General features: G+C 53.5%; 108 protein-coding genes (2 of these 108 only partly in view). 65 read left to right on the top strand and 43 right to left on the bottom strand.

The genetic code is table 11. The features are described 5' to 3' along the window. Both ACFOSD_RS02240 and ACFOSD_RS02235 read left to right on the top strand, forming a co-directional pair. Positions 1–636 carry the 3' end of a cation-translocating P-type ATPase gene (locus tag ACFOSD_RS02240; protein ID WP_380694043.1) on the top strand. The gene continues 2,103 nt to the left of window position 1, outside the view, so only the last 636 of its 2,739 coding nucleotides appear in the window; its start codon lies off the left edge, out of view; it ends in the stop codon at positions 634–636. Between the two features lie 17 nt (positions 637–653). Further along, entirely contained in the window at positions 654–1,109 is a 456-nt protein-coding gene (locus tag ACFOSD_RS02235; RefSeq protein WP_380694964.1) for a YaiI/YqxD family protein, read from the top strand. A gap of 17 nt (positions 1,110–1,126) precedes the next feature. On the opposite strand, the gene ACFOSD_RS02230 is transcribed toward ACFOSD_RS02235, so the two are convergent. Then, positions 1,127–1,918, bottom strand: coding sequence for a GIN domain-containing protein (locus tag ACFOSD_RS02230; protein ID WP_380694045.1), 792 nt, complete (start codon positions 1,916–1,918; stop codon positions 1,127–1,129). Between the two features lie 143 nt (positions 1,919–2,061). On the opposite strand from ACFOSD_RS02230, the gene ACFOSD_RS02225 reads away from it, so the two are divergent. The 3 genes from ACFOSD_RS02225 to ACFOSD_RS02215 are packed head-to-tail and all read left to right on the top strand — an operon-like array spanning position 2,062 to position 3,612. Then, entirely contained in the window at positions 2,062–2,712 is a 651-nt protein-coding gene (locus ACFOSD_RS02225) for a DUF6249 domain-containing protein (RefSeq protein ID WP_380694048.1), read from the top strand. Positions 2,713–2,716: 4 nt separating this feature from the next. After that, a complete protein-coding gene (locus tag ACFOSD_RS02220) occupies positions 2,717–3,274 on the top strand; it encodes an RNA polymerase sigma factor (RefSeq protein ID WP_380694050.1) in 558 nt (185 codons plus the stop codon). Continuing rightward, complete coding sequence (locus ACFOSD_RS02215) at positions 3,271–3,612, top strand: hypothetical protein (RefSeq protein WP_380694052.1); 342 nt, start codon at positions 3,271–3,273, stop codon at positions 3,610–3,612. The genes ACFOSD_RS02220 and ACFOSD_RS02215 overlap by 4 nt, the downstream gene beginning before the upstream one ends. A 74-nt stretch (positions 3,613–3,686) precedes the next feature. Here the strand turns inward: ACFOSD_RS02215 and ACFOSD_RS02210 are convergent, their stop codons facing one another. The 3 genes from ACFOSD_RS02210 to ACFOSD_RS02200 all read right to left on the bottom strand — a co-directional run bounded on the left by ACFOSD_RS02210 (position 3,687) and on the right by ACFOSD_RS02200 (position 7,365). Next, positions 3,687–4,466, bottom strand: a complete 780-nt coding sequence (locus ACFOSD_RS02210; RefSeq protein WP_380694054.1) for a substrate-binding periplasmic protein — start codon at positions 4,464–4,466, stop codon at positions 3,687–3,689. A 109-nt stretch (positions 4,467–4,575) separates the two neighbouring features. Further along, the gene (locus ACFOSD_RS02205) at positions 4,576–6,405 is read right to left on the bottom strand and encodes an ABC transporter ATP-binding protein (RefSeq protein ID WP_380694056.1); all 1,830 of its coding nucleotides are present in this window, start codon (positions 6,403–6,405) and stop codon (positions 4,576–4,578) included. 102 nt (positions 6,406–6,507) lie between these two features. Then, the gene (locus tag ACFOSD_RS02200; RefSeq protein ID WP_380694059.1) at positions 6,508–7,365 is read right to left on the bottom strand and encodes an NAD(P)H-hydrate dehydratase; all 858 of its coding nucleotides are present in this window, start codon (positions 7,363–7,365) and stop codon (positions 6,508–6,510) included. A gap of 135 nt (positions 7,366–7,500) precedes the next feature. Between ACFOSD_RS02200 and ACFOSD_RS02195 the strand changes: the two genes are divergently transcribed. After that, the gene (locus ACFOSD_RS02195; protein ID WP_380694061.1) at positions 7,501–8,742 is read left to right on the top strand and encodes an FG-GAP repeat domain-containing protein; all 1,242 of its coding nucleotides are present in this window, start codon (positions 7,501–7,503) and stop codon (positions 8,740–8,742) included. Between the two features lie 104 nt (positions 8,743–8,846). Here ACFOSD_RS02195 and ACFOSD_RS02190 read toward each other — a convergent pair whose 3' ends face one another. Next, positions 8,847–9,683, bottom strand: a complete 837-nt coding sequence (locus ACFOSD_RS02190; RefSeq protein WP_380694063.1) for a PhzF family phenazine biosynthesis protein — start codon at positions 9,681–9,683, stop codon at positions 8,847–8,849. Positions 9,684–9,816: 133 nt separating this feature from the next. On the opposite strand from ACFOSD_RS02190, the gene ACFOSD_RS02185 reads away from it, so the two are divergent. Then, positions 9,817–10,740, top strand: coding sequence for a LysR substrate-binding domain-containing protein (locus ACFOSD_RS02185; RefSeq protein WP_380694066.1), 924 nt, complete (start codon positions 9,817–9,819; stop codon positions 10,738–10,740). A 36-nt stretch (positions 10,741–10,776) separates the two neighbouring features. On the opposite strand, the gene ACFOSD_RS02180 is transcribed toward ACFOSD_RS02185, so the two are convergent. After that, on the bottom strand, positions 10,777–11,877 hold the full coding sequence (locus ACFOSD_RS02180; protein ID WP_380694068.1) for a GGDEF domain-containing protein: 1,101 nt from the start codon (positions 11,875–11,877) through the stop codon (positions 10,777–10,779). A 210-nt stretch (positions 11,878–12,087) separates the two neighbouring features. Between ACFOSD_RS02180 and ACFOSD_RS02175 the strand changes: the two genes are divergently transcribed. From ACFOSD_RS02175 to ACFOSD_RS02165, 3 genes are read left to right on the top strand one after another with little or no spacing between them, the layout of a single operon-like run. Then, positions 12,088–13,311 (top strand): MFS transporter, encoded by a 1,224-nt coding sequence (locus ACFOSD_RS02175; RefSeq protein ID WP_380694070.1) that lies wholly within the window; start codon positions 12,088–12,090, stop codon positions 13,309–13,311. A gap of 38 nt (positions 13,312–13,349) precedes the next feature. Next, positions 13,350–15,278, top strand: a complete 1,929-nt coding sequence (locus ACFOSD_RS02170) for a CASTOR/POLLUX-related putative ion channel (RefSeq protein ID WP_380694072.1) — start codon at positions 13,350–13,352, stop codon at positions 15,276–15,278. A 41-nt stretch (positions 15,279–15,319) separates the two neighbouring features. Next, positions 15,320–16,087 carry a substrate-binding periplasmic protein gene (locus ACFOSD_RS02165; protein WP_380694075.1) on the top strand — a complete coding sequence of 256 codons (768 nt, stop codon included), beginning with the start codon at positions 15,320–15,322 and terminating at the stop codon, positions 16,085–16,087. On the opposite strand, the gene ACFOSD_RS02160 is transcribed toward ACFOSD_RS02165, so the two are convergent. Both ACFOSD_RS02160 and fdhD read right to left on the bottom strand, forming a co-directional pair. Further along, entirely contained in the window at positions 16,084–18,414 is a 2,331-nt protein-coding gene (locus ACFOSD_RS02160; protein WP_380694077.1) for an FdhF/YdeP family oxidoreductase, read from the bottom strand. The two genes, ACFOSD_RS02165 and ACFOSD_RS02160, sit on opposite strands and share 4 nt — an antisense overlap. Further along, positions 18,411–19,235 (bottom strand): formate dehydrogenase accessory sulfurtransferase FdhD, encoded by an 825-nt coding sequence (gene fdhD / locus ACFOSD_RS02155; RefSeq protein WP_380694079.1) that lies wholly within the window; start codon positions 19,233–19,235, stop codon positions 18,411–18,413. The genes ACFOSD_RS02160 and fdhD overlap by 4 nt, the downstream gene beginning before the upstream one ends. Positions 19,236–19,346: 111 nt before the next feature. Between fdhD and nfsA the strand changes: the two genes are divergently transcribed. The 5 genes from nfsA to tpx all read left to right on the top strand — a co-directional run bounded on the left by nfsA (position 19,347) and on the right by tpx (position 22,417). After that, entirely contained in the window at positions 19,347–20,084 is a 738-nt protein-coding gene (gene nfsA / locus ACFOSD_RS02150; RefSeq protein WP_380694081.1) for an oxygen-insensitive NADPH nitroreductase, read from the top strand. 22 nt (positions 20,085–20,106) lie between these two features. Then, positions 20,107–20,493: a MerR family transcriptional regulator gene (locus tag ACFOSD_RS02145; RefSeq protein ID WP_380694083.1), complete on the top strand. Its 387-nt coding sequence runs from the start codon at positions 20,107–20,109 to the stop codon at positions 20,491–20,493. 58 nt (positions 20,494–20,551) lie between these two features. Continuing rightward, positions 20,552–21,151 (top strand): NAD(P)H-dependent oxidoreductase, encoded by a 600-nt coding sequence (locus ACFOSD_RS02140; protein ID WP_380694086.1) that lies wholly within the window; start codon positions 20,552–20,554, stop codon positions 21,149–21,151. A 72-nt stretch (positions 21,152–21,223) separates the two neighbouring features. Continuing rightward, positions 21,224–21,847, top strand: a complete 624-nt coding sequence (locus ACFOSD_RS02135; protein ID WP_380694088.1) for a LysE family translocator — start codon at positions 21,224–21,226, stop codon at positions 21,845–21,847. Between the two features lie 72 nt (positions 21,848–21,919). Further along, complete coding sequence (gene tpx / locus ACFOSD_RS02130; protein ID WP_380694090.1) at positions 21,920–22,417, top strand: thiol peroxidase; 498 nt, start codon at positions 21,920–21,922, stop codon at positions 22,415–22,417. Between the two features lie 28 nt (positions 22,418–22,445). Here tpx and ACFOSD_RS02125 read toward each other — a convergent pair whose 3' ends face one another. From ACFOSD_RS02125 to ACFOSD_RS02115, 3 genes are read right to left on the bottom strand one after another with little or no spacing between them, the layout of a single operon-like run. After that, positions 22,446–22,919, bottom strand: coding sequence for a hypothetical protein (locus ACFOSD_RS02125; protein WP_380694092.1), 474 nt, complete (start codon positions 22,917–22,919; stop codon positions 22,446–22,448). Next, positions 22,916–23,440 (bottom strand): hypothetical protein, encoded by a 525-nt coding sequence (locus tag ACFOSD_RS02120; RefSeq protein ID WP_380694094.1) that lies wholly within the window; start codon positions 23,438–23,440, stop codon positions 22,916–22,918. Before ACFOSD_RS02120 ends, ACFOSD_RS02125 begins: the two co-directional genes overlap by 4 nt. Next, positions 23,440–23,910, bottom strand: a complete 471-nt coding sequence (locus ACFOSD_RS02115) for a hypothetical protein (protein ID WP_380694096.1) — start codon at positions 23,908–23,910, stop codon at positions 23,440–23,442. Before ACFOSD_RS02115 ends, ACFOSD_RS02120 begins: the two co-directional genes overlap by 1 nt. Before the next feature lie 74 nt (positions 23,911–23,984). Between ACFOSD_RS02115 and ACFOSD_RS02110 the strand changes: the two genes are divergently transcribed. After that, positions 23,985–24,743 carry a YbaY family lipoprotein gene (locus ACFOSD_RS02110; RefSeq protein WP_380694099.1) on the top strand — a complete coding sequence of 253 codons (759 nt, stop codon included), beginning with the start codon at positions 23,985–23,987 and terminating at the stop codon, positions 24,741–24,743. Here the strand turns inward: ACFOSD_RS02110 and ACFOSD_RS02105 are convergent. The 3 genes from ACFOSD_RS02105 to ACFOSD_RS02095 all read right to left on the bottom strand — a co-directional run bounded on the left by ACFOSD_RS02105 (position 24,740) and on the right by ACFOSD_RS02095 (position 31,013). Then, on the bottom strand, positions 24,740–27,259 hold the full coding sequence (locus ACFOSD_RS02105) for an EAL domain-containing protein (protein WP_380694102.1): 2,520 nt from the start codon (positions 27,257–27,259) through the stop codon (positions 24,740–24,742). The two genes, ACFOSD_RS02110 and ACFOSD_RS02105, sit on opposite strands and share 4 nt — an antisense overlap. 68 nt (positions 27,260–27,327) lie before the next feature. Continuing rightward, positions 27,328–28,671: a deoxyguanosinetriphosphate triphosphohydrolase gene (locus ACFOSD_RS02100; protein ID WP_380694104.1), complete on the bottom strand. Its 1,344-nt coding sequence runs from the start codon at positions 28,669–28,671 to the stop codon at positions 27,328–27,330. A gap of 14 nt (positions 28,672–28,685) precedes the next feature. Then, positions 28,686–31,013, bottom strand: a complete 2,328-nt coding sequence (locus ACFOSD_RS02095; RefSeq protein ID WP_380694107.1) for a penicillin acylase family protein — start codon at positions 31,011–31,013, stop codon at positions 28,686–28,688. A 166-nt stretch (positions 31,014–31,179) separates the two neighbouring features. Here ACFOSD_RS02095 and parC point away from each other — a divergent pair, with 166 nt between their 5' ends. Both parC and ACFOSD_RS02085 read left to right on the top strand, forming a co-directional pair. Next, the gene (gene parC, locus ACFOSD_RS02090; RefSeq protein ID WP_380694109.1) at positions 31,180–33,426 is read left to right on the top strand and encodes a DNA topoisomerase IV subunit A; all 2,247 of its coding nucleotides are present in this window, start codon (positions 31,180–31,182) and stop codon (positions 33,424–33,426) included. Between the two features lie 261 nt (positions 33,427–33,687). Then, a complete protein-coding gene (locus tag ACFOSD_RS02085) occupies positions 33,688–33,966 on the top strand; it encodes a late competence development ComFB family protein (protein ID WP_380694111.1) in 279 nt (92 codons plus the stop codon). Here ACFOSD_RS02085 and ACFOSD_RS02080 read toward each other — a convergent pair. From ACFOSD_RS02080 to glgB, 3 genes are all read right to left on the bottom strand, one after another. Beyond that, positions 33,927–36,770 carry an EAL domain-containing protein gene (locus ACFOSD_RS02080; RefSeq protein WP_380694114.1) on the bottom strand — a complete coding sequence of 948 codons (2,844 nt, stop codon included), beginning with the start codon at positions 36,768–36,770 and terminating at the stop codon, positions 33,927–33,929. The two genes, ACFOSD_RS02085 and ACFOSD_RS02080, sit on opposite strands and share 40 nt — an antisense overlap. A 61-nt stretch (positions 36,771–36,831) precedes the next feature. Further along, positions 36,832–38,949, bottom strand: coding sequence for a glycogen debranching protein GlgX (gene glgX / locus ACFOSD_RS02075; protein ID WP_380694116.1), 2,118 nt, complete (start codon positions 38,947–38,949; stop codon positions 36,832–36,834). A gap of 6 nt (positions 38,950–38,955) precedes the next feature. Further along, positions 38,956–41,127 (bottom strand): 1,4-alpha-glucan branching protein GlgB, encoded by a 2,172-nt coding sequence (gene glgB / locus ACFOSD_RS02070; protein WP_380694118.1) that lies wholly within the window; start codon positions 41,125–41,127, stop codon positions 38,956–38,958. A gap of 126 nt (positions 41,128–41,253) precedes the next feature. On the opposite strand from glgB, the gene ACFOSD_RS02065 reads away from it, so the two are divergent. From ACFOSD_RS02065 to ACFOSD_RS02045, 5 genes are all read left to right on the top strand, one after another. Further along, on the top strand, positions 41,254–42,909 hold the full coding sequence (locus ACFOSD_RS02065; RefSeq protein ID WP_380694121.1) for a hypothetical protein: 1,656 nt from the start codon (positions 41,254–41,256) through the stop codon (positions 42,907–42,909). 131 nt (positions 42,910–43,040) lie between these two features. After that, positions 43,041–43,457: a c-type cytochrome gene (locus ACFOSD_RS02060; RefSeq protein ID WP_380694123.1), complete on the top strand. Its 417-nt coding sequence runs from the start codon at positions 43,041–43,043 to the stop codon at positions 43,455–43,457. A gap of 67 nt (positions 43,458–43,524) precedes the next feature. Beyond that, on the top strand, positions 43,525–44,988 hold the full coding sequence (gene ubiD / locus ACFOSD_RS02055; RefSeq protein WP_380694125.1) for a 4-hydroxy-3-polyprenylbenzoate decarboxylase: 1,464 nt from the start codon (positions 43,525–43,527) through the stop codon (positions 44,986–44,988). 299 nt (positions 44,989–45,287) lie between these two features. Next, positions 45,288–46,016, top strand: coding sequence for a hypothetical protein (locus ACFOSD_RS02050; RefSeq protein WP_380694127.1), 729 nt, complete (start codon positions 45,288–45,290; stop codon positions 46,014–46,016). Beyond that, entirely contained in the window at positions 46,013–46,753 is a 741-nt protein-coding gene (locus ACFOSD_RS02045; RefSeq protein ID WP_380694129.1) for a TrmB family transcriptional regulator, read from the top strand. Before ACFOSD_RS02050 ends, ACFOSD_RS02045 begins: the two co-directional genes overlap by 4 nt. Here the strand turns inward: ACFOSD_RS02045 and ACFOSD_RS02040 are convergent. The 5 genes from ACFOSD_RS02040 to ACFOSD_RS02020 all read right to left on the bottom strand — a co-directional run bounded on the left by ACFOSD_RS02040 (position 46,750) and on the right by ACFOSD_RS02020 (position 51,066). Then, on the bottom strand, positions 46,750–47,931 hold the full coding sequence (locus ACFOSD_RS02040; RefSeq protein WP_380694132.1) for a heme biosynthesis HemY N-terminal domain-containing protein: 1,182 nt from the start codon (positions 47,929–47,931) through the stop codon (positions 46,750–46,752). The genes ACFOSD_RS02045 and ACFOSD_RS02040 overlap by 4 nt on opposite strands. Then, a complete protein-coding gene (locus tag ACFOSD_RS02035) occupies positions 47,928–49,046 on the bottom strand; it encodes a uroporphyrinogen-III C-methyltransferase (protein ID WP_380694134.1) in 1,119 nt (372 codons plus the stop codon). Before ACFOSD_RS02035 ends, ACFOSD_RS02040 begins: the two co-directional genes overlap by 4 nt. After that, complete coding sequence (locus tag ACFOSD_RS02030; protein WP_380694136.1) at positions 49,043–49,792, bottom strand: uroporphyrinogen-III synthase; 750 nt, start codon at positions 49,790–49,792, stop codon at positions 49,043–49,045. Before ACFOSD_RS02030 ends, ACFOSD_RS02035 begins: the two co-directional genes overlap by 4 nt. 7 nt (positions 49,793–49,799) lie before the next feature. Further along, on the bottom strand, positions 49,800–50,744 hold the full coding sequence (gene hemC / locus ACFOSD_RS02025; RefSeq protein WP_380694139.1) for a hydroxymethylbilane synthase: 945 nt from the start codon (positions 50,742–50,744) through the stop codon (positions 49,800–49,802). Positions 50,745–50,826: 82 nt separating this feature from the next. Next, the gene (locus tag ACFOSD_RS02020) at positions 50,827–51,066 is read right to left on the bottom strand and encodes a TIGR02647 family protein (RefSeq protein ID WP_380694142.1); all 240 of its coding nucleotides are present in this window, start codon (positions 51,064–51,066) and stop codon (positions 50,827–50,829) included. Positions 51,067–51,203: 137 nt separating this feature from the next. Between ACFOSD_RS02020 and ACFOSD_RS02015 the strand changes: the two genes are divergently transcribed. Continuing rightward, the gene (locus ACFOSD_RS02015; RefSeq protein WP_380694144.1) at positions 51,204–51,944 is read left to right on the top strand and encodes an ATP-binding cassette domain-containing protein; all 741 of its coding nucleotides are present in this window, start codon (positions 51,204–51,206) and stop codon (positions 51,942–51,944) included. Beyond that, entirely contained in the window at positions 51,937–52,743 is an 807-nt protein-coding gene (locus ACFOSD_RS02010; protein ID WP_380694146.1) for a metal ABC transporter permease, read from the top strand. Before ACFOSD_RS02015 ends, ACFOSD_RS02010 begins: the two co-directional genes overlap by 8 nt. 202 nt (positions 52,744–52,945) lie before the next feature. On the opposite strand, the gene htpX is transcribed toward ACFOSD_RS02010, so the two are convergent. The 4 genes from htpX to ettA form a co-directional block, all read right to left on the bottom strand. Next, positions 52,946–53,785 (bottom strand): protease HtpX, encoded by an 840-nt coding sequence (htpX, locus tag ACFOSD_RS02005; RefSeq protein ID WP_380694149.1) that lies wholly within the window; start codon positions 53,783–53,785, stop codon positions 52,946–52,948. A 56-nt stretch (positions 53,786–53,841) separates the two neighbouring features. Next, positions 53,842–54,756, bottom strand: a complete 915-nt coding sequence (locus tag ACFOSD_RS02000) for a Ppx/GppA phosphatase family protein (protein WP_380694151.1) — start codon at positions 54,754–54,756, stop codon at positions 53,842–53,844. Between the two features lie 270 nt (positions 54,757–55,026). Beyond that, a complete protein-coding gene (locus ACFOSD_RS01995; protein WP_380694154.1) occupies positions 55,027–56,910 on the bottom strand; it encodes a putative bifunctional diguanylate cyclase/phosphodiesterase in 1,884 nt (627 codons plus the stop codon). Between the two features lie 172 nt (positions 56,911–57,082). After that, entirely contained in the window at positions 57,083–58,738 is a 1,656-nt protein-coding gene (gene ettA, locus ACFOSD_RS01990) for an energy-dependent translational throttle protein EttA (protein WP_380694156.1), read from the bottom strand. Between the two features lie 319 nt (positions 58,739–59,057). Between ettA and glyA the strand changes: the two genes are divergently transcribed. The 3 genes from glyA to ACFOSD_RS01975 all read left to right on the top strand — a co-directional run bounded on the left by glyA (position 59,058) and on the right by ACFOSD_RS01975 (position 62,876). Then, a complete protein-coding gene (gene glyA, locus ACFOSD_RS01985) occupies positions 59,058–60,320 on the top strand; it encodes a serine hydroxymethyltransferase (protein ID WP_380694159.1) in 1,263 nt (420 codons plus the stop codon). A 141-nt stretch (positions 60,321–60,461) separates the two neighbouring features. Further along, positions 60,462–61,862, top strand: coding sequence for an L-serine ammonia-lyase (locus ACFOSD_RS01980; protein WP_380694162.1), 1,401 nt, complete (start codon positions 60,462–60,464; stop codon positions 61,860–61,862). Between the two features lie 570 nt (positions 61,863–62,432). Then, positions 62,433–62,876 carry a GNAT family N-acetyltransferase gene (locus ACFOSD_RS01975; RefSeq protein WP_380694165.1) on the top strand — a complete coding sequence of 148 codons (444 nt, stop codon included), beginning with the start codon at positions 62,433–62,435 and terminating at the stop codon, positions 62,874–62,876. 373 nt (positions 62,877–63,249) lie between these two features. On the opposite strand, the gene ACFOSD_RS01970 is transcribed toward ACFOSD_RS01975, so the two are convergent. Further along, the gene (locus ACFOSD_RS01970) at positions 63,250–63,999 is read right to left on the bottom strand and encodes an NAD(P)H-dependent oxidoreductase (RefSeq protein WP_380694167.1); all 750 of its coding nucleotides are present in this window, start codon (positions 63,997–63,999) and stop codon (positions 63,250–63,252) included. An 86-nt stretch (positions 64,000–64,085) separates the two neighbouring features. Here ACFOSD_RS01970 and ACFOSD_RS01965 point away from each other — a divergent pair, with 86 nt between their 5' ends. After that, positions 64,086–64,970, top strand: coding sequence for a LysR family transcriptional regulator (locus tag ACFOSD_RS01965; RefSeq protein WP_380694169.1), 885 nt, complete (start codon positions 64,086–64,088; stop codon positions 64,968–64,970). A 132-nt stretch (positions 64,971–65,102) separates the two neighbouring features. On the opposite strand, the gene ACFOSD_RS01960 is transcribed toward ACFOSD_RS01965, so the two are convergent. After that, the gene (locus ACFOSD_RS01960) at positions 65,103–66,098 is read right to left on the bottom strand and encodes a LysR family transcriptional regulator (RefSeq protein ID WP_380694171.1); all 996 of its coding nucleotides are present in this window, start codon (positions 66,096–66,098) and stop codon (positions 65,103–65,105) included. Between the two features lie 112 nt (positions 66,099–66,210). Here ACFOSD_RS01960 and ACFOSD_RS01955 point away from each other — a divergent pair, with 112 nt between their 5' ends. From ACFOSD_RS01955 to ACFOSD_RS01945, 3 genes are all read left to right on the top strand, one after another. Next, positions 66,211–66,639 carry a GFA family protein gene (locus ACFOSD_RS01955; RefSeq protein WP_449329085.1) on the top strand — a complete coding sequence of 143 codons (429 nt, stop codon included), beginning with the start codon at positions 66,211–66,213 and terminating at the stop codon, positions 66,637–66,639. Between the two features lie 121 nt (positions 66,640–66,760). Beyond that, entirely contained in the window at positions 66,761–67,237 is a 477-nt protein-coding gene (locus ACFOSD_RS01950; RefSeq protein ID WP_380694173.1) for a nucleotidyltransferase, read from the top strand. 135 nt (positions 67,238–67,372) lie between these two features. Next, the gene (locus ACFOSD_RS01945) at positions 67,373–68,242 is read left to right on the top strand and encodes a DMT family transporter (protein ID WP_380694176.1); all 870 of its coding nucleotides are present in this window, start codon (positions 67,373–67,375) and stop codon (positions 68,240–68,242) included. A 397-nt stretch (positions 68,243–68,639) separates the two neighbouring features. Here ACFOSD_RS01945 and ACFOSD_RS01940 read toward each other — a convergent pair whose 3' ends face one another. Next, positions 68,640–69,647: a medium chain dehydrogenase/reductase family protein gene (locus ACFOSD_RS01940; protein ID WP_380694178.1), complete on the bottom strand. Its 1,008-nt coding sequence runs from the start codon at positions 69,645–69,647 to the stop codon at positions 68,640–68,642. A 141-nt stretch (positions 69,648–69,788) separates the two neighbouring features. On the opposite strand from ACFOSD_RS01940, the gene ACFOSD_RS01935 reads away from it, so the two are divergent. From ACFOSD_RS01935 to ACFOSD_RS01915, 5 genes are all read left to right on the top strand, one after another. Then, positions 69,789–70,670: a LysR family transcriptional regulator gene (locus ACFOSD_RS01935; RefSeq protein ID WP_380694180.1), complete on the top strand. Its 882-nt coding sequence runs from the start codon at positions 69,789–69,791 to the stop codon at positions 70,668–70,670. 369 nt (positions 70,671–71,039) lie between these two features. Beyond that, a complete protein-coding gene (locus ACFOSD_RS01930) occupies positions 71,040–71,720 on the top strand; it encodes a hypothetical protein (protein WP_380694182.1) in 681 nt (226 codons plus the stop codon). Positions 71,721–71,992: 272 nt separating this feature from the next. Further along, positions 71,993–72,376, top strand: a complete 384-nt coding sequence (locus ACFOSD_RS01925; RefSeq protein ID WP_380694184.1) for a VOC family protein — start codon at positions 71,993–71,995, stop codon at positions 72,374–72,376. A gap of 380 nt (positions 72,377–72,756) precedes the next feature. Further along, positions 72,757–72,999 carry a type II toxin-antitoxin system Phd/YefM family antitoxin gene (locus tag ACFOSD_RS01920; RefSeq protein WP_380694186.1) on the top strand — a complete coding sequence of 81 codons (243 nt, stop codon included), beginning with the start codon at positions 72,757–72,759 and terminating at the stop codon, positions 72,997–72,999. Beyond that, positions 72,996–73,259 (top strand): Txe/YoeB family addiction module toxin, encoded by a 264-nt coding sequence (locus tag ACFOSD_RS01915; protein ID WP_380694188.1) that lies wholly within the window; start codon positions 72,996–72,998, stop codon positions 73,257–73,259. Before ACFOSD_RS01920 ends, ACFOSD_RS01915 begins: the two co-directional genes overlap by 4 nt. 127 nt (positions 73,260–73,386) lie before the next feature. Here the strand turns inward: ACFOSD_RS01915 and ACFOSD_RS01910 are convergent, their stop codons facing one another. Both ACFOSD_RS01910 and ACFOSD_RS01905 read right to left on the bottom strand, forming a co-directional pair. After that, positions 73,387–73,797: a type II toxin-antitoxin system VapC family toxin gene (locus ACFOSD_RS01910; protein ID WP_380694190.1), complete on the bottom strand. Its 411-nt coding sequence runs from the start codon at positions 73,795–73,797 to the stop codon at positions 73,387–73,389. Further along, the gene (locus ACFOSD_RS01905; RefSeq protein WP_380694193.1) at positions 73,779–74,009 is read right to left on the bottom strand and encodes a type II toxin-antitoxin system Phd/YefM family antitoxin; all 231 of its coding nucleotides are present in this window, start codon (positions 74,007–74,009) and stop codon (positions 73,779–73,781) included. The genes ACFOSD_RS01910 and ACFOSD_RS01905 overlap by 19 nt, the downstream gene beginning before the upstream one ends. A 216-nt stretch (positions 74,010–74,225) precedes the next feature. On the opposite strand from ACFOSD_RS01905, the gene ACFOSD_RS01900 reads away from it, so the two are divergent. Next, on the top strand, positions 74,226–74,597 hold the full coding sequence (locus ACFOSD_RS01900) for a VOC family protein (protein ID WP_380694195.1): 372 nt from the start codon (positions 74,226–74,228) through the stop codon (positions 74,595–74,597). Positions 74,598–74,677: 80 nt separating this feature from the next. Here ACFOSD_RS01900 and ACFOSD_RS01895 read toward each other — a convergent pair whose 3' ends face one another. Continuing rightward, on the bottom strand, positions 74,678–76,813 hold the full coding sequence (locus ACFOSD_RS01895) for a putative bifunctional diguanylate cyclase/phosphodiesterase (RefSeq protein ID WP_380694197.1): 2,136 nt from the start codon (positions 76,811–76,813) through the stop codon (positions 74,678–74,680). A gap of 264 nt (positions 76,814–77,077) precedes the next feature. Between ACFOSD_RS01895 and ACFOSD_RS01890 the strand changes: the two genes are divergently transcribed. From ACFOSD_RS01890 to ACFOSD_RS01800, 19 genes are all read left to right on the top strand, one after another. Next, on the top strand, positions 77,078–78,739 hold the full coding sequence (locus ACFOSD_RS01890) for an ATP-binding protein (RefSeq protein ID WP_380694199.1): 1,662 nt from the start codon (positions 77,078–77,080) through the stop codon (positions 78,737–78,739). Beyond that, complete coding sequence (locus ACFOSD_RS01885) at positions 78,736–79,425, top strand: response regulator (protein ID WP_380694202.1); 690 nt, start codon at positions 78,736–78,738, stop codon at positions 79,423–79,425. The genes ACFOSD_RS01890 and ACFOSD_RS01885 overlap by 4 nt, the downstream gene beginning before the upstream one ends. A 191-nt stretch (positions 79,426–79,616) precedes the next feature. Continuing rightward, the gene (locus ACFOSD_RS01880) at positions 79,617–80,630 is read left to right on the top strand and encodes a Bug family tripartite tricarboxylate transporter substrate binding protein (RefSeq protein WP_380694205.1); all 1,014 of its coding nucleotides are present in this window, start codon (positions 79,617–79,619) and stop codon (positions 80,628–80,630) included. Between the two features lie 78 nt (positions 80,631–80,708). Further along, positions 80,709–81,191 (top strand): tripartite tricarboxylate transporter TctB family protein, encoded by a 483-nt coding sequence (locus ACFOSD_RS01875; RefSeq protein WP_380694208.1) that lies wholly within the window; start codon positions 80,709–80,711, stop codon positions 81,189–81,191. A 27-nt stretch (positions 81,192–81,218) separates the two neighbouring features. Beyond that, positions 81,219–82,730, top strand: coding sequence for a tripartite tricarboxylate transporter permease (locus ACFOSD_RS01870; RefSeq protein WP_380694211.1), 1,512 nt, complete (start codon positions 81,219–81,221; stop codon positions 82,728–82,730). Positions 82,731–82,852: 122 nt separating this feature from the next. Beyond that, positions 82,853–84,565 carry a hypothetical protein gene (locus ACFOSD_RS01865; RefSeq protein WP_380694213.1) on the top strand — a complete coding sequence of 571 codons (1,713 nt, stop codon included), beginning with the start codon at positions 82,853–82,855 and terminating at the stop codon, positions 84,563–84,565. A gap of 161 nt (positions 84,566–84,726) precedes the next feature. After that, entirely contained in the window at positions 84,727–85,575 is an 849-nt protein-coding gene (locus ACFOSD_RS01860; protein WP_380694215.1) for an ABC transporter ATP-binding protein, read from the top strand. Beyond that, complete coding sequence (locus ACFOSD_RS01855) at positions 85,572–86,606, top strand: FecCD family ABC transporter permease (RefSeq protein WP_380694217.1); 1,035 nt, start codon at positions 85,572–85,574, stop codon at positions 86,604–86,606. Before ACFOSD_RS01860 ends, ACFOSD_RS01855 begins: the two co-directional genes overlap by 4 nt. Then, positions 86,606–87,685 (top strand): FecCD family ABC transporter permease, encoded by a 1,080-nt coding sequence (locus tag ACFOSD_RS01850; protein ID WP_380694220.1) that lies wholly within the window; start codon positions 86,606–86,608, stop codon positions 87,683–87,685. The genes ACFOSD_RS01855 and ACFOSD_RS01850 overlap by 1 nt, the downstream gene beginning before the upstream one ends. Beyond that, positions 87,682–88,527, top strand: coding sequence for a (2Fe-2S)-binding protein (locus ACFOSD_RS01845; RefSeq protein ID WP_380694222.1), 846 nt, complete (start codon positions 87,682–87,684; stop codon positions 88,525–88,527). The genes ACFOSD_RS01850 and ACFOSD_RS01845 overlap by 4 nt, the downstream gene beginning before the upstream one ends. A 52-nt stretch (positions 88,528–88,579) precedes the next feature. Further along, positions 88,580–89,521, top strand: coding sequence for an ABC transporter substrate-binding protein (locus ACFOSD_RS01840; protein WP_380694224.1), 942 nt, complete (start codon positions 88,580–88,582; stop codon positions 89,519–89,521). 21 nt (positions 89,522–89,542) lie between these two features. Continuing rightward, entirely contained in the window at positions 89,543–91,315 is a 1,773-nt protein-coding gene (locus ACFOSD_RS01835; RefSeq protein ID WP_380694226.1) for an ABC transporter ATP-binding protein, read from the top strand. 53 nt (positions 91,316–91,368) lie between these two features. After that, the gene (locus ACFOSD_RS01830) at positions 91,369–92,334 is read left to right on the top strand and encodes an ABC transporter substrate-binding protein (protein ID WP_380694229.1); all 966 of its coding nucleotides are present in this window, start codon (positions 91,369–91,371) and stop codon (positions 92,332–92,334) included. A gap of 12 nt (positions 92,335–92,346) precedes the next feature. Then, entirely contained in the window at positions 92,347–93,312 is a 966-nt protein-coding gene (locus ACFOSD_RS01825; RefSeq protein ID WP_380694231.1) for an ABC transporter substrate-binding protein, read from the top strand. Positions 93,313–93,369: 57 nt separating this feature from the next. Further along, positions 93,370–94,335 (top strand): ABC transporter substrate-binding protein, encoded by a 966-nt coding sequence (locus ACFOSD_RS01820; RefSeq protein WP_380694232.1) that lies wholly within the window; start codon positions 93,370–93,372, stop codon positions 94,333–94,335. A 22-nt stretch (positions 94,336–94,357) separates the two neighbouring features. Continuing rightward, positions 94,358–95,323 (top strand): ABC transporter substrate-binding protein, encoded by a 966-nt coding sequence (locus ACFOSD_RS01815; protein WP_380694233.1) that lies wholly within the window; start codon positions 94,358–94,360, stop codon positions 95,321–95,323. Positions 95,324–96,130: 807 nt separating this feature from the next. Next, positions 96,131–96,976 (top strand): helix-turn-helix domain-containing protein, encoded by an 846-nt coding sequence (locus ACFOSD_RS01810; RefSeq protein WP_380694235.1) that lies wholly within the window; start codon positions 96,131–96,133, stop codon positions 96,974–96,976. A gap of 62 nt (positions 96,977–97,038) precedes the next feature. After that, complete coding sequence (locus tag ACFOSD_RS01805; RefSeq protein WP_380694237.1) at positions 97,039–97,146, top strand: DUF1761 family protein; 108 nt, start codon at positions 97,039–97,041, stop codon at positions 97,144–97,146. Positions 97,147–97,210: 64 nt separating this feature from the next. Then, positions 97,211–97,528, top strand: coding sequence for an antibiotic biosynthesis monooxygenase family protein (locus tag ACFOSD_RS01800; protein ID WP_380694239.1), 318 nt, complete (start codon positions 97,211–97,213; stop codon positions 97,526–97,528). Positions 97,529–97,552: 24 nt separating this feature from the next. Here the strand turns inward: ACFOSD_RS01800 and ACFOSD_RS01795 are convergent, their stop codons facing one another. The 3 genes from ACFOSD_RS01795 to ACFOSD_RS01785 are packed head-to-tail and all read right to left on the bottom strand — an operon-like array spanning position 97,553 to position 98,399. Then, positions 97,553–97,948 carry a hypothetical protein gene (locus tag ACFOSD_RS01795; protein WP_380694242.1) on the bottom strand — a complete coding sequence of 132 codons (396 nt, stop codon included), beginning with the start codon at positions 97,946–97,948 and terminating at the stop codon, positions 97,553–97,555. Between the two features lie 4 nt (positions 97,949–97,952). Then, positions 97,953–98,174 carry a membrane protein insertion efficiency factor YidD gene (yidD, locus tag ACFOSD_RS01790; RefSeq protein ID WP_380694244.1) on the bottom strand — a complete coding sequence of 74 codons (222 nt, stop codon included), beginning with the start codon at positions 98,172–98,174 and terminating at the stop codon, positions 97,953–97,955. A 9-nt stretch (positions 98,175–98,183) separates the two neighbouring features. Continuing rightward, entirely contained in the window at positions 98,184–98,399 is a 216-nt protein-coding gene (locus tag ACFOSD_RS01785) for a DUF4177 domain-containing protein (protein ID WP_380694246.1), read from the bottom strand. Between the two features lie 180 nt (positions 98,400–98,579). Here ACFOSD_RS01785 and ACFOSD_RS01780 point away from each other — a divergent pair, with 180 nt between their 5' ends. Both ACFOSD_RS01780 and ACFOSD_RS01775 read left to right on the top strand, forming a co-directional pair. After that, positions 98,580–99,302, top strand: coding sequence for a helix-turn-helix domain-containing protein (locus ACFOSD_RS01780; RefSeq protein WP_380694248.1), 723 nt, complete (start codon positions 98,580–98,582; stop codon positions 99,300–99,302). 85 nt (positions 99,303–99,387) lie between these two features. Further along, positions 99,388–100,110, top strand: a complete 723-nt coding sequence (locus tag ACFOSD_RS01775) for a transglutaminase-like domain-containing protein (protein ID WP_380694249.1) — start codon at positions 99,388–99,390, stop codon at positions 100,108–100,110. Positions 100,111–100,180: 70 nt separating this feature from the next. Here the strand turns inward: ACFOSD_RS01775 and hisF are convergent, their stop codons facing one another. Genes hisF through hisB form a run of 4 tightly spaced genes read right to left on the bottom strand, consistent with a single transcriptional unit; the run spans position 100,181 to position 102,970 of the window. Further along, positions 100,181–100,942, bottom strand: coding sequence for an imidazole glycerol phosphate synthase subunit HisF (gene hisF / locus ACFOSD_RS01770; protein WP_380694252.1), 762 nt, complete (start codon positions 100,940–100,942; stop codon positions 100,181–100,183). A gap of 3 nt (positions 100,943–100,945) precedes the next feature. Continuing rightward, positions 100,946–101,683, bottom strand: coding sequence for a 1-(5-phosphoribosyl)-5-[(5-phosphoribosylamino)methylideneamino]imidazole-4-carboxamide isomerase (gene hisA, locus ACFOSD_RS01765; RefSeq protein ID WP_380694254.1), 738 nt, complete (start codon positions 101,681–101,683; stop codon positions 100,946–100,948). Between the two features lie 39 nt (positions 101,684–101,722). Continuing rightward, positions 101,723–102,367: an imidazole glycerol phosphate synthase subunit HisH gene (gene hisH / locus ACFOSD_RS01760; protein ID WP_380694256.1), complete on the bottom strand. Its 645-nt coding sequence runs from the start codon at positions 102,365–102,367 to the stop codon at positions 101,723–101,725. A 12-nt stretch (positions 102,368–102,379) separates the two neighbouring features. Continuing rightward, a complete protein-coding gene (gene hisB, locus ACFOSD_RS01755) occupies positions 102,380–102,970 on the bottom strand; it encodes an imidazoleglycerol-phosphate dehydratase HisB (protein WP_380694258.1) in 591 nt (196 codons plus the stop codon). A 157-nt stretch (positions 102,971–103,127) separates the two neighbouring features. Between hisB and ACFOSD_RS01750 the strand changes: the two genes are divergently transcribed. The 4 genes from ACFOSD_RS01750 to ACFOSD_RS01735 all read left to right on the top strand — a co-directional run bounded on the left by ACFOSD_RS01750 (position 103,128) and on the right by ACFOSD_RS01735 (position 106,721). Next, entirely contained in the window at positions 103,128–103,559 is a 432-nt protein-coding gene (locus ACFOSD_RS01750) for an acetyl-CoA sensor PanZ family protein (protein WP_380694260.1), read from the top strand. 195 nt (positions 103,560–103,754) lie between these two features. Further along, complete coding sequence (glnL, locus tag ACFOSD_RS01745; RefSeq protein WP_380694262.1) at positions 103,755–104,852, top strand: nitrogen regulation protein NR(II); 1,098 nt, start codon at positions 103,755–103,757, stop codon at positions 104,850–104,852. 15 nt (positions 104,853–104,867) lie between these two features. Then, entirely contained in the window at positions 104,868–106,298 is a 1,431-nt protein-coding gene (gene ntrC, locus ACFOSD_RS01740; protein WP_380694264.1) for a nitrogen regulation protein NR(I), read from the top strand. 99 nt (positions 106,299–106,397) lie between these two features. Beyond that, entirely contained in the window at positions 106,398–106,721 is a 324-nt protein-coding gene (locus ACFOSD_RS01735) for a hypothetical protein (RefSeq protein ID WP_380694266.1), read from the top strand. A gap of 6 nt (positions 106,722–106,727) precedes the next feature. On the opposite strand, the gene ACFOSD_RS01730 is transcribed toward ACFOSD_RS01735, so the two are convergent. Then, complete coding sequence (locus tag ACFOSD_RS01730; RefSeq protein WP_380694268.1) at positions 106,728–107,561, bottom strand: tetratricopeptide repeat protein; 834 nt, start codon at positions 107,559–107,561, stop codon at positions 106,728–106,730. A gap of 66 nt (positions 107,562–107,627) precedes the next feature. On the opposite strand from ACFOSD_RS01730, the gene trmL reads away from it, so the two are divergent. Beyond that, positions 107,628–108,092 (top strand): tRNA (uridine(34)/cytosine(34)/5-carboxymethylaminomethyluridine(34)-2'-O)-methyltransferase TrmL, encoded by a 465-nt coding sequence (gene trmL, locus ACFOSD_RS01725; RefSeq protein ID WP_380694270.1) that lies wholly within the window; start codon positions 107,628–107,630, stop codon positions 108,090–108,092. Between the two features lie 7 nt (positions 108,093–108,099). Here the strand turns inward: trmL and ACFOSD_RS01720 are convergent, their stop codons facing one another. From ACFOSD_RS01720 to glnA, 3 genes are all read right to left on the bottom strand, one after another. Further along, positions 108,100–109,341: an FAD-dependent monooxygenase gene (locus ACFOSD_RS01720; RefSeq protein ID WP_380694272.1), complete on the bottom strand. Its 1,242-nt coding sequence runs from the start codon at positions 109,339–109,341 to the stop codon at positions 108,100–108,102. Further along, positions 109,338–110,510 carry an FAD-dependent monooxygenase gene (locus ACFOSD_RS01715; protein ID WP_380694274.1) on the bottom strand — a complete coding sequence of 391 codons (1,173 nt, stop codon included), beginning with the start codon at positions 110,508–110,510 and terminating at the stop codon, positions 109,338–109,340. The genes ACFOSD_RS01720 and ACFOSD_RS01715 overlap by 4 nt, the downstream gene beginning before the upstream one ends. A gap of 96 nt (positions 110,511–110,606) precedes the next feature. Beyond that, on the bottom strand, positions 110,607–112,013 hold the full coding sequence (gene glnA / locus ACFOSD_RS01710) for a glutamate--ammonia ligase (RefSeq protein ID WP_380694276.1): 1,407 nt from the start codon (positions 112,011–112,013) through the stop codon (positions 110,607–110,609). A 461-nt stretch (positions 112,014–112,474) separates the two neighbouring features. On the opposite strand from glnA, the gene thiI reads away from it, so the two are divergent. Continuing rightward, positions 112,475–113,693: the 5' portion of a tRNA uracil 4-sulfurtransferase ThiI gene (thiI, locus tag ACFOSD_RS01705; RefSeq protein ID WP_380694278.1), read on the top strand. 260 nt of this gene lie beyond the right edge of the window; the window shows 1,219 of its 1,479 coding nt (coding positions 1–1,219); the start codon lies at positions 112,475–112,477; its stop codon lies off the right edge, out of view.

Below are 113,693 nucleotides of genomic sequence, written 5' to 3'. Positions count from 1 at the left end.
GTTTTTGACAACCTAGTGAAGTTCATCACCTGGGTGTTGCCGACCAACCTGGGGCAGGGTTTTGTCATCATGGTGGCCATTCTGCTCGGCACCGCCCTGCCGGTATTGCCGGTGCAAGCCTTGTGGTTGAACACCACCGCCGCCGTTTTTCTTGGCTTAATGTTAGCCTTTGAACCCAAAGAGACGGGGCTGATGGCCCGCGCGCCTAGATCACCGGACGCACCACTGCTGACGTGGGAAATGATTCTGCGGGTGGTCTCCGTGAGCACCTGGTTGCTGCTGGGTGCGTTTGGGCTCTTTCAATGGGCGTTAGCGCAAGGCGAAACGGAAGCCGTCGCCCGAACCTTAGCCGTTACCCTATTCGTTGTGGTGCAAAGTGTATTTCTGCTGAACTGTCGTTCACTGCGGGGCAGTGTATTTCACCTGCCGTGGTTGTCGAATCCGTGGATTTGGTACGGCATTGCCGCCATGATGTTGGCGCAACTGGCTTTTGTATATACCCCCATCATGAACCTGCTGTTTTACAGCGCACCCATAAGCCTGGCTCACTGGGTCATGATGCTGGTGTACGGGGTGTTGGTACTGCTATTGGTAGAAGCAGAAAAATGGTTGTGGCGGCGGTTTGCACAGTCATGACGAGCAATAAAGCAACCATGAAAATATGGGTCGACGCCGATGCCTGTCCAAGCGTAATCAAGGAAATCTTGTTCCGGGCGGCGGAGCGCGTTGGGGTGCCCATGACGCTGGTGGCAAACCAGCCGATGAAGACGCCACCGTCGCAGTGGATCGATAGCCTGCGAGTGGGGCAAGGTTTTGACGTGGCCGATAATGAAATCGTGCGGCGGTTAAACGCGGGCGATTTGGTGATTACGGCCGACATTCCCTTGGCGGCCGAAGTGATTGAGAAGGGCGGCCATGCCCTAAACCCGCGTGGCGAGCTGTACACCACACAAAACATAAAGGCACGCCTCAACATGCGTGACTTTATGGAGAATCTGCGTGCCAGCGGTGTGCACACGGGTGGCCCGGCGGCTCTCAATCAAAACGACCGAAAGGCCTTTGCCGACAGCTTGGACCGCTTTTTAGCCAAGCATGTGTCGGCAAAATAGCGTTTACCTAGGTGATTTCAGCGTACCGCCCGCACGTTACTCGCGCCTGACGTGCGTTGCTGAATGCGCGGGTTGCCGAGATAGTCCACGCGTGAGGCACCACTGGCTTCGACGTTCAGTTGTTCGAGCGCATGGACCTGTGCCTTTGAGGCACCACTCACGGCGACATTGGCTTCCGTGGTGGGCAGGTTGTGGGCTTCTATTTGGCTGGCCCCGCTGGCCTGAGCGATCAACAAGGCCATCGGCTCACCGTTGGCTAAGGTGATCTGTGAGGCGCCGGATGCGTCGGCATCCAAGCTTTGCGTATGCAGGCGGTCAATGGTCACCTGGCTGGCGCCGGAGGCTTGTACGCGCGCCGTTTCCGCTTGCAACAAGCCGACATTGACTTCACTGGCGCCACTGACTTGTAGGCGAAAGGTGTCGGTATCAATGGCCTCAACCCAGGCTTCTACGGCACCTGATACGTGCAAATGTTCCAGATCACGCACTTCCAAAACGAAGTGTACGCGGTCCGCATTCCGGTTGAACCAAGACCAGAAAAAGCGCTTGCCTGAGCTGACGCCCAGCGTTAACTCATCGCCTCGTTGGGTGACTTCAACGCGGGCGAGTCCGTTTTCCGTGGCTTCAACATACAATGTTTCGCGGTCACCTTGTCGAAGGGTCAGGTGGGCGGCATTGCCGACTGATACGGAACGCACATCGGCAATGGGGTATTCCTGACGCAAGGTATCCGCCAGCGCGGATTGGTAGGCAAATACCAATAAGGTGGACAAAAATAGAACGTGCAGTCGCCAAAGGGGAAAGATCATGGAACTTCCTATAATGTGATTAATGTCCACGTTAAGATGCGATTCAGTCTAGTTTTGGATTCAACAAAAAGAAAAATATTTTTTGAATCTAAACAGGTGTCCGCTGTCGTCAAAGAGAAGACATTAATGATGAGGAATTATTTATGTGGTCGCAGCATGTTTCACCCCCGGTAAGATGGTTTGGTGCAAGGGTGCGCTATGGCTTGACGCTTCTATTTGCCGTAGTCGGTTTAGGTCTACAAAGTGTGCCGGCGGTGGCGGATCAACAGGGTGGTATTTCGGCCACCGACGTTTACCCAACCGGGCAGCCTGTGCGGATCGAACCACTGATCCCGAATGATGGTGCAGCGCAGTCGAGCCAAAACACCGAGCTTTCCGCACCCATTCGAGAGGCCATAGCGCGCAGCTCCAATGATGTGGCCTTTTCTATGTTAATTCCCTTGTTCGGTATTATCTTTCTGTTTGGCGGACCCGTGCTGGTGGTGATTGTGGTGGCCGTTTTGCATTATCGTAGCAAGGCTCGACGTACCGAGTTGCGGGCGCAGATTATATTGAAAGCCTTAGAAGCCGGGCGCGAACTGCCGGATGCCTTACTGCCGGGCGATGAAGTCGTGGCCGAAAATAATAACCTACGCCGTGGTGTGCGTAATATCGGCTTGGGCTTTGCTGTTCTGCTGCCGCTGGGAATGTTGGCGGGATTTGATGTCGGGTCATTGGGGTTTATCCCCATGAGCATTGGGGTGGCTCAGGTATGCCTGTGGCGCTGGGTCGACCGGTCGACGGAGCAAGGATAATCGGATGTCGATAACGGACGCCGCGCTGATCGAGCGCGTGGTCAAACGGCAGGATCGCCATGCCTATTCGCAATTGGTCTTGCGACATCAGTCCACCGTGCGCCAGTGGACGCGCCGCCTGTGCAATGGCGATGAGGCACTGGGCGATGATCTCGCTCAAGAAACCTTCATTAAAGCCTATGCGGCACTGCCCGCATTTCGTGGCGACGGTAAGCTGAGTACATGGTTGTACCGTATAGCCTTCAATCTGGCCGCCAGTCAGTGGCGTCGGCAGCAACCGGAATGGGTGGATTGGGATGTGATGGTGGAAAATGAACAGGAAGGTGATGACAACGCGCTAACGATGGCTGATCAACTGACCCAAACGCGCGACCTCACCCGCGCCATGAAACAGTTGAGTGCGCCGCAACAATGGGCGATCGAATTGTGTTTCGCGGACGGCTTTTCGCACCGCGAGGTGGCCGATATTATGGGTGTACCTGTCGGTACGGTGAAAACCCACATCTTGCGTGGGAAGCAAACATTGAGTCGCCTGTTGGCGACCTGGGGGCACGAGGCATGAACATCGATAAGGCATGGGAGCAACAACTGGCCAAGCAATTAAAGGCCCAGCAAACCTATGTGGAAGACAATGGCTTCACCGCCGGGGTGTTAGCGGCGCTGCCCAGCGAATCGGGCGCATCGTCGTCGGCAGAGTATCGTGGTTTGTTGGCGATTCCACCGCTGTTGGTCAGTGCTGTTGTACTGTTGCAAGGTCAGCCATGGTTGCGCTTGCGTGATGTGTGGGCGTGGCTCTCGGCCGGCGATACGCTCAGCTTACTCACGGTCGGCGCCATGGTGTCGGCCGGTTTGCTGGTCGGTTGCGGGGCTTGGTTGGCGCGTGATATGAAGGTGCTTTGACAAGATGTGCTGGGATGGGAAGTGCTGAGCCAGGAGGTTTAGTTGATGAGAGAAACGTGCCCCTTTCTGTTCGGCTATTCCAAATAGCGCATTTTGATTCGATCGATGGTGCCGTCTGCCTTCATGGCTGCAATGGTTTGACTGTAGTCCACCACCAGTTGTGGCAAGTTAGGGTAGGTGCTGGCTTTGGAAAAAACGTTGTAGTAAGTAGCAGACCGTAACGGCGGATTCACGTAAGTGATTTCATCGCGCCAACCTAATAGGCCGAGCTCATAGCGCGTGGCAATGGTATTCAAGGCTACGGCATCAATGCGGCCGGCACGTAGTTTCGCCAGTTGCAGGTCATTTTGGGTGACCATATCGAGTTCCAATCCCGCGTTCCAAAACGCTTCTGTATAGGCATAGCCTTGGGTGGCGCCAATGCGCAAGCCTTGCAAGTCTTCGAAGCTGTGGAAATAAATTCGCCCGATATTGTCGCGATGAATGAAGAAATTCCAGTCGAGGTCTAAATAGCTTTCTTCCGGGTAGTAGGCTATGGCTTCGCGCTCTGGGCTGTGGGACAACACCAAACCCATATCCGCTTGCCCCTGGCTCAGCATGTGCAACATACGCGTACCGCTCTCCACCAGGATAAACCGGTGATCGACACCCAAGCGTTGAAAGGCTTCGCTCACAATGTCGATATCGATACCGGTAAAACGGTCGGCCTGTTGCATCTTCAGTGGGGGTTCGGCGGTGCCGACAATCGCCAGTTCGTTGGCGTGGCTTATGGCAGTGAGCCCCAGCACGCAGCTCAGAGCACCACACCAACGCCGTAAAAACGCGGGTAAAACATGGAATAGTGAGGACTGCATAACTACGTTCCTGAATGATGAGTAAGCGTAATGTGCACGTTCTGCGCGTGCATCTATACGCTGTTACTATAGTTAACCACGCCGGGTACCGCCACCCTGCACGCCGTACTCAGTCTTCCCCGAGAAACCCACCCGTTTGGTGTGCCCACAGTTGGGCATAAATGCCGCCCTTGGCCACCAATTCGGCATGCGTACCTTCCTCGACAATTTGCCCTTGATCCATCACCAATAGACGGTCCATCGCCATAATGGTGGACAAGCGGTGCGCAATGGCGATCACGGTTTTGCCTTCCATCAATTTGTAGAGACTTTTTTGAATGGCCGCTTCAACTTCCGAGTCCAAGGCGGACGTGGCTTCATCCAGCACCAGAATGGGTGCGTCTTTCAGCAATACGCGCGCAATGGCAATGCGCTGGCGCTGTCCGCCAGATAATTTCACGCCGCGCTCACCCACTTGGGCGTCATAGCCGGTGCGGCCTTGCGGGTCACTGAGTTCTTGAATGAATTCATGCGCTTCGGCTTGCTGTGTCGCAGCGAGGAGTTCAGCTTCGCTGGCGCTGGGTTTGCCGTACAAAATGTTCTCCCGTACCGAACGGTGCAGCAAGGACGTGTCTTGCGTCACCATACCAATATGTGCGCGTAGGCTTTCTTGTTGTACCTCGTGGATGTTTTGCCCATCGATCAAAATGCGCCCGCCTTCGACATCGTGAAAACGCAGCAACAAATTCACCAAGGTCGATTTTCCGGCTCCGGAACGGCCCACCAAACCAACTTTTTCGCCGGGCTTGATGTGAATGGATAGGTCCTCCATCACGCCACTTTCTTTGCCGTAATGAAAGCGCACATGATCGAAGATCACTTCACCGGCGTTTACGACTAAGGGTTTGGCATCGGGTGCATCCACCACATCACGCGGATGCGACAGCGTGGTCATACCATCGGCCACCGCGCCGATGTTTTCAAACAGTCCGCTGACCTCCCACATAATCCACTGCGCCATACCGTTCAAGCGCAGCGACAAGCTAATGGCTATCGCAATCGCGCCAATCGAAATCGCGCTGAGCGACCAGAGCCACAGTGACAACGCTGAAATCACAAAGGCCAATGTGTAATTAATGGTTTGCACGGTAACATTCCACAGGGTAACCAAACGCATTTGCCGGTACACGGTATCCAGAAAGCCATCCATGCTGTCGCGTGCGTAGTCGCCTTCGCTGTCGGTGTGGGCAAAGAGTTTAACGGTTTGAATGTTGGTGTAGCTGTCCACCACGCGTCCGGTCATCATCGAGCGGGCCTCGGCTTGCTCGGTAGATACGCGTTTCAGGCGCGGCACAAAATAGAGTTGCGCCGCGATGTAAGCGGTCAACCAGCCGACCAAAGGCAGGGCCAAGCGGGAGTCGGCCTGCGCGACCAGAATGATCATGGTGGTGAAATAAATCACCACATACACCATTACATCGAGCAGTTTCATTACGGTTTCACGCACGGACAAAGAAGTCTGCATCACCTTGGTGGCAATGCGCCCAGCGAAATCGTTTTGATAAAACGACAAGCTTTGCTTCAGCAGATAGCGGTGCGCCAGCCAACGGATCACCATGGGGAAATTACCCAACAGGGTTTGGTGCACCACCGCACTGTGCAGGAAGATGACCGATGGCAAAATGATCAGTAACGTCAAACCCATCCACGCCAAACGCCGCCCTTCTTCTTGAAAGAAGGTCTCCGGATTTTTGTCCACCAACCAGTCGACCAGTTGGCCGAGAAAGCCAAACAACGAGACTTCGATGATGGCGACCGTCGCGGTCAGTAACGACATAATCAGCAACGGCACTTCCATGCCGCGCATGTAGTGCCGACAAAACGCCACCAAGGTCGCGGGTGGTTGCTCCGGTTCGGCGGGTGGAAAGGGTTTAATAAAACGTTCAAAAAGCGTCAGCATGGAGTTTTCTCAAGGCGGGTCACAGACCAAAATCGGACGCGGAGTATAGCCCAGTTCAGCGCCCGTTGCCGCTGACGAATGTCATGCCCTTAGCGTATCCTGTCACGTCGTCTTGCCATTCACCCAACGGCGAAGCCAAGGCAACAGATCTGTCGCCAGCATACCGCGCTCACCTAGCTCGGCAGCCACCGCATCGGCCGCCCGACCATGGCCGAAGACGCCGCAGCGCGCGGCATCCCATGGTGAGAGCCCCTGTGCCCAGAGTCCACCGATCACGCCGGTAAGCACATCGCCCATACCCGCCGTGGCCATGCCGGGATTGCCCGTTGTGTTCATCAGGTGTTGGCTGCCATCACCAATTAACGTGCGCTCACCTTTCAATACCCAGACGCCACCGAAGGTTTGAATCAATGCGTGTAGGGCGGCGGGGCGATTGTGCTCAATGTCGGCCACTTGGCACGACAATAAGCGTGCCGCTTCACCCGGATGCGGTGTGCCCACAAAGCCCGCGGGTAGGTGTTGCTTCTGGTGGCGCGCTAACCAGTTCAGACCATCGGCGTCTAACACCATGGGTTTGCCGCTGTGCAATGCCTGGCGCCACATCGCTTCCGACCAGTCATCTTGTCCGAGTCCGGGGCCGACCAACAGCAATGACATGGGGTCGAACGCCGCGTCCAATACATCGGGGTGGGCGATGCCGTGCACCATCAACTCCGGGCAACCCGCGCCCGCAAGCAGGCGTGACTCGGGGTGCACTGCCAACGTAACTCGACCTGCTCCAACTCTTAATGCTGCTTCGCCCGCCATACGCGCCGCTCCAGCCATGCCGACGTGACCACCCACGACCATAATGTGCCCAAAGTGCCCCTTATGGGCGGCCCGAGCGCGCGGCTCGGTGAACGGGCAGGCGGCCTCGTTGGCGTGGACATCAAGGGCTATGGATGGATCAATTTTCGACATAGGGCGATGGGTCAACATGGCTAAGAATGTGGCTTGAGTATAGTCATTGTTGCGGTGGTCGGCAGAGTGGGGGCAAATTTGACATTCCTTTTATCTCGGTGTAGTTAAAAAACAAGCAATAGGGGGGGGTAAAGCATGAACCTGCGGGGAGTGGGCTGGCTGATACTGGTATGCGTTGTGCTGATCGGTTGTAATCCTAGCGCAGAGAACGATCAGACGACAAACGATACGACCACTGATGATGACTCATCGAATACGACAAACACGAACAGCAGCGAAGAAAATTCCAGCGTCAGTCCGGAATCTTCATTACCCGTCATCGTGGACCTTGGAACTGCTTTTAAACGTCGAGGCATTGAAGGATCCTCGTATTATCACTCTGAATCGCCATATCGAATAGATTTTGAGAAGCTAGAAGGTGTAAGAGGTACAGGACACATTCGCCATCTGGTCGACTTGAATAATGATGTTGTACCGGAGTTGCTGACCTTGAATGGTGTTGCTGAGTCGGCCGATTCAACCGTGAAAACGGAGGTTTACCGTATCGCTAATGAGACAGCGGAATTGTACAACCCTTGGAATACTTCAGCCCCTGAACTGGTCTGGCCTCGGAAGTCCCTCATTGCTGACTTCGATGGAAATGGCCATTTAGACGCCGTTTTGCTGGGGCATGGCTGGGATAAAGATCCGTTTCCTGGAGAATCTGTCCAATATTTTCTCAATGATGACGGTACCCTGACAACCTACGTGATCAATGGCACGGCAAAGGTGGGGAACATACGCGCTTTCTGGCACGGTGGCAGTGCAGCCGATATCGACGGTGATGGTGATATAGATTTGGTATTGAGTGACGCGGACGCAATCCGGATCTTCGAAAACAGAGGTGATGGAACTTTTGAACCGCCAACTTCCCTTACGGACTCTGCGGGTTTTTACACCCTTGAGTTGGTGGACATTAACGGCGATGGCAATGCAGACATCCTCGGCGGCGGGCATGAATTCGATGGAACTCCTACCGCTTATGCGCTGGGGAACGGGAAGGGGGACTTCCCAGATTCACCGGTCGAATTGCCTGCGATAGCAACTTTTGGGGTGGTCGTCGATGTAGATGTGTTCGATGCGAACGGCGATGATTTTCTGGAAATTCTGGTCACACGCACCGGCGGCACCAGCAGCGCCGCTGATACAAACTTTTATGAGGGATATCATATTCAACTTCTGACGAGCAGTGACGAAGGTTATGTCTCCAGCACGATCGCCGAGAGTACCACGGGCGACTGGGTAGAATGGCTCCATATTCAGGACATCGATGGTGACAGCAAGCTGGAGGCGTATTCCGATTTGCTGAACAGTGGTCTTGAATGGGATCTGGAATAGACGTAATGCGGACAGCAAAGATCCGCTTCGTTCCAGAGGTTTGCACATTTCCTCAAGATTCCTCCAAGGAAGTTTTGATTGGTGCAGTCGCGACGTGACACCATCTACACAATATCCACCGCCGTTCCAGACACCCGAATGCCGCCGAGCTCTGGCACGTCAATGTGCAAAAGGCTAGGGCGGCCCATCTGCGCACCTTGATGAATCAGAAATTGGCTGGGCACAGGAATCAGATCGGCCGCCCGTAAGTAGCCGCCCAGCGCGGCAGCGGCGGCGCCCGTAGCCGGGTCCTCCACCACACCACCGACGGGAAAGGCGTTGCGAGCGTGAAACACTTCGTCCGACTCGCGGTAAACGAGCTGTATCGTGGTTAATCCCTCACGCAGCATTAACGCTTTCAGCCGGTCGAAGTCATAGGTCAGTTGATCAAGACGAATCAGTGAACCAGTCGCCAATATCAAGTGCCAAGCGCCGCCGTAAGCCAACGCAGGAGGAATTGTCTCGTTCAGTTCCTCGGGCGACCATTGCAGCAGGTTAAGAACCTCGTTCACCAAGGTAGATGGGGCCGGTTTCTGTTCTGGCGCGACTGAAGTTAGAGTCGCTTGCAACTCACCTTTTGAATCGTCAACACGCACCGGCACAAGACCAACCGCAGTGTTTAATTGATAGCTGCCCGTGCCACTCAAACGGCCCAGCACAACAGCACTGGCAACGGTTGCATGGCCGCAAAAGCTCACTTCGGCTAAGGGGCTGTAGTAACGAATGGTTCTGTGTTCACCCGTGGTTGGGGCGATAAAGGCGGTTTCCGAATAACCGACCTCGGTGGCTATGCGTTGCATGTCTTCTGGTGCGGGCAGTTCATCGCCAATCCAGACACCTGCTGGGTTGCCGCCTGCGGGGTCAGATGAGAAAGCGGCGAGTCGATAGAGTTGGCCTTGCATAATATGTTCTCTCTTTTGGCTAATGTTGCATGGAGACATTATATTGGCATCAAAATAATTAATGAAAACTGCTATTTTCTTATGCTTAGCATTAGTAAAATTTAGCCTTTATCGAGCCGCGATGAAGGTGTTCATGATCCCAAACAGACTTCCGCCATTGAATTCACTGCGGGCCTTCGAGGTCGCTGCTCGCCTTGGTAGTTTTGCCGCAGCAGCGGACGAGTTAAGCCTAACATCGGCCGCCATTAGTCATCGTATCAAATCACTTGAAGACCGTTTGGGCGTAGCGCTGTTTGATCGTCAGCCGCGTGGTGTAACCCTCACCGACGCCGGTCGGCGTTATTATGAACGCCTATCTGATATTTTTACGCAGATCGAACAAGCGACATTGGCGTTGAATGACCAGAGCATTGATGGGCCACTCACCGTGTCGGCTCCGCATTCTTTCTTGCAGCACTGGTTGCTGCCTAGGCTGGTCAGTCTGCGCGCCCGCCATCCGGGGTTGTTGCTTGTGCTGCGGGGCGAGAGCCAGCTCATGAACTTTCGGGATCATCAAGCAGACGTTGGTATTCGGTTTGGTACGGGACGCTACCCCAATCTGTATGTGGAACCATTGATGACCGACCGGATCTCAATTTTGGGCGCAACGGAGCGTCTGAACGCCCTAAGTGACACTCACCCGATCAGCCTGTTGCGAGCACAACCATTGTTAGAAGACAGTAGCGTTCATGCCTCTGAACCATGGAATACATGGCAGCCGTGGTTTCAGGCACTGGGTATTCGGCGTACGAGCAACGATAGCCCCCTGCAGTTTTCTGACAGCAGCCTTGTTTTAGCGGCCTGTGTGGAAGGTCTTGGGTTGTGTTTGGGCCGCTACTCCATTGCTAGCCATCTGTTGGCGGCACGAAAACTACAGGCCATAGCCCCTTGGCGCAGCCATGAGTATGCGTATTATCTCGTATCTCATCCGTCGGAGGCTGAAAATCCTCGTGCACTAGCCTTCAAGAATTGGTTGCAGGACGAGGTGATGAACTTTATGGAGGTGTCGCCAATTTGATGCCAACGCGCTAAATGCTGGCCTCGATGATGCATTTTAAGGACTGATGCTCGTCCGCTGTCGACCCAAGTCCTTCGCGTTATAAAGGGCTTGGTCGGCACGCTGAATCAGGCTGTTTAGGTGTTCACCGGCTTGCCACTGGGCAATGCCCGCACTGTAGGTGATGGGTCCTTTTGGCAAGTCGAGGGCGGCTACCTGTGCACGTAAGGCATCATCCAGTTGCTGCGCGTTGGATAATACGCCCGGGACGATGATCATAAATTCTTCGCCACCGAAACGTCCCGGATGCGCATGGTGTTCAGTCGCCACGGTTTGCATGGCTAACGATAGCTGGCGCAAGACATCGTCGCCATAAAGATGGCCATGGGTATCATTCACGCGTTTGAATTCATCAATATCAAGCATCATCAAACAAAACGGCTGCTCATGGTGCAGCAGGTTCATCGCTTCTTTATGAATGCTGGCGTGGTTCAATAACCCTGTCAGGCTGTCGCGTTGCGCCAGTTCGCGCAGTTGGTGGGTCAATGTCTGTGCTTTTTCAATTTCCTGATTGAAGCGTCGGACATGACCGATGATCACAATGCTGATCAATAACGCGCAAGAGACATAACTGATGATCAAATCGGTCAGCCGATCCGCTTCACGGATGTAGGGGTACACCCACTCCGGCCAATACCATTCCAGTACCAGCAAGACGACGGGCGAGAACAACAAGAACGCCATGGCGGTGCGCCAGCCGGGAATATGGCTGCGAATGATACCGACGGTAAATGACAGCACCACCAAGAAGAAAATTAACGTCGGACCTTGCGAACCGCCGTTCAGAAACCAAGTGGCCGGGAGCACGATCAACACCAGTGCCAGCAACAAAATCAGCGATGCCGGGGCCGACGCCGAACGCCAGCGCGCCCACCACCATAACCAGGCTACGGCCGGGGCTAAGGCAAAATAGATCCATGCCAACGCCGGGTGTGATACACCCATCCATAAGTTGAACGCAGCGGCCATGATGAGGAACGCAAAAGCCGTGACCAATAGCGAAATCTGTTGCTGGGCAAACGCGGAGGTGCGGTCGCCAAACAACCATTGGTGCAGTTGGCGAAACTTCAGGTGACGACGACGGTCCTTGTAGGTCAAAGTGAAATCTCCAGATATTTGCCACATTCAATGGGGTTAAGCATCAAAGCGCGACAATACTGCTTAAAAATTAGTTCAGGCTAATTAATCCGATACCTGTACTGTAGCTGAACTCCGTTAACTTGCAAATGCACTCGTTGCACGAACTGTCAATCTTTCTCCGTCAGCCGTTATTATCTATGATGCGGCATGACCCATGGAGATGTATCGATGAACACGCGCCTAATGCCTGTCTTGCCCGTCTTAATATCGGCTTGTTTATTATTAATGTTGTCTTTCGGCTATCGGGCGGGCTTCGGTCTATTCCTGCAGCCCATCTCAGACGCGCGGGGTTGGGGGCGAGACGTGTTGGCGTTCGCGCTGGCGGTACAGAATCTTGCGTGGGGCATCATGGCGGTGTTTGCCGGTGGTCTGGCTGACCGCTTCGGTAATTTGCGCGTGCTGTTAGGCGGCGTGGTGTGTTATGCCGCGGGCATGTGGGGCATGGCACACGCCATGACGGAGATAACCATGGTGGCCACGGCAGGGGTACTCATCGGTGCCGGCATTGCCGGTACGGCCTTCGGTATTGTTCTGCCTGCCTTGGCGCGTGCGGTGGCTCCTGAGAAACGCGGCTGGGCCTTGGGTTTGGGCACGGCAGCGGGCAGCTTTGGACAGTTTTTGGTGGTGCCTATCATGGGTGAAATGGTGACCGGTCTAGGCTGGTTTTCAGCGCTGCAGTGGTTGAGCTTGTCGGCGTTTTTAATGGCTATTCTCGCCCTGCCGCTAGCGCGCTTTGGTGGCGCATCCGACACTAGTAGCCCGGCTATTGATGCTTCGTTGTGGCAAATCGTGCGGCGGGCATTTGGGGCGCGGTCCTATACCTTGCTGGCTTTGGGGTTTTTCGTGTGCGGCTTTCATGTGGCCTTCATCACCGTACACATGCCCGGCTATTTGGTTGACCTGGGTTTTGATGCGCGCATTGGGGCATGGAGCATCAGCTTAATTGGTCTGTGCAATGTCGTGGGTGCTTATATGGCTGGTGTGATGAGCGGCAAGCGTTCGAAACCGGCGATCTTGAGCTTTATTTACACCGGTCGGGTGGTGGCGATTACGCTCTTCCTGCTGTTGCCTGTGACCTTACCCAGTATCCTTATCTTCAGCGCTGCGATGGGCTTCTTATGGCTGGCGACAGTGCCACCCACCACCGGGCTGGTCGCGACGTTTTTTGGCACTCGGTACATGACGCTGCTCTATGGTATTGTTTTTCTCAGTCACCAAATAGGCAGCTTTTCGGGTATTTGGTTGGGCGGTTGGCTCTACGCTCGCTTTGGCAATTATGATGGCGTTTGGCTGGCCGGCATCGTGTTGGGTGCCCTTGCGGCGGCCTTACACTGGCCGATCAAAGAATCCGATGAACAGGCGCGGCTGCGCAACCCCATTCCGACGGCTTAACGGTCTGTCGTCCATGCAAGGAATTCGTCACCACTGAAATGAACCCATTACGACTGCTCGACCGTTTGAAATATGTCCTGGAACGTCAGTTGATCAAGGGCGCTGGTTATCAATTACTCGTGGTGATGCTGATTATTTCCACGTTGTCGCTGCTGGGTGGCGTGCTGGTGCTGCGCGATGGTGACTTTGGCGGACTGAGTGAAGCCATGTGGTGGGCCTTCTTGCGCATGACCGACCCCGGTTATTTGGGTGATGATAGCGGCACCTGGAAACGGGTGGTGTCGACGCTCTTGACCATTGCAGGCTATGTTCTCTTTATGGGTACATTGGTGGCCATCATGACGCAATGGCTGTTGGCGCGATGGCGTGATCTTGAGCGCGGACTGACGCCAGTTTCGATGAAGCATCACTTGGTGGTGTTGGGGTGGAGCAACCGGACCATCCCTCTGGTACGCGAGTTGGTCAGTACCCGTGGCCGTATGCAACGGTTTTTGCAACTGCATGGGGCAAAGCGTTTGCGCTTGGTGATCATGGATGATGACATCACGGTGGAACAGCACCATACCCTGCGCCGCGATGCGGTCATTGCGCCGCGTTTGGCCGACATTGTGTTGCGCTCCGGTTCGCCCATGAACATTGAACATTTGGTGCGAGCGTCGTGCAATACGGCAGCAGCGGTGATCTTGCCCAGCGCTTTTCAAGGCCCGCAACCCCTGGTGAATGCCGATGTAGAAACGGTTAAAGCGCTCATGTCCATCCGCAGTCAGGCGCATGGTGGCCCCTTACCCTATGTGGTGGCGGAGCTGCAGGATGTACGTCATACCGGTGTGGCCCGCCGTGCGTATCCCGGTGATTTGGAAATCATCACTGGAGATGCCTATGTCAGCCGCTTATTGGCCCAAACCGTGCGAAGACCGGGTCTCTCCATGGTGTTTCGTGAGCTGATGACGCAGTCGCCCGGCCAAAAACTCTACGTGCGACAATTTCCTAAACTGGTCGATAAAGCCCCGTCCGAACTGCGGCGCAGTTTCAAACAGGCGGTATTTTGCGGCATTTTGCGCGTCCTTCCAGGCGGCGCTGCCCGTCTGCTCATTGCCGAACACGAGCGGTTGGGTGAAGCCGATCATGTCGTGTTGTTGGCGGGTGATTACACGGACACCGAACCGAGCAAGCCCAATGCACCACCCGCAGCAATAGGTCAGGCGGTCGCACCGGAAAAACTGCCGTATCAACAACGCTTATTGATTTTGGGCTGGAACCGGAAAATTCCGATGTTTCTGCGCGAACTAGTGACCTACGAACATGAAGGCTTCGCGGTGGATGTGGTGTCCACCATGAGCATTGCGGCCCGCGAAGATGCGCTACAAGAAACCCTGGCGGGACAAAACCGGGTGCTGTGTCGACAGTTGCACGCAGACTATACGTTAGAATCCGCCTTGCGGCCTCTAGAACCCGCGCGGTATGACCGCATTCTCCTCTTGGGCAGTGACCGGGTGCAGTCCGGGGCGGAGGCCGATGCGCGCACCATGGTGGGTTATCTTTGCCTGGAAAATATACTGTCCGATCAACCGCGCCACCCGCCCATCATTCTCGAACTGAATGATGCCTACAACGAAGCGTTGATGGTGCACAACGACAGCGAAGTAATTCTAAGCCCAATTTTGGTGAGTCATCTACTGGCGCAAGTCGCGCTGCGGCGGGAACTAAAGTTGGTATACGACGAACTCTTCACTGTAGGTGGGCCCGACGTACAGTTTCGCTCAGTGCCGAAGGAATGGCTGGGCCGTACCGTGCCCACCCGCGCCATGGCTGATGTCTTGTGGCAGCAAGGCGATGTGCTGTTGGGGGTGTTTCATGAGCGCGAGGCCGATCAGCCGGCTACCGTGGACATGAACCTCAGTGCATCGACAGAGTGGGTTCTAGCACCGCGTGACCGCTTGATTGTGATTCACTACAGCAGCGTATAAATTGACTATACTCTGAAGAAGTTTGGCAAAGAGGTAAACCTATGAACAAGCGCTGCGTCATGATGTTGCTGGCGTTGTGTCTGCTGAACGGATTCACGGCGCATGCCCGTGAGATCACGATTTCATCGGGTGGCTGGCCACCCTTCATTACGGAAGACCAAAAGCACAACGGCTTTATTGCGCACTTGATCAGCGACATCTTTGCCGATGCCGGAATAACCGTAACCTATGTCTACCGCCCTTGGGCGAGGGTGTACCAAGAAACGGCACTGGCGCAATACGACGCCACTGCCGTGTGGATGGATGCGCCCGACCGCCATGCGGATTTCTGGTACAGCTCCCCGGTGTTGAATGAAACCTTTGTATTTTTTCATCGTCAGGATGATGATTTTGACTGGACGGTGTTCACCGATCTGGCTGGGTTGAATGTGGGCGGTATCCTCGGTTACAGCTACGGGCCAGGTTTTGATGCCGCGCTGGCGGATGAGGTGTTTATGATGGAACGCGTGCACGACGACCGCTTCAACTTCCTCAAATTGCTTTCCGCCCGCATTGATGTTTACCCGCAAGAAGTCAGCGTTGGTTACTACGCGTTACGCCGTGATTTAAGCCCTGAAGAAGCCGCAAGAGTTACACACCACGAACAACCCGTACTGGTGAATCAAAGCTTTTTACTGCTGCCCAAGCAAGCGCCGGAAAGCGCTGAATTGCTGGCGATATTCAATGAAGGCTTGGCGCGTTATCGCGCGGATGGGCGCTATGATGCGTATTTCGAAGCTTTTCATCGTGGGGAGTATGAGCTTCGTTAGGGGAGTATATCCGCCGCAATCCGTTCCGAGGAATACGCCATCAACTCAACGGCAATGCTTTTGGACGTCGGTGTATGGCTTAATTCGCCCATGCTGTCCAACGGCACCAATGGGTTGGTTTCGGGGTAGTAGGCGGCAACGTTGCCGAGTGGTATAGCGTAGGGTACCAAGGTAAAGCCATGCACGGCGCGCTCTTGATGGTCGTCCCACAGTGAGCGAATGCTCACCAACTGGCCTGCACTGAACCCCAGCCGTTCTATGTCGGCGGGGTTTATAAACACCACCTTGCGCGCGCCCTTAATGCCGCGATAGCGGTCATCCATGCCATAAATGGTGGTGTTGTATTGATCGTGCGAGCGTAATGTCTGCATCACCAAGGTGCGTTCGGTCAGCAGGTGCGTGGCGCGTTCCGACAATACATGCTGCGGCAGCGTATGGCGGTGGACAATCACCTTGCCGGTGGGCGTGCGCCATTGTTGTTCACGTGCGCTGTTGCCCAAATAGAAACCGCCGGGTTGACGCAAGCGGCGGTTGAAGTCATTAAAGCCCGGTACGGTGTCTGCAATGAGCTCGCGGATACGGTCATAGTTCTGCACCATCGCGTGCCAGTCAATCGGATAGTTACCCAAGGTTGCGTGTGCTATACCGGCAATAATGGCCGGTTCAGACAGTAAGTGCTCACTGGGGGGCGTCACTACGCCGCCGGATGCGTGCACCATACTGAAGGAATCTTCCACCGTAACCTGCTGCGCCACCCCATTCTGTCGATCAATGTCGGTGCGGCCCAAGCACGGCAAGATCAACGCCTGCTTACCGGGCGTGACATGGGAACGGTTGAGTTTGGTACTGATGTGTACCGTTAAATCACACTGTTGGAGCGCCTGCGCGGTTAGGGTCGTGTCGGGAGTAGCAGCGGCAAAGTTCCCGCCGAGGCCGATAAATACCTTGGCGTCGCCGCGCAGCATAGCTTGAATCGCGGCTACGGTAGCATGCCCCGGTGCGCGCGGGGTCGAGATGCCGAAACGTGCGTCCAGCGCCGCCAAGAACGCTTCTGCCGGGCGTTCGTTAATGCCCATGGTGCGATCACCCTGCACATTGCTGTGTCCGCGCACGGGGCACAGGCCCGCACCGCGCTTGCCCAACTGGCCGCGCAGCAACATCAGATTCACGAATTCATGGATGGTGGCGACCGAATGCCGATGCTGGGTAATGCCCATTGCCCAGGTCAGAATGACGCGGTCGGCACGCACATAACGCTGGGCGGCAGCGGTTAAATCCGCTCGGTTGAGGCCGGATTGCTCGACGATGTGTGTCCAGGTGGTGGCGCGCACTTGATCGAGGTAGTCTGTCATGCCATCGGTGTGGGCGGCGATAAACGCGTGATCGAAAATGGTTTCTCCGCCGTCTTCACGCTCCAGCATGGCTTTTACCATGCCGCGCACGGCCGCCATGTCACCACCTATTTTCGGGCAGTAGTAAGCGCTGTGCATATCAGTGGCCCCATCGGTCAGCATTTCAACAGGGCTTTGCGGGTTCTGAAAACGCTCCAGGCCGCGCTCTTTCAGCGTGTTGAATATCACCACATCTTTGCCGCGCTTCATGACGTCTCGCAACGTATCCAACATACGCGGGTGGTTGGTGCCGGGGTTTTGTCCGAATACAAAAACGGCATCGGCGTGGTGAAAGTCCTCAATGGTGACGGTGCCTTTGCCCACCCCAATACTGCCCGTTAAGGCATAGCCACTGGCCTCGTGGCACATGTTGGAGCAGTCGGGGAAGTTGTTGGTACCAAAGCTGCGCACGAACAATTGGTACAGGAAGGCAGCTTCATTGCTGGTGCGGCCAGAGGTATAAAACTCGGCTTGATCCGGCGAGTCCAGACTGTTGAGTGTGGCCCCGATCAGTGCAAAGGCGGCGTCCCATGTAATGGGTTCATAATGGTCCGTTACTGCGTTGTAGTGCAGGGGTTCAGACAGGCGGCCTTGGCTTTCAAGATAATAGTCACTTTGTTCGCGTAGCCAACGTACGGTGTATTGAGCAAAGAACTCTGCGCCCACCGTTTTTCGGGTGGCTTCCCAATTCACGGCTTTCGCGCCGTTCTCGCAAAAACGAATCACGCCCGGATCTTCTTTTTCACCCCAGGCACAGCCGGGGCAGTCGAAGCCGTGATGCTGATTGGTTTTCAACAAGGTTTTGATATTACGCAGAGCATTTTCACTGGCCAGCCAATGGATCGCGGTACTGCGCAGTGCACCCCAGCCACCCGCGGGGCGGGTATAGGGTGTGAAGAGTGTGTGGTCGGTGAAGATCGTCTTTGATTTGCTCATAATGGCTCTGAAGCAAGCGTGCTGACACCCGCATGCGCACGAGTATAAAGGCGCGGACCACTGTGTTTGGTGAGGTGGATCAAATTCAGTCGGTGGGCGCGTGCACAGTCCACGGCCAAACGCGAAGGCGCAGCCAGATGCACCAAGGTCGACAGTCCGGCACGCACGGCTTTTTGTACCAATTCAAGGCTGCACCGGCTGCTCAGCACCGCCATGTGGTTATGGAGGCTTATGTTCTGGCGCAGCGCGTAGCCGAGCACTTTGTCGAGCGCATTATGGCGACCAATGTCTTCCCGCACACAGAGTACCTGTCCTTGCGGGTTCAGTAACATGGCTGCATGCACCGCGCCCGTTTGCTGCCCAAGGCGTTGGGCTTCGGTTAATTGCTCGCGCAGGTTCGTCAATTGGCTTGCTGCGGGCGGTGCGGCGTCTGGCAACCGCTGCAGTTCTGGTAGCGCGGTGGCGAGTGAGTCGACACCGCAAAGTCCGCAACCACTGACCCCCATCAGCCGCTGTCGATGCGCACCCAGAGCGTTCGCCTGCCGAGCGGTTAATTGTACATCCGCTAACCAACCGTGTGGTGTGGGCGTTAGCTGCCAGTCCACGATGTCCGTTGTACTGTTCATTACGCCATTGGTCAGACTGAAACCGAACACAAAATCATCCAAGTTTACCGGGGTGACCAACATCACAGCGTAGCTGATGCCTTGATAGCTGATGGCAATTGGCACCTCGTCGACCAGATCAGTCTGGCCGGTCTGGCCATCGGACAAGCACGTATATGGATAGACAATCGGGCCGCTCGCGGCTGAGTTGGACAACAGAGTGCCTCCCCGTAGATGGAAACATTCAGAACATTGCGTTGCAGTATAACGATTCCGTTTGGAGTAAGGTACGTGTCAATCAGAAACGGTTAATTGAGGAGTAACAACATGAATCAAACCATTGAAACCCTGCTTGCGCATCGATCTATTCGCAAGTTTACGACCCAACCCATTACCCAGCCGGTGGTGGACACTCTGGTGCAAGCCGGACAAGCGGCAGCGACGTCCAGCTTTATTCAGGCGTGCACGGTCATTCAAGTGAGCCAAGGCCCGGCGCGTGAGCGGCTTGCCGAACTGTCCGGCAATCAGTCCTATGTTGCTACCGCGCCCGTTTTTTTGGTGTTTTGTGCCGATATGCACCGGCACCAAGTGGCCTGTGATCAGCACAATGCGCCCATGTTGTCGGGCTTCACCGAACAGTTTTTAACCGCGTCGGTCGATTGTGCTTTGTTCGCACAAAATGTGGTGGTGGCTGCAGAGTCAATGGGCTTGGGCATTTGCTACATTGGTGGTCTGCGTAACCAGATTGCGGCGGTCGGTGAATTGCTGGCGTTGCCCAACTTGGTTTACCCGGTGTTTGGCCTCTGCTTGGGTTATTCGGATCAAAACCCGGAAGTGAAGCCGCGCTTGCCGTTGCCGGTGGTGTTGAAGCAAGAGCGCTATGACGACGGTGCAGACCGGGTGCACCTAGCCGAATACGATGCTCACGTGCGGGCGTACTATGAATCCCGCACAGGCAATAACAAGTCCATGACGTGGACAGAACAAATTTCGGGCATGTTGCAGAAAGAGGCGCGGCCGCATATGTTACCGTACTTGCAGGGGCAGGGTTATCTGCTCAAGTAGGCCTGATGAATGGGGGCAGAGCATGAAAATTGGTGAGTTGGCGCGGTTAACCGGTGCGTCGATTAAAGCCATACGACTCTATGAAGACATGGGGCTGTTGCCCCCTGTGCCGCGCGATGGTAGCTATCGACGTTACGGAAAGCGCCACTTCGAGCAGGTGGTATTGATCCGGCAGGCGCAGGGTCTGGGGTTTCGGTTGCGAGAATTAGTGACGGTGCCGGTACTCCACGACGGCTTCGATTGGCAACAGCTTCGCGCCTTGTTGGAGCAAAAACGCGCCAACGTGCAACGTACGATGGCCGAGCTTCAACAAAAAGATAAAGCCTTGCAGCAGGTGATCGATGAGTTGGATAGCTGCCCCGAGGTCATGGGGCAATTGACGCAATGTGAAACACTGACAGGCACTTGACTCTACCCCTAGAGGAATACTTCACACTGCCATGGTTTCTTCAACCATGGAGTTCGTTATGAGCATAAACCCCACGCCTCCGAAGCGTATTTTGATTATCCTCGGCCATCCCGCTGAACGCAGTTTGTCAGCCGCGATGGCCGAGCAATACCAAATGGGTGCGCAGGAAAGTGGCGCGGACGTCCGCTTTTTGCGGGTCGGAGCGCTGCAATTTGATCCCGTTCTGCGGGCCGGGTATAACGCCCCGCAGCCCTTAGAAGAAGATCTCGTGGCCGCGCAACAAGATATCGCATGGGCGCAGCACTTGGTGTTTGTGTATCCCATTTGGTGGGGTGCGATGCCGGCTTTGTTGAAGGGTTTTATTGACCGGGTTTTCTTGCCTGGCTTTGCGTTTAAATACCGGCGTGACAGTGCGTGGTGGGACCGTCTATTAGCTGGCCGCAGTGCCCGGCTTATCACCTTGATGGATACACCGCCCTGGTACTTTCGCTGGTTCTTCCGCATGCCGGGTCACCACCAAATGCGCCGGACAATTCTCGAGTTTGCCGGTGTAAAACCGGTGCGAATCAGCAGCTTTGGTGCCGTGCGTACGGCGGATAAAACGCAGCGTGCCGCATGGCTGGACAGTGTATACCGGCTAGGCTTGCGCCTTCGCTAGTCGACATGGTTGCGCCCGCCCAAACGGGAGCGCAGAATAGCGCTCTCATTTTTTAACCGTTTGGACGGCATTGTGGTCAATTTCGCGTTGTTGTCGGTGTTTGTGCCGACGTTTTTCTTCGTGTCGATAACCCCCGGTATGTGCATGACCTTGGCGATGACGTTAGGCATCACCATCGGCGTTAAACGCACCCTATGGATGATGTGGGGGGAAATGCTGGGTGTTGCTTTAGTGGCCTTGCTCGCCGTTCTTGGGGTGGCCGCCGTATTGCTCGCCTACCCACAGTTGTTCACGGCCTTTAAATGGGGCGGGGGCGCCTATTTATTTTACATCGGTGTGCAAATGTGGCGGTCACGTGGCAGCATGGCCATTCCTGAAACGGCTGCCGAAGTGCGAAGTACATCGCGCGGGCAATTGTTTGTACAGGGCTTTGTAACGGCGGTGGCCAACCCGAAAGGCTGGGCGTTTCATATTGCCTTATTGCCACCGTTTATTGACCAGTCTTTGCCTTTGTCGCCGCAGTTGGCCTTCCTGTTGACCATCATTGTGTTGTTGGAACTGATCTGCATGCTGGCCTATGCCAGTGGCGGTAAAGCGCTGCGCTATTTTCTGGCGCAGGCCTCAAATGTGCGGGTTATGAATCGTATTGCCGGCAGTTTGATGGTGGGTGTAGGTGCTTGGTTAGCCTTTTTGTGAAGGGGTTTACATCCAATCAGAATGGCGTATCGTACTGCAACCCAAAGTGGTTTTTACAATGGAGAACAACCGATGGCTTCAGTAGCAATGCGTGGAACAACCTTTCAAACCGTAGGTGATTTACCACCTGTGGGTACGCAAGCGCCAGATTTTCAAATGACGGCTGCCGATTTGAGTGAAATGAAACTGGCTGATTTTGGCGGTCAGCGTGTGGTGTTGAATATTTTCCCGAGCATCGACACCCCAACCTGTGCAACCTCTGTGCGCAAGTTCAATGAATTGGTCAGCAAATTGGACAACACCGTGGTGCTGTGCGTTTCTGCCGACTTGCCCTTTGCGCAGGCACGCTTTTGTGGCTCTGAAGGCCTGAGCAATGTGAAAAACGCCTCAACCTTCCGTAGCTCGTTTGGTGAAGACTATGGTGTGGAATTCCGCAATGGCCCATTGGCAGGCTTGTTATCGCGTGCGGTTGTGGTGCTGGATGAGGCCGGACGGGTGATTTACACCGAGCAGGTCGCGGAAACCGGCAATGAACCGAATTATGACGGTGCGGTTGCTGCGTTGAGTTGATCGGCTGGCCTGCGGCAAAATCGTAGGCTTAGAGACGCCACCCAAGGGTGGCGTCAAAACTGGGCCGTAAGCGCCATGCGTTTACGGCCTCATTGACCCACTGACCCTGTACGCCATATCCTGCATCCACGCGAAAATCTCCCCACGTCTTTAGCCAGCGCCAGCGCGTATGTGTCGTTACACTGTCGAGCGTTAAATCGTCTCGGGTGTCCCACAGAACGGTTATGCCTGTGTCTAATCCCCAATTCGGGTGTGCTTCAAGCATTGGGTGTTGCCACAGCACGCCTAGACCGTAGGATTCCAGTTCATAGCCTAGGTGCAGACGCGCCTGCCAGCGACCTTGTTCTGCGGAAGGTATTTTGGCGAAACTGATGGCTTGTGTGGCACGCAGGCTCGCGGGTGTGTAGTGCCAAAACCATGAAGACTCGGCGGCTAATGACAGCGGAGAAGTAAGCAGACCGACCAGCATAAGCACTGCAGAAAACGAAAGCCGCTGTTTCATGGCTGCCACCCTACACTGAATTCATAGGTTGGGCAGAGGTAACAGGCCAACGCTGAAAAATAATCACCAAACCCGCTCTGTACACCCAAACCTAGGCTTAACGACAGCGGGTCCCAGACCCACTGATAGGCTTGACGCGCTTTAACGCGCACCGACCATTGCGCATCATTGTTCTGCGTTGAAGAAAAATCGGTCTGCAGCATCAGGTGCGGGTGCCAGCCGTGTTGACGCGGGCCAGCAGAATAGAAATCCACCCGCAAGGCCGGTGAAAATACGCGGGCCGAGTCGAACAGTACGTCATCGCCATCACGGTAGTACAAGCCCAGTGCCCAAGTTCTGTGCTCTCCCCAAGCAAAGTCCAACTCGGCGTTAACGCTTTGCGTTATTAAGGCAAAAATGGGGTCGGAACGCACGCGCAGTAATTCGGCGGGTGCTGTACTCGATAATATCCAGAGCACAAGAGTAGCGACCCCAAGGACGGGTTGGCGCGCTTTAGCGGTCATTCTGGCGAAGTTATTCATTAAAAAAACCACCCAATGCTCAGCCGTGCTGTCGGCCACAAGCGCCAATTATCGCTTATCACATCGGTGGCGTAGTCTTCACGCCCGTAGGTGAACTCAGGGCCAATGCCAAGGGCCAGATTGAACGTATCCCACCGCCATTGGTGACTGCTCAGTACCGTCAGTTTCCATTGCGTGTGGAACGATCCCATGATGGCACCGTATTGCACATGTCCGTGGGTACGCCAGCCGGTTTCACTGAACCTTGGTCGATGCTGAATTACTTCAATACCCCATTGCTGGGCACTGAAATCGGCCGTGGTTTTCAGCGTCGGCGCTAGACTCAGGTACTCGGTAAGGGCGATGTCTACGGCAACGTCAAGGATGCCGACAAATACATAAGCCGGTTGGGTACGCACATTAAACGATTGCGCATAGCTCGCAGGTGCACAGCAAAGTAGAGCGCTAATGAAAAGAATCCTGCATAACATATCTCTATCCTTGCCATGCTCTGTGTTAAAGTCAGTGACCTATAATACGCTGCAAACAGTTGGAGTTAACAGACATGAAAGCGGCTCTTTACGTGTGGTTCGGTATTCTGTTCATGAGTTTGGGGTGTGCGATTGATCCTCAAGTCTCACTGGCACAGGGGCGCTCCACGGACGCGTCGGGCACGCTGGAAGTCAGTGGCACCGCCAGCTTTCTCGAGCGTATTGCCGTTCACCCGGATAGCTATGTCGTGGTCACGGTATTGGTTCCATCCCCGACGCCAAGGGTGTTAGCAACGCAGCGCTTGAGTGCTGTCGGCAATCCGCCCTACCGATTCGCATTAGATGTGGATGCCGACCGTTGGCCGACACAGGCTGATGTTCGGCTCAGTATTCAAGTCTACAGCCCGGAGCGGCAACTGCTGTTTCACCTGCCAGAAGCGCAGCCGTTAAAACGTGGTGCGGCGCAAAACCTGCAGATACGGTTGGTCCGAGCGGCGGCGGATGACAGAAATCCGTGGTCGGCGGCCGAAGCGCGCGGCGTGATGTTTCGTGCGGTCGGGCAGGAGCCCGGTTGGTTGGTTGAGGTCGATGCTGCGGCGCAACCGAACGTGCGTGTGCTACTGGATTACGGTACCCGAGAACTGTTCGGAAGGGCGATGCATCGACCCAGTGCGGATTCGGAGTTGGCATTTACCCTGGCAGAAGGCAACGGCACGTTAATGGTGGTCGATAGGCCCTGTACCGACACCATGAGCGGCGAAAGCTACCCAACACAGGTCACGTTAACCGTAGAAGGCCAGACATTACAGGGCTGTGGCCGCTTCTTACCCTAGTGCCCGTTTTGTTGCGTGCGTAATAACGTTAAAAAATCGTCCGGGGCGAGAGGGCGATATAGGTAGTAGCCCTGCCCGGAATGACATCCCCATTGTTTTAAGAGCGCTAATTGCTCGGCGGTTTCAATGCCTTCTGCGGTGGCGCAGGTGTGCAGGTCCTGACTTAAGGTAATCAGGGACCGGCACAGCGTTTCATGGGTGCTGTTGATGGTCAGTTCGCGCACGAACTGGCGGTCTATTTTGATTTCTTGTGGTGCCAGGCGATGAATGTTCTGCATTGAGCTGTAACCCGCGCCGAAATCGTCGATCGACAGGCTGAACCCCGCTGCACGCAGCAGATCCGCGTTTTCGATCGCCATGGCCTTATCGCTTAAGGCTGTGGTTTCGGTGATTTCCAAAATGAATCGTGCGGGTTCCAGTTGATACTTTTGGCACAGTGCTAGGGTGTCCTGGGCAAACGCCGGTTGCAGTAAGTCCCTAGCTGAGATGTTGATGGCCAAACTGCAGGACTTCAACGCCGCCCGGTGTAAGGCGACCCACTCGAAGGTCAGGTTTAGCACCACCTGCGTCAGTTTAAAAATCAGTCCCACGCGCTCTGCAAGCGGAATGAAAACATCCGGGCCTATGCTGCCTTTTTCCGGGTGGTGCCAGCGCAGTAGGACTTCACCGCTGTGAATCGCCATGCTGCTGAGATCAACCTTGGGTTGAACCACAAATTCAAAACGGCGATGACGGATGGCCTGCGTTAATTCCACCACCAGATACAATTGATCTTGCTGTTGTTCAACCCAGCCGGTTTGATATTCCGACCACAGGGCACTCGCCGTACCGTTTTCATCAGCGGCCATTTGGGCCTTTTGAAACAGGCTGACCATGTCATGGTCTTGTGCTTGTGCTTGCGGTTTGGCAACACCCATGGCAAACATTTGCTGAAATTCCGATCCATCCACTTGGATAGGCTCGTTAAGTTGTGGCTCCAGTCGATAAAGCACCTTATCGAGCGATGCTGAGGGGTGGAGCAGAAATATCCATTGATCCTCTGCCATATCAATCACCCGTGCTACCCGTTGATTGGGCAATGTGTGAGGAATGACCGAAGGTTCATGGCTCAACGCCTGGTCTAAACGCTGAGCTAACAGGCCTGTCACCTGAGCGGAACGTGCGGGTCCAACCGCAGTGCTGAGGTCGTGCAAACTCACCAGTTGGATGAGTACCATGGTGGGCCCTGATGCGTTGTTCGGCAGCTCTGACGACCAAGGGCTTTTGGCGACATAGCGCAAGAAAAATTGACGGTTCGGTAGCTCGGATTGAGGGTTGGTGAGTGTGCGGACATTATTTTCCTGCTCCAAATGCCGCGCCCGAATTGCCAGACTGAAGGTAAAACCCAGTAACTGCAGCAGCGTGCAGACCAGCAAGGCGTATTCCGTCAACGTATTAAAGGGCAGTAAGGTGCGGAAGGTAGCATTGCCGACAAACGCCCCAAGCAAGAAAACCGACCACGACAGCAAGTACAAACCTGCCGGCGCGAAGCCTTGGCGGCGCACCTGTATGCCCCAGTAGATACTCAGCACGGATAAGCCGACTTGTATCAGTGCATAGGGCGTAGCATATAACCGCTCGGGGAGAACAATGCTGGCGAGCAATGCCAGAAGGAACAACAGGTCAATGTGCCGACGCCGTTTCCACCAATGCGGCAAGCGCGTGCGAAGTTGTAGAAAGTGTAGACTGAATTGAAAAATGCTCCATGCCGCCATGGTATAGAGTGAGAGGATATGCTGCGCCATCCATTGGTTGATGGCCATCGGGAGAAACCAAGGACCAAAACCTTGGGTCACGCCCAAACTCAACAATACGGCGACATGAAAAATTAAGTAGTAGCCATACGCTGGATAGCGTGACAGAAGGAAAACCACGGTGTTGTGGAGCAATAAAATCATTAACGCCCCGACCGCCATCGCCCACACTTTGTAACGCGATGCGACCTGCTCAATATGCGCCGCAGGTTCGAAGATACGAAGCGGCAGCAACATAGGGCCGGTACTCGACTTGCGGATCAATACATCGAGTTCAACGTTCGCCGGGTGCTGAATCGGAAACCAAATGCCAGCGTAACGCCCGTCCCAAGGTGACCAAGGTTGGCGATCACCACGCCGCCATTGGCGGTGTAGTTTGCCGTCATGAAATACAAACACGTCGAGTTCATCGAGCATGTAGTTGCTGATGTCCAATATGTGCTGCGAGGCTGCGGGTTGGAAAGGGAAACCGAGCTTGTGCCAATAAATATCGGTGGACAGCCGGGTTGAAGCGGCGAACTGTTCGGTGGAAAAGGTGAGTGAGTCCAAGGCCTCTGCCGCCGTAAGCGGTGGCCGGGTTTGCTCTGAGTGACGGCCACGGGACTCCACTGCCGTGGGCAATGCCGACGAAATATAGCGCCCATCCGTCGACCAAGTGGATGCCGAAGCGAACGCACCCAAAAGCCAACAAATGAACAGTCCTGTGCCGAAGAGGGTTCGCATCCGCGGTTCCTTGATCGAACGGATAGGTTCGGCCAAAGTATAGACCATTCGGGCCGAAGGTGTTTCCTTTAACGTGACATTAATGGCACGCCGCCGATTTGTTTGGCCAGATAATTCGCGTATTGATCCGTCTGTTGGGTCACAAAATCCAGAATGCGTAAATACACCTGATACAACGGCCAGTCGGCGTTCGGCGCGTCCTCGCGCATCAAATCCAATACCCGTTGCGTGCGATAGCTGAGATCATGCCCTTGTTTGTCATGCAGTTCATGGCCAGCGCTCAGAAAGGCATGCAGCAAAGTGCTCAGTGTGGTGTAGGCACCAATTTCCACTTCGGTTTTGTGGCGGTCTTTAAACACTTTCTGCCGGGCCAGTTGTTTCGCGTTACGGATGCCTTCTTGAATGTGTTGCGGGCAATAGGCCAATAAGTCACCGTCCAATTCACCGCGCATGATGACGTCCAGTTGCTGCATAAACGCATCGGCGACCGCATCAATCACCGCCTGCATCGCCTTACCGCGCAGCGCTGCGAGTTGACGCAAGGGTGCCACTTCGGTGCCGCTGCCAGTGATGTTTAATTCAGCCTGCGGGTTCAAGCCCAGCATGATGGCTTGTACTTCGGAAAAACTGAGGATGCGCAAGTCCACGGCGTCTTCTAAGTCGATGATGGCGTAGCAGATGTCATCTGCGGCTTCCATCAGGTACGACAGCGGGTGGCGGCACCAGGCCTGCGCACCACGTTGCAGTAAACCCAGTCGACCGGCAATGTGGTTCAGGGTGGACGCCTCATGTTGAAAACAGGCAAATTTACCTTTGCTGTTTTTGTGCTGTGCGGTCCAGGGGTATTTCAACATGCTGGCGATGGTCGGGTAGGTAAGGCGTAACCCGCCGCGAAACAGGTGATACTCCACCTGTGTGACGATGCGAAACCCTTGCGCATTGCCTTCCCAACTTTGCACGTCCAAGCGTTCACTGTCGGTTAGATTGTCCAGCAGGGCTGCGTTTTGCGGCTGTTTGAACCAGTCTTGAATGGCATATTCACCGGCATGGCCAAAGGGTGGGTTGCCAATGTCATGCGCCAAGCAAGCGGCCTGCACAATCACGCCTAAGTCGTCGGGCTGAATCCAATCGGGAAGGTCTTCATGGATTCGCTCGCCCACTTTTAAGCCCAACGACCGGCCCACACTGCCCACCTCAACGCTGTGAATTAGCCGGGTATGCACGTGGTCATTCAGCGACAGCGGATGCACCTGCGTTTTGCCACTCAAGCGCCGAAAGGCATTGGAAAAAACAATACGGTCGTAGTCTTTGTGGAAGTGGCTACGCCCCAGTTCATGCGGTTCAAGCGCCGAGTGGGCATGCCGTTCGGTGCTCAACAATCGATCCCATTGCATACGCTGCGGTAGGTTCATGGTCGGTCATCTCCTCAGGCGGGGCGTTCGGGTATCAAGGTCAGTTGGTATTCCGTAGTGCCGGGTAAGAACGGGGACGGCGTTCCCGTGGCCCAGTCTTGGTGGCCGCGCCAATAGTAGGGGCTGAGCAAATGCCCGGATTGACTGGTGGGCATGTGTAGCAAGCCTTCGGTTTCCTGACCGGGCGCTACGGCCATACGAAAAGAGGCCCCTAAGCGGCCCGAATTCACGTTGATGCTGTACAGGTCGCCGCCACGTGGGCTGCCGGGAATGTTCATGATCCAGCGCAACACCGGTATTTCATTACCCATGGGGTGTTCAAAGGTGGTGCGGTTGATGTGGCCCCAGGTGGCGTTTTCCAGCAGGCGTTGCTCGCCTTCAAGGCTGTTGAGTGCATTTCGGGCTGCACCGGTGAACAGGTCTTGCCACGTGTCATACGCCGGGTTCAGTAAGTGCGGCTCCGCCGACTGAACCAAGCGCCACAAAGGGGTGTCGATTCGTTGGGTAATGCGCGCTGTGGCAAAGGTTGCCGACTGTTGTGCGACATGCGCAAATACCGGTCCCAGCACGCGGGCCAACAGTTCATCGCGGTACGTGCGGACAAATCGATAGGCCACGCTGTCGGCACTGGCGCTGCCGGTCCAGTCGGCCAGAGCGGCTTCTGCGGCGGCGCGTTCGGTATCTGCCAGCGTCTCAATGTGCGCCTGTAGGTGTTCATACCAGCGTTGCATGGCGGGTGTTTGTTCGTCCTGCAACAGGTTGAAAAGGTCGGTGGTGGTAAAGCGCTCGCTGCTGTTGAGCTGAGCCGCTAAGCGTTGGGCACGGTAGCCCGGCGCGAAGCCTTGGTCGGCCAGTGCCGGATCAGCCAGCGGTGCGTTGTTGGCATGCCATAATCGGTCCGCACCGCGTAAGGTCGGATTATTGAGCTGAAAACCGGCCAAAGCGGCGTTCGTGGTCGACCAGTCTCGGGGTAAATTGCCGTCTTGGTCGCGGCGGTTCGGCAACCAACCGGCGTAAGTCCATAGAATTTCGCCCGCGCGATCACCCACCAACATGCCCTGGCCGGGTATACCCATGCGCCGCAAAGGCAGTACGTCGCTGAGTTGGTCGGCAGTCTCCAGCGCTAAGAGGTCAAAATTAACACTGTTGTCATCATGCGCCAGCCAACGCAAGGCCAACCATTGGCCGTTATGGTCCTGGCCTATGACCGGTCCCCAGCGGGTGTAGCGAATGTTTAACGGCTGTGGACTGGAGCCGCGGATATTGATGGCTTCATCCAGCACCGTGAAGGACTCCCAGCCGTCCGGGGTAAGGTATTCATCGGCGCGTGTTTGTAAGCGAATGACATCACTGGCATCGGCAAAGGCATTTACGAAGGTCCAGGCGAGCTGTTGGTTGCTGCCCAACGCCATGATGGGGGTGCCGGGCAAGGTCAGCCCCGCTATAACATGGTCGCTACCGGATACCTGCCACGTCGCCCGATACCAATAATTCGGTACCCGCAAGGGTAGGTGAATATCGCCGGCCACCAACGCGCTGCCATGGTCGGTCAGCCGACCGGACACCGCAACGCCATTACTCATTGTTGGCCAGCTTTCTTGAACTGGTGCATGGGGTACAGGGTCGGCGACGAGTTCGGTGTACGGGGTGCTGGGCAGCACCACCGTCGGGTAATCAATCGGCGTCAGGCCAGATTCTTGGCTCGCATCGGCGGCCAGTAAAAAGCGAAACCAGTCTTCCGGTACAACCTGTGCCAGCGCATCGAGCGAGCGTTCACGTTCACCCTGGCTGTCTTGTAGTGCCAGATAAAAGGCATAGATCACCAGGGCCGAATCTTCCGCTCGCCAAGGTTCGGGCGTTTGCCGCAGCAGTAAATACTCTGCCGAGGGCTCGCGCTGCTCGCCAATACCCTGATTTACCCCGGCGGTATAGGCTTCCAGCACCGCACGTTGCTCGTCCGGCAGTTGGGCGATGGCACGCTCGGCCCGTTGCCGAAACACATGCATGCGGTTACGGCGGTCTTGCGGCAGAGCCGATGGCCCTAACAGTGCTGCCAGCTCCCCGGCAGCGGTACGGCGCTGTAAGTCCATTTGAAAGAAGCGTTCTTGCGCGTGCAAATATCCCAGCGCATAGGCGATGTCGGTACGAAAGCTGGCGCGCAGGCTTGGAATGCCCTGACTGTCACGCCCAATTTCCACGCGTGACTGTAAGCCGGGCACAATATGGTTGCCTTGCAAACGTGGTAGGCTGCCTTGCAGATACTGATACGCCGTCATTCCCAGCGTCGAGGTGAGCACCACGCCGATGACCAATAAAACCTGTAATGGGGTGGTGTATCTCATGCCGCCGCGTCAGTAACCATTTGAAATTACGGGCAGTGTAGCATGCTCATGTACAGACGTGATGGGCTTATGGCTGGGTTTTTTGCGGCTTGCCCAGTACACTGTCGCCACACGGTAATTAACCCGACGAATTTATTTCTTTAGTGCGAAACGGATAACGAGACATATGACCGATATCATCATCGACCAGGATGGCGTAGAGCGCATTTCACTCGCGCAATTCACCGAAAAAGCGTACCTCGATTATTCGATGTACGTCATTCTGGATCGTGCCCTGCCGCACATTGGCGATGGTTTGAAACCCGTACAGCGGCGCATCATATACGCCATGAGCGAATTAGGGCTGAAGAATACCGCCAAGTATAAAAAATCGGCCCGTACGGTGGGCGATGTGTTGGGTAAATTTCACCCGCACGGCGACAGCGCCTGTTACGAAGCCATGGTGTTGATGGCACAGCCTTTTTCCTATCGCTACCCGTTGGTGGACGGACAGGGTAACTGGGGTTCACCGGACGACCCGAAATCCTTCGCCGCGATGCGTTATACCGAATCACGTTTGGCGGCCTTTGCTGATACGTTGTTGAGTGAGCTGGGGCAGGGCACGGTCGATTGGGTGCCCAATTTTGATGGCACGCTCGACGAGCCGGAAATTCTGCCCTCACGCCTGCCGCATGTGTTGCTGAACGGCACCACGGGGATTGCCGTGGGCATGGCAACGGATATCCCACCGCATAATGTGCGTGAAATTGTATCGGCTTGTGTGCATTTATTGGATGCACCGGGCGCCACCAACCAAGATTTAATGTTGCACGTCAAAGGACCGGACTATCCCACCAAGGCGGAAATCATTACCCCGCGGGACGAGCTAGAGAAAATCTATCAAACCGGCAAGGGAAGTGTGCGAGCGCGGGCCATTTATGAAGTGGATGACGGCGACATCATCATCACGGAATTGCCGTTTCAGTCATCACCGAGCAAGGTGCTGACGCAAATAGCCGCGCAAATGCAGGCCAAAAAATTACCCATGGTGTCGGATTTGCGGGATGAATCCGACCATGAAAATCCGACCCGTCTGGTCATTACACCGCGCTCCAATCGTATTGATGTGGATGGCTTGATGAACCATCTCTACGCCACCACCGATTTGGAAAAAAGTTATCGCGTCAACCTAAACCTCATTGGTTTGGACGGTCGGCCTGCCGTGCGGGATTTGCGTGGCATCTTGAGCGAATGGCTGACCTTCCGGCAGTCCACGGTGCGGCGGCGTTTGCAGTATCGGTTGGACAAGGTACTGGATCGTCTGCACATTTTAGACGGCTTGCTGGTGGCGTATCTGAACATAGATGAAGTCATTGCCATCATTCGCCATGAAGACGAGCCAAAAGCGGAATTGATGCGCCGATTCGGCTTGAGTGCCATCCAAGCCGACGCAATTCTGGACTTGAAATTACGCCATTTGGCGCGCTTGGAAGAAATGAAGATTCGCGGCGAGCAGGATGAATTGCAAGCCGAGCGCGAGAAGCTGGAAAAGATTTTGGGCTCGGAAGCGCGTTTACGTCAGTTGATCAAAAAAGAACTGTTGGCCGATGCGGAAACCTATGGCGATGAGCGACGCAGCCCCTTGGTGGTGCGCCGTGAGGCTTCGGCGTTCAGCGAAATGGATTTGATGCCCAATGAACCGGTCACCGTAGTGCTGTCGGACAAGGGTTGGATACGGTCAGGCAAAGGCCATGAATTGGATGCCGAAGGGTTAAGTTATAAGTCGGGTGACCGCTTTGCCATGGCTGCGTTGGGGCGCTCAAACCAGTCCACGGTGTTGCTCGACCATACCGGTCGGGCATATTCGTTGCCAACACATACGTTACCCAGCGCGCGCGGACAAGGCGAGCCGGTATCCGGGCGTTTGACCTTGCCACCGGGTTGCGCCTTCAAAGGCTTACTGTTGGATGACCCGGAGGCGATGTATGTGCTGGGCAGCACAGCAGGCTATGGTTTTGTCACCCAATATGAGCAGCTGTTAGGTAAAAACAAGAACGGTAAGGCGATGCTGACATTACCGGAGGGCGCGCAGGTGATGCAGCCGCAAAGAATTTCCGATCTGAACCACAGCTTGTTGGCCGTGGCGTCGAATGAAGGGCGCTTATTGCTTTTCCCGGTGCGTGATTTGCCACAATTGGCAAAAGGTAAGGGCAATAAGATGCTGAACGTTCCGGCGTCCCGTGTGGCCTCTGGCGAAGAATTCGTGGTGGGTATGGCGGTATTGATGCCTGACGATGCGTTGGTGTTGCAGTCGGGCAAGCGCACGCTCACCCTGAAAGGCGCAGATTTAGCGCACTATATAGGCGAGCGCGGACGCCGCGGTAATAAATTACCACGCGGTTTTCAACGCGTTGATGGCATGTCGCTAGGATAGTCGACTACACTATTATTGGCTGGGCAGAGGTCGAGCATTATCGACATCGACCTGCTGGATATGTGCGGTGCCGGGCTTTCTGGGCTAACCATGGCATACCCCTAGGACTGTGCACGGGCGTGCTGCGGCATGGATGCCGCAGTCGAGCCTACATGGATGTATTCACGGCGTCCCGTAAACAGGCCTAGGGGTATGCCATGGTAGCCTTGGAAATAATCCTAGGCCATTGGTTCCCAACATTGACTATGAGACGACGAAACTATGACGATTAAAGCTGACATCAGTAATTTCTATGAAGATCTGGTGGTGGACTTCATCATCAATGAGCATTCAGATCAGGGCCTAAGCAAAGACGAGTTTAACGATATCGCCTGCTTGGCGCTGAACCACTTGCCCGCACGGTATTATCGCCATTCGGTGGATATGGCGTTCTTCCTGACCACGCCCGAGCGTATTGAAATGCGTAAGAAGGTGCAAAAAGCCGTCGATGAAGCGGTGGCTCAGGTGATTTCCTTTCGTGACAAAGACGAAGAATATTGATCCTCGCTGTTTTGATCGGGCAGTAACTCCGGCTTGCTGATGCCGTAGCCCTGCCCGAAATGCACCCCGAGTTCCTTTAGTGCGTAGCGCAGCTCATCGTTTTCCACAAATTCGGCAATGGTTTGCAAATTCATGCTCTGCGCAACATCGTGAATGGACTTCACCATGGCGTAATCCGATGCCGTGGTGAGCATGTTGCGTACGAAACTGCCGTCAATTTTTAAGTATTGCACAGGCAGTTGCTTTAAATAGCCGTAGGACGAATAACCGGTGCCAAAATCATCCAGCGAAAAAGAGCAGCCATCGTTGCGCAGTTCGGCGATAAATTGCTGGGTTACGTCTATGCGTGTTACCGCCATGCTTTCCGTTATTTCAAAACATATCTTCTCTGGTGGTATGTCGTACCGCTGAAACTGTTGTCGAATGAACCGAATGCTATCGGGTGCGCTGAGCGACTGCCCGCTCAGGTTTACGCTGGCGCGGTGCAGGGCAGCTAATTGGTGCGGATGTTGCTGCAGCCACTGAAAGAAATGCTCGATCACCCAGCGGTCAATGGCTTCCATCAAGCCATAGCGTTCAGCAGCAGGCAGAAACTCGCCCGGTGCGGCGATGCGTCCGTCAGGTAAGCGCAAGCGCAAAAGAACTTCGTAATGCGTCCCTGGTTCATTGAATGACAAAGGCTGAATGATTTGCCGAGTCAACAAGAAGCGGTTGTCGGTGAGGGCGCTGTACAGTTCAGATACCCAAGCCGACATGGTTTGGCGGCGCTGCAAATCGGCGTCGGTTTCGGTGTAGAAATTAACATGGTTGCCTCCTTGTTCTTTGGCCGCCTGACAGGCGGTGTCGGCCCGCGCCAGTATGTCATCGGCGGTTTTTTTGCCGGGAGAGAAGGTTGTCACACCAATACTGGCGGCAAAATTGTAGGGTTTGTTTTGGTGAATGAACGCAATATCGGTGGTTGCTTTGCGCAGCCGTTCCGCGATATCCATTGCCGTACTGTTTTCGGCCTGGGGCAGTAAAGCCGCGAATTCGTCCGCTCCGGTACGCGCAGTCATGCTGCCGATGGGCAAGGTGGCTTGTAACTGTGCAGCAAACTGGGCCAGCGCTTGGTCGCCCTGTTCGTGTCCGCATTGGGTGTTGATCAAGCGAAAGTTATCAAGATTGATGCACAGCAGACCCCAGCGCCCATTCGGCTGGTTGTGTTCATCCACAGCTTTTTGAATGGCGGAGAGAAAGCTCCGGCGGTTTAACAGGCCGGTCAGCGGGTCGTGGGTCGCTAAATACTGCAATCGCTGTTCAAACGCTTTGCGGCCGGTAATGTCAATGAAACTGCATTTTATGGCACCTCTGCCGGGCGCATCTTCATGCCATGCCAGCACCAGCATCCAGAGTTCCCGTTGTTCGGCGGTCTGCAAGCGCATTTCACGGCCTTGCATTTTGCCCAGGGTTTGCACTTCATGGCGCAGTGTTTCGAAGTCTTCCGGGTCTTTCAACATCAGGGTTAGGTCAAGCTGCCCGCTCGTGTTCAGTTCGCGAAAGTTTTCGCAGTCAAAGAAACGACAAAATGCGGGATTAGCGTCTACCAGAACACCTTCGGGTGTGACCGTTACAAAACCTTCTTCGGCGTTCATGTACAGCCGTTGAAAGCGCATTAAATGATTTATGGACGATTGTTGCGCCGCGATACGACGATCACGCTCGCGGCGCATTTGATTGTTTAAGGACACGTACAGCAGCGAGAAGGTGCTCAGTGCACCTATGTGAATTCCATAGTCAGTCCAAAGGTTGCGGGGCAGCCATTGCAGACGGTTGCTCAGCACCAGAACGATACCCAAGGAATAGATCGCCCAAGCGATGCTCACCAAGCGAAAGGCATCACGTTGTTGGTGCAGCCAAAGAGTCCCGTAGTAAACCGTTACCATAATGGTAACCACCAGCGCGACCCCCAAGGAAGGGAGCGTCATGCTGACATACCAGGGTGTAAATGCTTGCAGTAGGGTGAACAGTGCCACGATGGCACCCAATATCAGGGCACGTTCACGCCACTGCGACGGGGCGTTGTTGCGCCGCTGCCGCAACACCACAGGCGTTGCAGCGACCAGTGTGATGTGTAAACCAATACAGACCAGCATCAAGCGGTGTGACCAGGTATTCGGCAGCAAGCCGGGAAGCAGATTCCATAACCCACCGCTGGACAGAAAATACAGGTTCATGACCACACCCAAAACGGTATAGAACAGGTAGAAGCGTTTTTGGGTGGTGAAATACAACAAGACACTGTAAAGCGTGATCAGCAATAGAATGCCATGGAATGCTCCGAGGCTTACTAAACGCCAAAGGCGCTGCCGTTCATAATCGTCAGCGTCGACCAAGGTGACCGGTACTTGTGCGTGGCCTACGTTTTGTAAGGACCAGCGCAGTTCCGTTGTGCTGAGGGGCGGTAGCTCAATGGCGACGGCCCAGAGCACATCCGGGCGGCGGCTTGGTGGATCGGGGTGTTGTGAACCTAGCTGGATGCGCTGCGGTAGGTAAAGTGACGCGGAACCCCGGTTTTCGTTCAAGGTGCGGGCTTTCCACTGTACCTCAAAACTGCCCAGCAGCGGTTCATGCGCCACCAGCACCCAGTGGGTGGTTTCCGCCAAGGGGTTGACCAGTTCAACAAACTGCCCGTTCAGCCTACCGGGCAAACCGATAGGCTGTGTTTCAGTGGTTATGTTGATGCGCTGTAAGGGTTCTGCGGCCACCAGCCAAGGCCAGCCCAGTAACACCGACAGTACAGTTCCCAACAGTCGTCGTGTCGGCATACCGTGCGTCCCGGCCAATCTAAAAAAGAGTCCAACTCAGTGTAGCACAGGATTATTTTGATCACTGATCCAAGGCATTGGGTTGGCTCAACAGCACCATGGTTCGTGGTTCTGTGCGGTATTGATCCCGTATTTTTTCGTCGCTCACGGGTGGCGGCGTAGCCGCGCGCGTATCCAGTAACGTCTGCCAAGCAAGCTTGGCATGACCGGGGAAATGGAAGGCACACGGCTTGGTGCTGGCATTGATTAGCCAGATAAAACGCTCGGCGCAAGCGCTTAATTCACTTTGTAGGTTCGCCACGGTCGACGACAGGAGCAGGCCAATGGTTTGGTTTTCCGCGTTATGCCAGTCCTGAATGCTCATCGGTTCACCCTGGGAATTGAACCAATGTACGGCATCGCTCTGCGCCGGTTCTTCCAGAATTTGTTCCGGGCTGAAGATCAAATCATGAAAGAGCGTAGAACTTTGCCGAATGTGAATGAGATGCTGTACGTAGCGGTAAAGTTCCAAATCCGGCTGTGACCAGTCGTACCAACTGATGGCGTTGTCCTGGCAGTAAGCGTTGTTATTACCGCGTTGGGTACGACCGATTTCATCGCCGCCCAACAAATGCACCGCACCTTGAGACAACAATAGGGTGGCCAGCAGATTCCGCTTTTGCTGGGCGCGCAGGGCGGTAATGGCCGGGTCATTGGTCGGGCCTTCAACGCCATAATTAGCGCTGAGGTTGTGTCCGTGTCCGTCGCGGTTTTGTTCTTTGTTGGCTTCGTTGTGCCGGTGTTCGTAGGACACCAAGTCCTGCAACGTGAAGCCGTCGTGATAGGTGACGTAGTTGAGGCTGGTCGATAACGCCCGGATGCCTTTCTGCAAGCGATCGCGTGAGCCCATCAAGCGCGTGCAAAAATCTGGCAGTAGGCCATGATCTCCGCGCCAAAACGCACGCACGGTATCGCGGAACTGGTCATTGCATTCGTACCAATGATCCGGGAATTGCCCCAGTTGATAGCCATTCGGGCCAATGTCCCATGGCTCGGCAATCAGTTTGGTGCGGCTCAGGACCGGGTCTTGCGCGACGGCCTTAAAGAAGGCTGCATGGGGCGAAAAGTCTCTGGCCTCGCGCCCTAACGTGGCGGCCAAATCAAACCGGAAACCGTCAACGTGATACTGTTCTACCCACAACCGTAGGCTATCCATGACCATTTTTAGCGTGGAAGTCTGGTGCACGTTAACCGTGTTACCGCAGCCGGAATCGTTGATGAACCGGGTGCCAGGGCCGTCGAAGCGATAGAAGCGATCGGCCGCTAGACCTTTTTGGCTCAAGGTGGTGCCGTCCAGTCCGGCTTCAGCGGTGTGGTTGTACACCACATCCAACAGCACTTCGATGCCCGCTTGGTGAAGTGAGCGCACGAGCGTCTTGAATTCGGTAATGGCGTCGGCCACCGCGTAGCGTGGGTCGGGCGCGAACCAGTTGATGGGGTTGTAGCCCCAGTAGTTGCGCAGCCCAAGGCCTTGTAAACGAGGCTCCGACATGGCGGCATGAATGGGCATGATCTGTACGGCGGTAATGCCCAATTCGGTTAAATGTTGAATGATCGACGGGTGCGCCATACCCAAGTAAGTGCCACGCAGTTCCGGCGGCACGTCCGGGTGCGTTTGGCTGATGCCACGGATATGGGTTTCGTAGACGATGGTTTGCGTCCACGGGGTATACAGCGGCTGGTCGTCTTGCCAGTCAAATTGATGATCCACCACCAGCGATTTCGGCATGGCTTCGCCGCTGTTCAGCGGGCTGCGTTGTAATTCGCCTTCGCTGGCGAGGGTGTCAAAACTGGGGTGGTATTCAACGGCTCGACTGAGCCCTTGCGCGTAAGGATCAAGCAGCAATTTGCGCCGCGAGAAAAACCGCTTTTCTTCCGGCTTAAACAGGCCTCGCGCTCGATAACCGTATGCCTGTCCGGCACGAATGCCAGGTACATAAATGTGCCACACATTACCGGTACGCGTAGTCAGTGGAAGCTGATTGATTTCGCGCTCTTGGTCATCGTATAAACAGAGGGTAATGCCGCTCGCCAAAGGGCTGTAAACGGCAAAGTTGCATCCATGGTTATCGAGTTGAGCACCAAGAGGAAACGGCAGCCCGGGTTGGGCTGCCGTGCCAGCATGAACAGTAGAGGTCATAAATAATTAAGATCGTCGCTTTAATACTAAGGTCGAGAGCGGCGGTATTCTGACCTGTAAACGGTGGTCGAGTCCATCTTTGCCTTCGGCTTGGCTGTCATAGCCGAGCCCCGCATCAAAATTACTGCCCCAATAGTAGCTGGAATCCGTGTTCAGCAGCACATCGTAACGGCCTGCCTCGGGTACGCCCAGAACGTAATGCTGTTGCGGTGTGGGGGTGAAATTGCAAATGACCACAAGGGTTTCACCGGCACTGCTGAAACGGCAGAAACTCAGCACACTGTTGGCGGCGTCACTGTGGTTAATCCAACGGAAGCCTTTCGGGTCGTTGTCCAGTTCATGCAAGGCCGGCTCGGTTTTGTACAGGGTATTGAGGTCTTTGATGAGTTGCTGACAACCGCGATGCTTTTCATACTCCAACAGCCACCAGTCCAGTTGGCCGTTGTGGTTCCATTCCGTGCCGGTGCCCAATTCATTGCCCATGAAATTCAGCTTCTTACCGGGGTGGGTAAACATAAAGGCGTAATAGGTGCGCAAGTTAGCCATTTGTTGCCATTCATCGCCCGGCATGCGGTCCAGTATCGTACCTTTGCCATGCACAACTTCGTCGTGTGACAGCGGCAAAACGAAGTTTTCATCGTACGCATAGATCATGCTGAAGGTGAGGTCGTTGTGATGGAACTGCCGGTAGATCGGGTCTTTCTGCACATACTCCAAGGTGTCGTGCATCCAGCCCATGTTCCATTTGAAACCGAAGCCCAGGCCACCCATAAATGTGGGCTTGGATACACCGGCGAATGACGTGGATTCTTCTGCAATGGTGTAGCGGTCGGGGAAGTTACCGTATACCGCCTCATTAAAGCGCTTAACAAAGGCAATGGCCTCGTAGTTGTGGTTGCCGCCATCGACGTTCGGCACCCATTCCCCGTCTTCCCGTGAATAATCGAGGTAGAGCATGGAAGCCACCGCATCAACGCGAATACCGTCCACATGAAAGTATTCCAGCCAGAGCATGGCGCTGGAAATCAAAAAGTCACAAACCGTATGTCGGCCGTAATCATAAATAAAGGAATTCCAATCCGGGTGCCAGCCGCGCCTTGGGTCTTCGTATTCGTACAACGGCGTGCCGTCAAAGCGGGCCAAACCGTGCGCATCTGCCGGGAAGTGAGCCGGAACCCAGTCCACAATCACCGCAATGCCAGCTTGGTGGCAGCGGTCGACAAAATATTTAAAGTCATCCGGTGTGCCGAAGCGGCTGGTCGGGGCAAAAAGCCCTACGGGCTGGTAACCCCACGAACCATCAAAGGGGTACTCGCTGACCGGCAGGAGTTCAATATGGGTGTAGCCCACCTCCTGCACATAAGGAATCAATTGCTCGGCCAGTTCGCGATAGTTTAGGGGGGTGCCATCGTCATGGCGACGCCAAGAGCCTGCCTGAACTTCGTACACCGACATCGGAAGAAAGCGCGGGTCATGTACCGGGCGTTGCTGCCAGCTTTGGTCTTGCCACTGATAGTGCTGGTGATCCCAAACCACCGAATGAAAGCTGGGGTATTGGGCATGCCAAAAACCGTATGGATCGGCTTTATGGGGCAGGACATCACCCTGTTGTGATTTCAGCTCGAATTTGTACTCGGCACCGGCGCCTAGATCCGGTACAAAGAGCCGCCAGTAGCCATCATGATGGCTCATCATCGGATGACGGCGACCGTCCCATTGATTGAAATTGCCGATCACGCTCACGCTGCGCGCATTGGGGGCAAATACATTAAAGCGCACCCCGGAGACCACGTGACCGTCTGCCGTTTCTGCGCTGCACAGTTGGGCGCCCATGTTTTTGTATAAGGTGTCCGAGGTGCAGAAGAAGTCGGTCATGGCACGTTGCACAAACTGATAGGGGTCCGTTACCGTATGCGTGTACTCACCGTGCGACACCTGCAAGCGATACGTGAACGCCTTGCGCCGCCTCGGTAGCGCCAATTCAAAAAGACCGCGCTCGTCCAAGCGCTCCATGGTACCCAGCACTTTGCCCGTTTTAAGGTCTTCCACACGAACGGCGGTGGCTTCCGGTTGCCATGTGCGGATGATTAAGCCTTTGCCGTCAGGGCCAGAATGCAGCCCTAGGTGGTCAAACGGTCTGGCTTCGAGTACGCTGGCAAGCGCCTGTGCAAGTTCCATATTCCTGTCCTGTTCTTTCAGAGTAGTACATGATGTTGCGCATTATAGGCGCAAAAAACCTTCACGGTCGGAGTTATGAGTGTGTACCCATCCATCCCCGCTTTCCACTATAAGGCCTGAAACGCAATGTGGCGACGTTTGTTATTGTTAGCCTCTGTGCTGTTGTTCATCTTTAGCATTTTACTGTGGCGGGCCACCAGTCCTAGTTGGGTGGAATTAGGGGGCGTACAGGTGAATTGGCCCCGCTCTGAACAGTGGCGGTTGGGTTCACACGACATAGAATGGGATGTTGTAGAGCGGCGTTGGCGGATTGAACAACAAGGCCGAATTGTCTGGCAAAGTGTGCCGGCAGGCCCATGGCTGAACGGCGCCCGGCGGCTAGACGACGTTACCGTACAGCAACTTGAACAGGGCAACTATCAACGTCAAGTTGCGGTGTGTGAGCGGCAGGAGTGGTATGAGCTAGCGCGCCGGGAAAATGCAGTGGTGGCATCAGGTACTTTATTCTGCGGAACACAGAGCTATCCGATTGAGTTTCAGGTGTCGGTCGATGCACAAGACCGACTGCTATTGAGTTGGGAAACTTCACCTGACGTGGCAATCACCTTTTTTGAAGGCGCCATGGCGGCCGGTGAAATCGTGCATGGTTTCGGGCTGCAAACCAAACAAACGGCGTTGCAGGGTAAGCGATCTTTGGCACGCCAGCAGATTATTGATCCCACTGTGTCGGCCGGCGATTCCGCACTGGCCATTGACGGCGGTATTTATCCGATGCTGTCCGATCGCGGTCGTGGCTGGCGCGTACACAGTGCTGGCGCGGCGGTGCTGGATTTGACCCAAGCTGAGCGCTGGCGGCTTGAGACCGCGTCGGCATCCGGCCAAGTGATGATTGCGCAAGCGGATGATCCACGGCAGTTGCTGCGTCGATTGCAGGACGCCGCGCCGACCATTCCCGACTACTTCGCTCGCGAAGCACTGTGGTTCACGGATAACGGCACAGAGCTTGTGCAAACCGCAGAATTGGTGGCCAATCAACCCTTGGCGATGCGCATAGCGTCGGATGCGAGTGATGGTGCGCCAGCCATCGCAGACGTTCATCAACACGCCATTGCCCTATACGCGAGCTGGGGCGATCAAGGCTTGGGCAGTGCTGTACCGGCGCTGTTGTCCGCAGCCTTGAAGGGAGATGTGCTGGATTATACCGTGACCGGTGGTGATGAAAGCTGGTTCTCCTTGGGTCGTTTAGAACCGCGCAGCCTGGAGCTGCATTTGCGGTGGCTGGAATTGAATGCTTTTTCGCCGATGTTTGTGCTTGACGCCAATGCTCCCGCTGAAGTGGGTCATCACCGGTTGGCCGACGATGATGCCGGACTGGTGCATCTCAGCAGGCTATCGCGCTTGCATGCGGCATTGGCGCCGTATCGAGTGCGCCTGTTGACCGAACTGTCGGAACGGGGCGTGCCCATGCTGCGTCCTCTATGGGTGGACTTTCCGCGAGACCCAACCGCCTGGCGCCTACCGGCGGATCAATTCATGTTAGGTCCCCATTTGTTGGTGGCACCTATCCTTAAAGCCGCAGTCATTGAGCGCGCGGTCTACTTGCCCGCGGGTGAATGGACGCACTTGTGGAGCGGCGAACGCTGGCTGAGTGAAGGGCAGTGGATTGACGTGCTAGGTCCGATTGGCGAACCACCGGTTTTTGTCCGCGATGGCATGCCGGGGCGGGCGGAACTCATGGCGCTGGCCTTTGAACTGGGTATCAGCCATCGCATGGAATACTAATGATGCACAAAAACTTTTTTCCGCATCGTTCTTTGAGCGTGGACCGATTATCGCTATACTTCTTGGCACAGATTCTACCGAGCTTGTGCGCGGCATAAGTTCACCATTTATTAACGACTAAGGCAGTGATCATGAAACGTATTTTACTCGCTCTGGCAACGCTCAGCCTCGCCACCGTTGTACTGGCGGCCACCGAAGCTCACACCAATGCCCTGATTGACCGCATCAAGCCAAGCGGCAATGTCTGTGTCAGTGGAGAGCCTTGTGACACCGCTCAGGTAACCACGACGACCGTAGCGCAAGCCGCACGTGACGGTGCAACTGTCTACCAGCAAGCCTGCTTGGCCTGCCACATGACGGGCGCCGCAGGTGCACCGGTAATGGGTAATGCCGGTGCGTGGGCACCTCGCATCGATAAAGGTTTAGAAACTCTGGTGGCAAACGCGATCAGCGGCATCGGTGCCATGCCAGCAAAAGGCGGCTGTGGTAACTGCAGTGATGAAGAAATCGCCGCTGCGACTGAATACCTGGTGAACAACAGCCGTTAATACTGACGGGTCGAAATTGATTCCAAAAAAGGGCTTCGAGCCCTTTTTTTATGTCCGAGGAGCCTGCATGAAATACCGCGACCTACGTGAGTTTATCGCCGGTCTTGAGAACAAAGGCCAGTTGAAACGTATTCAACAGCCCATCAGTCCTGTGTTGCAAATGACCGAGATCAGTGACCGCGTATTACGGGCAGGCGGCCCGGCCCTGTTGTTTGAACATCCCGCAGGGTTCGACATGCCCGTGCTCGCCAACTTGTTTGGCACCCCGGAACGGGTGGCTGCCGGCATGGGTGCCGACAGTGTCAGCGCACTGCGCGAAATCGGCGAATTGCTGGCTTATTTAAAGGAACCCGAGCCACCCAAAGGCCTGAAGGATGCGTGGGAAAAGCTGCCTATTTTTAAGCAAGTCATGAACATGGCACCCAAGAAAATCAGTAAGCCATTGTGCCAGACTCATGTGTTAACGGGTGACGAGGTGGACTTAGGCAAGCTGCCAGTGCAAACCTGTTGGCCCGGCGATGCGGGCCCTTTGATCACTTGGCCACTCGTGATTACCCGCGGACCGGGTAAGCCTCGGCAGAATTTGGGCATTTACCGGCAGCAAGTCATCGGGCGCAATAAAGTCATCATGCGTTGGTTGTCGCATCGTGGCGGTGCACTGGATTTGCGTGACTGGCAAGCCAAGTACCCCGGCGAGCCTTTTCCTGTCGCTGTGGCATTGGGTGCCGACCCGGCGACCATTTTAGGGGCCGTAACCCCGGTGCCGGATAGCCTCTCCGAATACGCGTTTGCCGGATTGCTGCGCGGGCATCGCTCGGAGTTGGCGAAAGCGACCCTGCACGACTTAGACGTGCCCGCCAGTGCCGAAATTGTTTTGGAAGGCTACATCTATCCCGATGAAATGGCCGATGAAGGCCCGTTTGGCGACCACACCGGTTACTACAATGAAGTGGACAGCTTCCCGGTGTTCACGGTGGAACGAATGACCTACCGCGACCAACCCATCTACCACAGCACCTATACCGGACGACCACCCGATGAACCGGCTATTTTAGGCTTGGCGCTGAACGAAGTGTTCGTGCCCATACTGCGCAAGCAGTTTCCGGAAATCACCGATTTCTATCTGCCCCCGGAAGGTTGCTCCTATCGTATGGCCGTCGTCACCATGAAGAAGCAGTATCCCGGCCATGCAAAGCGCGTGATGATGGGCGTTTGGTCGTTCTTACGCCAATTTATGTACACCAAATTTGTGATTGTGACGGACGACGACATCAATGCTCGCGACTGGAACGATGTGATCTGGGCCATTACCACACGTATGGACCCGCAGCGTGACACGGTGATGATCGACAACACCCCGATTGATTACTTGGACTTTGCCTCGCCGGTGTCGGGCTTAGGCAGCAAAATGGGATTGGATGCGACCCATAAATGGCCCGGCGAAACATCACGTGAATGGGGGCGGCCCATTGTTATGGCAGATGATGTTAAGAAAGAGGTAGATCTTATCTGGCCCGAACTCGGCCTGTGACGGTCTAAATCCCTTTTTGCTCAATTCGGCGTTGTTAAAAATGCCCTCAGAACGCTCACTGGCTTGCCAGAACGACCATAGGTCGGCCCGGAGGGTGAGCGTAGCGAATATTTACGTGGAGTAAACTGCGCTTCCTCGGCCATTTTTGCCTAGCCGTGTTTTCGCATCTGGGGCTTTATAAGTTCCCAATTGGCTGCTGTTCGTCTGGAACGCTGTTTCTTCAGATTGCAAGGATGACAGCTTCGGGTCGACCCCCTATAATACCCGACTAATTTAGTCAGTTTTTTGATGGAGCACCTGTGACCGACACCTCAAGCCCCGTTGCCCCGGCTAACGTGGTTAATCTCACGTTAAAACTGCGTCGTCCGTTGGGCGGTCGTGTAGAGCAATTATTGTTTTTGCCAGAGCGTGCGGTGCCTTATCAGGCAGGGCAGTATTTGGAGTTGTTGTTGCCCAATCAACAGGGGTTATATTTCACTATTGCCAATGCGCCTTCTGCCGATCTGGAATTGCACGTAGAGGCGGGCCCGGAAAACGCGGGTGCACAGGCCTTGTTGTCGCAGATTGACCGCGAAACCACTATTCCCGCGCGTGTCGGCGAAGGTGACTGTCACGTCGGGCGTTTGCCGAATGATGATTCGCCCGTGTTATTATTGGCTTCGGGTACCGGGTTCAGCCAGATCAAAGCCGTCACCGAAGCCTTGCTGCAACGCAGCACGCGGCCCATCCACATCTATTGGGCCGCTCGTACCGCGAGTGCGTTATACATGGCCGATTTGGCACAGCACTGGGCCGATACGCACGAACAGGTGCATTTCACGGCGGTGATCTCCGAGCGCCAAACGTGGAACAGCGGCAAGCATCACCTACACGCTTGTATCCGGGAGGATTTAGGCGACTTGCAGGCATATTCGGTTATTTGCTGTGGCTCGCCCGATATGGTTTATGCGTCGTTGGATTATCTGACCGCTTGCGGTCTTGACGAAGCCCGCTTTTTTAGCGATATGCTGGTGTTTGCGCCGCGATGAATCGGGTAGAGGTCTTGCAGCAACTGGGCTTGGAGCCACGGGAAACACAGATCTATGGTTGCTTGTTGAAGCTCGGTCCGGCGTCTATTCGAGACATCGCCCAAGCGGCCAACTTGAACCGTGGTACGACCTACGAACTGTTAAAACTCATGCAAGAAAAGGGCGTGGTGACCCTGTTTCCGAAGGGGCGTCGACGTTTTTTTGCGGCCGAACCGCCACAACGTTTGATGGTTCTGGCGGAAGAACGGCAAGAAAAACTGCAGACCGCCGTGGGGTTCCTAGGGCGTGAAATCATTCCCGAGTTAACACAGTTGCGCCCCGAATTGGGGGCGGCGGATGTGCGTTATTACGATGGTTACGATGGTATCGAGCGCGTGCTTAAAGATATTCTGGCGACCGTAGGGGCGCAGAAAGATAAAAGCTATAGCGTGATTTCGTCACGTGCGGTTCGGAAATACCTCTATCAGCCTTTTCCCTCTTATACCAAACAACGCATAAAGGCGGGCATTCAAGTGCGCGTTATTGCGGTGGGCGAGGGGGGTGACCCAGCCGAGTTGTCGGAACGGAAATGGTTGAAGACCGACAAACCCACGTCGGCTTATGTCGCCATTTACCCGCCTAAAGTTGCGTTGTTTGCACTGCAACAAGGTGATTTACCCAGCGCGGTGGTGATTGAGTCCCCCGCTGTAGCGGATACGCAGCAACTCGTATTCGACGCGCTTTGGCAGCTTCTTTAAGGCTTTGCTGGAAGCGGTAAGCTTGGACACTGCAACACCTTCTCACCCAGCGCCATTAAGCAACGATGGCTTTCGGTTAAGTTACCCAGTGCTTCTTCCAGCTTCGCCAGTTCCCAATACAATTCAGGTAACGGCGTTAGTGCCAAGCCCGCGTTGAAATAGTCTTTGGCTTTGCCCCAGAGTTGCTCTTGTAAACACAGGCGACCCAATGCCAGATAGCCGAAGGCATCCGTTTCGTGGTTTTTAAACCAACGTTCAGCCTGCGCCAAGCGCTCCCGTGGTGGGGTGTCTAATTGGCTGTACAGTACCACTAAGCGCGAATCCCACTGCTTATTCAGAGCGCTCTCTAAGGCTTTTTTCGCCACCGTTGGGCTTTCTAAGTCGACCAAGGCGCGCAAATAATCGTAACGCAGTTCTTCAGAAGCTTGCTGTTGTGGCGTTAATACCTGCCACCATTTTTGCAGCCGTGCGCCAGCATTGGCCGGGCGGGTTTCCAGAATGCCTTGAATCATTTGGCGCTGCCAAGGCTCCACGGCTTTGCGCCCGGCTTTAATCAGTTTGGGTTGCAGGTCGAGCAGCGCATCCCAGTCTTTCAGACGCACATGCACATCGCGCAGCAGACGCAACACAAAGGGGTTATCCGGGTATTTTTGGCTCAACCGTTTGCTGTGTGCCAAGGCCAGATCAAATTGCTTGGATTCATAGGCTGACAGCGTCAGCAACAATCCGGAAGCGAGTTCCACTTGCGGGTTTTCTTCGGTGGCTTTGTCCAGCCAGCGGGCGACCGTGGAGTAGTCTTTCTCGGCTTGCGCAATACGGGCCAACAACAATTGGTTAACCCAAGGCAATGGGCTGTGTCGTTCGCCTTGCGTCAGTAAGCGTTTGGAGCGCAGCATTTTTAGCTCCAAAAAGTACATGATGCCTTTTTCCAGCGACTTCACGCCTTGCCGCGCCCGATCAGGACGAAGACGGCCAAACATACGCAAAATCTGCCGCACCAGTAACCAAGCAAGAATGATGGTCAGGAGGCCAGCAAGCGCAATCCAGAGTGACATTTCCAAGGCATGATCACCCCACGCCACCAACACATATCCGGCATCTTGGCGCGCCAGATACCCCAAGCCGCCGCCTAAAAGCAGCACGGTTAAAACGATGATGACGCGACGCAGCATTTTCATGGGGCAACGTCCTCTGCGCTTTCGGTGGTCGACAACGCTTGTAAGGCGGTCAGGCCTTGCGCCACATCCGGGATCACCGCCGCGACCGATTGCGCGGCAAGTTGCGCTAGTTGGTCACTCACTTGGCGGGCTTCCGGAATCTGGCTGGTGGCGGTGGCAAACCACGCTTGCGCTTGGTCCAGGCTCGCGGCATACAGTGTTTGGTTGCGTTGTATGGCGGCTACTTGTGCTTGTTGCAGTAAGAGGCGGAATTGCGTGTGCATCTGTTGGAAGGCTTCGGGTGGTAGACGATCGGCGGTCATGTCGCCGCGATAACGGATGGTCACCAGTTGACGTAATTCACGCCCAAGTGCGACATACCACAAGGCATCCTCCGCTTCGGGTGCGTTGACGGGTTGCTCGGGTGCGGGGCTTCGGTCGGGCCACCATTGCCAGGTGACGGCGCTTTGCTCTAAGGCTTGGAGCGCAAAGTACAGGCCGTCGATGTCGGCGTTAGGGGCATCGCGCAGCGCCTGCATGTCTTGTGCGATGGCCGCACGAACGGGCAGATACGCCACTTCATTCAATTCGTTGAGCAGGCGATCGGCTTGTTGCAATAGAGCCATGGCCTGTGCGGTGTCTTTAGTGACTTGCCCGATGTAGCGCGCAGTGCGCAACAAATATTCCACTTCCAAACGGATGACATCGCTGGTTTGCAGTCCATCGTTGGCGTTGACTTGCTGCGCGAGGTTGACCAGATTTTCCTGCGTCGCACTGAGTGTTTCATTGAGGCGTTGATTGGCCGCTTGCTGATCATCTAGGCGACGTGCAAGCGCCGTCCACTGGGTGCGCTGTTGCGCCAGCTCTTGCTCCAGAGCAGCGAGTGTCTGCGCGTTCGCTTGCAGGTTTTGTTGTTCTTGCTGCCAGAACTGCCAGCCGAACCAGCCCGCTGTCCCTAACACCCCCAGCAGAACCAGAACGCCGATGAGAGCTGTTATCCGCCCGCGGTTGGCGGTCGGCTTTTTGGATGCTACCTTTTTAGGCGCGCTGTTCATGGCAGGCTTCGCCGAGGGTTCGGTCGTTGCTGCTTCAGCAGGCGCTTGCTTCGGAGCTTTCGGTGGGTGTTCAGCGCTCACGATGTGGTTTCCTGTAGTGAATTCAACGCTTGAAGGGTTGCTTCCAGACTGGCTCCTGGGGCGATGACCCGCCGTTCCCAACCCGCTTGCTCTGCCAGTGTGACCAATCGGGGGCTGCTGAGCAATAAAGCGGTATGTTGTTTTGTAACCAGCGACGCTTGAGAAGTCAAACTATCGAGCGCTACTTGTGACGATATCTGCACAATCACTTGCGGCTGTTGCAGGCTTGCTAACACCGCTGGTGCCAGCGTGAGTGGCGCACGGCGATAAACGCTCAGCCGTGTCACTTGCGCGCCACGCGCTTGTAAGCCGGGCTGGGTAACATCGCGGCCACCTTCGCCCGCCACAATGAGCCAACGCTGCCCTTGCACTTCTTGCAATTCTGCCAGTGCCAATACGTCTTCCGCCCGATTACCGAGAGTGGGGTAAAGTACCGGGGTCAACCCGCCCGCTAACAGCGCCTGGGCGGTGCCAGAGCCATTGCATACCCAATGCACACCGAGCGGTGGTTGCGGCCAGTATTGGTCCAGCGCGTTGAGCAATTGTGCTGCCGCTGTGGGGCTGACGACAACAACACCCGCAAATAAATCCAAGTCCAACCAAACCGCACGTTGTTCCGCTGTTTCAGGTAAGTGTTCTGTTTGAATCAGGGGCGCATTCACTACCTGATAACCCTTGGCTTCTAATGCGGCCTGCCAGGAAGCTTGTTGAGCTAAGGGTTTGGTCAGCGCTATGACAGTCTGCATGCTGCGATCACATTAGGTCGAGGCTGCGTAGGATGGCATCCGCCCCTTGCGCTAACATGGCGTCTGCCACCGCAATGCCAAGGGCTTCGGCACTGGCTTGGTCGTTCAAGCCAGCCAGCGTGGTGTCCTGGCTGACTTTGATCAGACCAGTACCGTTCGGAAAGCCAATCCGGCCTTCCAGTTTTAAATGTTGACCGTCGAGCCACGTATAGCCAGCGATGGGCACTTGGCAACCGCCGTTCAAACGCCGGTTCATCGCCCGTTCGGCCCACAAGCGGGCGTGCGTTTCTGCATGGTTCAAACAGGCCAGCAAGGCTTGTGTTGCTGCGTCATCGGCGCGGCATTCAATGCCCACGGCGCCCTGCCCACAGGCTGGAAGGGACAGGTCATAATCAATGCGTTGGCGAATGCGGTCGTCCAATTCCAAGCGCTTTAAACCCGCAGCCGCCAGAATAATGGCATCGTACTGGCCTGCGTCGAGTTTGCCCAAGCGCGTGCCTACGTTGCCGCGCAAGAACTCAATGGTTAAATCGGGTCGCCAGGCTAACAGTTGCGCTTGCCGCCGCAAACTGGACGTACCGACCACCGCACCCGACGGTAAGTCTTCCAAGCGGGCATAGGTGTTGGACACAAACGCATCCGCAGGGTCGCCGCGTTCGCAGATCACGGGTAAGGAGAACGCTGCGTCCAGTTCCATGGGGACATCTTTCATCGAGTGCACGGCGATGTCAGCGCTGCCATCCAGGAGAGCCAACTCCAGCTCTTTCACAAACAAGCCTTTACCACCGACTTTGGACAACGCAACGTCGAGTATTTTGTCGCCCTGAGTCACCATTTTTACCCATTCAACGGTAAGTTCAGGATGGTGACGTTGCAGGGCATCAGTGACGTACTGGGCCTGCCACAGGGCAAGAGGACTGGTGCGCGTGGCAATGCGAAGATGGGATTTCATGGCATGCTATCTGGTAAAAAATGGAGGCGCGTAGTGTAGCATTGCGCAACGGTCGCACCAACCAACGACCTTAATGCCTGCCTTAGGCATTCGCCAGAATGGCTTGTAACTTTTGCGTCAGTTCAACGGCTTCACTGCCCAGTGGCGTTAAATAGCCGCCGTCGCTCTGGCTGATTAAACCTTTGGTGTGTAAGCGCTGTGCGGCGGCCACGGTGTCGGCGGGGGCTTCGTGCTGGTGAATCTTGATGCCGACCTGTTGCGAGGCCGAATCAAACAAGGCGAGTACATTCAATTCTGCCAAATGGTCCGGTGCAAATGCCATGGTCTACCTCAAGAGTGCACTAAGAAGGCTCTATGTGTACCTGAGTTATTAACAATCCACAATCTTTTGTGTGGCATAGGAGCGGATTTAGGACTCTGGTATGATGCGTTAGCTTTCTAACCTACTGAGCACCTGCCGTGTTATTAACCGCCAAAAACATCAGCTTGGAGAAACAGGGAAAGAAAATTCTCGATCATATTTCCTTGTCGATTGGACCACAGCAAATTGTCACCATTGTGGGCCCGAACGGGGCCGGGAAGTCGTCTTTGTTGAAGGTGCTGCTGGGCCTGGAAACCCCTACCACGGGCGAAGTCACTCGCCAACCCGGTTTAACCATTGGCTACATGCCACAGAAACTGCCATTAAATCAATTGTTGCCCATTAGTGTTGGACGCTTCATGACCTTGCAGGTGAAGGCACCGAAAATCGAAGTGGACAATGCGCTGGCAAAAACCGGTGTAGCGCACTTACACCAGCGCAATATTACGGCACTGTCGGGCGGGGAATTGCAGCGCGTGTTGTTGTCGCGTGCACTGTTACAACGGCCTCATTTGTTGGTGTTGGATGAACCCGTGCAAGGGGTGGATTTTATGGGTGAGGCGGCACTGTATCGCCTGATTCATTCGTTGAAAGAAGACCTGGCGTGCAGTGTGTTGATGGTATCGCACGATCTGCATGTGGTCATGGCGGCGACCGACCATGTGATCTGCCTGAATCATCACGTGTGTTGTCATGGCACCCCGGAAACCATCGAAAATCATCCGGAATTTGTGGAAATCTTCGGCCGCCGTGACGCTGCAACATTAGGGGTGTATCACCACCATCATACGCATGCGCATGATTTGAGTGAGCAAGGGGGCTCGGTCGTCAATGACTGAACTGTGGCTTCTACCGTTGTTTGCGGGTTGCGGGCTGATGTTGTTGGCCGGACCTTTTGGCAGTTTGCTGGTATGGCAGCGCATGGCATTCTTTGGTGATGCGTTGGCGCATGCGTCCCTGTTGGGCGTGGGCCTTGGCCTGTTTTGGCAATGGACACCAGCGGCCGGTGCGTTGCTGGGTACGTTGGTCTTTGCGTTAATTCTGTGGCGCGCGGAGCGCATTGCCACACTGGCAGCCGATACGTGGTTGGCGGTGCTGTCGCACGGTTCGTTAGCGTTGGGGTTATTGGTGGTGTACGGTTTATCGTCGGCGCAGGCAAACGTGAATACGTTGTTGATCGGTGATTTACTGAGTGTACGCTGGAGCGACGCAGGGTTGTTGCTGGTGTTGTTGATCATCGGGCTGGGTTGGTTAATCATGCGTTGGCGCAGTTTGATGTTGACGATTCTCTCGCCCGATTTAGCGCAAGCCGAAGGCATCAATGTGAGTGCGTTGCGCGGTCAGTTTATGGTGCTGTTGGCGGCGTTTGTGGCGCTGGCCATGCAGTGGGTCGGGGTGCTGTTGATCTCGGCGTTGCTGTTGATTCCGGCGGCGGCGGCGCGCCCGGTGAGTCGGGAGCCAGAGCACATGGCGATCCTGGCGACGATCATTGGGCTCTGTTCCGTTATGCTCGGCATTGCCTCCAGTTGGTTTTTGGATTGGCCGACCGGCCCGGCCATCGTGGTGGTCGCCTTACTGGCGTTTGTTGCCCTTTGGCTAGGTTCGGCGATGTGGCAAAGGCTGAGAACAGCCAGATAGTCTGTTTCCGGCGGTAGCACGCCCGGTCGATAGCCTGTGTAGGCCAAGGTAGCCAATTAAGGGGTGTGTTGCAGCATGGATGCTGCAAACAAGCCTCCAGGGATGGATTCACGGCGTCCCCGTATTGGCTACCTTGGCCTACACAGGCGGTGCAGCGATGGTTCTTTAGGCCCGCTTTTAGGCAGGCTTGCGTTAAAGAATGCTACAGGTTACGCAGCGCCTCGATACGGCTATCCAAAGGCGGGTGCGTAGCGAATAGGTCGGACGCTTTGCCTTTGATGCCGAAAGCCACCATTTGGCCTTCCAGTTGCGAATCAGCGCCACCTTTCAAGCGTTGCAGCGCGGCAATCATTTTCTGTTTACCGACCAACTGCGCCGCACCGAAATCAGCACCGAATTCACGCCGGCGTGAGAACCAGTTCACCACCACACTGGCGAGGATGCCGAATACCACCTGTAGCGCCATCACCGTCATAAAGTAGGCTAGACCACTTTGTTGCCCGCCGCGGTTTACCACACTGGCCACCACGCGCGCAAAATAGATCACGAAGGTGTTCATTACCCCTTGAACCAGCGTCAGCGTCACCATATCGCCGTTTGCAATGTGGCTGATCTCGTGCGCCAGCACCGCCTCTTGTTCATCTTTCGTCATGCCCCGCAGCAGCCCAACGCTCACCGCCACCAACGCATTATTGCGGTTCGATCCTGTCGCAAACGCATTGACCTCCTGCCCGCCGTAAATGGCCACATCCGGCATGCCGATACCCGCTTGCTTCGCCAACCGGGCCACGGTCGACATCAACCAGCGCTCTTCTTCATTGCGCGGCTGTTTAATGACCTGTGCGCCCGTCGATTTAATGGCGATGAATTTAGACATCCAGAGCGAAATAAACGAACCGCCCATACCGAAGAACAGGGCCATGACCAACAACGCACCTTGTCCTTGCAGTTGAATACCCAGCAAAGGAAGTACCACGGTCGTAAACACCCCGAAGGTGATTAATATGGCAAAGTTCGTTAACAAGAACAGCATGATACGCATGGGAAAACCCTCAACGTGGAAAACTCATTAGGAGATAAGGCTGATGCGGTGAAATTTCAAGCGCTTTGCAACATCTCTACAATCATGCCCTCACGCAAGGCACGGGCAGAGATGGTCATTCGTTCAATATTCAGGGTACGAAATATTTCATCCATGATTACATAGCCGCCGGGAAACACATGCGTGCGGCGAACGTTTAGGTTTAACACCTGGCTAAGCTGATCAATATTTTGTACCTGCCACAACAGTGGCGCAATGCGGCTTAAACCATCCAGCGTGATGTCACCGTTCGATAAATGCAGCGAGCGCATCACCCAACTCAGGCTTTTCGCTGTGCCCGAAGACCCCACCGCCAAGAGCGGATGGTTCGGAAGCTGTTCCGGCTTAAACTGGCGCTCGAGCAAATGTTTCACATGCGATCGAGCTTTCTCTAAATGATTTTGATTGATTCGATTGGCCTGAAAGAAGGCCGCCGACAAGGACGCGCTGCCCACATCCAAACTGATGGCCATTTGGGTTTCCGCACCGTGCCCGATGATGATCTCGGTGCTGCCACCGCCAATATCCACCACCAACCGGTGCGATTGGGGCAAACCCCAGGTTGCCCCCAAATAAATTAGCCGCGCTTCGTCTTCACCGGACACAATTTCAATTGGCAGGCCAAGGGCGGTTTCCGCCGCGCTTAAAAAGTCGGCGTTGTGGCGCATGGCGCGAAACGCACTGGTGCCGACTACCCGCACTTTTTGCACGGAATGTAGTGCTAAGCGCTGGCGAATGTCCTGCAAGCAACGCAAGGCACGACGCCGCGCTTCGGGGCGAAGTTGGTGCGTGTCGGGATGAATGCCACTGGCAAGACGAACAATTTCCCGGTAGCCATCGACGGTTACCAATTGGCTGTCTTGCCTACGCATGATCACCAGGTGAAAAGAATTCGCCCCGAGATCAATGGCCGCATATAACTCGTCGGACATAACGAATGATCAAAATGAGTTGTGTAACAAAATATAACAGTTACGAGATGAAAAAGAAGCAGGAAGGAAAGGATATATTCTTGCGCTGTTAAAACCCGACCGTCCGTGGTCTGGCGCGATCTAATCCGATAGAGGGGTCCGTCACTCAACTTGTCCTTGCCAATCCGTAGGCGCTTGTCCTAGCTCTCCTTGCGTTGAGATGTGAACACTGTACGTTGAACCCTAGGGGTAGGTTATAGCGTATTGCTGATAGAGCTTGTAAGACATTTCCTACAAGGGCGCAAAAGTGTGAACTTGGTCACGTAATAACTGCGTTGTGGACTCCAAAGACATGGGCTTGTTGAACAAATAGCCCTGAATCTTCGGGCAGCCAAAGGATTCAAGTAACGCCCGCTCTTCATCGGTTTCGACACCTTCGGCAATGAGGTCGAGGCCTAAATCATGGGCAAGGCGAACCAAGGCTTCCGTAATGATGCGGTGAGCCTTACTGGTGTGCAATTGACGAATGAACAGGCGGTCAATTTTGAGCTGGTTGATGGGGTAGGTGACCAAATAGCCCAGATTGGAGTATCCCGTGCCAAAATCGTCGATGGCGATGGGAATGCCCGCTGATTTAAATTGCGCCAATAGGGCACTGATTTGTTCGCCGGCCAGCAAAAACAAGCGCTCCGTCAGCTCAATTTCAATCAGACCGCGCGGCACACGCCAACGTTCAATTTCCGCCAAAATGTGTTCGATAAAGCCGTTGGTTTCCAGGTCCACGCTGGACACATTGATGGAAACAGGCGGGACAACAAGGCCGGCATCCAGCCAGTGACGTATTTGCTCGCAGCAGGCACCAAACACATAGCGGTCAATCGGCTCAATTAAAAATGAACGTTCGGCGTAAGGTATAAAGTGATCCGGAAACAGCAGCCCTTCTGTTGGGTGTTGCCAGCGAACTAACGCTTCTAAGCCCACCAGAAGCCGACCGGTTACATCGTATTGCGGTTGATAGTGAATCACAAATTCCCGCTGGTCCAGGGCGCGGCGGATATCGTGATGCATGGTCAATTCGGATTGAGCCAAACCGTCGAAACTGCGGTTGTATACAAAGACCCGGCCCTTGCCCCGGCGTTTGGCTTGCAACAGGGCAATATCGGCACATTGCAACAAACCGGACACGTTGTGCGCATGCTCCGGGTACAGTGCCACGCCAATGGAGGAGGTGAATTGATACGCCGATTGGTCAATGTTCACCGGTTGGTGGATCAGCGCCATCAAGTCATTGGCGATCTGCTCGGCGTGCAGGTGGGCGTCTTTGCCGATACAGGCGGCGATCAATTCGTCACCCCCGATGCGGCCAAAAAGCTGCGCGCCTTGGTTGCTGTGCAGCAATCGCTCGGCGATTTCCTGCAGCACAATGTCGCCCTTTAAATGACCCAGCGAGTCATTCACAAACTTAAAGTTGTCCAGGTCAATATACAAAACGGCGGCGGTTTCATCAGTATTCAGGCGGCGCAAACGGAGCGCTAGATTCTGTTCAAAGGTGCGGCGGTTCGGGAGCTGGGTCAACTCATCATGTGCAGCCAAAAACGCCAGGCGTTCCTGCGCCTCTTTGCGCGCCGTCACATTGCGCGCGATGCCAATGCTGCCAATCACTTCTCCCTGTTGCGACAACAGGGGGGCTTTGGTGGTTTCAGACCAGGCAACGTTACCGTCCGCTCCCGTCACCGGTTCTTCGGTGACTAACGTTTCTCTTTCGCGCATAACGCGCAGGTCATCTTGATAATATTTGTTGGCCTGATCTGGCGGAGAAAAGTCAAAATCGGTTTTGCCTAAGAAGAACTGGAAGGGCTTTTTGAAGGCACGGGTAAACTGCTTGTTCACCAATACAAATTCAGAGGCTTTATTCTTGATCCAGATGAGATCGGGAATACTGTCGATCAGCGAGCGCAGTAGCCGGAGCTGCTCATTGTCGTCTTCTCGCTGTTTTTGCACCGCCCGCAGCGCCAGGATCAACAAAAAACTGCCCACTATCACCAGCAGTATTGCCACCGTGATCAGGGCGTCGGTTAGGTGGGTATCATGATGCAACGACCACAATACCAATAAACCGCCTGTACCTAACAGCAAGAACAACAAGGACAGACGCATTAACAACAGATACTTCATGGTATGAGCAGCCTTCTCGGCATCGGCAGGGTAATGGAAGCCAATCCACTGCCTGTTCTTATTGGTTGTTTTGAGTTTAGCGGGGTTCAGCAAGCTGTGCTAGGAGAAAAGAAAAAGGCGTCAACCCGGTGAAGAATTGACGCCTGAACAACAGATTACAAGCACGCAGGCATTATTGCAGGCGCTTGTACTTGATGCGCTGCGGGCCGTGGTCGCCGGTCCGCTTGCGATAATCCGCTTCGTATTCCGTGAAGTTACCGTCAAAGAAGGTCACCTGACTGTCGCCTTCGTAAGCCAGAATGTGCGTGGCGATACGATCGAGGAACCAGCGGTCGTGCGAGATCACAATGGCGTTACCGGGGAAGGCCAACAGGGCTTCTTCCAAGGCGCGCAGGGTTTCCACGTCGAGGTCGTTGGTCGGTTCGTCTAGCAACAGCACGTTGCCGCCACTTTTCAGCAGCTTGGCCAGGAACAAGCGGTTGCGCTCACCGCCCGACAAATCCTTCACCCGTTTTTGCTGGTCGCCGCCTTTAAAGTTAAACCGACCCAAATAAGCCCGCGAAGGAATCTCGTAGGTGCCGACTTGAATGATGTCCAAACCATCGGAAATTTCTTCCCACACGGTTTTGTCATCGCTCAATTCCCGTAATTGGCCCACATGCGCAATCTGTACCGTCTCACCCACGCGAATAGTGCCACTATCGGGTTGTTCCTGCCCGGTGATCATTTTAAACAGCGTCGATTTACCCGCGCCGTTACCACCGATGACTCCCACAATACTGCCCGGTGGCACCATGAAGGACATATTGTCGACCAGCAGCTTGTCACCAAACGCCTTGCTCACGCCTTCCACTTCAATCACCACATCACCCAAGCGCGGGCCGGGTGGAATGTAGATTTCATTGGTTTCATTGCGCTTTTGGAATTCGCGTGAACTGAGTTCATCGAACTGCTTCAAACGCGCTTTCGACTTCGCCTGACGGCCCTTGGCATTCTGCCGCACCCATTCCAACTCGGACTTCACGGCTTTATCGTGCGAAGCTTGTTGTTTGGCTTCTTGCTGCAAGCGTTTGTCTTTCTGTTCCAGCCAGGAAGAATAGTTGCCTTCCCATGGAATGCCGTGTCCACGGTCCAGTTCCAGAATCCAGCCTGCGACGTTGTCGAGGAAGTAACGGTCGTGCGTAATCGCCACCACAGTGCCCTTAAATTCGTGCAGGAAGCGTTCAAGCCACGCCACACTTTCGGCATCCAAGTGGTTGGTCGGTTCGTCCAACAACAGCATATCGGGGTTCGACAACAACAAACGGCACAAAGCCACCCGGCGCCGTTCACCGCCGGACAAATGTTCGGCCTTCGCATCCCAAGGTGGTAGGCGTAAGGCATCGGCTGCCACTTCCAGTTTGCGGTCTAGGTCGTGGGCATCGGCCGTTGCCAGAATGGCTTCTAAGCGGTTTTGCTCAGCCGCTAACGCATCGAAATCGGCATCGGGTTCGGCGTAGGCCAAGTACACCGCATCGAGCATCGCTTGTGCTTCTTTAATCTCGCTCAGCGCTTCTTCAACAATTTCCCGCACATTTTTGTTCGGGTCGAGTTCCGGTTCCTGCGGCAAGTAGCCGATGTTCAAACCCGGCTGAGGGCGGGCTTCGCCAATGAAGTCTTTATCTACGCCCGCCATGATGCGCAGCAGAGTAGACTTACCCGAACCGTTCAAACCCAGCACGCCAATTTTGGCGCCGGGGAAAAAGCTGAGGGAAATGTCTTTTAAAATTTCTTTTTTCGGCGGGACAACCTTACCCAACCGGTTCATCGTAAATACGTACTGAGCCATCGGAATACTCCCGGTGCCATAAAGAATGAGTGGGCGTCATTATAGGGATTCGGCAACGGAATCATAGGGTGGCCGAGTGAGACAAAAAATCTTGGACAACCGCCAAATTATACTCAGGTGACAGGCGGCGATGGTTCAGGCTCTAATGCCTCTCATAAAATACCGGCCAGTGCGGAGGTCTGGGGTGGGGCTTTAGCGGGGACGCCGTAAACGCATCCATGCGGGCTCGGATGCGACCGTCCAGGTCGCATACGCCCCTTTAAAGCCCCACCCCAGACCTCGGCACTGGCCTGAAGCCTTACCTAGCAGGAGACAATCCATGTTTACCAAAGATATGAACATCGCCGATTACGATGCCGACTTATGGGCCGCCATTGAAGGCGAAACCCGCCGTCAGGAAGAACACATCGAACTGATCGCCTCCGAGAATTACACCAGCCCCCGCGTCATGGAAGCCCAAGGCTCGCAGCTTACCAACAAATACGCCGAAGGGTATCCCGGCAAACGCTATTATGGCGGCTGCGAACACGTAGACGTAGTAGAAACGCTCGCCATTGAGCGTGCCAAAAAACTGTTCGGCGCCGCTTATGCCAACGTACAACCACACTCCGGCTCACAAGCCAACGCAGCCGTGTTCATGGCCCTGTGCAAACCCGGTGACACCATATTGGGCATGAGCCTTGCGCACGGTGGCCACCTTACCCATGGTGCACCCGTATCCTTCTCTGGCCGCATCTACAATGCCGTACAGTATGGCTTGAACGCTGAAACCGGCGAGATCGACTACGACGAAGTAGAACGTCTCGCACTGGAACACAAGCCCCGCATGATCATCGCCGGCTTCTCTGCTTATTCTCGCGTAGTGGACTGGGCGCGGTTCCGTGAAATTGCCGACAAAGTAGAAGCCTACTTGTTCGTGGACATGGCGCACATTGCCGGTTTAGTGGCCGCAGGTGTATACCCCAGCCCCATGCCGTTTGCCGACGTGGTTACCACCACCACCCACAAAACCTTGGGCGGCCCGCGTGGTGGCCTGATTTTGGCGCACGACAACGAAGACCTGAACAAAAAGTTCAACTTCGCCGTGTTCCCCGAAAGCCAAGGCGGCCCCTTGATGCATGTAATTGCCGGTAAAGCCGTGTGCTTTAAAGAAGCCATGGAAGACAGCTTCCGCACCTATCAGCAGCAAGTGGTGACGAACGCACGCGCCATGGCCGATGAATTCCAAAAGCGCGGCATTAAAATCGTGTCGGGCGGCACGGACGACCACCTGTTCCTGGTGGACTTGATCGGCAAAGAATACACCGGCAAAGACGCCGACGCCGCACTGGGCGAAGCCAACATCACCGTCAACAAAAACGCCGTACCGAACGACCCGCGTTCGCCGTTCGTTACCTCTGGCCTGCGCATCGGCACGCCGTCCATTACTCGCCGTGGTTTTGGCGAAGCGGAAAGCCGTTTGTTAACCAGCTGGATCTGCGACGTATTGGATGGCTTGGAAAGCGGTAACGCAGCCAACGCCATTGCGGATGTGAAAGCGAAAGTCCTGAAAATTTGCGCGGATTTCCCCGTGTACAAGTAAGGCTGCATTAGAGGTAAAAGCGCCTGGTTTATCGCTCTGGTAAGCCAGGTTTACACCCGCCGCGGTGTTCTGAGTTTTCGATGTTTGCTCCCAGCGTTCACAACCACCATTCTAATAACAACCTATTAACGGAACGTCGATATGGAACCCTATTCAGTACAGTCGCTATTTAAAGTCGGCCTTGGCCCCAGCAGTTCGCATACCCTTGGTCCCATGCGCGCCGCCGAACGCTTTCAAGCCACGTTAATAAAAGACCAACTGCGCGAAAGGGTTAGCCGAGTTCACGTGATTTTGTATGGCAGCCTCGCGCTCACCGGCAAAGGCCACCATACCGACCGTGCCGTGGTGATGGGTTTGTGCGGATTGGATGCCGCTCATGTAGACCCGAACGAAGCGAAAGACGCCTGGGACTACGTGCGCCGCATGAACGAACTGCCCTTGCCCGGCGGCCCGGTGATCAAGTTTTCACCCACCTACGACATTGAATTTGCCGAAGATACTTTCCTGCCCGCGCACCCCAACGCCTTGCGCTTCGCCGCGTTCGACGCTGAAGGCCATGAACTGACCGCCGAAACCTGGTTTTCTGTCGGTGGAGGGGCCATCGCCCAAACCACCAAACTGGCCGACCCCGAACAAGACATGCTGAAGGACTTCCCCGATCATCGGCGTTTTCCGTTCAGTAACGCCGAAGAACTGCTGGTGCATTGTGAGCAAGCCAACACCAGCATTGCCGAAGCCATTTTGGCGAACGAAGAAGCCATGGGCATACCGCGTGAAGACGTATTAGGTTGGGTAAACCATGTGGTGGACGCCATGCGCGACTGCTGCCAGCGCGGCCTTGAAGCATCTGAAGGCATGTTGGAAGGCGGCTTGGGTGTGCGCCGCCGTGCGCCGCACCTGTGGGCGCAATGCCGCGACACCGCCGTGGACGACCCATTAGCCGCGATGGATTGGTTAACCGTATACGCCCTGGCCGTAAACGAAGAAAACGCCGCCGGGCACCGCGTAGTCACCGCCCCCACCAACGGCGCGGCGGGTGTGATTCCTGCCGTACTCATGTATTGGCAAAATCAACTCAAAGTGCCCACGCAGCCCGCCGGGTTAACGGCCACGGAAGTGTTTTTGCTGACCGCCGCAGCGGTGGGCTGGCTGTATAAACGCAATGCTTCTATTTCTGCCGCCGAAGTGGGTTGCCAAGGTGAAATTGGCGTTGCCAGCTCCATGGCCGCTGCTGGACTGTGCGCCGTGCTCGGTGGCACACCGGGGCAAATTGAACACGCCGCCGAAATCGCCATGGAACACCACCTGGGCTTAACGTGCGACCCCGTGGGCGGCCTGGTGCAAATACCCTGCATTGAACGCAACGCCGTAGGTGCCGTAAAGGCCGTGCAAGCCGCACGCCTTGCCATGCGCAGCCCGGAAGCGCACCGCGTAAGCTTGGATGAAGTGATGCAAACCATGGCGCAGACCGGTGCCGACATGAGCCAGCATTACAAAGAAACCGCCCTCGCGGGCTTGGCTGTTAACGTGGTGGTGTGCTAGAGCGTAGGAGCGCAGCCCTCTGCGCGAATCCTGCCGTTCCCTTGCGCGTCTGTCATTTGCATGAAGGCGGGTATGCACAACCCCAGCCCGGTACGGACTCTCGGGCCATGCCTCCGGCGCTCCACGGCAGGCCGGGAGTTACCGAGAAAAATGTTGGTGCATTTTTCTCGCCCTACGGGCGCCTAGCGGCGGTGTCTATTGTTGTCACAATTGATCGCGCCTTAAGGCATACCCCTGCGTCCTGCCCCGGGGCACTCGTCATTCCCGCGTGTCGCGTCATTCCCGCGAATCGGCGGGAATCCACCATCAAAAAACTAATAGTAACTTTGCATTATTCGCCAGCATCTACAATGTCTAGCGTCTGATCCCTTAACAGACAGACCGCAACAAACGGATTAATGCGAAGTAACAATATTGAACGATTTTCCAGTCCTAGCAAACCTATTCAGATATAAGATTGAAAAGAACTGATTATCTCTGCTTGACATACCCTTGAGCCTTCGTGCAATTTCGGGTTTCATAAACAATTTTGTACTTGGTGATGACTGTGGTAGCGCAGATGGAGGAAATATGAATATCCGTAGAACAATGGTGGAAGACGCGGCTGAAATTAAAGAACTTGTATCCTCCCTTTCTCACTTTTATTTAGAAGACAGGAATTCTGTTTTGCCAGAATGGTTTTCAAACACGCTGGAGTTATCGGAATTCGAGCGGCGATTATCGAGTGAAGAGTTTTCTAGTTTCGTGTATTCGATAGACAATGTAATCATTGGTTATATTTCAATCAAAGACCTTAGTCATCTATACCATTTGTTTGTTGCCGAGGGTCATCAAGGCAAAGGAATAGCAAAAGCACTTTGGGAATATGCCACGTCTGAATCAGGAATAAATGTCTGTACCGTTCGGTCATCCATGTTCGCAGTGCCGGTATACAGACGGTTCGGTTTCAAAGAATCAGAAGCGGCAATGAGTAAAGATGGTATCAGTTTCCAACCCATGAGGTTGGAGCGTTAAAAGTGAATGTGAAGCGCTAGAATTGCCTGGAGTGAATCATCCGGCATTCTGGATATTCAGGGTATGCTGTAGGTTAGGCTCACACAGTCGTCGAAGAATCGTTGAATAGGTCAGTAAGTTTTCACAGGAGAAGCTCTCTCCTCAATGACTTTACCCAGATTAAGTCTAGTGCTATGGGGCTTTAGTTATGCATCCTTCTGGTATCCGGCATATGATCTAAAGCGTTTTCTGCCAAAAAAAAGTATTATGGCTCGGAATGCCTCTTTCCGGTGCGCATGGTTCTGTCGTTCTAGTTTTCTAAGTTCAGGCAATGAGGTGTAAAACATCGCTTGTGTTCTCCTGTCATCGAAGGTGGATTAGAGCGAAAGTGACATTATGGCCTCCACCGCATTGGGTGGTCGTGTTTAAGAATTCCAGTGTCGTCCCAGTCTGACCAACCTGTGAAGGGAATGGGCTCTTCCTGTTCAATGGTGGAAAGCCTCGAAGCCCATGTCGCCTTCTGCGTCTCCAATTGCGCTTCGAATTTTGCTTTCTCTTGATATTGAATGCCTCCCCCCTGCACACCATAACTTACATTTGGGGGCAGTACGTTGTAACCGACGTAATTCAGTGAAGAATGAATCGGCCAGAGCCATTCAACGATGTTACCTGCGCGTCCGAAGTGTGTGAAAGTGTGCTCAGGTGAGCCCGTTGTGATAGAGCACATAGCCTTTTTGCCTTTGAAGTAGCCGCGGTCATAGCGCATACTCCCACTGTAGAGACCTCCATAGACGAACACTCGATCAAACCAGCCTTTCAGAATCGCAGGTTGGGCATGCCACCAAAGTGGGAATTGAAAAATGACAAGATCAGCCCAATTGAGTTTAGATATTTCTCGGTTGACATCTGGTGATAATTGATTGGCTTTGAATTGCCTGGCTTGTTCGGTCAGCGGTGAAAAAAAATCCGTGTTTGTTCTGTCTGGATACCATGATGCATTTTCAACAGGATCGAATTTTTCAGCATAAAGGTCATTGATTCGAACCTGATGATTTCCCTCTTCCAGAGCTTCAATTGCTGTATCAACCAGCGCGCCATTGAACGATTTTCTTTCGGGATGAGCTAAAACAATCAAAATATTCATGTTGCTTTCTTGTCAAAGAATTTGAATTCAAGCCTAGCTTGTGCGTAGCTAATAAGACATTCCCAAAATTTGAAAGCGGTGTTTGCATGAATAAACAAAAGATTCGTTGGGACGATCTGGAAATTGTACTGGCCATCGCGAAAACCGGCTCACTTTCGGGGGCTAGTCGAATATTAGATGTAGCACACGCCACGGTATTCCGGTGGCTTAACGAAATGGAACGAGACTTGGGCGTAAAACTGTTTCAACGGGGCCGTAATGGTTATGCAGCCACGCCAATAGGACATGACCTAGCAGAGTCGGCTATGAGGGTGGAGAATGAAATTCTCGGTGCGGAACGGCGAGTAGTGGGGCAGGATCGTCAACTAGCGGGCACGATTCGTTTAACGACAACGGACACGCTATATTTAGGCCTGTTGGCAGGTTTTCTTGCTGCGTTCCGCAAAAAGTATCCGGAGGTACGGCTAGAAGTAGTGATTTCCAATCAACAGAAGGATTTATCCAGACGCGAAGCAGATATTGCTGTTCGGCCAACTAATTCACCTCCAGAGGCTTTGGTAGGGCGCCAAATCGGAATAATCAAGCAGGCTGTCTATGGTCAGAAACAACAATGGCATGAACTAGAATCAGAGATGCACGTCTCTGATTTGCAAAGCCAGCAATGGATGTCTCCTGATCCTAGTATGGGTGACAAACCTATGGAAAGCTGGATGGCTAAAAACGTACCGGAAAGCAATTGCCGGTACCGCATCGATTCAGTCTTGGCAATGCAAACTGCTGTGTGTCAGGGGGACTGCCTTGCAATTCTGCCTTGTTATATCGGAGACGTTGACGAACACCTCCACCGTCTAACGCAGCCCATACCGGAGTTGGAAACCGGGTTATGGGTGCTGACCCATTGGGACTCGAAACGCGTGACGCGCATAAATCGACTAATGAAAGAAATGTTCGAAAGTATCAAACTGACGTGATTCAACCATAAACCCCTAGAGACAGGGTGTTCTGCCAGTTTCTAACATTTCTGCCAAAATCAGTATCGCTCGGCGTTGTGCGGCTTGGAATGATTCAAAATCGCTGCCAGCTGTCGATACTAAACGAATCGCTCAATTGGCATTAGATTGCCACTGATTGACGACAAGATCGAACAGCGCAGTGACGCTTCCGGTCATATATGATTCGATGCTGCATACTAGACTAAGGTTTGTGCTTAACAACGGCTCTTCGAATAGCTTAAATGCGTTTTCTCTTTTCAAATCAACACCATAATTCCGCTCGACGAGTCCGAAACCTAAACCAGTTTTTACCATCACAACGGTAGAATATTCGTCATCCGAGGTGAGGACGGCATCTGAACGGCTAGCCTTTGGGCCGAGAACTTTGGTCATAAAGACTGAAAAGGGACATTGGGGATTCGGCCAGAGCCAAGGTAATTTTTGCCTGGCTTCGAATGACTCTGGCAAAAAATCTGGTTTGTAGTCTTTTGGGCCAATTACACACACACGTATAGGCTTCAAAGGTACCACATGAAGCCTTGAATCGATCCATTCTCCATAGACATACCCAATATCAAGCTGGCCAGACAGTACCTCCTCAACCACTTGTGGTGACGATCGTGTCTTCATTTCTAGGTTTATGTAGGAAATATCAGCAGCTTTCTGCTTTAAAATCCGATCTATGCGCAGGTATTCCGGCGGGGCATTTAAGCCGAGACTCAAATTTTCTTTGGGCGTTTCCAGTATTGAAATCGCTGTACTTTTTACTCCTTCAACGGCTGAAAAGACACGATTGACGGGCACTAGTAGCTGCTCACCGGCCGTCGTCAATGTCATACCTTGTTTGCTTCGATCAAATAAAAGCAAGCCCAGTTCTGACTCCAGATTCCTTATCTGCTCGCTCACAGCAGAAGGGGTTGCATGACGCCTTGCCGCAGCACGGGTTAGGTTTGACTCCTCTGCTACGAGCAGGAAAGACCTCAGTTGATCAAGTTTAATGTTCATAATTTCCGTACGCCTGTTCAAAAATACCAGATGGACGCTAGGGAGGGCGGCCTTTAACGTAATTAAAGCAAATTTATCGTTTGGTTTTTTTAAAATCTTCATGTGCTGGCAGAGAGAGCCACTTTCCTATTTGGATCAAGTTCTCTGAATTGCAGTGATCGTTAGGTCCCAGTGATGTTATTGGTTATGTTCAAAAATCAGGAGACAATTGAAAGTGAAGGGTTCTTGTTTGTGTGGTGAGGTAAGGTTCGAGGTAGGTCTGGCTCGATTAGGGATGTTTCAGTGTCACTGTGAGCTCTGCCGGAAGCAAACTGGCACGTCTTCCAGTAGCGGAGCTGTTGTGGAGCAGCGAAACTTCCAATGGTTATCTGGCGAGCACAGCATTGGCAAATGGGAAAAGAGTACCGGGTTTACTTCGCATTTTTGTAATTACTGTGGTTCTACCGTTCCGAATCAATTTAGAGGTAGCGACCTTTACTGGATACCCGTAGGGCTTCTTGATGGCAAAGACATAGTCACTGTGGCAAATTTGTTTGAATGTGAAAAAGCAGACTGGAGCAATATCAACTCTACGGTTAACTCTTATCAGACAAAACCTGAAGTAGAAAGCCTGATTCCATTATTGTTAAGGGAAAATCGGTAGCAATTTGTAGCCTGTCGGTATGGCCGCATAGGCTAGAATCAAGAATTCATTTTCCTGGTCTACTCACTAGGAAAATGAGCCAATAGGACTCGGAAGTAATTTATAGACTTAGGGGGTTAATGTGCAAAATGCTGCGCTACAATGGATTTCTGACCTTCTCAGGGAGCGAGACATTCCCTTCGTGGTCTGCGGTGGCCTTGCTGCGATTGCTTATGGTTCAACTCGCCCGCTCAATGACATAGATCTGTTTGTACCCGGAAAACACTTTCAATCGGTCGTTTCCGCTGGAAGTCCGCACGTGTCCAAATCCGCAAAACGCAGCCGCGAAGCAGGTTGGCATCTAGAATACATTCAATTCATTTATGAAGGAGTAAAAGTCGAAGTTGGAAATGCAGAGCAGGTTGAGATCTTCGACTCAGATTCACATGAGTGGACTGAGCTCCATTTAGATTTCTCGAGGGTCAAAGATATTGAGGTAATGGGCGTTGCGTTACCAGTAATGAACGTTGAAGACTTGATCCATTATAAAAGAATTTTGAACCGCCCAGTAGATCGGGACGACCTAGCGCAGATTGTTACCAAAGAGGGGGCGCATTGACCATTCTTTGAATCGGCAGCAGTGGGGCATTATCACTTCGGCAATCTAGGGCTGAATTCAGCACACTTTTATTAGGGACTAACACCATCGATGACAAAGTCAATAAACACTTCCATGGGTGCTTGGGAATGGGCCATGCTCATCACGCTATCGGTTCTCTGGGGAGGGTCTTTTTTCTTTGTAGGTGTGGCCGTTGAAGGTCTGCCTTTACTTACTATCGTCACATTAAGAGTGGGGTTGGCTGCTGTTATATTGTGGGTTACAGCATTCACTATTGGACTGCGACCGCCGAGAGAACTAAATGTTTGGATAGCGTTTATAGGAATGGGGTTGTTAAACAATGTTATCCCCTTTTCCCTGATTGTATGGGGACAGACTCAGATTGCCTCGGGGTTAGCATCCATTCTCAATGCGGCAACTCCTATTTTTACGGTAGTAGTTGCTGGGCTATTGTTGCCTGACGAGCGCTTGACCAAACTTAAAGCAGTCGGCGTGATTGTAGGTTTTATGGGGGTTGCTGTGATGATAGGCCTCCCCGCGATCGAGGGAAAAGGTGCTTTGCCCCAAAGCGCGGTAATTTTAGCGACTATCTCCTACGCTTTTGCTGGCGTGTTCGGACGTAGGTTTAGGAAAATGCATATAAACCCGTTGGTGACTGCAGCCGGACAGGTCACTGCATCTACTTTGTTGTTGATCCCTCTTACACTTTCCGTCGATGGCTTATTTGCTGTTGCTAAGGCAGATGTGACGGTTTTGGCTGCAGTTTTAAGTCTTGCTTTCTTTTCTACAGCAATCGCGTACGTACTATACTTCAAGATTCTGGAATCGGCTGGTGCAACCAATGTACTTTTGGTTACATTACTTGTTCCGATCTCAGCAATATTACTTGGGGTATTATTCCTGAATGAGGACTTGAAGGCGGTTCACTATTTGGGAATGTTCATGATTGCTCTAGGTCTGACGGCGATCGACGGGAGACTTTGGGAGCGCAAAGTAATTTTTTGACGAAAACTGCGAATAACGAGTTTCTCTGAAAAATAAATGACTCTTTCCGTGTGGATATTATAAATTTTTTTGTAGATTGATCTCTTCGCACCTCTTTTGGGATTATATAAAAAATTCTGTAAAATGATTTTTAAAAAAATAGCGGTAAGCAGTATCTATTTACGATGTTTTTTTAAATATCCGCGCTCTTTTCGTATGTCGATAATATAGTAAGGTATAAGGAGATCTCGGCTTTGAAATTCTATTTATTTGCATTTGCAAAGTTACTGATTGAAAATGCAATTTAAAGTCGAGTTGCCAGCAAATCATTTTAGTATCTCTGGTGGTCATAATGTCATGAGTATTTTGGAGCTTTTTATAAGCCGAACAGTGACGGATCGGCTTATAAAAATATATATCAGCAGCGCAATACAATTTTACCGCTCACGGTGCCACTTTCCAGGAGCTCATGTGCTTTATAGGCTTCCTTTAGCGGGATCTGTTCGCCCACGATGGGGTTAATTTGTTCTTCCTCCAGAAGTTTGACTAAAAGCGACAATGCCTCTCGATACCAATTTATATTCTTCTTAGATTCAGCGGGAAGCGCACACATTTTAACGATTTTTTGATCGGGTATCATATTTAATAGTGCAATTTGTACTACGCCTAGTATCATGTTGGAAAGCCCTCCAAAGTCATTTCCAGCGAAGCCATAACTGACAACTGTACCGCCCGGTTTTACAACTTTGTAGGTGCGACGCAGATTAATGCCTCCGATAGAGTCAAATGCCGCGTCGATGCCTTGCGGGTAGTCTGACTTTATAACATCAGTAAAATCTTTTGATTTGTAGTCAATGGGGATGGCACCTAAATCTTTGACGATTTCATGTTTTGCCAACGACGCCGTCCCATAAATTTTAACTCCCGTTAGTCGCGCTAATTGGATAAGCGCTGAACCCACCCCTCCAGCTGCTGAATGAACGAGTATCGTCTGATCTGGTTTGATGTTTGCCTTTTTATGCAGGATGCAATAAGCCGTTAGGTAGTTTAATACAAGGCTACATACTTTTGCTGGGTCAAGGTGTTTTGGATACGGAACGAGAAACTCTGCTGGTATGCATAAATACTCAGAATAACAGCCAAAGAAAGGATTCAATGCTACTACATGGTCACCATGATTTAATCCTTGCACATCTTCACCTACTTTATCAACAATCCCTGAAAAATCGTAGCCTGGAGTAAAGGGTGGTTTAGGTGCCAGTGGGTATCCACCTCTTTGTGCCATTACATCTGAATATCCAACACCTGCAGCTATTACTTTTACCCGTACTTCACCGGACTTGGGGAGGGGGGCAAATCCAGTCGTAGTCTCTAAAACTTCGGGTGCGCCGTGACGAGCAATAACAATCTTCATATTACCTTTCATAGATATAACTCTCTTTAATCTATATGCGGTCGATTTTTAAATCGGATCTGGTTTTGTCGTTTGATTTACAACGGACTGGTGCTATTTTAAGATTCCATTTTAGATTTTGAACAGCCATTAAAGAAAGGTAGCTATGCATATATGAATACAGATTGGCAGGCATGGAATCGATTTCTTACAATTGCTGAAAGCGGAAGTTTACAACGGGCTGCTGAGATCCTTGGCTGTTCTCAGCCTACACTGAGCCGACAATTACTCTCACTGGAGAAAAAACTCGGTCGCAATCTTTTTGATCGTAGTACTCAGGGATTGAGGTTGACGGATTTTGGTAAGAGCCTTTTGGATGAAGGTCGAAATATGGCGGCTTCAGCAAATCGATTGGACCGGCTTGCTCACGGACAAGCGGTCTCTCTCACGGGTTCGGTGCGACTTTCGGTAAATGAGCTGATTGCTCAATACTATTTGCCTTCCTTGCTTCCCAAATTTATGAATGATTTTCCTGAATTGCAGGTACAGGTTGTTGTATCAAATAAAGCCACCAGTCTTGATAAGCGTGACGCCGATGTTGCTGTGCGAATGTTTCGACCTCATCAACAAGACATCATTATGAGGCATCTCATTGATATTGAATTAGGTATCTACGCTAGCAAGTCATACCTTGAGGTATCAGGAAAACCAGCCACACTTGATGATCTGAAAGATCACAGAATCTTGGGGTTTGATAGAGACAAACAACTTGAGGAAGGCTCAAGTGCCCTAAATTGGCCAATAAAGAATGAAGAACTCTATTTTCGAACAGATAACATGCCACTGATTGTGGAAACAGCTGTCAATGGCGGCGGTATAGTTTTTACTCATTCAGTTATAGCCAAAAAACGTAATCTAGTTCGTATTGACTGCGGAATTAGCATTCCCCCCATTCCCGTATATTTAGTGTGTCATCGAGATGTTCAATACAATCAGAAAATTCGAGTATTGATGGATTTTCTGATTGAAAACTTGCCTGATTTTATTTCACAATGAATCCTCCTTTAGTCTTGTATCGAATGGTTGAATCACCCGGATTTTGTCGGAGGGTGATTCAAAACAGCGATGTTGACCCGGCTGGTATTACGTGACGCCATCGAACAAAGACAACCACCAGAAGGGTTGATCCTGCATAGCGACCATGTGCTGCATGCCGTCGCGCGAGAGAACCTGAACGACCTCTACAACTCGTGGCGTCTGCACTCTGGCCTTGGATGCCAAAGCCCGCTAGAGTATGAAAAGAGAGCCGCATAAATGAACCGGCGTCCGTTTTATTGGGGCAAGATCACCCGCCAAAACCGCTCCGCGGCGGGCATTGGACTCACTACCGTTCGCCGCAACTTATGAGCGTTAAAGGAAGAGAACATGCCACAAATACCGATAAATGGGCAGGCTTTCACGTATGACCGAGATCCGGATGAATGTCCCATGTGTCATCATGGCATTCAGGCGTCCAATATCGGCTCTAACTTGGTTTCAAGGTCGGATTTGGACGGCGGCAATACTGTTCAAATTCTTTATCGCTGTCCACGCAATGAATGTCAAAAAGCTTTCATAGCATCTTATACACAGAACAGAGATTATCGGAGCCATTACCCGCAAGGTGACTACTATCTCAGGAATTGTGCTCCCTATCGGCCAGTTGCTCCAGATACAGCCGATGAGTTGAAGGACCTATCTCCTAATTATCATAAAGTCTTGGCTCAAAGTTCCGCAGCAGAGGGCTTGCAGCTTGATCAAATTGCCGGATGTGGCTATCGAAAGGCACTAGAGTTTCTGATCAAAGACTATGCAATTCATAAGCATCCAGATGATAGTGGTGCTATAAAAAAGAAGTTACTTGGTGCCTGCATTAATGAGTATTGTAGCGATGCTAATGTGAAGGCATGCGCTTCCCGAGCTGCGTGGATAGGTAATGATGAAACTCATTATGTCCGAAAATGGGAAGAAAAAGACCTTAGTGACCTTAAAGTTCTACTGCGTTTGACGGCAGCATGGATACTTAATGAGATGCTTACCGAGAAGTACCTGAGGGAGATGGAATAGTTCGCCTCACAATCTTTAACCAGGCATTTCAGTTCGCTCCGGCCCTGATGGGCCTCCACCGGACGGCCTTTTCTCCGCTTCGCTACTCAAAGGCCGCCGCTGAATATTGGCGTTAAATTTTTGCCCACCCTCGCAATTCTCTGGGTGTGGCATGGCCTTGAGGGCGAACGATAGCCAATTAACCAAACGCGGTACTCGGACGCCCTTGTCTCCGCTTCGTTGCGTCAAGGTCGTCGCTGTGCTCTGCGTTAGATGCTACAGGAGCATTTGCAATGAAGCAGGTCACAATGACCACCGTCAACATCAGCATCGATGTTCCCGATTTAGACGCAGGGGTGGCATTCTATTGCGGCGTCTTCGGCTGGGTCGAGAAATCACGCCCTTTCCCTGAAATGGCAGTCATCGATGGGAACAATGTGACGATCTGCATGCACGGGAAGCCATCAGGAACGAAACCCACGCCAGCCGAAACCACCCGCAGCTACAACCGACACTGGACGCCCGTTCACCTGGATCTTCACGTGTCCGACTTTGATTCAACCTTAGCCAGGGCTGTAGAAGAAGGCGCGGTTGTAGAACAACAGTACCAAGAACCCAAGCAAGTGGCTTTCTGCGCTGACCCCTTTGGCAATGGCTTTTGCATCATCGGGCCATGAATCCAGTGCCATCGAGCAAACCATCTATGTCGTCGGTAAGCCGACTGAGGCGTCAAGAGCTTCGCTTTTCTCGCCCTATATTGCAGCCTCGACTTGAGCGGCTTGAGGGGCTCGCTCGGGGAGAGCGTGCTGTACTTGAGGGAAGAACGTACAGCCAGAGTGAGGCCAGGGAGAAAATGAGTAAATGGCTGAAGTGATCTGGACGGATTCCTCCAGAGCTCCCTAATTCTGTATTCAGGGGAATGATGTTTCATGTTGACTTCTCATTAAATAGAGGTGGCAACTAGCTTGACCTACAGGGGGGGGGTAAGACGGTCGTGTTGACGTACGTACCCAAAGGCGTACAATTTATGGGGATTTGAACACGCAATAGGTGCGTCATGACCGGAATCACAGCAACTGAGGCCCGCAGCAATCTTTATCGATTGATTGATGAAGCTGCCGAGTCCCACCAACCCATCGTCATTATGGGGAAGCGGAACAAAGCCGTCCTGGTTTCCGAGGAAGACTGGTCTGCAATTCAGGAAACACTTTACCTGCTTGCCGTACCGGGTATGCGAGAGTCTATTCGTGAGGGGATGGATACGCCCGTGGATGATTGCAATGAGGAGCTGGTCTGGTGACATGGAAGTTGGTTTACACCAAGCAAGCCCAGAAAGATGCAAAGAAACTGGCCTCCAGCGGCCTCAAACCAAATGCCCAGGAATTGTTGGCGCTGATTTCCGAGGACCCTTATCGCAAGCCGCCTCCGTTCGAGAAGCTCATAGGGGATCTCGCGGGGGCCTACTCGCGCCGAATCAATATTCAGTATCGTCTGGTCTACCAAGTACTTGAAGAAGAGCGGGTGGTAAAAGTTCTGAGGCTCTGGAGCCACTACGAATAATGCATAAACAGCCACTGTTGCGTGACAATTTCTCCACCGCTGCACGGCTCCAAAATTGCCGCAAAGCCCAGCGTTGCAAGGCACATGAGCCCAGTGCCATCTAACATAAGTAATCTGGGCGGATGCCTCACCAGATCGTATCTATCAGCGTTGCTTGTCGTAGATTTGTATCGGCTGTTACAAGGCGAGCATTATGAATAATCGATGTGGCGGCAATAACTCGGTCTGCGGGGTCATTGTTAATCTCGGAGCCGAAATTAGTTGAAAGCTCGGCAATTTCCGGGGAAATCGAAATCACGGAAACGCTACGGGATTCCAAGAAAAGGTTAATGAAATTTGCCGGGGTTGTGGAAACTTCAATCCGCGAACGCTTGATTAACATAGATATTTCCCAAATGGATATATCTGAAATTATTAATGCGTTGTGCTCGTCAGCTTTTGCAATGGCGTTTTTTGCGTTTTCGGTAAGCTTTTCCTGATCAAGGGCATCCCAGATGATTGCGCAGGTATCGAGTAGAATCACTGCAATGCGTCCCATTGGGAATCAATGGGAGAGGTTATATCATTGATTTTTGCCGTTGCAGCTAACTCACAGAGTTGTTTCCTTGCCATTGCCTTTTTATCTACGGGTGGAGCAATGGTCGCTAAAACTCTGCCATTGGTGGTCACGGTGATTTGCTCGCCACTGCTGGCTTTCTCTAAATATTTCAGCAAGTTAGCTCTTAGATCACTAATGTTTACGGTCAGCATGATCTGGCACCTACAGGTATTGTACAAGGATGTTGTACCATCCTACGCCCAAAGGCATGACATGGCAAGGCAGGCCGACACACTAAATCCATGCGTCTGCTTGCGGTATTAATGGTGATCGTAGTGACCACCAAAAGCGAAGATACAGTTACTTAACGGCAAAACGTGAAGCCATGTACTACAGTAAATAGCAATTCAGCAAAGGGGGGCTTTGATATGGAAATAGGTGCGTTCTCAGTCAGTTTGGCAGTGAAAGACATTCATGCATCGCGGGATTTTTATGAAAAACTGGGTTTTACTCAGTTCGGTGGTGACGTTGACCATCATTATCTGATCATGAAAAACGGTGATTGTCTGATCGGCTTGTTTCAGGGCATGTTCGAGAAAAACATTCTGACGTTTAACCCGAAATGGGACAGCAATGCTCAAACCATCGCGGGTGCGCCCGATGTGCGTGATATTCAGCGGGCGTTGAAATCTCAAGGCGTTACGCTGTTGGAAGAAGCCGATGAGGCAACAAGTGGCCCGGCGCACATCACGCTGGAAGACCCCGATGGTAATGCCATTCTTATTGATCAGCATGTGTGATGTCTGAACGCTAGTGGGCCCTGAATGTAAGCGGTGGGAATACAACAAGTCCAAGTTGGCGAGCGATATAGGTGTGCGGTTTAATAGGGGGCTGGTTGAGCGCGCTGTATGGTTTTGATGAGCGTAAGGAATTCGCTCAGCGGTAGTGGCTTACTGAAAAGGTATCCTTGAAAAATTCGGCAGCCTAAGTTTTGCAGTGCGATTTTTTGGGTACTTTGTTCAATGCCTTCGGCAACGACTTGCAGCCCCAGTGATTTGGCAAGAACAATCACTGTTTGGGCGATGGCTGAGCTATGAATGTCTAACAGGATGTCACTGACAAAGGTCTTATCGATTTTCAGTTCGTCAACGGGCAAATTTTTGAGGCATGTTAGGCTCGAATAGCCGGTACCAAAGTCGTCCAAGGAAAATTGCACTCCATGCTTTTTGAGGCTGAGCATTTTTTGATGGGTCAGTTCAGGTCGATCAATAATCGCGCTTTCGGTGATCTCCAGTTTGACCTGAGCAGGGTTGATGCCGATTTGTTTAATTTGGGACAGTATTACTTCTGTGAAATCCGATTCGAAGATCTGAATGGAGCTGACGTTGATTGATATTACGAAGTCGTCATCAGCGTATGCCTGAATATGATTTTTGAAATCACTGCAGGCGCGTGTGAATATCCATGCGCCCAAGGCTTGAATCTTTCCGGTAACCTCCGCGATGGGTATGAACGTATCGGGTGAAATGAAACCTTTGGTGGGGTGTTGCCATCTTGCCAAGGCTTCTGCCCCCCGAATACTACCATCATCGTTCACTTGTAGCTGATAGTGCACGTCAATCTGTCCGTTAGTGAGGGCATCCATTAGTTCATTTTCTATCTGCACCCTCTCGATAAATAATTTTTGCATGGCAGGATCGTAAAAATGAATACGGTTCCGGCCTGAACCCTTTGCCATATGCATGGCGAGGTCTGCTTCACGAAGAATTTCTCCTACAGACTTCACGCCATTAAACAAGGTAATGCCAAAACTGGCGCTGATGGTTTCATAGGCATGAGACAGTTCAAATGGTGTCTGCAGCAGTTCGACGATGTTGTGTGCGAATTCATTAGAGAAGTGTATTGCTGTTGGCAGATGTTTATTCAGATTGTTCAGAATGATGATGAATTCATCGCCACCAAACCGACCAAAGGTATCTGCAGGTCTTATTTCAGCGTTGACTCTTTTGCCGAAAGCGCTTAGCAATTCATCGCCTATGGTATGGCCTGCGGTGTCGTTAATCTTTTTCAAGCTGTCAATATTGATGAAGATTAGGGCGCTGTTGGTTTTGGTCCGTTCGCTAAGCGCTATTGATTGGCAAAGTTGCTTCTCAATCATGCCTCGATTCGGCAGGCCAGTCAGCGTATCGAAGTAGGCCAAGACTTCGATTTCCTGCTGTGCTTTTTTTTGATCGGAGACATCAATGTTAACTCCAATCAGCCTGTCCGACTCTTCTCCATTGCCTGACTTATAAACGGCGTGAGCATGGATATATTTGATTTTCTGAGTGTCTTGGCAAATTATCCTGAAGTCGCTTTCAAAGTCTCTTTCGTTTTTTATGGATTTTTCTAAATCAAAAGTGGCTTTTGCTCGATCTTCAGGATGAACGCCTTTTTCCCACGTGTTGTACGGAATCTCAGTTGCTGATTGATCGACTCCGTATATTTTATACATGCTGTTATCCCAGGTCAGTGCATGGGAGGATAAGTCGTACTCCCATATGCCGATATGTGCCGCTTCCGTAGCTAATAAAAGGCGTTCTTGCGCGACTCTTAGGTCTCGTTCTGATCGCCTTATGTGAGAAACGTCGAAGCCAGTACTGATAAAAGCGTCATCAATTGGGATGCTGGTCATCTGAAGTGTCTGGTCGGTACCTTCGAAGTACACTTCCCAAGTATAAGGTTTTTTCTCCCTGAAGATTTTTTCAACGATTGGCAGGAAGGTATTGACGGCGTCTACGCCGTTGAAAATCTCGTTGGTGGTTTTGCCTTTAATATCAGAGAGCCGTTTGCCCCAATTCTTAAGGGCTACAGGGTTAGCATTTAAGAGTCGCCATGTTTTTATAGCACCACTCTCGTCTCTTTCCAGTTGCCAAATGTGCACTTCCTCTAGGATCAGGCGAAAGACACTTTCATATAGGCTAGATCGGCTCGGCTCGGCTGACTCAGTGGTTGCCTCATTGCCTGTTTCTAGCATGGTTGCACCTGGCTTTAATTCTTAGTACTTGCAGTCTAGTCTACCTATGACGCTAGGCAAGCAAAGTTTTCTTGTTTCTAATATAGACACGTAAAAACACTCGAATAGATCGGGCATTGCCAGCGTTGCGGTTGCCTGTGGCGCTCAGTAATCCGGCGGCTGAAATTGGAATTCTGCTCTTTGGCACAACCCGGCCCATACCCGTTGCTCGCAGCCCTGTGCTACCATTCGCGGCATCGTGTTGATATAAGAATAAGTAAAACAATGACCGTGTTGCATCGTTTCAAGCCGGTTCGCCCATGGCGGGTCAGTATTCGTCTGCAAGTGCTGATGTTGGTGGGTGCGTTGGTGGCGCTGATGCTGGTGTTGCAAGGTACCTACATGAACGCGCGGCGGGCGGAAATCATTTCTGAACAAATTGGTTTGCGCGCCCTCGGTGTAGCGCGGACGGTCGCGGTCATTCCCGAACTCATAGATGCGTTCACTGCTCCGGAACCGGCATTGCTAATTCAGCCCATTGCGGAACGCATTCGCATGGAAACCGGCGCGGAATATGTCGTGGTGGGTAATCATGAAGGCATTCGCTACGCCCACCCGGTAGAGGAACGGTTGGGTCATGCGATGGTCGGGGGCGATAACGACCGCGCCCTGATTCATGGCGAATCCTATGTGTCGGAAGCTACGGGTACCCTGGGCGAGGCGATTCGCGGAAAAGCGCCGGTGTTCAACCGTGATGGTGACATCATTGGCATTGTGTCGGTCGGTTTTTTGATCGATGACGTGGAAATTGACGTTCGGCGTTATATGGAGCTGAGCTGGTTACCCATTCTGCTGGCGGTGTTGGGTGGTTTAATGGGGGCACTGTGGATTGCGCGGCATTTCAAACAGGTGATTTTGGGTTTGGAGCCTTATGAAATCGCGCGTTTGGTGATGGAGAAAGAAGCCATATTGCAGTCCATTCACGAAGGTATTCTGGCGATCAATAAAGATGGCAAGGTATCACTGTTGAATCAGGCCGCACGCCGTTTGATGGGGGTGGCCGCGCATGAAGACTTGCTCAACAAGCCGGTACAGGATGTGGTGCCCAATTCGCGTTTGCTGGAAGTGTTGAACGCGGGTGAACACCAGTACGACCAAGAAACCTGGATTGGCGACCACCCGATGGTGGTAAACCGGGTGCCGATTATTCACGGCGGTCAGTTGGAAGGGGCGGTAGCGACCTTCCGCAGCCAACGTGAAATCATGGAGTTGTCGAAAGCTTTGAACGAAGCGAGTGCCGATGTGGATTCGTTGCGGGTGCAGGCGCATGAGTTTTCAAACCGGTTGTACACGGTGTCGGGTTTGTTGCAGTTGGGTAGGCCGGATGAAGCCTTAGCGTTGATTCAGCAAGAAAGCCGGGTGGCGCAGGAACAGGTGGGTTTCTTGGTGGAGCATGTGTCGGACGCAGTGATCAGTGGCATGTTGTTGGGTAAGATGTTGCGCGCCGAGCAGCGCGGTATTCAATTCAGCATGCCCGACAGTTGTTCGTTGCATGTTGAATTGAGCAGTGCCGGTCAGGAAGCCTTGATGACGGTACTGAGCAATTTACTGGATAACGCCTTCGATGCGGTGCTTATGCAGACCAAAGCGCAGACGGACTCGGTGCCGCACGTGCGCTTATTTTTTACCGATCTAGGGCATCAGTTGGTGTTTGAAGTAGAGGACAGTGGCCCCGGCATCGACCCGGCGCAACTCGAAACACTATTACAACAGGGTTTCACCACCAAGCCGGGTAAGCACCGTGGCATTGGTTTGGCGCAAGTACAGCGCTTATGTGCCCAGTTTGGCGGTGAGCTAACCATGGAAGACGGCGATTTAGGGGGCGCGTGCTTCATTGTTACGGTCAATAAAGGTCGCGTTGCACAGCAGGAGATCAGCCGGGTATGAGCCAGACATTTGGGGTACTCATCATTGAAGACGACTTTCGGGTCGCAGAAATTAACCGCCAATTCATTGAGCAGTCGCCGGGGTTTCAGGTGGTGGGCGTGGCGAAGTCGAAAGCCGAAGCTGAAGTGTTTATGCAGGAGCATGGTGCAACGGTAGACTTGGTGTTGTTAGATGCTTACATCCCGGATGTGAACGGTTTGGAGTTGTTGTGGGCCTTGCGGCGCGATTACAAGCATCTCGATATCATCATGATTACCGCCGCCAAGGAGGTGGAAACCATACAGGAAGCCTTGCGTGGCGGGGTGTTTGATTACCTGATCAAGCCCACCGAAAGCACACGTATGGCGCAAACGCTGCAACGGTTCGCTGCCGAGCGGGCGCTGTTGCAGGCGCGAGAAGAACTCAATCAGGATGAGTTAGATGCGGCGCTCAACCGGGGCGGATCGCTTCCTGCCAGCACGCCGGAACGCCTACCCAAAGGCATTGATAAATTAACGCTGGATAACGTAACCCGTGCCTTGCACGAAGCGGCGGAGTCGGTCACGGCCGTGACGTTGGCGCGCAGTATTGGGGCCAGCCGTTCGACGGCGCGGCGCTATCTGGAGTTTTTGGTGGCGCAGGGGTTGGTGAAGGCGGAGTTGGATTATGGGGATGTGGGGCGGCCTGAACGCCGTTACCACGTGTAAACCTCCTTTTCTCACGCTGGCGTTGCTGTCTGAAGCGGCAGAAAACCCCGCGTGAACAATATGAACAAAATGCCCAATATGCGTCTTTTACCCTTAATGCCCACAATATTGTTGCTTACCTAGCCCCGCCGTAGAGTCGCTCCTGATCCTTGATCAAATAACGATAAAAAATCAATGACAGGAGAACGAGCATGACTCTTTCTATTGCATCAAAAAAATCCCCTTTGAAAACCCTAGCCTTGTTAGGCTTGAGCTGCACGCTGGTCGCTGGCGCTTTGACGTCAACCGCGAGTGCGCAAGAGTGGAAGCCTTCCAAGCCCGTTGAATTTATTGCCCCGGCAAACCCCGGTGGTGGTTGGGATACCTTGGTTCGTACGTCAGCCAACGTGATCAGCCAGGAAGGACTGTCCGACCAAAACTTTGCAGCCATCAACATTCCTGGTGGTGGCGGTGCGGTAGCTTGGGCGCAAGTCGCGCGTGACAACCGTAATGACCACAAATTGTTTGCTACCAGTCCGCCAATCATCCTGGTACCGCTGGCGGGAACCTCACGGTTCAACCACAACGATTTCCAACCCATTGCGCGTTTAAGTACCGACTACGCCATTGTATTAGTACGGGCCGATTCGCCTTACCAAACCGTGACGGAACTCTTTGATGCAATCAAAGCCAACCAACGTTTAAGCGTGGGCGGCGGTTCTGCGGCTGGTTCCATGGATCACATCGCCATCGCCGGTGCGGCGGGTGAATACGGCGTGAACCCCGGCAGCGTGAACTACATTGCGTTCTCGGGCGGCGGTGAAGCCATGACGACCCTACTGGGTGGCCACGTTGAAGCGGTAATCTCCGGTGCGGGTGAAGCGGTTGGCTTGTTGGAAGGCGGACAGTTGCGCGCCCTTGCGGTGTCCTCTGAAGAACGTATCCCCGGTTCATTGTCTTCTGTGCCAACGTTTAAAGAACAAGGCGTGGACTACACCTTTGACATCTGGCGTGGCGTGATGGGTCCGAAAGATATGCCTGAAGCTGCCGTACGTTATTACGAAGATTTGTTCGAGCGCATGATGGAAACCGATAGCTGGAAAGACGCGGTAGCCCGCTTGGGTTGGCTGGATGCGCACCAGAACAGCGAAGACTTCGGCCGCTTCCTGGATGGCCAGTTAGAGCAGTTCAGTAGTGTACTGAGCGACATGGGTATGCTGCGCTAAGCAGTCCTGAGGTTGCTGAGTGTTTGGCCGCGTTTTGCGCGGCCTGTTTTGTATCTTCAGTGGTAAACGGTGACTCCCATGATGCGTTTAAACGCGAATCAAATCATTGGCCTGTTCTTGGCTGTGTTTTCTGTTGGTTATATCTGGATGGCGTTTCACATACCCGTCTTTCCTTTGCCTCGGCCGGTCGACTCGGATGCTTTCCCTAAGGTCTTGGGGTACTTCCTGCTGGGGTTGTCGGTGTGGTTGTTTTTCGAGCGCCCGCCAGTGGTGGATGCGGCAAACGCAGAGGCAAAAAATGAGTGGCACGGACCGCGTTGGCAGAGCCCTAAGTGGCAGGTGGTGATCACCGCTTTAACGGTGCTGGCCTACGCGCTGCTGTTACAACCGCTGGGGTTTGTGGTGGCCTCAATTTTACTGGGGTTCGGTTTAACCTGGTATTACGGTTATCGCAAACATCACATCAATTTTATGGTGTCTGCCAGCATTGTGTTGTCGTTGTATTTGTTGCTGACCCAGGTGATGGATGTGTATTTGCCCACGGGCATCCTACCGCTGTAACCGCCCACTTTTGAGGAAGGCCTCGCTATGTTGGAATCTCTAACCAGTTTGATCTATGGGTTTGGTGTTGCACTGGAACCCATCAATATTTTCTACGTGTTCGTGGGCGTTTTCGCGGGCACCATCATTGGCATGTTGCCCGGTTTGGGGCCGATCAGTGCGTTGGCGCTGATGATCCCGATGACGTTCAGCATGAACCCGGCGTCCGGCCTTATTTTAATGTCGGGTGTTTATTACGGTGCCATTTTCGGCGGCTCGACGTCTTCTATTCTGTTGAACGCGCCGGGTGTGGCCGGGACGGTGGCAACGGCGTTCGATGGTTATCCGATGGCACAGAAAGGCATGGCCGGTAAGGCGTTGGCGATTGCGGCCTATGCTTCCTTTGTGGGGGGGACAGTATCGGTGATCGGTTTGATGTTGATTGCGCCTTTGCTGTCCAAGGTGGCGGTCAGCTTTGGCCCGGCGGAATATTTTTCGTTGATGGTGTTGGGCTTAACGGCGGTGGTGAGCTTGTCGGATAAGTCATTGGCGAAAGGGCTGATTGCGGCGGTGGTCGGCATCATGATTTCCATCATCGGCATGGACCTGCAAACCGGCACAGAACGCTATACCTTTGGTTCGATCGAGCTGTTGGACGGCATCGACTTCCTGGTGGTAGCGCTGGGGATTTTCGCCCTCGCTGAAGTGTTCTATATGCTGCTGAAAGGCACTGATGGAAAACCGCAAAAACGCAACAACATTGGTTCCTTGCGCTTAAGCCGCTCGGAAGTGAAAGAAATTGCGCCGCCGATTGCACGCAGTTCGGTGTTGGGTTTCTTCACCGGCGTATTGCCGGGTGCCGGAGCCACCATTGGTTCGTTTCTCGGCTACAGCATGGAAAAACGCTTAGCGAAAGATGGAGATACCTTCGGCCAAGGCAACATCAAAGGAGTAGCTGCGCCAGAATCGGCCAATAACGCGGCCTGTGGCGGTTCGTTCGTGCCCTTGATGACCTTGGGTGTACCGGGTTCTGGCACTACGGCGGTATTGTTAGGTGCTTTGTTGGTGATGGGTGTAACCCCAGGGCCAATGATGATGGAGCAACGGCCCGATGTGTTCTGGGGCGTTATTGCCAGCATGTACATTGGTAACATCTTCCTGCTGGTGTTGAACCTGCCGCTGATCCCTTACATTGCGCGCATTCTGGATACCCCGCGCCCGATTCTGATTGCGATGATTCTGATCTTCTGCATGATCGGTGTGTACGGGCTGAATTTCAGTGTGTATGACCTGGTGTTCCTGCTGGTATTCGGTTTGATCGGTTTGGTGATGCGCCTGAACGGCTTCCCAGCTGCGCCCTTGATTTTGGGCTTGATATTAGGAGCCTTGATGGAAGAAAACATGCGCCGTGCATTGCAGATTTCCGGCGGCGAATGGGCTGTGTTCATCGACAAACCGATTTCTGTCACCTTGTTGATTATTTCGGCCTTGTCGCTCGGCATCCCGGTGATCAAGCGGGGAATCAATCACATCCGCTTACAGCAGTTAGCGCGAAACTAGACCTTGCCTGACAATTGAGAAACTACCTGCCTCTCATCCCCCCCTTAATTGGGGGGATTTTTTACCTGCACTAAGCTCTTACACTGGTCGACTGCCTTTACTCAATGAAATGGAGTCGATCTATGAAATCGCGTCTTTATTGGCTGCTGTTGCCCTTGCTAATGTTTGCCTTGGCGGGTTGCAACGAAGAAGCTGCTGACGACAGTTCCGAAGACAACACGGAGCAAAATGATTCATCAAATAACACCAGCAATAATAATACGAACGACAATGACAGCACCGACGACGACTCCACCAATGATGATGCGACCGCTGCCGGTGCATTGCCGGGCGACATAAACTTTACGCCATTGGGTGGGTTTAATGGCATTTATGTGCGGGTTAGTGGCGCGGGCGTTACCGACACCAATTACGTGTTGCGTGATGCGCGCGGTGGCAATTCGATCAGTAATGGAGCGAACAATAACAGCCATCGCAGTATTCGATTTTCTTTAGCTAATACCTCAAACTCGAAAGTGTTGAATTACTACACCGAAGCAACGGCGGATCAGCTGCCAGGTGCATTCACTGGCACCACTCGGGTGAATTCGGTCATTGTGCAAGTGCCTTGGACCTTTGGGCCTGGCACATTTCAGTGCAGTGACAACACCATTTTTCAAATCAATAACGTGAACGCGGAAAGCTGCACCATAGAAGTGAGCCATATTACTCGTTCGGGCGGTGTGGCAGGGCGTGTGGTAACGGCGTCTTTTGCTTCCCCCGTAGCCTACACCGTTACGGATACGCCGTTTAAGGTTTATCAGCACAAGGGCACGGCGGGCGAACCGACAGATTTAGCTCGACGCGGGTTTGCTAGCCTGTACATCGACGCCGATCAAAACACCTTTGAGTTTCCTGGCAATCAGCATTTCATACTCAATAATAATCCGGTGGGCGGCGCGAGTTCTGTTGGCGTTAGTCCCATTGACGGCACCGATTATTTTGATGGCAATGCGGATGACACCATTCGAATGAACTTTGTAACGGGTATTAGTGCAGGCGTTGCATCCAGTACCTGTTCGGGTAGCACCCGCAGAATAGAACTCCATGTGGGCCGCTATCAGCACAAAATGATGTACACGACGAACCGTACGGGCGGCAGTTGCACGTTCACCCGCCAACAGATTCACGGCGGTTTTTATGTGACGGCATATGAGGCTACGTTGATCGCACCCTCGAATGAAGGCGTGCCAAATGACCAAACGGAACTAAAAATCAGCGGGCAGTACGCCACCTATATGCTGTCCAATGAAGACCTCGGCGCAGGCAATAGTGGTAATGAAGGCGCCTTGGGCGATAAAACCTTGGCCATCGAAATGCTGGTTGTTGATGGCAATAATTTGTTCACAGAAGACCACAAGTACGTATTTGATCATGAGGACAACGACCAAACGGTTGCGCGAAGTGAAAGCGAAGGTTTCTTTTCGATCTATTCCTCACGGAAATATCGCCAAGCGCAGAATCTGATTCTGGAAATCGAAAATATACCAACCACGCCAGCTACGTACTCATGCAATACCACCTATACCGGTGCCGGTGGCAGCAGCACAGAGAAACGCCCTCATGCATCGCTCAGCGCCAGCCAGGGTTTTGAGTACGCTACCAGCACGGGGTTTGGCGATAGCATAACCGCCATCACCGGAGCATCCTGTTCGGTGGTGGTGACGGGTGTGACGGATTCGTCCATTACCGGAACCTATACCGCAACCGTGGCGGTCACTAATGATGACTTCAGAAACTATCTGGCGGATGATGGCACCGTCAGTATTTCAGGGGCATTCAGGTTGGCGCGTTAACGCTCTGTAACCTAAATGCCGTTATCAAAGGCGCGAGGTTAATAAACAGCCTCCGCGCCTTTTTTGTCGGCTATTCTTATCGCGACGAACTGTCGTTATAGTGTTGCAAATGATAATAGTTCGTATTAATCTTCTCGGAAATTCGTGCCGAGAGCCTTGTCATGCCACAGCAATTCGAACGACACCCTCTGCAAGGCCGTGCCCTGACGGTCGGGTATCGTGAACATACCATTCTCAAACAGGTTGATTTTCAAGTTGCAGAAGGTGAGGTCACCATTTTGGTTGGCCCGAATGGCTGCGGCAAATCCACGTTATTAAAAACCCTCGCACGCGTGCTGACCCCGCAACAAGGCACCGTCTTGTTAGACGGGAAAGACATTCATCGCAGTAAAACTCGTGACGTAGCACGCAAATTAGGCTTGTTGCCACAAGGGCCAATAGCGCCGGAAGGCTTAACGGTGCGCGAATTGGTGGCACAGGGGCGCTACCCGCACCAGAGTTTATTGCGCCAATGGTCAACCCAAGATGAAGAAGCCGTCGGCGATGCTATGGCGATTGCCCAAGTGGCGGAATTTGCGGACCGCCCCGTAGATGCGTTGTCTGGCGGGCAACGCCAGCGCTGCTGGATTGCCATGGTGCTGGCGCAACAAACCGACCTTATCCTATTGGACGAACCTACCACCTTTCTCGACTTAAAAGTCCAGGTCGATTTAATGAACCTGTTGGTCGATTTGGCGCATCGCCAAGGGCGAACGCTGGTTGTGGTGCTCCATGAGTTGAACCTCGCCACAGCCTATGCCGACCGTTTGGTGATGATGCGTGAAGGATCGATTGTCCATAGCGGTACGCCCGATGACGTGTTTACCAGCGCCGCTTTGGCAGAGGTGTTTGGTTTGTCAGCGTCGGTAATCCGTGATCCGCAGTCCCAGCGTCTGTTGTGTGTGCCGCGCGTTGCACAGCCTGAACGTGCCCGTGTGGTGTCGGCGTTGCCAAAGGCGGTCAGTGCATGACCACAGCGGTATCCCTTCCTGATCAATCTCCCACGCCTTCGTTGTGGCAGCGCAATGTGGCGGGGCTGCCCATTGCGTTGGGTGTTTTGGCCTTGATGTTCGCATGGCACATTGCGGTCGGTGCCAAGTCATTGCCGTTGTCCACGGTCGTGCAGGCGTTATTGAATTTTGATGACACCTTGTTTGACCACATGATTGTGCGCGATTTGCGCCTACCTCGCGCGCTGGTGGCCTTGGTGGTGGGGGCGAGCCTCAGTGTAGCCGGAGCTTTGATGCAAGGCGTCACACGCAACCCATTGGCAGAGCCGGGTATTTTGGGGCTGTTGGCGGGTGCTTCCTTTGCCGTGGTCATGGCCGTTGGCCTGTTCGGTTTGACCTCAACGTCATGGTTGCCTGCGGTGGCGGCCTTGGGGGCGCTGGGCGCAGCCTTGATTGTGTGGGCCATTGCACAGGGTTCTCCCGGCGGTGCTACACCTTTGACCCTAACGTTAGCGGGTGCTGCCGTTACGTTGTTTTTGGGCGCACTTATTTCCATTGCGCACTTGTTAAGCCAAGACACCTTTGAACAACTCCGGGTGTGGTTGGCTGGTTCGTTGAGCGCCCGCCGGACGCACATTTTGCCGGTGGTGTTGCCTTGGGTGGCGGTGGCGATGGTGTTGGCGTTAGGGCTCGCCCGGCAGGTCACGGTGTTGGCGATGGGTGACGAAACCGCACGGGGCTTAGGCGTGCGTACCGGTTGGTTGAAAACCCAATTGCTGCTCGTGGTGGTGGTATTAACGGCTTGCTCGGTTGCGCTCGCGGGGCCATTGGGTTTTGTCGGTTTGGTGATTCCGCATGTGGTGCGGTTGTTCGTGGGGTCCGACTATCGCTGGATTGTGCCGTACTGCGCCCTTGTTGGTGCTGCCTACCTGATTGGCGTGGATACGCTGGCGCGCTTGGTGTTACGTCCGCAAGAAATCGCTACGGGCATTGTCACGGCCTTAGTCGGTGCGCCGTTGTTTGTGCATTTGGTTCGGCAGAGGGCGCGCTGATGGGGTGGTCTATAGATTCCGTGCAACCTACCGGCGTGGTGGTGCGTTTGTGGCAAGAACGGGTGGCCTTGCGCTTGCCGTTAAGGCCCTTGTTGACCTTGGCGGTGCTGCTGTTCGTGCTGGGTTCAGTGATTGCGCTCAGTTTAACCATCGGTAGTTATGGTATGTCTTTGGCTGATGTTTGGCGCGTGCTGACCGGTGGCGATGAACAGCCACAAATGTCGTTGGTGGTTTGGGAATTTCGTTTCCCTCGGGCCTTGGTGGCTGCTTTGGTGGGCGCTATGTTCGCGCTGTCGGGCAGTGCGCTGCAAAGCGTAACGCGCAATGGTTTGGCCGACCCCTCGCTGGTGGGTATTTCGCAAGGGGCGGGGCTGGCCGTGGTGATGCTGGTGGTGCTCTGGCCCGATGCGGTAGGGGCATGGCGGCCATGGGCAGCCTTGTTCGGCTCCTTGTCCATCGCGGCTTTGATTCAAACCCTGAGCTGGCGGCGCGAAGGTAATTCCTCCATGCGTTTTATTTTGTTGGGCATTGGCGTTGCCGCTTTTATCAGCGCGATGACGTCCGCCTTGATGACCTACGGAGAAATCGACCGTGCCATGTCGGCGTTGGCGTGGTTAAGCGGCAGTGTCAATGCGGCCAATTGGGCGGATGTAAAGTTACTGAGCTTATGGCTTGCTTTGTTATTACCTGCACTGCTGGTGCTTAGCCGACCGATGGCGGCGCAGCAACTCGGCGATGCCACGGCGTTAGGTTTAGGTGTGCCTTTGGCATGGGTACGACGCGGTTTGATCATCACGGCGGTGGCCTTGGCGGCCATTGCCACGGCGGTGGTAGGGCCGATTGCCTTTGTTGGCCTGATCGCACCGCATGCGGTACGTCGTTTGGCACCGGCCGGTGTTGGGTTGCATTTGTTGCTTACAGCGGCACTTGGGGCCGTATTGGTGGCCTTGGCGGATTTGCTGGGCCGCGCACTTTTCGCGCCGGTACAGATTCCAGCCGGTTTAGTGACGTCGTTGATCGGTGTACCGCTATTTCTGCTGTTGATGTATCGCACGCAAGCACGAGGAGGCCAAGCATGACGGTATCTGTGTTTAATCCAGGCACGGCCACATCCTTGACGGATGTTGAGCGAGCGGCCTGTGATCAGCTTAAAATTCAGATCGGCGATCGACCGGCGGCGTTTTCCACCGACTTGCTGCTGCAGCGAACCACTGGCGTATTGAAAGCGGCGTTAAGTCTGCACCAGCAGGCGGAGCCAAAGTTAGACGACAAGGCGGCGGGCGCGTATCTGGTGAATCGGCTGGCGTGGGATCTCAGCGCGGTTTTGGCGTGGCTGGACTTGAATCATTACGATTTGTCGGTGTTAACGCCGGAGGCGTTGGGCGTTCATGCCGTTATCGAGCGTGAGTGGCATAAAGGCGAATGGCACCGCTATGTGGTTTATCAGTTTTCTTTGACGGATTTGAAACCCACGGGTGAGTCGCTGCCACCGGATGTCGTTGCCGACTATGCCTATCGACTCTTCGAACAGTTGATCCCGGCGTTAGCCCGAGAAGTACGATTGTCAGCCAACGCCTTGTGGCGCTTGGTAACCGACGGGCTGACCGCCGCCTATTTGTACGTGAGCAAAGAACAACAGCAGCCTGGCCGTGCCATGGCTCGTGTGCGGGCGGTGGTTGAGGCGGCGGGCAAGCCGTTAGCCAACAAACAATGGCAATTCAATTATTACTCGGTGGCTGCCGAAGACAGCCCCACCCAACAACCGTTAGGCAACTGGTTTCGTGCCCGCGGCGGTTGTTGCCGGTATTACACCCTAGAAGGCAAAGACTATTGCACAAGCTGCGTGCACGTCAGTGAAGACGAACGGCGCGAGCGGTTAACCCGCTACCTGTGTAATCACGCTATTGATGCGGAAGGCTAGTCTAAGGCGCGGGCAGACCACATTTTTATCCACTTATTAAGGAGAGGTTTTCATGCAATTACGACGTTATGGGTTCGGTATTTGGGCGTTGGCCTTGAGTGTAATGGTGAGTGCGGAGAGCAGTGCGAACAGCCGCGTCTTCACCGATGTGCACGGTGAAGTAACTATTCCAGCGGAACCGCAACGCATTGTGTCGCTGCAAGATCACGTACTCACCATGAGCTTGGTTGAGCTCGGTGCGCCGGTAGCGGGCAGCGCAGGCCGCATGGGCGACGATGGGAAGCCTTATTTGCGCGGTGTACAGGATTTGCTCGGCGTTGATTTTCACAACAGCGAAATTGAATACGTGGGCTGGACGGACTTGGAGAAAGTGGTAGCGGTTAACCCTGATCTCATCATTACCACGCATTATGAAAGTGCGGAAATGCTGGCGCAGCTGCGCTTGATTGCACCCACAGTCACGATTAATCAAAACCAATCGCTGCTGGGCTTTATGCATGACGTGGCCGATGTGTCCGGCCGCATGGACGTCTATGAAGCGCGCTTGGCGCGCTATCAAGACCGCTTGGCCGAGGCGCGTAAAGCCATTCCTGACGCGTCAAACATTTCCATTTCGGTGATCAACTCACGGGATGGGGTGCTCAATTATTGGGCAAGTTATGGTGCGCTGACACAAGTGATGGATGACATCGGTTTTGCCCGTCCGGCCATTAATGCACAGGTCAGCGATGGCAATATGGAAGTGAGCCAAGAACGGCTGCAAGACGTGGATGCGGACTACATCATCGACACCTTTGGCATTTCGTGGGGCGAAACACCGCAGGATGCCCGGAATCGCATGGCAGAAGTACTGCCCAATTGGTGCAGCGTGCTCGAAGCCTGCCAAAACGGCCGTTACCTCGTGTTTCCGCGCACCTTCGCTTTCTCCACCTCGTTTGCTTCGTTGGAACTGATGACGCAAATGCTGGTGAGCCATGTTGCTGGCCGCCAATAACCTAACTGCAGGATTGCCGACATGAACGCGCACACTCAATTTCCCACACAGCCGCTGGCCTTTTGCGCCTGGATAGCCCGTCGGTTTGTGCCGGGACGTTTGGCATTGCTCGCCGCCATCACGGTGTTTTCAACGGCCAGCATGTCCTCGACGCCGTGGGTGGTTGGGCGCTTAATCGATGCCCTGCCTGAAGCGGTAGCGCAGCAGGATGCTGCGGTGGTTTCCGGATGGTTCAGTTTGTTGTTGGTGGCATGGTTGATCGGGCCAGCCCTGGGACGGCTATACACCTTCGTGAATGCGTTCACCTTGCCCACCTTGGCGGCGTCGGTAAATGCCATGCTGTTTCAACACACACTGCGCCAGTCATCCGAGTTTTTTCAGAACACCTTTACCGGTGCACTGACCCAGCGCATTCGCCGCGCTTCGCAAGGTGGACCCAACTTGGTGGAATACTTTGTGTTGCAATTTGCTCAGGTATTCGTGGGCATTGTGGTGGCGGGGTTCTGGATTTTTACTGCGCAGCCGCACTATGGTTTGGCGTATGTCGGCTTTACGTTCGTATTTGTTTTGGTTTCGCTGCTCATGGCCCGACGTGTTTTACACGTTGGGCGGGCGCTGGGAAGTGCGCGCTCTCGGGTGACTGGGCAGCTCGCGGATGCGCTGGGCGCCATTGATGTGGTGCACAGTTTTGGTGGGCGGGGTTATGAAAGCCAGCGGCTAGGCGAACGCTTACAGGAAGAACAACAGCGGGGCCGCGAAGCGCGTTTTTGGTTTAGCGCCATGCGGGTCGCGCAATTGGTACTCACCGCCGGCTTCATGAGCGCGCTGGTGGCTTTTGCCTTGCAGGACGCTGCGATGGGAATTGTGTCCATCGGCGCGGTCGCTATGCTGTTAACCATTGGTTTGCAACTCGCTATGTCCATAACCAGTTTGGGTGACTACATTCTGGATTTTTATTTAGAACTGGGTGAAGTGAAAGAGTCTTTGGATGTATTGGCTAAGCCACTGCCAGTTCGTGCCCTAAACCCCGAAACATCATTCCGTGCAGAACGCGGTGAAATCACGCTATCAACCGTGCACTTTCAGTACACCGACCACTTGCCGCTGTATCAAGCCTTTAATTTGCGCATTCAACCGGGCGAGAAAGTGGGCTTGGCGGGGCCGTCTGGCAGCGGCAAAAGCACACTGTTTAAATTATTGACCGGTCGCTATAGCCCGCAACATGGGCGCATTCGTATCGATGGACAAGACATCAGCACCCTAGCCCCCGATGTTTTGGCCCGCCAAATCGCGGAGGTGTCGCAAACCGCCGAACTGTTTCACCGAACGGTGCGGGAGAATATTCGTTATGGACGACCCGATGCGACGGATGCCGACGTAGAGGCTGCCGCCCAAGCGGCGCAATGTGCTCAGTTCATCGCCACCTTGCCACTAGGGTACGACACGGTCGTTGGCGAGCGTGGCGTTAAGTTGTCGGGTGGTGAGCGCCAACGTATTGCCATCGCCCGAGCGTTGCTGAAAAACGCACCCATTTTACTGTTGGATGAAGCCACCTCCGCGCTCGACAGCGAATCCGAGCATGCGATTCAACAAGCTCTGGCTGCGTTGATGCAGGGTCGCACGGTCATCGCTATTGCACACCGCTTATCGACCCTCGTTCACATGGACCGCATTCTGTATCTCGAAAATGGGCAGGTGCGCGAGAGTGGAACCCACGCCGAACTACTGGCCTGCAGTGGGGACTATGCCCGTTTGTGGCGTCGACAGATTCAAGAGACGGCGATGGCAAGCTGATATTTTTTTGCTCTAAACCATTAAATACAAATCATTATTATTAAGGTTAGCTTATGAAGAAGTTAAACAACGCATTATTGATGTTTGGATGGCTCTTTGCATCGTTCGCGTGGGCGCAGTCATTTCCACTCACCATCGAGCATAAGTTTGGTACCAGTATTATTCCCGCACAGCCCGAGCGTGTGGTCAGCCTTGACTACAACGGTGCGGATAACTTGCTGGCGTTAGGTGTGCAACCGGTCGCCATTCGTTACTGGTACGGTGATTACCCTCGTGCCGTCTGGCCGTGGGCGGATACCGTTATGACTGAAACTCCGCAAATTCTGCGCGGCGACCTGAATTTTGAACAAATCACCGCCACCAATCCCGATGTCATCATCGCTTTATGGTCCGGTATTACGGCCGAAGATTACGAGCGCTTAAGTTTGATTGCTCCGGTGGTTGCTGTGCCCCTGGGGGTGGGTGATTACGCTTTACCGTGGCAAGAGCAAGCGATTATCGCTGGTCGCGCCTTGGGGTTGCCGGACGAGGCAAAACGGCAGGTGGATGTGTTGCAAGCCCGATTAACGGCTGTCGCACAAAGCAACCCGGATTGGCAGAACCGCACAGCGGTGGTGGCGACGGCATGGAACGGCGAATTGGGTGCCTATACGTCGCAGGACATTCGCCCGCAATTGCTCCAAGGCCTAGGGTTTACCACCCCGAGCACGGTTGACGAGCGCATCAATAACAACAGTTTCCATGTGAACTTCTCGATGGAAGAAATCACTCAGTTGGAAGCCGATGTGGTGCTGTGGGTATCCACCAGCGATGACTTCAGCGAGCTCAATGCCATTCCTGCCCGGCGTTACCTGCAAGCCCATCAGGAAGGCCGGGAGGTTTTGATTGGCAGCCTGCTCTCCAGCGCTTTCTCACATGCCTCCCTGCTCAGCCTGCCCTACGCACTGGATCGCCTAGTGCCGGCGCTGGAAGCCGCGTTGGACGGCAACCCAAATACACATAACGACGATCGCACGTAAACAGGAAAAACGATGAAATTCATATCACCATTGATCACGGCTCTGGTACTGAGCTTCATTGCTCTGTCTGCACAGGCCCAAACCTGTGCCGAAGGTTACCGACCATTCACCCATGCCGCGGGTGAGGACTGCATACCCGTGCAGCCAAAACGCATCATTGCCGCCCGTCACGACAGCATCGCCACGCCATTATTGGATATCGGTGCGCCTGTTATTGGCACCAATACGGCGGTGGATGCGCAAACCGGAGAACGCTTTATTCGCGGCGCCACCCACATTTTGGGCATCAATATTGATGGCCCGGAAGGTATCAAAGACATTGGTGGTCCGGAAGGGTTGGATTTAGAGGTGATGGTAGGACTACAGCCAGACCTCATTTTGCTCAGCCCGTGGCAAGGTGATTTGTATGAACAAGCCTCCCAGATTGCACCCACGGTCGTCATGACGGCCAACATGCCGTTCCTTGAACTCCTTGAGTTTATTGCTGATGCTGCCGGTATGGCGGATGTGTATGCCGAACGGTTAGCGGCGTATCAGGAAACCATTGCTGAGTTAAAAACCATTATAGGCAACCCAGCAGAGATCAGCGTTTCTCGCTTAGACCTCTACGAAGGCGGTATTTGGTACTACCCGAATTGGGGTGCTGTTGACCAAGTCCTGAATGATGCCGGGTTTGCCAAGCCTGATATTGTGGCGGACTTAACCGAAAATGCGGAGTTCAGTTTTGAAGTGATCGACCAGTTTGATGCCGACCTTGTGATCTCCAGCCATGCCCGGCATTTTGGCCAGACCGTTAATCAACTCAGTGCCGAATGGGACAGCTTTGCTCCTTTCTGGCGGAACTTATCCGCTGTTCGTGACGGTAATCATTTTTGGTATCCAAGAGATGAATGGGTGGGCTACACCTTTGCCTCACTGCACCAAGTGGCCGATGCGCTGCTGTTAATGAACACCGGCCGACTAACAGGCGGCAACTGATATCCATTCGAGTAAAAAACGTACTTTTAATTGCGAAACATCGGAGTGACGAGCGACATGAAATACGCATTATGGATCACCTTAATGAGCAGCCTGATCTTTGCTACACCGGTTTGGGCGCAAGATTGCACTGAAGGCTACCGGCTGTTTGCTCATGCCGCGGGTGAGGACTGCATACCCGTCAACCCGCAGCGGATTGTGACTCTGCAAGACCAGAATGGTTTATTGCCATTAATGGAATTAGGGGTGCAGCCCATTGCCAGTGCGGGCCACATCAACGGCAATGGTGAGCAGGTTTACCGCCGCATGCAAGGTTATGATACTTCTGGCGTGACGTTCATTGGCACCTATAGAGAGCCCGATTTTGAAGCCGTGGCGGCACAACAACCCGATTTGATCATTGCATCGCCATGGCCTGCCGAAGCCTATGAAATGTATTCCAAGATTGCCCCCACCATCGTCATCGATATGTTCAGCAACGACTTGGAAGTGGCCTTGTATCAGTTTGCTGATGCGGTCAACCGTACCGAGCGTGCACAAAGCCTAGAGGCTGAGTTGCAACAAAAAGTGGCTGAGCTGCGGGCAACCTTGGGTGATCGACTGGACAGCACCACGTTGTCCATCATCGCACCAGAATATCAGGGCGATGGCTTTTATGCCGTAGAACCCACGCAAGCTTTTGGGGCTATTCGTCGGGCGCTTGACCCGGTGATGTCTCCTCCGGAGCGGACCTGGGCCATCGACCGTAATGCAAAAAGTATTGAGTCTTTGGGTGAGCACACGGCCGATGTGATGTTTCTAATCACCTACGATGCCGACCAGAGCGGCAATTCTACCTCGTTCGATGACTTCGTCAGCCGACCCTTGGTGTGTGCCTTGCCCGTGTATCGGGCGGGGCAGTTCTATCCACTGAACGGCGGTGAAATGGTCGGTTCCGCATGGGGCAAGATCATGAATGGCCTAGACCAAATTGCCGAAGTGCTGTTGCAGGACGATCTGAACCGCGACCTTGTTGCTGAATAACGGACACATAATAGGAATAAACATGAAAAAAACATGGCTCATCCTCTCTGCACTCGGCTTTGTAATGCTTTCCTCCCACACCGTAGCACAAGAAATGCGCCGATTTGTCGACGATCTGGGACGCAGTGTCGTTTACCCGGCCACCCCGGAGCGCATCGCTACCTTGCATGATATTGAGTTAACCGTTCCTCTGCTTGAACTCGGGGCTCCGGTTGTGGCCAGCCATGGCCGCCCCGGTGCTGGCGGTGTGGCCATGATCCGGTCTGGCGTGTTATTGACCGGGCAAGACTTTTCCACGAGTGACATCATCAATCTGGGTCATAACCCAATTGACCTCGAAGTTTTGACCCATGCGCGCCCAGATCTGATTATTACCAGCACGTGGCAGCAGGCGGACGTCGACAAACTGTCGGCCATCGCACCGACCATAGTGATCGATACCCGAACCGGCAAGCGGAGTGATTACGAGCTGTACGACCTACTGGCTGACTTAACCGGAAATATGGCAATGCTGGATAGGCTAAAAGCCCGGTATGACGCACAGCTTGCCCAACTGCGCCGCGTGGTAGGAGAAAACCCTCGCATCGTCAGTGCGTTTCATGCGCAGAACGGGAATCTTTCAGTATGGAACCCTTATTCCTCGTTCGGCAAAGTGCTGCGAGACGCGGGCTTTTCTTTTCCCGAGGTGATCGAAAACATCCCAGAGGGTACGTCTGAACAACTGAGTGTTGAGCGCCTGCCCGAACTCGACGCCGACGTTATTTTCGTGAGCTACCGCAGTGATCGAGGAGAGACGCCTGCCGATGCCCACGCCGAGCTTGAAGCGGCCTTTCCAGGATACTGTACCGTGCTTACCGCATGTCAAAATCACCGCCTCGTGGTCATTCCGCGCGAAGAGGGCTGGGCAACATCGTATGTTGGCCTTACGATGATTGCCTACGCAGTGACGACGGTAATGGGCACGCTTGATTTCAGCGCTGGTTACTAAAAAGGTTAAGAAGCGCACTGCGCTGACTGTTATAGTGACTTAGGTGATTAACTTAGCCTTTTTTCATTAGGCACGAGTGGGCAGGGAAGCCTTGAGCAAATCGGGCTTTCCGCCTAGCTTGCAGTGAATTTCAACCACCCCAACGTTATTGGAGGGAGACGATGCAAACAGATAAGAATACCTATTTGATCCTTGCTGCGGCGTGCAGAGGATTGGCAGCGCTTGCGCACGTAGGCTGAATTATTTTTGGCGGTGATTGGTATCGTTTTTTTGGTGCGGGAGAGCAAATGGCGGTAATGTCAGAACAAGGTCACTGGTATCCTGCCGCAGTCACCTCGGTGCTTGTCGTGGTACTTTTTTTGTGGTCATTGTATGGGTTGTCAGGGGCAGGAATTATTCTTCGCCTACCTCTTCTGCGCTTAGGTTTGTGCGTTATTGCGGCGATTTTTGTGCTCCGTGGTGTGGCTTTTGTTGGCATCATGCCGCTATTTCCCGAAAACAGTTTAACGTTTTGGCTTGTAAGCTCGGGCATTTGCTTGGGGGTTGGCGCCCTGTATGGCATAGGTACGTGGCGGTCATGGCCTGAACTCAGTCAGCCGATACCGAGCAAACGCGCAAATCCCCTTACTACGCGGTGATTTTGCGGAAGCCGGACGTACTACTCAATGATGCGTGCTGCGTTTGTCGTACCCGCGCGGCGGTAATTCCCCAAGGCCGTGGTCTATTAGAATGAGCAGTAGTCAGGGCTCGGTGTAGCGTTTTCCTTGGAATTTCAAGAAGCAACTGCTTTCTTGTTTACAGGCCGTCATGACAACGCCTCATAAGAAGATCGACAACATCATGCAATATATGCCACTCCCGATTCCAGATGACCTGTCTTCCGCGGTAGAAAGTATTTTTTACCTCGGTGATTACACTCCGGCACATGAGAAAGAGCGCCTAGTACCGGATGGCCTCATCAGTTTAATTATTGAGCTTGATGATCAGCCGTGTTACGTGACGGAATTGGCTCAACAATCCGTTAAGGTTCACTGCATCGGCTCATGGCTTTCGGGATTTCACGATTCGGCTATGGTGTTTACTACGCCGGCCAATACAAAACTCGTCGCGGTGCGTTTTTATCCAGCCGGTTTGTATGAATTTATTGCTGGCGATGCCGCACCCTTTACAAACCAAGTAGTACCTGGCTGCGCTGTATTCGGGTCGAAAATCACCGCCTTGCGTGAACAGTTATTGCGTGAGCCTAGCCCTGAAAAAATATTGGAAGTCTTTGCTGATTGGCTGACTCATCAACGGTCTAAACGCCAAGACCTCGCTGTGCGGCAGGTTATTGAACAACTGCTTCACAACCCCACGGCCGAAACGTTAAAGCAAGCGCTTGATGCGCAACCCTATTCACACAAACACTTTGTGAAGTTGTTCACCGAACACACGGGCACTACCCCGAAACGTTTGCAGCGCATTCTACGGTTTCAGCAAATTTTTCAAGCGATACAGCGCGCAGATAAGGTGAGCTGGGGAACCATTAGCCATGATTGTGGATATTACGATCAAGCGCATTTCATCAAGGAATTTAAAGCGTTTTCGGGCATTAACCCGAAGGAGTACTTGGCGCTCGATACCGACCGCCAGAACTTTTTCCCCGAGAGGTAAGTTTTTTACAATACGGGCTGATCCGCACCGGAATATGATTAAGAAAACACAGAGCGAGAATTATGGACACCATCAATATCTGGGCGGTATTACTGGCCACGTTGATCAGCTTTGTTATCGGCGGTATCTGGTTCTCGCCCATTGGGTTTGGAAAAGTCTGGATGCGTTGAGGTGCTTCCCTTTTGTAGCGAAGTTGCACTAATCTGCCGGAAACGAATACCTGTGTGAGGTTTCATGTCCGATATCGCAAAAACACCCGAACCACCGTACTACGCGGTGATTTTTACCAACCTCCGTACGGACGGCGACAACGGATATGGTGCAATGGCAGATCGCATGGTGCAACTGGCTGCTGAACAGCCGGGCTTTCTCGGTATTGAGTCGGTACGCGAAGGAATAGGTATTACTGTTTCTTATTGGGAAAGCCTTGAGGCGATTAAACACTGGAAGCGTAATGCAGTCCATTTGGAAGCGCAGAGACTGGGGCATGAACGGTGGTACTCCACGTTCAAGGTCAGAATTGCCAAAGTTGAGCGGGACTATGGTATATAACCAAAAGCCCTTGCGGTTTTGGCGCTAGTGATGAGTGGTTTTACCCGCCAACTTATTCAGTTCTTCGCGGTAAATTTGGTTGTTCCAGAGTTGAATGATGATTTGAGAACGGAATAATTCCCACAATTCTATGACGCTGATGGCGAGTATCAACAGCAGGCCGAGGGCCCATTCACCCATAAGAATCAATACCACGCCGAGCAAGAAACCCACCAAATCAATACAGCCGCGCACCCACCGGCCTAAATAGAAGTGATGGATGCCGGTGATAAAAAACCAATTCAATGCCGCGTAGGTATCCGGGTCGCGCAGGCGTGGCTTAACACCCGCATAAAACAGGGCACGCTGCGGATCGCTTAAGGCACTGACGGCGGCACTGAGTTCGGCTTCGTCTCGCTCTACGCTGGCTTGGTCTAACATGGGGTTACTCCAAGGGGTCAATGCATTTACAGATAGCGGCAGGCTGGTTGCAGCGCCGAATTCTGTGCCAGCCCATTTTCAGGCCTTGCCAAGTGCCATACTTCTCAATGGCCTGATAGGTGTAGGCGGAACAGGTGGGTTCGTAATTACAGTCAATACCAAACCAGTATTGACCTCCACCTTTGCGCTGGTAATACCGGATCAGTGACAGCAGAGCGGTTTTCATCGCCTTGTACTATCGCCCTAAGGTCACGATCATCGCTTCACGCGACCAAAACAACCAAAACCGCTTGTGTTCAATGACTTGAAACACTACCTGCCAGCCTTGTGCGGCGAGTTGATTCAGTTCCACTTCAATCTTTTTCATCGGCAACCCGGAGGCACCCAGCAGTATGGTGCCACAGCCACCTTCAGCGATATGGACGACTTTGTATTCACGGAATGCGCTCATGGTTGTGCTTCCTATACGGTGTTGATTTAATCAAATAGGTTTGTGCTTGGATTTTGTACGCCATGGTTGTTGAGCACAATACTTTGTCGTTCACTCGGCGTATATTTTCTAAACGTTGATCGCTGCACAACGTTTGCTGATCAGGTTGTATTGGAAATGGGAAAACATGAGGCGTTTTAGGTGCTGATTCTGCAACCGGGAGTAATGGCGTTTTACAGTGCTGAACTGCACGCTGGCGAGCACAAGCATTCGGCGGTGCAGGTGGTTTGGCCGGTCGCTGCTGGTGGTTGGCAGTTGGATCAGACGGATGCGTCTCCTTCTGAGCAACCCATGCTCATTGCTTCTGGTGTTCGCCATGAATTGCGGGCTAAGCAGTGTTGGGTCATTTTGCTTGAACGCCATTCTCGTGCGGGTAGGGCGGCTACTAAATTATTGGGTGACCACACGGCTTTCGCTTTGCAGGAGGCGCCACTTGAGCAAGCGATGATTGTTCAGAACCCCGCTCATATGCTTGGCGCTTTGGCTGGGTTGCTAGGGGTGAGTGCGCAGGCCTTTAATCCGCAACCGGACGATGTGCGCTTGCGGCGATTGGTGGCACAGCTGGATCAGTGTTTCGTGCAGGGCTGCGTAAAACCGGAACAATGGCGGGCGGGTGAGATTGCCGCCGACTTGGGGCTGTCTGAAAGTCGCTTCCTGCATCTGTTTCGACAACACATGGAAATTCCTTGGCGGCCGTATTTGTTGTGGCGACGTTTGCTCTGTGCCTGCAATGGGTTGCGCACGGGTAAGTCGGCCACGGCGGCAGCTTTGGATGCGGGGTTTTCTGACAGCGCACATTTGAGCAGAACGTTTCGCGCCTATTTTGGGATGTCGGTTCGTGAAGCATTGACCATGGCGAAATAAAGAGGCGATGTAGCCAGTTTATTCAATTCGAGGTGCGGCCTTAACGCTATTCTGGTGTCACTTTCATGGTCAGTAGGTGGCAACAATGAGCAGCAACAACGCACAATCCATTCATTTATCCGAAACGCCGTTGTTGGATTTCCAACACGCCGCCATGCAGCGGTTGCTTGCTGAGCGGGGTTGGCTTGAGTTAGGTACTTACGACAAGATAGGGGCCATTTACCGCTTCGATCGCGATGAAATTCCCTTTGGTTACAATGCCGACGACAACCTCACCGCCAGCCAGGTGCTACAAGACGGCTATGGGCAGTGCAATACCAAAGGAACAGTCTTGATGGCATTGCTTAGGGCGGCAGGTATTCCGACCCGACTGCATGGATTCACCATTTATAATGCGATGCAAAAAGGGGCAATTCCAAGTTGGATATTTTGGTTGGCGCCGAAACGGATTTTACACAGTTGGGTTGAAGTGTATTACGAAGGCCGGTGGCTCGATATTGAGGGCTATATTATTGATCAACCCTATCTTGCGCAGATACAGAAAACCTTTGCTGATCAATGCGAGGCCTACAGTGGATACGCGATTGCGACCACGTGCTTAAAGAATCCCCAAAATGACTGGCTGGGGGAGAATACCTATATCCAAAAAGAAGGCATTGCTGATGATTTGGGTGTGTATGATCAGCCGGATACGTTTTACGCGCAAAAGGGCACCAATCTGCGTGGGTTGAAACGGGTTTTATACCGCTATGTTGTGCGGCATTTGATCAACAGGAATGTGCAGAAGATTCGGCGGGTGGGCATTTAGCGGGTAACTTGAAATAAGGGCAGGGCGCATGGTGTTGCGCCCTGTTTGCGATTTTTTGCCTTACGGGGCTCTAAAGGCGAACCTCAATCCCCCGGCTGGCCATATGCGCCTTAGCTTGCGGTACGGTAAATTCACCAAAATGGAAAATGCTGGCCGCTAAAACAGCGTCGGCATGGCCTTCCAATACGCCATCAGCTAGGTGGTCGAGGTTGCCCACGCCACCGGAGGCGATTACAGGGATGTTGACGGCATCGGCCACGGCACGGGTTAGTGCTAAGTCAAAGCCGCTCTTTACGCCATCTCTGTCCATACTGGTCAGTAGAATTTCACCTGCGCCATAGTTCTCCATGCGAACCGCCCACTCTACGGCATCAATGCCGGTGGGTTTGCGACCGCCATGGGTGAAAATTTCCCACTTGTCATCGCCCGTTTGCTTGGCATCGATGGCGACCACTATGCACTGTGCACCAAAGCGTTCGGATGCGGCGCGCACAAAGTCGGGGTTCGAAACCGCTGCCGAGTTGATGGACACCTTGTCGGCCCCAGCGTTCAGCATGGCGCGAATGTCCTCGACAGTGCGAATGCCACCACCCACGGTTAACGGAATAAACACCTGCCCGGCAACCGACGATACGGTTTCCAGCATAGTGCCACGCCCTTCATGGGTGGCGGAAATGTCCAATATGGTGATTTCATCTGCGCCTTGCTCGTTGTAGCGCCGCGAGATTTCTACCGGATCGCCAGCGTCACGAATGCCCACAAAATTCACGCCTTTGACCACGCGGCCTTTGTCGACGTCTAAACAGGGGATGATGCGTTTTGCCAAGGCCATGGGTTATTGCCCTTGTTGGTCGAGGTAGGCTTGCGCGTCTCGCAAATCCAGCGTGCCTTCATAAATAGCACGCCCAGTGATAGCGCCGAGAATGCCTTGGTTGGCGGTTTCGGCTAGGCGTTTTACGTCATCCATATTGGTCACGCCACCAGAGGCGATCACCGGAATGCCACCCACACGCGCCAGCTCTAAGGTGGCTTCCCAGTTGACGCCTTGCATCATGCCATCGCGCGCGATGTCGGTGTATACAATGCTGCTGACACCATCTGCTGCAAATTGTGCGGCTAAATCAGTGGCTTTAACAGTAGAAACATCGGCCCAGCCGTCAGTAGCTACGAGGCCGTCTTTGGCATCAATACCCACAATGATGTGGCCGGGGAAGGCTTTGCAGGCTTCGGCGACGAACGCCGGGTCTTGCACGGCCTTGGTGCCGATGATGCAGTAGCTAACGCCAGCGTTTAAATAGAATTCAATGGTGCTGAGATCACGAATGCCGCCGCCAATTTGTACGGGCAGATCGCGGTGTTCATTGGCAATGGCACGTACGATGTCGCCATTCACCGGGGTGCCTGCAAAAGCTCCGTTGAGGTCTACCAAGTGCAGGCGGCGGCAGCCTTGATTGCGCCATTGCGTAGCCATGGCTACGGGGTCGTCACTGAATACCGTGGAATCGTCCATGCGGCCTTGGCGCAGGCGAACACACTGGCCATCTTTGAGGTCTATGGCGGGAATGATCAACATCTGAAGTAAAGCTCCATATAATGGGGTTCGGCGGTAGGCTTAGGCATTGCCCGACCAGCGCGTGAAATTACGTAATAACTGCAAGCCAGCGTCGCTGCTTTTTTCCGGGTGAAATTGCGTCGCGAAGATGTTTTCCCGCGCGATGGCCGCCGCAAATGGGGTCTGGTAGGTACATAGCCCCGCGACTTGGCTCATGGGGTGCGGGTCGGCGTAGAAGCTGTGCACAAAGTAAAAACGGCTTTGATCAGGAATACCATGCCACAACGGGTGGTCAAGGGTGTGTTGTACCTGATTCCAGCCCATGTGTGGCACCTTCATGGTCAGGCCGTGATCATCCACTTGATGATTGGCAAAACGCTTCACCTGGCCGGGAAAAATCCCCAGCGTATCCACTCCGTTGTTTTCGCTACTGTGTTCCAACAACGCTTGCATACCTACGCACACGCCTAGAAACGGGCGGTCGTGACAGATGTCTTTTACCAAATCGGCCACGCCGGTGTCACGCATGGCCTGCATGCAGTCCCGTATAGCACCAACGCCGGGCAGTAACACCCGGTCTGCGGCACGAATGATGTCGGCATCATGCGTGACCAGAACTTTTTGGTCGGGCGCCACACATTCGAGCGCCTTGGCAACGGAATGGAGGTTGCCCATTCCGTAGTCAATAACTGCAATCACAGACATGAAGTTGAGTCCTTAGAGCACGCCTTTGGTGGATGGCATTTGGTCAGCCATACGAGGGTCCATGGTCACAGCCATACGCAGAGCGCGACCGAACGCTTTAAAGACGGTTTCAATTTGGTGGTGACTGTTGAAGCCTTTCAAATTGTCGATATGCAACGTCAGATTGGCGTGGTTCACAAAGCCTTGGAAGAATTCACGGAATAGGTCGACATCAAAGCCACCCACGCTGGCACGGGTGAATGGAATGTCGTAGTGCAAACCGGGGCGACCGGAAAAATCCAAAACCACACGGGATAGTGCTTCATCTAAAGGTACGTAAGCGTGACCATAGCGCTGAATGCCTTTTTTATCGCCGATGGCTTTCGCGACGGCCATGCCTAGCGTGATACCGACATCTTCGGCGCTGTGGTGGTCATCGATATGAGTATCCCCGGTGCAAGTAATGTCCAGATCAATCAAGCCATGGCGTGCAATCTGGTCCAGCATATGGTCCATAAAAGGCATGCCGGAATTGAGTTTGGCGATGCCAGTGCCGTCCAGGTTAATGTTTACCTGAACTTGGGTTTCGGTGGTATTCCGCTCAACGTGGGCGGTACGGGCCATGGTGGAAGACTCCTGATCGTGGTGTGCAGCAATGTGGTAAGAAATTTGCCATACTTAATGGCGTAAAATTATACCTCACTCAAGCGCTGAGACTAAGCCCCGATGCTGCCTAGAGTGATAATTTCTTTGCATCGACCACATAGAAAGGTGCTGAAACATGCCTGTTACGGTAGAGCAGTTAAGTCTTGATAACCCAGAGCACTATGCGGATCTGGTCAAGATCTATTCCGAAAGTCCCGGTTGGATGGTGCGGGATTTGAGCGCAGAAGATTTTATAGCCCAGTATTTGCAACCGTGTGACAGCGTGTGGGGTGGCTGGTTTAATGGCCGCATCTTGGGTGCTGTGGGTGTTAAAACGAGCCCGGATGGCTTGCAGCTTATTGGTCTTGGGGTGCGCAAAACCACCCGGCGACGTGGCGTTGCAGGGCGCATGATGGAATTGGTGTTGGCGGAAATCGACCGTCCTGTTTACATCGATACGCGACAACAACCCACCACCGATGGTCTGTTCGATAAGTTAGGCTTTATTAAAGGCGTGCCCGAAGCGCGTGACAATGCGTCCTGGGTGCGTTGGGTGAAACCGCAATAATATTTCCTCTTTCTTTCTCGAATGCACAATAATGGTGCATAAATATTTTATATCATCTTGTAGTGCACTATATTAGTGCGTATCGTGCAGGGTGGGCCGTGGCTACAGCGGCGCACCTGCACGCCATTCGCGGTTTTATCCGCCCGTTTCATACTGGCCTGAAATTTGCCAATACCTCCCATGGAGGATGTCATTGTGAGCACCGATTTATTTAAGTGGATTGTCGATCATCAAGCGACGGCGATGGTGTTGCTGAACCATGAGCTGCATATTGATTACATGAATTCTTCGGCAGAATCATTGTTTGCGCGTAGCGGCAATCAGGTGCATGGACAGCCATGGAATGCGTTGTTTGAGTCACACGAAGCGCTGGAACAGTTGCTGGTGCGTGTGTTGCATGAGGAAGTACCCACTACCCAACGCTCTGAATTGCTGAACTTGGTGGCGGATGGCAGCAAGATTACCGTAGATATGACCTTAACACCCATTCGTGCAGATCAGCGTCAAGCGGTGTTGGTGGAGTTTTTATCCATGGATCGCATCATCAAAATCAGCCGTGAAGAGGCGTCATTGGCCAAACAAGAGGCCGCAAGGGTGTTGGTGCGCGGTTTGGCCCATGAGGTTAAGAATCCCTTGGGGGGCATTCGAGGTGCAGCGCAGCTCTTGGCTTTGGAGTTGGGTGACCCGGCGTTGGACGAATATACCCAGGTCATCATTGAAGAGGCCGACCGCTTGCGCAATTTGGTTGATCGGATTCTGGGCTCCAATAAGTTACCTCGGTGGCGCCCCACAAATGTGCATGAAGTGACCGAGCGTGTGCTCAGCCTGATGCGGGCGGAAGCGGGCAGTAGTGTTGAGTTTGTGCGTGATTACGATCCCAGCCTACCTGATTTGCAAGGCGATTCTGAACAGCTCATACAGGCTGTATTAAATATTGTGCGCAATGGCATGGAGGCCTTGCAGTCGCAAGGCGATAGCAATACTGAGAAGCGGATGAGCCTGCGAACGCGAGCGTTACGGCAATTCACCATTGGGCAAAAACGGCATCGTTTGGTCATTCGTTTGATGATTGAAGATAACGGCCCAGGTATTGCAGAAGAACTGATGGAAAACATGTTTTATCCCATGGTCAGTGGGCGTGCACAAGGGACAGGGCTGGGTTTATCCATAGCTCAGCAGATTGTGACGCAGCACGGTGGGGTGATTGATTGCGAGAGTGAACCCGGCAGTACCCGCTTCAGTGTCTATTTACCGTTATTGACCGAAGTGGACGCGCGTTGGGAAGCAAAATAAACAGGAGTGGTGCCCATGAGCCAACATGAAACCGTTTGGGTGGTGGACGATGATCGGTCCATTCGCTGGGTTTTAGAAAAAGCGGTGGAAAAAGAAGGTTGGGCTTGTCAGTCGTTCACCGACGGTGAAAGCCTTTTACAGCGCTTACAACGGGATAAGCCGACGGTCATCGTCAGTGACGTGCGTATGGAAGGGATGGATGGTTTGGCGTTAATGCGTGAAATCCATGCGATGCACCCCGATATTCCCGTGATCATTATGACGGCGCATTCGGACCTCGACAGCGCCGTAGCGTCGTTCCAAGGCGGGGCGTTTGAATACCTACCCAAGCCCTTTGACATCACAGAGGCCATTGATCTGGTGAAGCGGGCCATGGAACATGCGCGCGAGCAGCAACAAGAAATTGTTGAGCCCGAGCGGCAGGCGGCGCAAGAAATCATTGGTGAAGCCCCGGCGATGCAGGAGGTCTTTCGGGCCATTGGTCGGTTATCGCATTCTAATATCACGGTGTTGATCAACGGTGAGTCAGGCACCGGGAAGGAGCTGGTCGCCCAAGCCTTGCACCGGCATAGCCCACGCCGTGACAAACCCTTTATTGCCTTGAACATGGCGGCGATTCCGCGTGACCTTATTGAGTCTGAACTGTTCGGGCACGAAAAAGGTGCCTTTACGGGCGCCAGCGGCCAGCGCCCTGGGCGCTTTGAGCAAGCAAACGGCGGTACGTTGTTTTTGGACGAGATTGGTGACATGCCAGCGGAAACCCAAACCCGCCTGTTGCGTGTATTGGCCGACAGCGAATTTTATCGCGTAGGCGGACATACAGCGATTAAGGTGGACGTGCGCATCATTGCCGCGACACACCAAAATCTAGAGGGTTTGGTGCGCGAAGGGCGTTTTCGGGAAGATTTGTTTCACCGCTTAAACGTCATTCGCATTCATATTCCACGGTTGGCAGATCGTCGCGAGGATATTCCCCGTTTGTTGAATTACTTTTTAGGGCGTGCGGCTACGGAATTGGGTGTTGAAGCGAAATTATTGCGCCAGGAAACGGTCGAATTTTTGGCCTCGCTGCCCTGGCCGGGGAACGTCCGCCAACTCGAAAACACCTGTCGCTGGATAACGGTGATGGCCTCCGGGCGTGAAGTGTTTATCAATGACTTGCCGCCGGAGTTGATTGCCGAAGAGCAAGTGCGTGAAACCGGCAGCCATTGGGTGGATAACCTGAAGTTCTGGGCCGACCGTGAATTGACGCAAGGCCATCAAGGTATTTTGGATATGGCGGTGCCCTTGTTTGAGCAGGCGATGATTGATGTGGCGCTCAAACACACGGCGGGACGCCGTCGAGACGCCGCGCAGTTATTGGGCTGGGGGCGTAATACCTTGACGCGTAAAATTAAAGAATTGGGCATGGTCACCGAGGGCGGTGACGATGACGGTGATGACTGAAGCAAAGCGTTCTACCTTGATCGCGTGGCGCGCTGGCCTTGCTGGCGGCGCGTTGGCTGGTCATAATGAACGTCGATTTCCAGCAGCCGAATTGACTCAATGACTGACCCTGTTTTCCCGCTACAACCGACACTTGTTGAGTCTTCCCACCGTGGGGTGACGCTGCATTATCCCGGAAAAAAGTGGTTTGCCAGTATGGACATGGCGGTGCTGCGCACCGTGCGCTTGTTGGAGTGGCGAGAAGGGCTATATTGGCAGCTCGTCAGTGCGGGCAATGAATTGGTGGTGCCTTGTGGTATTCCCGGCGAAAGCGCTATGCGGCGCGAACTCCAGGCCTTACCGGGCTTTCAAATTGATCTTTTCTTCGCCTTCCTCGATGAACGTTCAGACCTGGCGCCACCGCTGACCCTGTGGCAGAAATAGCAACAGTTACATTCCGTGTTCGCGCACAATCAAAGCTACTTGTTCCCGGGCGTACTTTGTCCATTTGTTTTCGCCACGACTGATTTTGATAAAGTGCGTGTATACCTGCCGCGCCTTCTTCCAGTAGTGCAGATGTTGCAACGAATACGCGAGGCCAAAGTACCACTCGGGTAATGGCTTATTGCTATGCAGCAGCGCTTGATAATTTTCAACGGCCTCGGCGTGTTGGTGCATTCTTTGACGGTTGTAGGCCATAAGCCATAACAGCGTTGGTATGCGGGTATACTGCGGATGATGTTTTTCTATGCTTTGAATGCTCTGATCCGGCTTGTTCTGCTCGGCCAGCAACCACGCTTGTAGATAACGTAAGGCGTCGCTGTTCGGAATAATGGTTAGGCCTTGCACGAGCACTTGTTTGGCCTCTTCCATTTCGCCGTGATCAATCAGGCTGAATGCATCTTCGGCCAACTCTCGCTCGGTATCACTGTCCATATCAATATGTTCAAGCGATGGCGACGGCACGGGTACCGGAAACTCCTTGACATGAAAGGTGAGCGTCGCCATCTCTTTGCTGGACAGCCGAGGCAAGGGGACACCCATTTCATCAAGGGTTTCGCCAGCTTTGGCGCGTTGATCCAAAATGTTGCGGGCTATCGGCAAGTGTTGGTGGCTTACAATGGTGGTGACCAGTTGGGCATAACGCAAATACCCTTTCTCCACCAAAATATGACCAACCAGTAAGTCAGGTTCATGTTGTTGCAGTGCGAGGGCTTCGTCCAGCTGAGCCTGTGTGATGAGTCCTTCGTTAACTAAGATGCGGCCGAGCAGTTCTTCCTTCATGGTCACCCTGTTGCCTGAAGTGTCATGCCATGGTATCTACCTTTTCCCCTTTGGAGAAGAATTGGTATGTTTAATTTAGTGTTATTTGAACCAGAAATACCGCCTAACACGGGTAACATCATTCGTTTGGCAGCCAACACCGGCTGCGCTCTTCATTTAATTGAGCCGCTCGGCTTTGCCATGGAAGACAAAGCATTACGCCGCGCCGGCTTGGACTACCATGAGTGGGCGCGGGTAAATCTGCACCCTGATTACGCCACGTTTCTTGCTACGGAGCAACCGGCACGTTTGTGGGCGCTTACCACTAAAGGGCAGGCCTCATTCTTTGACGGGGTGTATCAGGAAGGTGACTATTTTATGTTGGGGCCGGAGTCGCGCGGATTGCCACCCCATGTTTTGGATAGCTTGGCTTTGGAGCACAAACGCCGACTGCCCATGGGACCGCAATCGCGCAGCCTGAATTTATCGAACACTGCTGCGATTGTGGTGTATGAAGTCTGGCGCCAACTCGGCTTCCCTGGTGGGCATTAACAATGCCTTAGCGCGCCGCAGTTTTCACGGCAGTGCGGCGTAAGGGCGCGCAGCGGCCAAACCAGCGCATGCCGTTGTTGCGCAGCCAGTGCACCGCAGGCTGATCGACCGTGAATAGGTGTTGAAAAAACTCCATGCCGGCCATGGTCAATAAGTTGTCGGTCTTGCGCGCCCGTTGATAGGCCCGCAACAACAGAGGCTCTTCCAAGGGAATACGCTGTTCGGCGGCACGCCTAAGTTGTGCGGCCAGTGCTTGAGCGTCCAGTAGTCCAATGTTGGCACCTTGCCCGGCCAGTGGATGAATGCTGTGCGCGGCATCGCCCACCAAGACGGCCCCCGGCATGATGTAATCCGCGGCATGGCGCTGCCGCAAGGGAAAACGCTTGACGGAACTGGCCATGGCTACGTCACCCAATCGATGGCCTAAGCCCTGGGTCAATAGCCTGCCCTGTTGCTCAGGGGCAGCGGACAGGAAGCGTTCGGCTTCATCCGGAACCAATGACCAGACGATGGACGAGGTGTTACTGGGCGGCAGTGGCAAAAAGGCCAGAGGGCCGGTGCGATGAAAGGCTTGTCGCGCGGTACGGTTGTGTGGCTGTTCGTGTGAAACGGTAGCGACTATGGCATGGTGCAAGTAGTCCCATTCCCGAGTCGTAAAGCCTAGCATGCCACGTAACGGTGATTGAGCGCCGTCAGCCATCACTAATAAGCGGGTACTCAATTGGCTGCCATCCTTAAAGCGTACCACCCAATGTCCGTGTTCATTGCGTTGGGCATCAACAGCCGGGCTGCCTAAATGGCGTTGTAATTCCGGCCATGTATTCAAACACTGCCAGAGTGCGGCTTCTACGACACGGTTTTCGACAATGTGGCCTAAATGGCTTAGGTCAGCGTCATGATGGCTCAGATCAAGTATGGCGGTGCCCTCAGCATCCCATACCTGCATTTGGTCGTAGCGACCCAGGCGCTCAGTAGGTATAGGTTCCCACGCTCCCAGTTCGGCCAACCAACGCTCGGTACCGAGAGCCAGTGCACTGACGCGTTGGTCAAAATCGTTGCTGCGGGGTGTTGCTGTGTCTGGTGCCGGTGGCATGGTGTCGTTGGGGAGTCGTGCATCGGCTATACATACCCGCCAGGGTAGGGTGCGCAAACTCAAACACAGTGCCGCACCAATCATACCGCCGCCAACAATAAGAATGTCCGTATCAGCGTGTTGTGTGTTCGCCTGTGCTGAAGGGGTGTGGATCATGTTGGGCTTCCTATGGCCGTGCGGGCAATGAACGATTTGAGTGCCGGTAGGCTATCTAGCCCTGCCAATGCCAGCCCACGGGCATGCGCTATCATGGGGTGATGCAGTGCGAACGCGCTGACCAAACCATGGCAGGCCGCCTCGATCAGGCGCTGGTCAGCACGTATCTGTGCCTGCCACGCCCTTAAATGTGGCAATTGGCCTACGTCCTGGTCATCGTTAAAAGCCTGCGCCAAATGGCTGGCGAGTGCCGTCAAACCACGGAGATGCAGATTAAACCCTTGCCCGGCAACCGGGTGCAAACTGAGCGCGCTATTACCTATCAGCGCCAGCCTGTGTCGCACCGTTTCATGGCTGCGTCGCCATTGCAGTGGGTAATGTTGACGCGCTGATACGGCGCTAACCGCACCTTGGTCAGAACCAAAACAGTCCGTGATGGTGTGTCGCCAGCTTGTATCGTCTTCGTTCAGCCATTCATTCAGTTGCGGTGTGTCCACTGTCCATACGACCGTTTGACGCCGCCCGGACAGCGGCAGCAAGGCACGAGGGCCATCGGCGGCGAAACGCTCGTACGCTCGACCATTTACCGGTTGTTCACGGTCAATATTGAACACAATCGCAGACTGGCCGTAAGCATGGCGAAACTCGCCGATCCCCATCTGACGGGCGAGGCCGGAACGTCCGCCATCCGCCAGGATGACCAGCTTGGCGCGATACGCTTGTTGGTCGGTACAGTGCACTGTGGTGAAGTCGGCGGTCGGACTTAATGCTGTTACACCCGTCGCAAACCGCCAGTGCACGGCACTCTGGCGCGCTTGCTGCCATAGGGCATAGCCTAATTGGCGGTTGTTAATGACCGCGCCAAAGGGGTCATCCTGTTGTAAATGGGTGATGCCCCAATAGCCTTGCTGGCTGACTTCAATGTGGGTCATGTAACCCAAATGGGGTTCCAGAGCAGAACGCACACCCAGTCGATCGAGCAGTGTTAAGCTGGTCTGACTTAGTGCGGTGCCTCGATCGTCAAAACTTGGGCTGGGTGAAGCGTTATCGGGCTGTTCTGCGGTGTCGATCAGTAAGGTTTTGGCTTGCAACGCAGATGGCAATGACAGCACGAAAGCCATGCCGACCATGCCGCCGCCAATGATGATGATGTCGTAGGATGAATTCATCCCATGAGTTTACCGCGTGTGTATCAAACGACAAACCGTTGAACGTAAAAAGGGCATCCGAAGATGCCCTTAAATCAATGACTCCCGCAAAACAAATTACGCAGAGTAGTACATGTCGAATTCGATCGGGTGCGTCGTCATGCGCAGGCGCTCGATGTCCGCTTCTTTCAATTCGATGTACGCATCGATCATATCTTTGGTGAACACGCCACCTTGGGTAAGGAAGTCATGGTCAGCTTTCAAGGCTTCCAGTGCTTCGTCCAAAGAACCGGCCACGGTTGGGATGGCCAATGCTTCTTCGGGTGGCAAGTCGTATAGGTCTTTATCCGCTGCATCGCCAGGGTGAATTTTGTTCTTCACGCCGTCCAAGCCAGCCATCAACAAGGCAGCGAATGCCAGGTAGGGGTTAGCCACTGGGTCAGGGAAGCGGGTTTCAATGCGCTTAGCCTTGGGTGACGCAACGTATGGGATACGGATAGACGCTGAACGGTTACGGGCTGAATAGGCCAACATAACAGGTGCTTCAAAACCGGGAACCAAACGCTTGTAAGAGTTGGTGGCCGGGTTAGTGAAGGCGTTTAGAGCTTTCGCGTGCTTGATGATACCGCCGATGTAAAACAAGGCAGTTTCAGACAGGCCAGCGTACAGATCACCAGCGAACTGGTTCACGCCGTCTTTCCAGAATGACTGGTGAACGTGCATACCAGAACCGTTGTCACCTACGATAGGCTTAGGCATGAACGTGGCTGTTTTACCATAAGCGTGTGCAACGTTGTGTACGCAGTACTTCAGAACCTGTACTTCGTCAGCTTTCTTCACCAAGGTGTTGAACTTCACACCAATCTCACACTGGCCGGCGTTCGCCACTTCGTGGTGGTGAACTTCAACGTCCAAGCCCATGGCTTCCATCGCGTCGCACATGGCAGAACGGATGTCGTGCAGGCTGTCGATCGGAGGAACAGGGAAGTAACCACCTTTCACGCGCGGACGGTGGCCCAAATTGCCGCCTTCAAACTGGTCGTTGGTTGACCATGCTGCTTCTTCGGACTTGATTTTGTAGGAGCAGCCGGACATGTTGATGTCCCAAGTTACGCCGTCAAAGATAAAGAATTCTGGCTCAGGACCAAAGAACGCTACATCACCCAAGCCAGTGCTGTTCAAGTACGCTTCAGCGCGCTTGGCAACAGACCGTGGGTCACGCTCGTAGCCTTGCATGGTTGAGGGTTCAACGATGTCGCAACGTACGATAACGGTTGCATCTTCGGTGAACGGGTCCATGATGGATGCGGAGTCGTCAGGCATCAGGATCATGTCGGATTCGTTAATGCCTTTCCAACCAGAAATAGATGAGCCATCAAACATTTGGCCGTTTTCAAAGAAATCTTCATCTACATAACGAGCAGGAATCGTAACGTGCTGCTCTTTACCTTTAGTATCTGTGAAGCGCAGGTCAACCCATTTGGCTTCATTGTCTTTGATCAGCTTCAGAGTATTCTCTGACATAACTAACTCTCCGAGGTTGCGACCCGTAATAGGTCTGACGATGGTGTGTGCACCCGGCTGAACCAATGTCCATCGACCGGCGATACGTTTTCAGTTTTCGTTAATGGCCCATGTACCCAAGCAGCTGTGCGCGATGCTTTTGCTAGAGCACTTTTACTGGGTAATTAGCAAAGCGCGTGCCAGATGCATGGTTGCCGTATTTTGGGGCTTGCCGAGCGATGCTGGTGCGTTTCATGCAAAAACGTGCACCAAAACAGTACATTACTGCACCATAAAAGTGCTTTTGCTGAGATGGTGCGTGCTGTCGGTGCATGATCTTCGCACAATGGTGGCCTAAAGGCCATGCGGTTGAGTCGGGTTCATGAGCCTGTGGGTAGCGTAATGCCGCAGGGTGATGCATTCTGTCCGACGTCTCGATTTTTTGCTATAATCCGCCGCGTTTTTTTCCGTCTGAGCCCGTCATGAAGTTCGTTGTTAAATTGTTTCCCGAAATCATTGTAAAGTCGCGTTCGGTGCGCATTCATCAATTGAAGCGTCTGAAGTCGAACATTCGCCTTCTACTCAGGGAAATTTGGCCTGCGGTAAGAGTGGGTGGGAATTGGGATATTCTTGAGGTGGATGCTGGGTCGGAGTGCACGCCGTCGGTCGCTGCGGCGATGAGCGATGCACTGACGCGCATCCCCGGTATTGATAATTTCACCGAAGCCTTGGAGTTTCCGCTGGGCGATTTCGACACCATTGCCGCACAAACTTGTGCCGCTGTGGGAGCGGATTTGGCGGGAAAATCCTTTTGCGTGCGTGTTAAGCGTAGTGGTAATCATGATTTTCGTTCCGTAGATCTCGAACGTTTTGTTGGTGGTGCGTTGTTGCAAACAGTGCCTGGCAGTCGTGTCGACTTGCATCGCCCAGAACAGTTGGTGACGCTGGAGGTGCGACATGATCGACTGTTCATTGTGAGTAATCGCCGGGCAGGCATGGGGGGGTATCCCTTGGGTACGCAAGACTCGGTCGCAACGTTGATTTCAGGAGGCTACGACTCTTCGGTCGCGGCTTGGCAAATGATGCGCCGGGGGGTGTGTTCACACTTTATTTTCTTCAACTTGGGTGGGGCCGACCATGAGAGGGGCGTAAAGGAAATTGCCTACCATCTTTGGCACCGTTTTGGTGCATCGCACGGCGTAACCTTTGTTGCCGTACCCTTCGAGGCGGTGGTTGAGGAAATATTAACCAAGGTGGACGACAGTCACATGGGGGTGGTATTAAAGCGCCAAATGTTACGCGCGGCGGATCGCATAGCGGCGCAGTTGAACACCACTGCGTTGGTGACCGGCGAGGCCATCGCGCAGGTATCGAGCCAGACGCTCGCTAATCTGCAAGTCATCGACTCGTGTGTGCAACGCATGGTGTTGCGTCCGTTAATTACCATGGACAAGCAAAGCATTATTGATCAGGCGCGGAGCATTGGCGTGGCGAGTTTTTCGGACGTAATGCCGGAGTTCTGTGGTGTGATCAGCCGCAAGCCTACCACCAAAGCACGCCCTCATGTGGTGGCTATGCAAGAAGAGAATCTTGATCCGGATCTGCTGTGGCAAGCGACCTTGAATGCGCAATATACACCGATCGCGGCTTTGGCGGAGGAGGTGAGCGTCGATCGTGCCTTACGACTGCCGGATGGCGATC

Source organism: Salinispirillum marinum (genome assembly GCF_042650105.1).
Lineage (GTDB): Bacteria > Pseudomonadota > Gammaproteobacteria > Pseudomonadales > Natronospirillaceae > Salinispirillum > Salinispirillum marinum.
This window is presented reverse-complemented; position numbering and strand designations above follow the sequence as displayed.

What these genes read in the sequence shown, in the direction of transcription:
- ACFOSD_RS02040 (WP_380694132.1), bottom strand. Translation starts at nt 47,931, where the DNA reads ATGAAAATGCTGCGTCGCGTCATCATCGTTTTAACCGTGCTGCTTTTA.
- ACFOSD_RS01910 (WP_380694190.1), bottom strand. Translation starts at nt 73,797, where the DNA reads ATGGGACGCATTGCAGTGATTCTACTCGATACCTGCGCAATCATCTGG.
- ACFOSD_RS01810 (WP_380694235.1), top strand. Translation starts at nt 96,131, where the DNA reads ATGACAACGCCTCATAAGAAGATCGACAACATCATGCAATATATGCCA.
- ACFOSD_RS01795 (WP_380694242.1), bottom strand. Translation starts at nt 97,948, where the DNA reads ATGTTAGACCAAGCCAGCGTAGAGCGAGACGAAGCCGAACTCAGTGCC.
- ACFOSD_RS01865 (WP_380694213.1), top strand. Translation starts at nt 82,853, where the DNA reads ATGAAATCGCGTCTTTATTGGCTGCTGTTGCCCTTGCTAATGTTTGCC.
- ACFOSD_RS02195 (WP_380694061.1), top strand. Translation starts at nt 7,501, where the DNA reads ATGAACCTGCGGGGAGTGGGCTGGCTGATACTGGTATGCGTTGTGCTG.
- ACFOSD_RS01885 (WP_380694202.1), top strand. Translation starts at nt 78,736, where the DNA reads ATGAGCCAGACATTTGGGGTACTCATCATTGAAGACGACTTTCGGGTC.
- parC (WP_380694109.1), top strand. Translation starts at nt 31,180, where the DNA reads ATGACCGATATCATCATCGACCAGGATGGCGTAGAGCGCATTTCACTC.
- ACFOSD_RS01905 (WP_380694193.1), bottom strand. Translation starts at nt 74,009, where the DNA reads ATGCTGACCGTAAACATTAGTGATCTAAGAGCTAACTTGCTGAAATAT.
- nfsA (WP_380694081.1), top strand. Translation starts at nt 19,347, where the DNA reads ATGAATCAAACCATTGAAACCCTGCTTGCGCATCGATCTATTCGCAAG.
- ACFOSD_RS01830 (WP_380694229.1), top strand. Translation starts at nt 91,369, where the DNA reads ATGAAGAAGTTAAACAACGCATTATTGATGTTTGGATGGCTCTTTGCA.
- ACFOSD_RS02160 (WP_380694077.1), bottom strand. Translation starts at nt 18,414, where the DNA reads ATGAGCAAATCAAAGACGATCTTCACCGACCACACACTCTTCACACCC.
- ACFOSD_RS01820 (WP_380694232.1), top strand. Translation starts at nt 93,370, where the DNA reads ATGAAATACGCATTATGGATCACCTTAATGAGCAGCCTGATCTTTGCT.
- ACFOSD_RS01975 (WP_380694165.1), top strand. Translation starts at nt 62,433, where the DNA reads ATGAATATCCGTAGAACAATGGTGGAAGACGCGGCTGAAATTAAAGAA.
- ACFOSD_RS01980 (WP_380694162.1), top strand. Translation starts at nt 60,462, where the DNA reads ATGGAACCCTATTCAGTACAGTCGCTATTTAAAGTCGGCCTTGGCCCC.
- hisA (WP_380694254.1), bottom strand. Translation starts at nt 101,683, where the DNA reads ATGTTGATCATTCCCGCCATAGACCTCAAAGATGGCCAGTGTGTTCGC.
- ettA (WP_380694156.1), bottom strand. Translation starts at nt 58,738, where the DNA reads ATGGCTCAGTACGTATTTACGATGAACCGGTTGGGTAAGGTTGTCCCG.
- ACFOSD_RS02220 (WP_380694050.1), top strand. Translation starts at nt 2,717, where the DNA reads ATGTCGATAACGGACGCCGCGCTGATCGAGCGCGTGGTCAAACGGCAG.
- ACFOSD_RS01895 (WP_380694197.1), bottom strand. Translation starts at nt 76,813, where the DNA reads ATGCTAGAAACAGGCAATGAGGCAACCACTGAGTCAGCCGAGCCGAGC.
- ACFOSD_RS01995 (WP_380694154.1), bottom strand. Translation starts at nt 56,910, where the DNA reads ATGAAGTATCTGTTGTTAATGCGTCTGTCCTTGTTGTTCTTGCTGTTA.
- ACFOSD_RS02225 (WP_380694048.1), top strand. Translation starts at nt 2,062, where the DNA reads ATGTGGTCGCAGCATGTTTCACCCCCGGTAAGATGGTTTGGTGCAAGG.
- glgB (WP_380694118.1), bottom strand. Translation starts at nt 41,127, where the DNA reads ATGGAACTTGCACAGGCGCTTGCCAGCGTACTCGAAGCCAGACCGTTT.
- glgX (WP_380694116.1), bottom strand. Translation starts at nt 38,949, where the DNA reads ATGACCTCTACTGTTCATGCTGGCACGGCAGCCCAACCCGGGCTGCCG.
- ACFOSD_RS02110 (WP_380694099.1), top strand. Translation starts at nt 23,985, where the DNA reads ATGAAAGCGGCTCTTTACGTGTGGTTCGGTATTCTGTTCATGAGTTTG.
- ACFOSD_RS02000 (WP_380694151.1), bottom strand. Translation starts at nt 54,756, where the DNA reads ATGTCCGACGAGTTATATGCGGCCATTGATCTCGGGGCGAATTCTTTT.
- ACFOSD_RS02145 (WP_380694083.1), top strand. Translation starts at nt 20,107, where the DNA reads ATGAAAATTGGTGAGTTGGCGCGGTTAACCGGTGCGTCGATTAAAGCC.
- ACFOSD_RS01800 (WP_380694239.1), top strand. Translation starts at nt 97,211, where the DNA reads ATGTCCGATATCGCAAAAACACCCGAACCACCGTACTACGCGGTGATT.
- ACFOSD_RS01945 (WP_380694176.1), top strand. Translation starts at nt 67,373, where the DNA reads ATGCTCATCACGCTATCGGTTCTCTGGGGAGGGTCTTTTTTCTTTGTA.
- ACFOSD_RS02165 (WP_380694075.1), top strand. Translation starts at nt 15,320, where the DNA reads ATGAACAAGCGCTGCGTCATGATGTTGCTGGCGTTGTGTCTGCTGAAC.
- ACFOSD_RS02010 (WP_380694146.1), top strand. Translation starts at nt 51,937, where the DNA reads ATGACTGAACTGTGGCTTCTACCGTTGTTTGCGGGTTGCGGGCTGATG.
- ACFOSD_RS01930 (WP_380694182.1), top strand. Translation starts at nt 71,040, where the DNA reads ATGCCACAAATACCGATAAATGGGCAGGCTTTCACGTATGACCGAGAT.
- ACFOSD_RS01860 (WP_380694215.1), top strand. Translation starts at nt 84,727, where the DNA reads ATGCCACAGCAATTCGAACGACACCCTCTGCAAGGCCGTGCCCTGACG.
- ACFOSD_RS01855 (WP_380694217.1), top strand. Translation starts at nt 85,572, where the DNA reads ATGACCACAGCGGTATCCCTTCCTGATCAATCTCCCACGCCTTCGTTG.
- ACFOSD_RS01900 (WP_380694195.1), top strand. Translation starts at nt 74,226, where the DNA reads ATGGAAATAGGTGCGTTCTCAGTCAGTTTGGCAGTGAAAGACATTCAT.
- ACFOSD_RS02095 (WP_380694107.1), bottom strand. Translation starts at nt 31,013, where the DNA reads ATGAGATACACCACCCCATTACAGGTTTTATTGGTCATCGGCGTGGTG.
- ubiD (WP_380694125.1), top strand. Translation starts at nt 43,525, where the DNA reads ATGAAATACCGCGACCTACGTGAGTTTATCGCCGGTCTTGAGAACAAA.
- ACFOSD_RS02060 (WP_380694123.1), top strand. Translation starts at nt 43,041, where the DNA reads ATGAAACGTATTTTACTCGCTCTGGCAACGCTCAGCCTCGCCACCGTT.
- ACFOSD_RS02200 (WP_380694059.1), bottom strand. Translation starts at nt 7,365, where the DNA reads ATGTCGAAAATTGATCCATCCATAGCCCTTGATGTCCACGCCAACGAG.
- ACFOSD_RS02185 (WP_380694066.1), top strand. Translation starts at nt 9,817, where the DNA reads ATGATCCCAAACAGACTTCCGCCATTGAATTCACTGCGGGCCTTCGAG.
- ACFOSD_RS02080 (WP_380694114.1), bottom strand. Translation starts at nt 36,770, where the DNA reads ATGCCGACACGACGACTGTTGGGAACTGTACTGTCGGTGTTACTGGGC.
- ACFOSD_RS01925 (WP_380694184.1), top strand. Translation starts at nt 71,993, where the DNA reads ATGAAGCAGGTCACAATGACCACCGTCAACATCAGCATCGATGTTCCC.
- ACFOSD_RS01785 (WP_380694246.1), bottom strand. Translation starts at nt 98,399, where the DNA reads ATGAGCGCATTCCGTGAATACAAAGTCGTCCATATCGCTGAAGGTGGC.
- hisB (WP_380694258.1), bottom strand. Translation starts at nt 102,970, where the DNA reads ATGGCCCGTACCGCCCACGTTGAGCGGAATACCACCGAAACCCAAGTT.
- ACFOSD_RS02175 (WP_380694070.1), top strand. Translation starts at nt 12,088, where the DNA reads ATGAACACGCGCCTAATGCCTGTCTTGCCCGTCTTAATATCGGCTTGT.
- ACFOSD_RS01805 (WP_380694237.1), top strand. Translation starts at nt 97,039, where the DNA reads ATGGACACCATCAATATCTGGGCGGTATTACTGGCCACGTTGATCAGC.
- ACFOSD_RS01890 (WP_380694199.1), top strand. Translation starts at nt 77,078, where the DNA reads ATGACCGTGTTGCATCGTTTCAAGCCGGTTCGCCCATGGCGGGTCAGT.
- ACFOSD_RS01825 (WP_380694231.1), top strand. Translation starts at nt 92,347, where the DNA reads ATGAAATTCATATCACCATTGATCACGGCTCTGGTACTGAGCTTCATT.
- ACFOSD_RS01730 (WP_380694268.1), bottom strand. Translation starts at nt 107,561, where the DNA reads ATGAAGGAAGAACTGCTCGGCCGCATCTTAGTTAACGAAGGACTCATC.
- ACFOSD_RS01870 (WP_380694211.1), top strand. Translation starts at nt 81,219, where the DNA reads ATGTTGGAATCTCTAACCAGTTTGATCTATGGGTTTGGTGTTGCACTG.
- ACFOSD_RS01850 (WP_380694220.1), top strand. Translation starts at nt 86,606, where the DNA reads ATGGGGTGGTCTATAGATTCCGTGCAACCTACCGGCGTGGTGGTGCGT.
- ACFOSD_RS02210 (WP_380694054.1), bottom strand. Translation starts at nt 4,466, where the DNA reads ATGCAGTCCTCACTATTCCATGTTTTACCCGCGTTTTTACGGCGTTGG.
- ACFOSD_RS02115 (WP_380694096.1), bottom strand. Translation starts at nt 23,910, where the DNA reads ATGTTATGCAGGATTCTTTTCATTAGCGCTCTACTTTGCTGTGCACCT.
- yidD (WP_380694244.1), bottom strand. Translation starts at nt 98,174, where the DNA reads ATGAAAACCGCTCTGCTGTCACTGATCCGGTATTACCAGCGCAAAGGT.
- ACFOSD_RS02125 (WP_380694092.1), bottom strand. Translation starts at nt 22,919, where the DNA reads ATGAAACAGCGGCTTTCGTTTTCTGCAGTGCTTATGCTGGTCGGTCTG.
- hisH (WP_380694256.1), bottom strand. Translation starts at nt 102,367, where the DNA reads ATGTCTGTGATTGCAGTTATTGACTACGGAATGGGCAACCTCCATTCC.
- ACFOSD_RS02030 (WP_380694136.1), bottom strand. Translation starts at nt 49,792, where the DNA reads ATGCAGACTGTCATAGCGCTGACCAAACCCTTAGCTCAACAAGCTTCC.
- ACFOSD_RS01940 (WP_380694178.1), bottom strand. Translation starts at nt 69,647, where the DNA reads ATGAAAGGTAATATGAAGATTGTTATTGCTCGTCACGGCGCACCCGAA.
- ACFOSD_RS02230 (WP_380694045.1), bottom strand. Translation starts at nt 1,918, where the DNA reads ATGATCTTTCCCCTTTGGCGACTGCACGTTCTATTTTTGTCCACCTTA.
- ACFOSD_RS01880 (WP_380694205.1), top strand. Translation starts at nt 79,617, where the DNA reads ATGACTCTTTCTATTGCATCAAAAAAATCCCCTTTGAAAACCCTAGCC.
- ACFOSD_RS02085 (WP_380694111.1), top strand. Translation starts at nt 33,688, where the DNA reads ATGACGATTAAAGCTGACATCAGTAATTTCTATGAAGATCTGGTGGTG.
- ACFOSD_RS01840 (WP_380694224.1), top strand. Translation starts at nt 88,580, where the DNA reads ATGCAATTACGACGTTATGGGTTCGGTATTTGGGCGTTGGCCTTGAGT.
- ntrC (WP_380694264.1), top strand. Translation starts at nt 104,868, where the DNA reads ATGAGCCAACATGAAACCGTTTGGGTGGTGGACGATGATCGGTCCATT.
- ACFOSD_RS02235 (WP_380694964.1), top strand. Translation starts at nt 654, where the DNA reads ATGAAAATATGGGTCGACGCCGATGCCTGTCCAAGCGTAATCAAGGAA.
- hisF (WP_380694252.1), bottom strand. Translation starts at nt 100,942, where the DNA reads ATGGCCTTGGCAAAACGCATCATCCCCTGTTTAGACGTCGACAAAGGC.
- tpx (WP_380694090.1), top strand. Translation starts at nt 21,920, where the DNA reads ATGGCTTCAGTAGCAATGCGTGGAACAACCTTTCAAACCGTAGGTGAT.
- ACFOSD_RS01970 (WP_380694167.1), bottom strand. Translation starts at nt 63,999, where the DNA reads ATGAATATTTTGATTGTTTTAGCTCATCCCGAAAGAAAATCGTTCAAT.
- ACFOSD_RS01935 (WP_380694180.1), top strand. Translation starts at nt 69,789, where the DNA reads ATGAATACAGATTGGCAGGCATGGAATCGATTTCTTACAATTGCTGAA.
- ACFOSD_RS01875 (WP_380694208.1), top strand. Translation starts at nt 80,709, where the DNA reads ATGATGCGTTTAAACGCGAATCAAATCATTGGCCTGTTCTTGGCTGTG.
- ACFOSD_RS02065 (WP_380694121.1), top strand. Translation starts at nt 41,254, where the DNA reads ATGTGGCGACGTTTGTTATTGTTAGCCTCTGTGCTGTTGTTCATCTTT.
- trmL (WP_380694270.1), top strand. Translation starts at nt 107,628, where the DNA reads ATGTTTAATTTAGTGTTATTTGAACCAGAAATACCGCCTAACACGGGT.
- ACFOSD_RS01720 (WP_380694272.1), bottom strand. Translation starts at nt 109,341, where the DNA reads ATGATCCACACCCCTTCAGCACAGGCGAACACACAACACGCTGATACG.
- ACFOSD_RS01815 (WP_380694233.1), top strand. Translation starts at nt 94,358, where the DNA reads ATGAAAAAAACATGGCTCATCCTCTCTGCACTCGGCTTTGTAATGCTT.
- hemC (WP_380694139.1), bottom strand. Translation starts at nt 50,744, where the DNA reads ATGAAATCCCATCTTCGCATTGCCACGCGCACCAGTCCTCTTGCCCTG.
- ACFOSD_RS02120 (WP_380694094.1), bottom strand. Translation starts at nt 23,440, where the DNA reads ATGAATAACTTCGCCAGAATGACCGCTAAAGCGCGCCAACCCGTCCTT.
- ACFOSD_RS01960 (WP_380694171.1), bottom strand. Translation starts at nt 66,098, where the DNA reads ATGAAGATTTTAAAAAAACCAAACGATAAATTTGCTTTAATTACGTTA.
- ACFOSD_RS02105 (WP_380694102.1), bottom strand. Translation starts at nt 27,259, where the DNA reads ATGCGAACCCTCTTCGGCACAGGACTGTTCATTTGTTGGCTTTTGGGT.
- ACFOSD_RS01845 (WP_380694222.1), top strand. Translation starts at nt 87,682, where the DNA reads ATGACGGTATCTGTGTTTAATCCAGGCACGGCCACATCCTTGACGGAT.
- htpX (WP_380694149.1), bottom strand. Translation starts at nt 53,785, where the DNA reads ATGCGTATCATGCTGTTCTTGTTAACGAACTTTGCCATATTAATCACC.
- ACFOSD_RS01920 (WP_380694186.1), top strand. Translation starts at nt 72,757, where the DNA reads ATGACCGGAATCACAGCAACTGAGGCCCGCAGCAATCTTTATCGATTG.
- ACFOSD_RS01835 (WP_380694226.1), top strand. Translation starts at nt 89,543, where the DNA reads ATGAACGCGCACACTCAATTTCCCACACAGCCGCTGGCCTTTTGCGCC.
- ACFOSD_RS02215 (WP_380694052.1), top strand. Translation starts at nt 3,271, where the DNA reads ATGAACATCGATAAGGCATGGGAGCAACAACTGGCCAAGCAATTAAAG.
- ACFOSD_RS02020 (WP_380694142.1), bottom strand. Translation starts at nt 51,066, where the DNA reads ATGGCATTTGCACCGGACCATTTGGCAGAATTGAATGTACTCGCCTTG.
- glyA (WP_380694159.1), top strand. Translation starts at nt 59,058, where the DNA reads ATGTTTACCAAAGATATGAACATCGCCGATTACGATGCCGACTTATGG.
- ACFOSD_RS01750 (WP_380694260.1), top strand. Translation starts at nt 103,128, where the DNA reads ATGCCTGTTACGGTAGAGCAGTTAAGTCTTGATAACCCAGAGCACTAT.
- ACFOSD_RS01965 (WP_380694169.1), top strand. Translation starts at nt 64,086, where the DNA reads ATGAATAAACAAAAGATTCGTTGGGACGATCTGGAAATTGTACTGGCC.
- ACFOSD_RS02190 (WP_380694063.1), bottom strand. Translation starts at nt 9,683, where the DNA reads ATGCAAGGCCAACTCTATCGACTCGCCGCTTTCTCATCTGACCCCGCA.
- glnA (WP_380694276.1), bottom strand. Translation starts at nt 112,013, where the DNA reads ATGTCAGAGAATACTCTGAAGCTGATCAAAGACAATGAAGCCAAATGG.
- ACFOSD_RS02205 (WP_380694056.1), bottom strand. Translation starts at nt 6,405, where the DNA reads ATGCTGACGCTTTTTGAACGTTTTATTAAACCCTTTCCACCCGCCGAA.
- ACFOSD_RS01715 (WP_380694274.1), bottom strand. Translation starts at nt 110,510, where the DNA reads ATGAATTCATCCTACGACATCATCATCATTGGCGGCGGCATGGTCGGC.
- ACFOSD_RS02100 (WP_380694104.1), bottom strand. Translation starts at nt 28,671, where the DNA reads ATGAACCTACCGCAGCGTATGCAATGGGATCGATTGTTGAGCACCGAA.
- ACFOSD_RS02045 (WP_380694129.1), top strand. Translation starts at nt 46,013, where the DNA reads ATGAATCGGGTAGAGGTCTTGCAGCAACTGGGCTTGGAGCCACGGGAA.
- ACFOSD_RS02140 (WP_380694086.1), top strand. Translation starts at nt 20,552, where the DNA reads ATGAGCATAAACCCCACGCCTCCGAAGCGTATTTTGATTATCCTCGGC.
- ACFOSD_RS01735 (WP_380694266.1), top strand. Translation starts at nt 106,398, where the DNA reads ATGACTGACCCTGTTTTCCCGCTACAACCGACACTTGTTGAGTCTTCC.
- ACFOSD_RS01775 (WP_380694249.1), top strand. Translation starts at nt 99,388, where the DNA reads ATGAGCAGCAACAACGCACAATCCATTCATTTATCCGAAACGCCGTTG.
- ACFOSD_RS02170 (WP_380694072.1), top strand. Translation starts at nt 13,350, where the DNA reads ATGAACCCATTACGACTGCTCGACCGTTTGAAATATGTCCTGGAACGT.